Genomic DNA, 104967 nt, shown 5'->3' with positions numbered 1-104967 from the left:
GTCAGTTCTGCGGGGCATTCGAGGGTTGGGGGAATTTCATCGACTATCGTAACGTCGTAAGTACACTCGCCACGGTTACCGCTCATGTCGGTCGCAACGACCGTCCGCTGGACGGTGGTGCCAACGAAGGAACAATCAAAGGTGCGACCGTTAATGGGACCACCCACGGTGAAGGGACCGGAAGGGTCCATGTCACAGTTGTCGTCGATACTGACCACGGCATCGTCGTTTTCGATCATGGCGGTGCCGTCGGCACCGATGGCTACCGTGATGGCTTCGCAGACAATGACGGGGCGGATGGTATCGAGGACCGTAACGGAATATTCACACATACCTTCGTTACCCGCCAAATCGGTGAGGCTGAAGGACAACATTGTTTCTCCAAGCGGGAATTCTTCCCCACTCGCAGGGCCACTCATTTGAATGGCATCATCCATTACTTTACCGTATTCAAGAATACCCGCAAAAAAGGACGGCCCGTTCTGGGAAGTACTGGTAAAGTCCTCATCATCTTCGTCCATATCAAATTCGCGGCCGTTGAGGAGTTGGAAACCAACTCCTTGCAGTGTATCGGAATCAAAATCGAACGTCGTGAAGTCGTTAGCACTGATCGAGTTTGCGATGTAGATAGCCAGGGTATCACCAGGATTTACCACAAGGCTCGGTAATTCGATCACCAGGCTGTCGGTATCTGTGTCATTTACACTAGGAAATACTTCAGTGGATACCAAAGTCCAGGCGCTCTCATCACTATAAAATCCGACGCTAGTTCCAGCTTTGACGTACACATTAGCCCGAAAAGCTGTGGGGTCCAAACCTGTACCCTGAGGGCTAAGGTCATCAGGGTCGCTCTCATCTACATCAGTAAGAACGGTAAGGCGATTAAATTGAAGCGCCTCTCCGTCTGCAGGGACAACAATGTCGAAAGCGAAGGCTTCGTCATCGGTATCATCCGGACTGTCAGACATCAGGCTCATCGTTTCCAGCGCACAGTTGTCTGTTCCGACCGGAGCGTCGAATTCAAATACAGCAAAACATTCAGCTTCAGTTGCGTAAAGAATCGTATCCATTGGACAATCGACGACTGGCGGAGTAGTATCCATTACTGTAACGATGGAGATACAACTGTCTAAGTTACCAGCATCGTCGCGGGCGATACCAAATACTTCGGTCATTCCATCCTGATCATCGGCGCAGCCGAATACGGTACGGCTTAGGTAGACGGAATCCAGCCCCAAACTGGCGGTAGCCGTTACAAATTGGGAGATGTCGGTAACAGTGTAAATACCGTTTGCGTCAAGTTGTACACTAACGTCGGAGCAAACTGCTTGTGGGCCCTGTTTACAAAAGGTAAAGTCATCAATTAACTGAGCGGAGGAACCGATATCCAATATTTCGATGCGGCCAATGTCCTCCATGGTGGTAATGCCGACAAATTGGCCAGCGCCAGGTACAATAACCTGAGAAGTGAGCAACATGTTACCAGCATTATATACATTGACCTCGAGCCCAGACGGAGAGCCAAAAAAATCATAAAGCGTGAAACTAATTGCATCTATGCCTGGATCGAAAACGATCTGCATAGACGAAGCGAACAGGTCAGGTCCGAAAGCGTCGCTGGATCCGGGTCCTGTAAGACCATCACCAGTCTGGACAAATACACCTCCACCGATGGTTTCGAAAGAAACACCCGAAGGCAAAACGCCTGGAGCGAAACAAGGGTTAGGGGTGGCACTGTTCACCGGGTTATCGCAACCTCTGACAGTTCCGGCTGCAACACCTTCGAAGTCAATGAGATTATCGGCACATTCCGCTATTGCGGGGAACATGGATGGATCTGAGGTAATAACGGTCATCATTTTATTCAGCGTATTACCAGTCACCGGAGCCTGCAGGCTAAAGCCAGCAACCTGTTGGGTAAAATTCTGAATGTCAATGGAGGAGGAAGCCGGAGAGGTTCCAGAGTTGAAGTTACCCGTAGGGAACATTTCCTGGAAACTTATGGGCTGAGCCGCCAGGCTCGTAAGCCCGCAAGCAAATAGTAGGCACAGGCCGAACCGGCCCGCTAGGGGTAAAATTTTCATCATAACGTCGTCTTACTTCTGAGATTAAAAACGTAAACTGGTCACACCCATAAATAATTGGGCGTCTAAACAGACACAAAGTACAACACAATTAGTATTTTAACACAGCAAAAGCGTACATAAACCACAAAACAAAGAATATACCCGTCTCCCGATAAATTATTCCCCTGAAATATCCTTACTTCGATACCAATCCTGAATCTTCTTGGCCGTACTCAGATTGGTCACCTCCGCTATTTCGGAAGCCAAAGCCTGCCTGACTTTTTTGGGGCTGCCGAAGTGCGCCATCAACTGCTGAACGGTCTTATCCCCAATGCCGGGGATCTCGTGTAGCTCCGTACCAACCATGGCATTGCTGCGGCGGTTGCGGTGGTGGCGCAACGCGAAGCGGTGCGATTCGTCCCGGCATTGCTGGATAAGCCGCAGCGACTCGGATTTCTTGTTGATGTGCAGCGGGACAGAGTCTTCCGGAAAATAGATTTCCTCCAGGCGCTTGGCAATACCTACCACTACCATTTTACCCCGTAACCCAAGCTCGTCTATGGATTCCATCGCGTGGCTGAGTTGCCCTTTACCACCGTCAATAATGACCAACTGCGGGAGTGGCTCGTTTTCATCCCGTAAACGCCGGTAACGCCGGAAGACCACCTCTTTCATACTGGCAAAGTCATCCGGACCAACCACCGTTTTGATGTTGAAGTGACGGTAATCCTTTTTACTGGGTTTAGCATTTTTGAAGACCACGCAACTCGCCGTCGGGTTAGTGCCCTGGATATTCGAGTTGTCGAAGCATTCGATGTGCATCGGCAACCGGTCCATCTGCAGGTCCGATTGCAAGGTTTTAAGAATTCGTTCCGCCGGCGTCTCCTTATTGGCGTTGTTCATGCGCTGCTTCTTGCGTTGCAACAGCATATACTTTGCGTTCTTGATGCTGAGGTCCAGTAGTTTACGTTTATCCCCAATCTTCGGCACCACCACCTCCGCTTCTACGCCGGGCAGTTCGATGTACTCATCAAGGATAATTTCCGTAGAAATAGAATTAAACCGATCCCTGATTTCAGGAATGGTATAAGTCAGCAGGCTTTCCGCATCGTCGTCGAGGTTCATCGTGATCTCCTGGGTCGTGGTATGAATGATGGCACCGTTGACAATCTTGATGTAGTTGAGGTAGGCTTCTTTCTCATCAATCGCCAGGCCAAAAACGTCCACGTCCCGCACCGTTGTCGATACAATCTGTGACTTACTTTGGTAATTTTTGAAGGACTTAAGCTTGTCCTTTATTTGCTGCGCCAGCTCAAATTCCATTGACTCGGCCAGTCGGGCCATTTCTCCTTCGAAATGGCGGCGCACCTCGGCGAAATTCCCCTTCAGGATGTTCTTTATTTGTTCGATTTTCTCATTGTATTCCTCCTCCGTCTCTTCCCCTACGCAGGGGCCCTTGCAATTTTTTATGTGGTACTCCAGGCAGACCTTAAATTTCCCGGCCAGGATATCAGTTTCGTTAAGATTCAGCGTGCAGGTGCGTAGCTGAAAGAGCTGCCGGATGAGGGCAAGAATGTCTTTCATTTGCCCGTGTTTGGTATACGGGCCAAAATAGAGACTGCCATCACGTACTACGTTTCGTGTGGTAAATACCCGGGGGAAGCGTTCCTTTTTGATGCAGATGTAAGCGTAACTTTTATCATCCTTCAGCAAAATATTGTACCTCGGCTGCAGGGTCTTGATCAGGGCATTCTCCAGCAGGAGGGCGTCCGCTTCTGTTTCAACAATGGTAAATTCGATCCTGGCTGCTTTGCGAACCATGATTCGGGTACGGTGCAGCCGGTCTTTACGCTCTCCGAAGTAGCTGGCCACCCGGTTCCTTAATATTTTAGCTTTACCTACGTATAGTATGCTATCGTCGGGACCGATGAAACGGTATACCCCCGGCTCTTTGGGTACGGTGCTGGCAATGGCTTGGAAGTCTTCAGTAGTCATCGTTGCAAGTAACAACTTATCTAACAAATCGTTGGGTGCTTTCTGCTTTTTTCCGGGCGGGGACGCAGGTGCAGCGTAAGGGGTGAAAGAAGCAAAGAAGTCTGTTTTCGGGTTGTCAAGTTGTCCGTGTTGTCGGGTTGCCCGGAAAAGGGCACTCCGCGCCCGAGCGACAGCGGCGGTCTCCGGCTTTGCGGTGGAAGTACTTGTCGGCTGCCCCAATACTTCAGGTAACTGGTGTAAGCAACATTTTCGAATCACATCCTGCAACGTGTAACAAAAGCTGTAATCCCGCCATAAAAAGAAAAACCACCCATCATGAAGCTACGTTACCTATTTCTCCTGCCTGCCTTCTTACTGACCACCGTACTTACTGCCGGCTCCGTGGCCGTATGCGCTTCAAATGTCAATGTGGCGCTGCCTGCCGATGCATGTACAATCACGCTGACGCCTGCAATGATCGATGCGGGTTCGTACGACACTAACGGTTTTAGCTTCAGTCTTTCCCTAAATGGACACAGGAACCTAGGGCCGGGCTACCATAATGTAGTCCTCACTGCTTCCGGAAGATCCGGTTATAATAGTTGCTGGTCACGTGTCCTGGTGGAAGACAAGGTAGTTCCCTCGGTCCATTGTACCGACCAAACGCATTACCTGGTTGCTCCTGATCAGAACGTAACTTACAATATTGAGGACATGGTAAGCATTACGGACAATTGCGTGACCATTGATGACATCAACATCACGGTACCCGATAACAATTCTTTTGGTAGTTATCCCTTCTCCGCTTCGGCAACCGATGGCGGCGGCAACGTCGGCTTATGTTACGGCACCGTTACGACTATTGATGCAGAACCACAAAACTACTGTTCCTCCAGCCGTAACGCTCACTACGAACACATCAGTAATATTCAACTCGGCTCCATCAATCATTCTTCGGGTGCAGATGGTGGGTATAACTGGAATTATCCAACGGGAAGCAATACCTTGTACCATGGCTCCAATTACAACCTGAGCTATGCCCCGGGCTTTTCCTTCTCCTTCACCTACCAGGAGTACTGGAGCGTGTACATCGATAAAAACGGCGACGGCGACTTTACGGACAGCGGTGAATTACTCCACCAGTGGCATGGCTACGGCGGCAACAGCTTCAACTTTACTTCTCCGGGCACCTACTGGGGCTGGTCGCGCATACGGGTAGTGATGCGCTACGGCGGCTACGCTACTTCGCCCTGTGGTGGTGGAGGCTACGGCGAAACGGAAGACATCAGCGTCTACCTGCGTCCTTATTTCTGGTTCCCATGGCCAGGCTTTAAGCAAGGAGAACTGCTGACCGAAGGGAACAACATAATTGGTCAGGAATTGGAACTGGGTTCTGCGCGGCCGGTAGAAGAGATAATTCCCGGAGAGGCAGCACAACGCCGCCAGCTAATCGCGTCTGCGGCAACAACAAACTCAAGCACAGCGATTACCGGTGCGCCCATCAAAATATTTCCAAATCCTGCAAAAGCCGGACAAGCCATAAACATTACCGGGCAAGATGAGGATCATGAGCTGTTGCTTCGGAATATGTCGGGGCAACTAGTCAAAACCTTCCAACGCGGAACGACACGGGCTTACCTGCCTGGTAATTTGCCGACCGGAATCTACCTGCTTAGTGGCATTGGTGCTGGAAGTGGTGCGTCCTGGACCCGGCGGGTGGTTGTTAAGTAGTTGGGAGTGTCGGGTTATCTAGTTGTCCAGTTGTCGGGTTATCCAGTACACTACAACGTAAGTTTCCTTTCCAAAAACACAGCACTCCTTTACGTTCAGGGCGAGTAGGCTATGCCCCGAGAAATCTCGGGGCATAGCCCTAAGGTATCCAGTTGTCGGGATTGTCGGGATTAAAGGTGCTTTGCGCCTGAGCAGTAACGCGACGCCACCCGGCCCAAGGCCGGCGTTACGGGTGGTACTCAGAAAGCACTTCGTACAGAAGACACGAAATGCTACCTTTGCCGCGCCAACCGGACAACCCGACAACCAGACAACTGGATAACCCGATATGACCAACCCCGAAATTGCCCGCCACTTCAACACGCTCGCCAAACTGATGGAGTTGCATAAGGACAACCCCTTCAAAATCCGGTCCTACTCTTCAGCTTACAATAAGCTGCGCAAGATGGACGAGCCACTGGTGGGTAAAACCGAGGAGGAACTACAGCAGATTGAGGGCGTTGGAAAGGCCATTGCCGCTAAGATTCATGAATTGGCGACCACCGGTGTGATGGAAACCTTAGAAAAGTGGAAAGCACAGACGCCGGAAGGCATTCAGGAAATGCTGACGATCCGTGGCTTCGGGCCAAAAAAAGTAAAAGCCGTTTGGGATGGTTTGGGCGTAACCACCGTTGGTCAGCTCCTCTACGCCATTAATGAAAACAGGTTAATAGAACTGAAGGGCTTCGGGGCAAAAACCCAGGAGACCCTGCGGGAGAAGTTAGAATTCCACCAGCGAAGCCAGGGCCAATTCCATTTCCGGACGTTGGACCGGGTGGCGACACCACTGATCGAGCAATTGCAGCGACAGTTTCCGGAAGAACGCTTTGCCCGCACGGGCGCGCTACGGCGCGCCTGCCCTACCCTGGCCCACCTTGCCTTAATCACCACCCTTGCACCTGCGACCGCGCCTGAAATAGCCGGCCTTGAAAACATTGCTACGCAGGAAGACCTGACCAGAGCAACCATTGATGGCTTTCCCGTTGTCCTGCATCATTGCCAAAAGGCCAATTTCGGCAGTAAGCAATTCCGTCATACCGGAGCTCCTGAGTTTCTGAATGCCTTTGTTGCCGAATTTCCTGGCCAGGACTTTCAGGACCTCGCTACGGAAGCAGACCTATTTGAAAAAGCCGGCATCCCTCCTATCCCACCGGAGCTGCGGGAAGACGACCGCTGGATCACTCCCGCCCGGAACGGCAAACTGCCCCTGCTGCTGGAGACAACCGATATAAAAGGTGTTGTGCACAGCCATTCTACCTACTCTGATGGCATCCATACGTTACGGCAAATGGCGGAAGCTGCCCGGGATAAGGGCTTCGGCTATCTGGTGATCTCCGATCATTCCAAAACCGCCGTTTATGCTGATGGGCTTTCTATCGACCGCGTTAGGGAACAGTGGGCCGAAATTGATCTGCTCAATGAGGAACTCGCCCCATTCCGGATTTTTAAAAGTATCGAATCAGATATCCTGACCGATGGATCGCTTGATTACCCGGAAGAAATACTGGAAGGTTTTGATTTTGTCATTGCCAGTATTCACTCCGGACTTAATATGGACGAAGAAACCGCTACTGCGCGTTTACTCAAGGCAATTGCCAATCCGCACACCACCATTCTCGGACATCCTACCGGCCGACTGTTGTTGAGTCGGTCCGGCTATCCGATTGACCATCAGCGCATCATCGATGCCTGCGCCGAACACCAGGTCGTAATCGAGCTTAACGCCAACCCTTACCGGCTGGATATGGATTGGCGCTGGATACCCTACGCGGTAAAACGTGGGGTCCTCATCAGCATAAATCCGGACGCTCACTCAATGGGTGGTATAGATGATATCAGGTATGGCGTACTTTCGGCCCGCAAAGGAGGTCTGACGGCAGCCGGATGCTGGAATGCGAGGGACATTACTCCTTAATGGTTGGTTCGACGACCAAAAAAAGCCAGAACATTATTATTTTTGCAAAAAATCATTCATGAAAACCCGCTTCCCCATTACGCAGCAAGAGCAAATGTCGGCCAGCCGACATTTACCTACAACTGTAATCTTGTTAAGGCAGCGGACTGCGTCAGCTTCCCGTTTGGCTCTTAGCGCGAGTGCGTCGAACATATTTGTTTAGCCAACCGTTAGCATGCAAACTATTCTAAAAATCCATTTTTAAACTGAACCTCCAGAAATGTGTTAGCGACTTCGTCCAACACTAATTTTTATTTTTTTTATAACCTAAACTATGCATAGAATGAGACTATTATTATGGGTCCTTATCCTGGGTGGCTTTGCCACTCTGCAGGCCCAAACCATTACCGGTACGGTGACGGATCAAAGCGGTGAAACGCTGATTGGTGCGTCAATCCTTGCTAAGGGGACCTCCTCGGGAACTGTCACCGACATTGACGGTAAATTCACCCTCAGCCTTCCGGCTAATGCGGAATTCCTGGTGGTTACCTACACGGGTTTCACCACGCTTGACGTTCCAGTAGTAGCTGGCAAGACGGTTTACAGCATCACCATGTCAGAGGCCTCTACCATACTCGAACAAGTGGTAGTGACCGGATACGGTACGCAGACTCGTCGGCGGTTAACGACTTCTATTGCTTCGGTTGGTACCGAAGCTTTCAAAGACGTTCCGGTTACAAACTTTGAAAACGCGCTTCAGGGCCGTCTTCCAGGTGTAACCATTAACTCTAACTCCGGTACGCTTGGTGCTCAGACCTCTATCCGTGTGCGTGGTGTTGGTTCCATCAACAGTGATAACCAGCCGCTTTTCGTAGTGGACGGTGTGATCATGGAGGCAAACATTGAAGGCGCAGCGCTGGGTGGTCCTGGTACTAACCCGCTGGTGAACATTAACCCTGCTGACATCCAAAGCATTGACGTACTTAAGGATGCTGCTTCGGCAGCTATCTACGGTTCACGTGGTTCCAACGGTGTGGTAATCATTACCACTAAAACAGGTAGTTTTAACCAAAAGGCCAAAGTATCCGTCAACACTTACTTTGGTTTAACTAACCCCACTAACCAGTACGACTTGCTTTCTGGCCCTCAGTATGCTGAGTACTGGAACCGTGCCTTCCTGGCTCGTGGTGGCGATCCCGCCTCTGCTCAGATTTACGCTGACCCAGCTGCGGAGCCGGACGCGAAATGGCTTGATCTCGTTACTCGCGAAGGCCAATTGCATGAAACCAGTGCCAACGTATCTGGTGGTACTAACACCATCTCTTACTTTATCGGCGGTACTTACCGCGATGAAGATGGGTGGGTAGAAAGCACCAACCAGAAGCGTTACAGCCTGCGGATGAACGTAGAGGCCAAATTGGGCGACAAGTGGCGCGCTGGTTTGAACCTTAACCCTACCCGTACGGTAAACAACCGCCAGAATGAGGACAACAACGTAGCGTCTCCCCAGACTTACGCAGCCTTGGCCTTCCCTAACCTGGACCCATTTGATGAAAACGGTAACACCCGCGGTGGCATCATCCGGACGAGCACTGGCCGCGCCCAGTTTGCCGGTACGCCATTGATCAACATCGAGGGACAGAACATCAGCCTGACAACCAACCAGGTTTTGGCAAAGACCTTCGTTGAGTTCCAGCCAATTACCGGCCTGAAACTCCGCAGTGAATTCGGTAGCCAGTTCCTGAGTCTGACGGACCAGCAAAAGTCCAGCTCCCTGACAACTGATGGTTTCGGCTCCGGCGGTACCGGTAGCGCCAACAGCCAGGAAGTACTCAACTACACCTGGGACAATACGGCTTCTTACCTGTTTGACTTCGGTCGTTCTTCCCTTGACGTACTCGGTGGCTTTTCCGTTCAGAACAACTTCCAGCAAACCCTCAACGTCAATGGTAACACCTTTGCCGATGATCGTCTGCTTACGTTAAACTCTGCTGCTGAAATCACCGGTGGTGGTGGTTTCAACACCGGCTACCGCTTCGTAGGTTACCTGGCACGTGCCATTTACTCCTTCGACGACAAGTTCTTCTTCAACGCCAGTGCGCGTTACGATGGTAGCTCACGCTTCGGTAGGGAAAACATCTACGGATTGTTCCCGGCCGTTTCTGCTGCTTACGATATTGCTCGTGATCTGGACACCCCCTTCAGCCAGCTGAAGATTCGTGCCAGCTACGGCCTTACTGGCAACGCCGGTATTGGCAACTTCGCTCCTGCAGGTCTGGTAGGCTTCGGCAACGATTACGACGGTACGCCCGGTTTCCTGCTCACGCAGCTGGAAAACACGGAACTGACCTGGGAAAATGCCCGCACTTTTGACGTAGCACTTGACTTTACGCTTGCCAGTGGTTTCCTCGACGGTACCGTAGGTTTCTATAACAAGACAAGCTCTGACCTGTTGCTTGCAGTCCCTCAGCCGCAAACTAACGGTATCAGCTCTTTGACCCTGAATGCTGGAGAGATCCAGAACACCGGTGTTGAATTCTCCCTGAATTTCAACCTGATCAACAAGCCTGATTTCCAGTGGACTTTCAACGTTAACGGTGCAACGCTGTCTAACGAAGTGAAGGAACTTGTGGATAACAACGGTGACGGTGACCCTGATGACATTACTTCTGGCCGCTCAATCGTCCGGGTAGGAGAGCCCATCGCATCTTTCTACATCATCCCTTACGCTGGCGTAGACCCCGCAAATGGAGATGCTTTGTTCACAGATGAAAATGGAGAAAATACTCCAACATACCCAGGCGGAGACGCTCGGATCATTGCTGGCAACCCGCTGCCTGACTTCTCTGGTGGTTTTGGTAGCAGCCTGAAGTACAAGAAAATCGATTTCAGCTTCTTCTTCCAAGTCGCCCTTGGTCATCAACTCTACCTCAACGAAGGTCGTTTTGTGGAGAACAATCTCGGTGCTACCTGGAACCAGCGGACGACTCAGCTCGCTGCCTGGACTCCGGACAATACCATCACCAACGTACCGGAAGCCCGTCAGGGTGTTCAGAACGGTGGCCAGCACTCTACCCGTTACCTTTCTGATGCCGACTACATGCGCCTGCGTAGTGTTCAGCTCGGATACACGTTTGACGGACTGGGCAAAGACGGAGGCTCTGCCCGCGTTTACCTCAGTGGTGCGAACCTCCTGACGTTTACTGACTTTGCCGGCCTCGACCCCGAAGCCAGTGGCCAGGACGTCAACGGCTATGTACAGGGTGATATTTTCTTCAGCCGTCCGCAGACCAAAGCGGTGACTTTCGGCCTTAACCTTAACTTCTAATTCAAAACTACCTTGCAATTATGCAAAGCTTGAAAATAACCGTACTGGCTGCGTTCGTCCTTTTTCTGGGCGCTTCCTGTACAGACTTTCTTACTGAGCTGGTACCAGCTCAGTCACTTCCCTCCAGCGCCGCCTTTTCGGACGCCGCCGGACTACAAACAGCAATGATTGGCGCCTATGATGCCCTGCAAAGTTCCGACCTCGGAGCTACAGGCTTCGCCATCAACGCCAATGTTCTTTCTGATAACGCCGAGTGGCGGGGGTCCTTCCCCAGCTACATCGACATGTTCAACCGTCAGCTCGATGCTGCCAATGGTGAAGTTGGCGGTATGTGGGCACAGGGTTACCTGGCCCTCAACCACGCCAACCTGGTCATTCAGGGTGTTGACATCGTTGAAGACGCTGCGCTGACGCAAGCGCTCAAAGACCAACTTCGTGGTGAAGCACTTTTCCTTCGTGGAATGATTCATTTCGAAATGGTTCGCTACTTTGGTAAGCCATGGGGCCCTAACAGCTCCAGTGACCTGGGTATTCCGGTTGTTACTTCTGCCGTTGACGAATCTACTGACATTACCTTCCCAGTACGTAATACCGTTGCGGATGCTTACACACAAGCGATTGCTGACCTTACTGCTGCCGCTTCTTTGCTTGATGCCACTGGCCAACGTGGCCGTGCAAACGCTACTGCAGCTACTGCCTACCTGGCAGAGATTGCCTTCCAGCAACGTAACTACCCACTGGCAGCAACACTTGCTGGTCAGGTGATTGATGCTGGCTACGCGCTGACGCCAAACCCCGAAGATCCCTTCGTCTCTGAAGGTAGCTCTGAGGAAATTTTTGCCGTCATTAGTACGACGCAGGATAATCCCGGCGTGAACGGTTCCCTGGCTACTTTCCACCACATCAACGGACGTGGCGGTGACGTAGTCATTAACACGGACCTGAAGGATAATGGCTACGGCGCCATCATCCCTGCTTCCCAGCAGGCTGAAGCTCCCGCAGGCAGCACCTTGGTTGATCTGCGTGTTAAGAACCTGACGTCTGCAGACCTCTTCAACATTGAGAAGTACGAAGACTTCACCAACAATGCGGATGACCTTATCCTGAACCGGTTGGCTACTTTCTACCTGATGCGGGCGGAAGCGCTTGCACGTCAGAATGGAGTGACTCAGGCAAGCCTGGATTTGCTCAACGCAATCCGTACCCGGGCAATTCGCCTGGTGGATGCTGATGGTGTTGAAAGTGATGCAAGCGCTATCGTAAGCTACGAAATCGGTGATTTCGCTAACGCTGATGCACTTATCGAAGCCATTATTCTTGAGCGTCGTGTAGAGCTTGCCTTTGAAGGTAACCGTCTTCACGATCTTCGTCGCCTGATGCGTGACGTACGTGGTGTTGCTTTCGATGCTGACGTACTGATCTTCCCAATTCCACAGCGGGAAATTGATGCTAACTCTATGCTTGTGCAGAATCCTGGATACTAATCCAGCCTTCTTCCTGAGCTAGTAATTTAGCGATTGAGCCCCCTTTCACGTTTGTGGAAGGGGGCTTTCTGTTTCTGGGGTCGCTGCGCTCCCGTTGCAGGAGTCGCTGCGCTCTCTGTTGCAGGGGGTGCAGGAGTTGCTGCGCTTCCTGTTGCAGGGGTTGCAGTAGTTGCAGGGGTTGCAGGGGTTGGAGACCATAATTCTTAAGGATATCTGCAACGTGAGCATAAGGGAATCTTAGCAAAAATAATCGGGGCGCGGACGCAGGATGCAAGGCAAGGGACTTAAGGAGCAGTGTTAAAATCTGGCTGGCACGCATCCATTTTGTGGGTTCGAATCATTATATTACCAAACCAGTCCCTTCTTACCACATGTTCCGTTCTTTGTTTTTGCTTGTCTTACTGTTACCCGGGCTAAGCGCTGCGGCTCAGGTAGTGGGGTACGTAGACAGCGTAGAGGTGCACCGGACGGATACGATTTACTTCGACTTTGGCAGTTCGGAACTCACCAAAGAAGCACGCCGAGCCGTGAAAAATCTGGTCGCTGACCGGCCCGGCGAGTTGGAGCTGTATCTGGAAGGCCATACGGATGCGGTAGGTTCTGACGCTGCCAACGACAGGCTGGCCCGCCGACGTTCTGAAACGGTCCTCAATGCTGCCCTGTCTTCCGGCTGGCCCGAGGCAGCCATTGAGATACGCCATTTTGGAGAACAACGACTGGAGGTTAATACAAACCAGCGCGAGTGGCGCAACCGACGCGTCTTACTCCGGTCTGGCCTGCCCAAGCGGTACGCCCGCTTCCGCGGGCGCATTACGGACCCGGAGGGCCGCCCGCTGGGTGGCGTGGCCATCGCCCGGAGCCGCTACCTTAAAGACTCCGTGAAAACCAACGAAAACGGCTTCTATGAGCTCATGCTACCGCTAGACATTGGGGTTAGGCTCGACATTTATGCCAAAGACCATTTTTTCGATAGTGAGATTATCGTTCTTTCAGAAAGCAAACCATCCTCTTCGCCATTGGTCAGCAAACTGAGGCCAGCGACCGTAGGAAGTAAGATGGCAGTAGATGATCTCTATTTTGTCGGTAATGAAACCAACCTGCTCAAAGAATCTTTCCCTGCCCTACCCCGCCTGCTCCTCTTTATGCGCAGCAGCCCTGATCTGCAAATCGAAATTGCCGGACACGTTAACCGGCCCGGTGGCCCGGAAGGCCCCGGCAGCTGGTCCTTTAACCTTGCCCACAACCGAGCCAAGACCATCTATGAATTTCTCGTAGAATTTGGCATAGACCCTGGCAGGATGACCTATAAGGGCTATTCCAATTGGGAAATGATTAACCCTAATGCCAGAACAGAAATGGAAATGCGGGAAAATCGACGAGTAGAGATTCGGGTTACTGGTGTGGAGATTGAGCATTAGGTCGCTGTGCGCCTTTTTGCAGGGTCGCTGCGCTCCGGTTGCAGAACGCCTGCGGTGCGTTGCAGTTAACGCTTACTAATGCTCCTTCAAAAGCATCCGTTCTCGCAACAAGCGCGCCCGGTAGGCTACACCCGCCATCCAGAAGCCGAACAAAGTCCAGCCGATGATGATGGGGTAAAAGACCATGCGCATGGTATTGTCGAGGTCTTCGCCGCCGAAGGCGGGGTTACCGGCTGCGCCGGGGTGCAGCGAGTTACCGGAAAGCCTTGGCAGGATGTAGATGAGTGGAATCAGGCAGACGAAGGCAAAGATGTTGTAGGCTGCGCCCAGGCGGGCGCGCTGTTCCGGATCGGGAAAACTTGCGCGAAGGACGAAGTAGCCGGCGTAGATCAACAGGGCGATCAGGGTGGTGAATTGCTTGATGTCCCAACTCCAAAAGCTGCCCCAGGTATATTTGGCCCAAACGGCACCGGTGGCCAGGCCAAGTACGCCGAAGAGCATACCGACGCTGGTGAAAGAAACGGACCAATAATCGGCCTTGTCCCGCAGAGAAACGACATCGGGAAGCTCATCGCTCACTTTGCCCGAACGGCGCAAGTATTTGATGGCGTAGACGGCGGCAGCAATGAAGACAAACATCATGGCGAACCACAGGCTGACGTGGAAATAGATGTTGCGGATGGTTTCGGCAAGGTGCCCCCGGTACGGAAAGGTGGTTCGTGGGGTCGCCGACAGGTCACCTTTTTTCAAGGCCGTTACCCGCCAGGGGGCTTCGGCGGCTTCCACGGTGGCGGCGGGTAATTCCTGGCGGACAGTGAGGCCGATGGGGTCAACGAAGGCGCCATCGGCGGGGCTGTTGATGATGATGGGAAAAGTTTGCTTGTCCAGCGTTGGGTCGGCCAGGTGAGGCGGAAGATCGAAAGTCAGGGTTGCCCGGCGATCATCCCACACCTCTACTTTGCTGGCAACGATGCTAAGTTCGTCCCCTGCTCTTAACCATCCCTTGACGGCACCTGCGTCCGCGCCAAAAGAAGTGTTATAACCCACTACCTCCAGCGTTACCGTTTGCCCCAGCTCGGCAATGCGGGGAGAAACGCTGACCAGGTTCGGCTTGAGCGGTACCAGCAGACCGGCGACCAGTCCGTACATGACGAGCAGGGCGCCCAAAATCTTCCACCAGTTTTTCCGCATCATTTTTTCCATGGGGTAAAGGTAATCCGTGGCGGGATGGATGGGCAAAAGTTGCTGTAAGTCATTGGTGTAAAATGATTTGGGGATGACGAAGGGGGCTCGTTGCAGTATTCGCTGGCGCTCCTGTTGCAGTAATTCGCTGGCGCTCCTGTTGCAGTAGTTCGCTGGCGCTCCTGTTGCAGTAATTCGCTGGCGCTCCTGTTGCNCTGGCGCTCCTGTTGCAGTAATTCGCTGGCGCTCCTGTTGCAGTAATTCGCTGGCGCTCCTGTTGCAGTAATTCGCTGGCGCTCCTGTTGCAGTAGTTGCAGGTGTTACAGCGTTGCAATACTTACGACTACTGCAGCACCGGCGTAATCTCCGCCCTAAGCTGTTGCAGGTGAGCGCGTTGTACCGCTGACCGGTAGAATAAATTCATCGTTTCAAAGGGAATGATGTGGCCGTTGGGTTGCACCATATGGACACAGCTTTTCTTCACCGACCGTACGTCGAAATCGTAGGCATCCATGAAGTTCATGATGATGATCCGAAAGAGGTTGCCGTAACCAAGACTTGCTGATTTTACCGGTGGCAAACAGCACATCAGTTCATGGAACCCTTCCTGGGCAACGTCAACACTACATCCGGTACTGAACAAGCCTAATAGTTGTTGGTGTACGGCATCCTGCTGCTCGTACACGATCGTGTTGGCCGTAGTGTTGTCCAGCAATGCGGATGGGTCGATGTAGCGGGTGAGGGGGAATACTTCGCCTTCGAGTTTCAGTAAATAGCCCATAGTCAGGGCATCCGGGTTACAGGGCACGGGAATCAGGTCATTACCGTTCAGGATGGGAGTTTGGTCCAGGATTCGCTGGCGTACTTCGGTGGGCGTTAGCCGGTCGGTGGCGGGGTCGAAATTTTCTAATCGACCGGCCACCTGTGTAGGTTGAAAAGTTACGCCACGGATGCAGTCCTGTTTGAGCGCGTACTCAATAATTTCTCCCATTTCATCCTCATTCTGGCCACGTTGCAGCGTACAGACCAGGGTGGTTGAGAGTCCCACCCGGTTTAGGTTAGCAAGGGCTTTTTCCCGCACCTTAGTCAGGTCTTTTCCCCGCATGCAACTCAGGACGGAAGGGCGAAAACTATCGAACTGCAAATAAACCTCAAAATCAGGCTGGTAAGCGGCCAGCCGTTCGGCGAAGCCGGGGTCATTGGCAATTCGCAAGCCATTCGTATTCAACATCAGGTGTTTAATTGGCCGGGCTTTGGCCATGTCCATAATTTCCCAGAAGTGCGGGTGAATGGTGGGCTCTCCTCCGGAGAGCTGAACGACATCCGGCTCCCCTTCACTTCTCACGATAGCATCCAGCATTCGTTCTACTTCTTCCAGCGTCCGGTGGTCTCCGTGGTCGGGTGCGCTTTCAGCGTAGCAAGTTGGGCAGCTCAGGTTACACCGGTCCGTTATTTCCAGGACCGTAAGGCAACTGTGCTGTTCGTGATCGGCACAAAGTCCACAGTCGAAGGGGCAGCCCCAGGTAACCGGGGTATGGAAACTGTTGGGATACTCTGAGGCCTTATTGTAGTTTCGGATGCGTTTGTAATACTCGATATCCGTAGCAATCAGAACACGCTGTAAACCGTGCGTTGGGCAGCGTTTTCGCATCCAGACTTTACCGTCCTCAAAAACAATCTTGGCTTCCACCCTTGCCAGGCATTGCGGGCATAAGCTTAGGGTAAAATCGTAGTAAGTGTAGCGTCCTTGGGGCATAATAAAGGGGTAAGGGGATAAGTAAATAAGGGGGTAAAAAGGTAAGGGAACAAGAGAGGGAAGAAACCCCGGCTTAAAGTTTTCAGCAGCTGAAACTTGAAGCTACAGATGGGAAGAAAGGTAGGAAAAAACGGGGAGGTTATTAGCTGACGCTTTAACTAATCAGGCGAGGCCGCAGGTGCAGGGTAGAGGGTAAGGGAGCAGTGGCCTCAGCCGGAAGCTCGAAGGTTCCTTCAGGACACTTCGAGGTCCGGGGTGGATGCCCATTCATCAATAAGGTACCAAACCAGCCCTGACAGGCAAGCCCATTGTATCATGCCCAGTCCCCCTACGAGGGTACGGGGTTGCAGGAAGCCAATCAGGAAACGGTAACTCAGGTAACCGCTCAGGAAGAGCATGAAAAGGCGGCCGGAGCGTAGTTGTCGGTGTACGGCCAACCAACGAAGCACTAACCAGAATATGCCGAGAAAGATAATTTCGTAAAGTGCGGTAGCGTGTCTGTGGAGACCATCTCCGAGATCAATACCCAGCCAGGATGCTGTGGGCAACCCGAAAGTTGGTTCGTCCACCCCCATCGCCAGGCACCCCACCCTGCCGATGATCATGGCCAGTAATAGCGGATAAACGTACACGTCACCGGATCGTGATTTTATGCCCAGGATATATTTGGTCGATTCCACCGCCCATAAACCGCCCAGCAGTCCGCCAACAATGGTCTTCGCCTGGAGGTAATACAGCCAGCCGGCGGCTCCGCCGCCGCCCCAAAACAAGGATGGTGACTCCAACCCACCCAACAGCCTGGAGCCAGCAAAAGCGCCAAAAGTAGCGGCGATGAGGAGGCTCATCCGGTGGGCATCTGAAATGGGGTCTTCGATATTAGCCCGCAACCTTTGGTAATACCCCAGCGCGATGACGATTCCAAGGGTTTCCAGGACGGTATGAATCAGCGGTGCGGCGGGTAAAGGAAACATAATGCGAGGTATCTGGTCCGAAGCTACGGTTTGGGGGAGAAAAACACCCCTACGAACATTTGTCCCTCCGCTTTTAGCCCTAAATTCAGCTAAGAAGTGTTAAATTTTGTCCTATCCCCAACGAAACAGTCTTCTTTACGGTCTTTTAAGTGACCCTTAACTGACGGGCAAGTGGCATTGCCATGACAATACCTTACTTTTATACTAAAATTAGCCCTGATGAAAAGACTTATCCCCCTATTTGCATTGGCATTGGTTTCTCTGACTTTTTCTGGTTGTCTTGAAGACAATATTACTACTGGCAGCCAGGAGATTGACGGCCTTAGTAACCCTGAAGAGCTCACGTTTAACAGTGAAGAAGCAGCCACCCTGAGCCAAACGCTTGACATCCCCACCAATATTACCATCGCCTCGATCAACGTACCTCAGCACCTGAGTCAGCAATCCGGTCTGGGTCAGGTAACCCAAACTTCGTCCGAAGCGCGTAAAGCTCTCCTCGGCCGGGTACTTTTCTACGACACCCAACTTTCCGTTACGGGTGAAACCAGCTGTGCTTCCTGCCACTTACAGTCCGCCGCTTTCTCTGACAACCTTGCCTTTAGTAAGGGTATTAACGGTGCCGTCACCAAACGAAATTCTATCGCTCTGGGTTCCGTCCCCACTTTCGCACCTGCGATCAGTGGCTACGGTAGTTCCGGAGACGAGGAAGCCCGAGCCGTTGAAGGCGATGTGCGGTTCTTCTGGGATGAACGTGCGGGGACCATTAAAGAACAAAGTGAGGCGACCATCCAGGACGAAATTGAAATGGGTACTGACCTTCACCTGCTTTCTTCACAATTGAAGGAACAGGAGCTTTACAAAATCCTGACCTTTAAAGCCTTTGGTACTACTGACCTGACGCCGGACCGGATCACCCTTGCCCTGGAGAAGTTCACCAGTTCCATCACCTCCATGAGCACACGCTTTGACGAAATGACGGATCTTCGGATGAGAGGAAATCGGCTCGACGACCGCTTCACCGCCAGCGAAATTGAGGGAATGCAACTCTTCAATTCCAACTGTGCGACCTGCCACGGAGTATCTATGGCACAGCCTTCAGTAAACATCGCCAGCAATGGCCTTGACGCATTATACTCGGACAAAGGCGTCGGTCAGCAATCCGGCAACGCATCCCACGATGGGGTATTTAAAGTCCCCTTCCTGCGTAATGTAGCACTTACCGGTCCCTATATGCACGACGGTCGTTTCGAAACACTGCGAGAAGTTATCGATCACTACAGTGAAGGGATTGCCGACCATCCCAATTTGCACCCCTTCCTCAGAGCGTCTAATAATACGCCCCGGCGTTTAAATTTCTCTGAAAGCCAGAAGCAGGCCCTCATTGATTTCCTTCATACCACAACCGATGAAACGGTACTGGTGGAAGAGCGCTTCTCTGATCCATTCCGTCGCTAGCAGAGCGGTATCCAGATAAACAGGAGTCATCCCGAGCACGAAGTACAGCGCAGCTAATTTTAACCCTTCCCCGATTACTTCTGTCACTAAAATGAAGCATTATCCATCGATAATTGCAAATTTGGTATTCGTTGACCGCTTAACCTCCCTGCCGGGGGCCTACTTTTCATGGGAAAAAGTAGCAAAAACCTTTAGCTGTGTCCCCGGCTGATCACAAATACCGGGCCTTATGGCTGAAAATGCAAAAACTCGCCCGCCGACTTTGCACTTGGCGATTCAGCCTCTCGGAAAAGCAGAAACTTGGGGAAGGCTCATACAGTTTGCATTTTTTAATCGCCATCAGGTCCACTATTTGTGACCGGGGCCAAGGCCGGATTACCGGCAATGTTCAAAACCTTGGCTTTCACGCAAAGCCACCAAAACTAATTGGTTAAGTTAAATCCGCAGGACAAGAATAAAACTTCGTTTTCCAAGCATGAAAAACAAAGCCTCGTCCTTTCCACAGTCTTGATCATCAGGCGACTGGTCAGTAAGCTTTGTTTGCAATTCCAAATTTGAGCTTCTGGGATAGTGCCTTGCTGGTGGTAGGGACGACTCCTATTTTTACCAATCACGTAAAAAGGATAATAAACGTACCAACCTTCTTCCGAAGGTTGGTACTTTAAATATGAGAGACACTTTAAACAACACTAAAGTATATAGGCACTATGTACGCATAAATATGATTTTCAGTTCTTAATATTGTACTTTATTCATGATTAATCTCCGACGCATGACAACCAACAGGATTAACCTTTGGTCCTCTCCACGCAACATCAGCACAGCAATAATGTACAGTTTTGCCCAGCGTGAGGATACTGCGGTAGTAGATGAGCCCTTGTATGCGCATTACCTGACTCACCAGACCACCGCTGCGGAGCACCCTGGTAAAGCGGATGTTCTGACCAGCCAGGAAAATGATGGCAATCTCGTCACTGAAGAAATGCTGCACCGTGATTATGCGGCCGAGACAGTTGTCTTCAAGCAAATGACCCATCACCTGATTGAAATAGATCAGGCCTTCCTGAAAGGGATGAAAAATGTATTGCTCATCAGGAGCCCCAGGGCCATCCTCAATTCATTTAGCAAAGTAGTAGAAGAGGTCACCGCCGAAGACATTGGCCTACCCCAGCAGCACCAGTTGTTCCGCCGGCTAAAACAGGGGCAAAAGTTAACTGCTGTGGTTGATGCCCGCTTATTATTAATGAACCCTGAGCGAGTACTGCAACAGTTGTGCGACCGACTGGGGCTGACTTTCACCAAAGCAATGCTGAGCTGGCCGGCCGGTCCCCGGCCCGAAGACGGGACGTGGGCAGCACACTGGTATACCAACGTACACAAAAGTACCGGTTTCCAACCCTGGCAGGAAAGTACCATCAACCTGCCGCCACATCTCGAGACGATAGCGGAAACCTGTCAACCGCTTTACGAAGAGATGTTAGCTGAAGCATTACGGTAATTGCACCGGCATTGCTGATTAAAAAACCTTTCTTTGCACCTGCGGCCGTGCCTGATTAGTCATACCGCCAGGTAGTCAAATAGTCGCAGCACATAATTGTCCAAAAGACCAAAAAAAACCAACCTTGCTACAGGAATTCAACCCCGCCAATAAAGACCTTAAAGTTTACATCGATGGTGAAATGCTTCATCGGGATGCGGCAAAAATCAGTGTTTTTGACAGTGCCGTGCAGGGAGGAGATGCGGTATGGGAAGGCATACGGGTGTATAACGGCCGGGTATTTTCGCTCGACCAACACCTCGACCGACTTTTCGACTCTGCACACGCCATGTTATTCAAAGGAATTCCCTCCCGTGAAGAAGTGCGAACGGCAATTTTCAAAACGCTGCGCGCGAATAATATGCGTGATGGCGTCCATATTCGGTTGACCCTTACCCGCGGCATAAAGATCACTTCAGGCATGGACCCGAGGTTAAACCAAGCGGGCTGTAGCCTGATCGTGCTCGCCGAATATAAGCCTCCTGTGTACCCCCCCTCCATAAAACTGGCCACCAGTTCCGTGCGCAGAAATAGCCCGATGAGTATCGATAGTAAGATCCATCATAACAACCTGATCAACAACATCCTGGCCAAAATAGAGGCCAATAATGCAGGGGCCCATGCCGGGCTAATGCTCGACAAGGACGGGTTCGTTTCCGAAGCAAACGGCGTAAATGTTTTCACTATCCGGCGAGGAACCGTCTACACACCCCATGCTGATTATTGTCTGCCAGGAATCACCCGGGCGACCGTCCTTCAGATTTGCGCAGACAACAACATCCCCGCCAGGGAGAAACGACTCTCCCTTACCGAGTTTTATACCGCTGATGAAGTATTTACTACGGGAACAATGGGAGAATTGACCCGCGTGGACAGTATTGATGACCGGAAGATCATCAATAAGCATGGAACCTCAGTACTCGATCGACTTAATGGGTTGTTTGCGGAGCTTACCAGAACTCAGGGGGTGGAGTTTTAGGATTCAGTTTTTAAGGGGCAGGATTCAGGGGGCAGGGACCAGAGTTCGCCGCTGGTCCGCTTGTTTTTTTTGGATTGGCAAGGTCCAGCCGTTCTGACGGCGTCAGAACGAAAAGATATTAAGACGGAGGTTCGCCTACGGAGCTGAGGGAGCCACCAACAGCTTAAATCAGGACAAGAACTTACTTTATTCACTGGCCACTGTGCTGCCTGGAACTGATACCTGAATCCTGACTTTTGAAAGCTGAGCCCTGACTCTGGTTATTGAATCCTACCTATTGCCCCAGTAATAACTGTAGCCCACGTAAGGGATGGGCAGTGGGCCAAAGTCGTTAAAGCCATTGTAAACTGTGATCAGCCCAAATTGCCAACGGTGGCTCCTCGCGCCCAACGCGGCGTTGATCGAGGGTAGGATAGTCACGTCACGCGGGGTGCCATTCCGACTCCGCCCAAGCACCATAAGTGATTCTGCGTACAGGTGCCATTTTCTACTTACCTGACCGCCGAGGGCCACCCGATGCCCCCAGGCAGTACCTTCGAAGTCGTCCGTGTTGTACAAGATACCAGTCCCGTAGTTAAAGAATCGTTTGTCAGAACCAACCGTAACCATAGCGTGAGCATCACCCAGTACCAGTGGACCGTCATTGAACCCCTGAGAGAGTGGTGGAAACAGGGTTTGGTTACTAAGCCCAACGTGAACATCAGGTAATATGGTATAGCGTAGTCTGGCGGTGGTAAGAATACCAAGAGGGCCAGCCATACCTACCCCCAATTGCAAGTGCTTATTAATGTTCCATTCCGGAACGATGTAGATCAGGTTAATCACCCTCAGTTGGGACTTCGTCTGATAGGGTAAGGCCGTTCGCTCGTAAGTTAGATCAGTCAGTGGGATAGCGGCCTGAAACCGGCCGTTTATTGTCTTTGCCGTATTACCCGTAAAAATGCCCAAAAACCTAAGTTGATCCAGGGGAATAACGGAGACCTCCGTGGAGCTGCGTAACTGAAAATAGATGCTATCGCCTTCAATATCCAAGGCAATGCCCAGTAACTTGGTATAGTCAAGCAATATCAGCTGGTGTAACTGCCGGGTGTCTCCCAACTTTACTTTATAATGAATTCTTGACTGGTAGGATTGGGCTGCAAGGCTTAAACTTAGAGCGAGGGCAAGAAGAACACATCCGAGGCGCATAGGCTGAGATAAGGTAAAAAGGGGGGAAGGGTAAAAGGGAAATTTAGCGTAAGATAGCCAGACGATGGAAAGTGGAACAAAGGAATTGGCCCAAAACGACATCGTTATAATTGTTTAGGACGGTAAACAGCCGTCTTTCGTTGGTCATACAGCTGTTCTTTTTAAAATATTACTTGTCTGCTACGATCAGTCTGCTCAGCAACCTGGCAGGCGGTATATTCGCCATTACATTTATAGCTAAGCAAGATGTCCAAACCTACCGTACAGGACCCCTCCCCACAGATCAATGTGATCACTCATCGCCCCAGCCGACTCTTCATCCTCCTCGCAGGTTTTTTTGTCGCCAATGCCCTGGTAGCAGAGCTCATTGGGGTGAAAATCTTCGCGCTGGAAGATACGCTGGGCATGGCCTCCTGGAACTTCAACCTCTTTGGAGAGATCGGTGCCTTGCAGTTTTCTGCCGGCGTACTGCTCTGGCCGATCGTCTTCATCATGACCGACCTGCTCAATGAATACTACGGCCGTCGGGGTGTAAAGGTGCTGAGCTTTCTTACCGCAGGGCTGATCATCTATGCTTTTGCAATGATTTACGCGGCGATCCAACTCGCCCCTGCCGATTGGTGGGTCACACAATCGGAGCGACTAGGTGTACCTGATAGCCAGGCAGCCTTTCTGGTCACCTTCGGGCAAGGCTTGTTCATCATCGTCGGCTCCCTGACGGCATTCCTGGTGGCTCAGCTGACGGACGTATTTGTTTTTCAGCGCATCAAACGGTCTACCGGAGAGAAGAAATTATGGTTACGAGCTACCGGCTCGACGCTGGTAAGCCAACTGGTGGACAGTTTCGTGGTTTTATTCGTAGCCTTTAAGCTCGGACCTGAACTTTTTGGCGGGCTGAACGAGCCCTGGCCCTGGTCCCGTATTCTGGCCGTTGCGACGGTACAATACATCTTCAAATTTACGGTGGCAATAGTCATGACGCCGGTCATTTACTGGGCACACGATTTGATTGATCGGTATTTGGGTGAGGAAACTGCGGATGCGATGAAGGCGGCTGCGGCTGACAACGAGAAGAAGTAACCATTAAGGGCATGAAGAACACTAAGTTTTACATTAAGAAGTGCTTAAATAATGGATAAGGTGATCTATTCCCGTTCTCTATGACTGCTTGACTAATAAGGCGGGGCCGCAGGTGCAATAAACGGGACTAAACAGCAAGGTAATGAACCTTGTTCTTCTCCCTTCCAAATGCTCCCAAACCTTAATGTCTTACTTAATGGTAAAAAATCACAGGTACACATCCAGAATAGTCAGCGTACCAAATACCAGGCTGGCGATGCCGTTGGTGGTGAAGAAGGCAAGGTTGATCTTGCTCAGGTCTCCTGGTTTAACGAGGGAATGCTGGTAGATCAGGCAGGCGAGAAATACGCCACCCGCCAGCCAGCTCAACCAGGCGAACTCGGGATAAGTATTCATCTGGTACCACAAGGCGAAAGCCAGGGTACTGGCACACAAAATATGTAAGGTCCGCCCCAGCCGCAGCGCATTTTTGGTTCCAAGTCTTACGGGGATGGAATAAAGTTGTTCCTGGCGGTCGAAGCTTTCATCCTGCAGGGCATAAATGATGTCAAAACCAGCTACCCAAAGTAGTACCACAATGCCATAGAGCACCGGCAACAATGCCCACTCGGCGGTAACTGCCAGATAGGCCCCGATCGGAGCAAGCGCTAATCCGAGTCCTAAAATGAAGTGGCAGAGGTAAGTAAACCGTTTGGTATAGCTGTACCCCAGAATAACCAGCAACGCGATCGGAGAAAGCACCAGGCACAGGGTATTCAACATGCCCGCGCACAAAATAAACAAGGTCGAGTTGAGCAGGATAAAGCCTAAGGCTGACTTGCTGGAAATTACCCCTGCGGGGATCTCCCGTACTGCTGTTCGGGGGTTCTTACCATCAATATCCCGGTCTTGCCAACGATTGAAGGCCATAGCAGCAGAGCGGGCAAAGATCATGCACAGCACCACGAGTGCCAGTTTTTGCCAGGGCAGCACACCATGATCAAGCACCGCCAGGAAAAAGCCCAGCAAGGCAAAAGGCAAGGCGAAGATCGTGTGAGAGAACTTGACCAGGGAAAGAAAATCGTTGACGCGGTGCAGAACGGCCATGTAGTTGTGAAAGGTGGTTTAAGAGGTAGACAGTCGGGAGGGGGAAAGGTTGCAGGGGCGCTGCGGGCTGGTTGCAGGGCGCTGCGCGCTGGTTGCAAGGGTTGCAGGGGCGCTGCGCGCTGGTTGCAGGGGTTGCAGGGCGCTGCGCGCTGGTTGCAGGGTCGCTTCGCTCCGGTTACAGGGGTTGCAGGTCGCTGCGCTCCTGTTACAGGGCTGCAACAACTGCAACATGAGCGAAGCGAACAACTGTAACGTGAGCGAAGCGAACAACTGCAACATGAGCGAAGCGAATCTTTTGCAACGTGAGCGAAGCGAACAACCGCAACATGAGCGAAGCGAATCTTTTGCAACGTGAGCGAAGCGAACAACCGCAACATGAGCGAAGCGAACACAAAAAACGCCCCACTCAAACCAATGAGCGGGGCGTCCGTGTGCAACTTGCAACTTGCAACTTGCCAATTACTGAGTTACAGCGTTAGGGTCGGGGTTCACCGTACCGGTAAGGTAGATGAAGCTCTGTGCAGGGTTGGTGTTAGCCGTGATCGTTACCTTCTGGTTACGGGCACCTTTCTTGTTCTTAGAGTTGAACTGAACGGTGATTTCGCCATCTTCGCCTGGAGCGATTGGAGCAGTTGGCTTAGAAGGAACGGTACAACCGCAAGAACCCTTAGCGTCAGAAATGATGAGGGGCTCAGAACCAGTGTTAGTGAAAGAGAAAGTGTGGCTTACGATCTCGCCTTCGGTAACAGTACCGAAGTCAAAAGTGCCGTTGTCGTTGAAGGCAACGGTGGTGATCGGTCCGGAAGGAACGGCAACACTTGGTTGGTTTGGAGTTGCAGGAGCAGCAGGAGGAGTTACCGTTTCAACGGTCTGACGCGCAGCGTCACGAACAGCGTCGTTACCACCAGACTGGCAGCTAGAAACAGTAAAGGCCAGTGCGAGCACGGCAGCGAAAGAGAGGAGTTGCTTAAACATAATGGATAAATTTGATCCGGTTATTAAAATTTGACCGCGAAAATACGGGTTTTTTCGTTGTCCGTACAAAGATCATACAAGCAACGCGGGATTCCGGCCAATGGATATTGAATTGTTGTTAACGGATTGTCAATGGTCGCAGGTTACAGGTTGCAGGTTACAGGTTACAGGTTGCAGGTTACAGGTTGCAAGGGGCTTGCCTGTATTTCTGAACCCTGATCACTGAATCCTAAAGCCTAAACACTGATCCCTGAATTCTGAATACTGCTTTCTCATCCTTCCTCTGCACCTGCGACCGCGCCCAAACCTGAATAATTAACTACTCCTAAAGATGAACCATCCTGGTCCTTTCACGCTTAAGCAAGCACGAAAGTTGATGTTCTCGACACCAGCTAATTAACCAATTCGGGATCTCGACAACCCGACAACTCGACAACCCGACAACTTGACTACATCCAACTACGACGTTATCATCATCGGCTCCGGCGCAGGCGGCGGTACTATGGCCTACACGCTGGCCGACACCGGTAAGAAAATACTGATCCTTGAACAAGGCAGCTTCCTCCCCCGCGAAAAACGAAACTGGGATCCGCACTTCATCTTCGGAAAAGACGGCTACAAAGCACCGGTGGAATGGGAGGGCCCCGACGGACAAACGGTGAAGCCCATTGTTTATCACCGTGTAGGGGGCAACACCAAAATGTACGGAGCACTTCTGCACCGTCAACGGCCGGAGGATTTTACTGAGCAGCAACATAAGGGCGGTATTTCTCCCGGCTGGTGCATCGGGTACGACGAGTTCGAGCCTTATTATATGATGGCAGAGCACGTGATGAAAATTCATGGCAACCGGGGAGAAGATCCGACAGAAGGCCCCGCAAGTGGCCCATTCCCTTTCCCCGCCTTCCCACATGAAGGGCGGATTGCGGAGGTCGCCGCAGACCTCGGTAAGCTGGGCCTTAATATTCATCACTCTAATCTGGCCCTCAACCGCGACATTAACGAACCCTGGAAGCGGCCCTGCATCGCCTGTAATACCTGCGACCCCTTCCCGTGCATGCTCCACGCGAAATCAGACGCAGAAACCGCCCTGATCCGCCCCGCCCTGAAGCACAAAAACGTGACGCTGTGGACCAACTCCCGCGTTGATCGGCTGGTGGAAGAAAATGGAAAAATCACCAGAATTGAATTGGAGCGTGACGGAGAAAAGATGGAGTTGAGCGCCGACATCATCGTCGTTTCCTGCGGGGCCATTAACTCAGCAGCGCTGCTGCTAAAATCCAAAGTAGCGAACTCCTCCGACCAGGTCGGCCGTAATTTCACCAAGCATAACCAGAGCGGTATTTCTGCCATTAACCCGGATAAGGACAACGACGTCGTCTTCCAGAAGACCCTCGGTTGCCACGATTTCTACCACGGCAGCCCCGAACACCCCTACCCACTCGGTACTATTCAGCTGACCGGCAAGGCGCACTACACCCGCATCCTGGGCGACTATGGCCACCTCGGCCTGACGGAAGAAGAAGCCAGACGAATGCAGCGCCTGGCCGTCGACTTTTGGTTCACCTCAGAAGACCTCCCCGACCGCCACAACCGAATCGAATGGACAGGTAAAGGCATCAAGTTCAACTACCGGCCAAACAACCGGGAGAGCCACTTCGAGTTCCTGGATTACTTCCAGCAGAACTATTTGGAGAAAGCAGGATTCAGTGAGTTTTACCGATCCACCAAGGAACTCGAGTTCACCTGGCACCAGGCCGGGACGGCGCAGTTCGGAACGAACCCGAAAACCAGCGTCCTCGACCCCAATTGTAAGGCCTGGGACCTGGACAATCTTTACGTTGTCGACGCCAGCTTCCAACCTTCGCAGGGTGCGACGAACCCTACACTGACGATCATCGCTAACGCCATCCGGGTAGCGGAACACATTCGGAAGGAATGGTTCAATGCTGGTGGGGTGACAACCGATGATTATCCTTTGTCCGATGGATATATGGCGGATAATGCGGGGGCTTCGGCGCGGGTTCCTGACTATGATCGGGGAGATGAGGATAGTTGGGGGGCGTAATGTGCCTACTGTGCTTCATAAGAATAACCTGGCTATTAGGTAAACTTGAAGGAAAGGACAGGTATTTCAGTTGGTTCTTATCGCTTTTGGCCTGGCCAGTTGGCATCTGGTGGATACAACCGGTCCTGCGAGAAGCCTGGAACAGGGAGGTCAAGAAGGAGGAGTTGGATCACTTCTTAGAGTGATGCTACCACATCTTCCCCTCCTGTATCGGCAGCAGCCTAGAATCCGCCAACGCAGCCGTCCGATGACCAATACCCTTAAGGTATCCTTCATTTTGAGCGAAGGCCATGAAGCTGTCCTTACTCTGCTGTTTTACTAACATTACGGCGTCCCATTTTTCGTCCGTCGGACCAATGAGAAAACTACCTCCCTTGCCCATGAAAAGCACCTCCCCTCCGGAAGCCTGCAGGAAGGGCTGCGTGTGTTTCATGTAATGCTCGTAAGCCTTTGCTCCGGAGATGGGTTCAGCCGGGGCCAGTTCCGGACTGGCACTGTAATCGGCTACCTCCCTGAATCGGAGCAGGTTGAGCATCACGATGGGGCCGGACATATCGTTCAGGTAGAAATCGCGGCCGGATTCCTGGGTGGGGTCGAGGTAAGTTTTTGACACGGGCATTGGTTTTGGTGGCTAAAGGTAGCATTTTGGCCTACCTAAATCCTAGTCCTGATACGATCTGGCACCTACCTGATATTACTCGATTAAGGTCGGGGCAGTGAGAGGCCTTCCATTAAATTACTGGCTGCTCTTTTATCTCACACCGCCTCTCTGTGCTCCCTCTGCGCCTCCCTCTGCGCCATCCTCTGTGAGAAAATCGGTTGCGTAGCAGCGCCCATTCCCAGCATAAGTGGGGGTAACCGGTAATTCCTTTACTGTCTGAATACTCCTAACGATTACGCCTACAATCCAGATTTTCTCAGTGCACAATTTAGTGCGCTTAATGCCTAAGTGGTTATTCTTCTCCAACGAGACTCTACCAGACGTTCACTATCTTCGCGCCGCAACCCAAAAAATTGAAAACAACTATGTCAAAGAAATCCTTCCGCGCCGGCGTCCTTCACGGAGATGAGGTTAGTGAACTGTTCCGCTACGCCAACGAAAACAAATTCGCTATCCCGGCGGTCAACGTAACTAGCAGCAGCACGGTAAATGCCGTACTGGAAACAGCCAAGGCCCTCAACAGCCCCGTCATCGTTCAGTTCTCTAATGGCGGCGCTCAGTTTTTCGCCGGCAAAGGCTTAGGTAACGAAGACCAGAAAGGAGCCATCATGGGTGGCCTTTCCGGTGCTATGCACGTACACACTATGGCCGAGGCTTACGGTGTTCCCGTAATCCTGCACACCGACCACTGTGCTAAAAGTCTACTTCCCTGGATCGACGGTCTGCTCGACGCAGGTGAGAAATTCTACGAAAAGCGTGGTTTCCCGCTGTACTCCAGCCACATGCTTGACCTCAGCGAAGAGCCTTTGGAAGAAAACCTGGAAATCTGTGCCAAGTACTTCAAGCGAATGGCCAAGATCGGAATGACGATCGAGATCGAACTTGGTGTGACTGGCGGCGAAGAAGATGGTGTGGACAATACCGGCGTAGACTCCAGTAAGCTGTACACCCAGCCCGAGGAAGTTTTTGAAAGCTACCAGGCCCTGAACAAAATCAGCCCCCGCTTCACCATCGCTGCTGCCTTCGGTAACGTGCACGGTGTGTACAAGCCAGGTAACGTTGAACTGACGCCCAAGATCCTGAAGAACAGCCAGGAGTACCTCAAGGAGAAACTCTCCATTGAGACCGATAATCCCATCAACTTCGTCTTCCACGGCGGTTCTGGTTCCAGCCAGGCAGAAATCCGGGAAGCCATCGACTACGGTGCGATCAAGATGAACATTGATACCGATCTTCAGTGGGCTTACTGGGATGGTGTCCGTGCCTTCGAAGCTGAGAAGAAGGAGTACCTGCAAGGTCAAATTGGTAACCCCGATGGTCCGGATTCTCCAAACAAAAAGCACTACGACCCCCGCAATTGGGTCCGCAAAGCTGAAGTATCCTTCAGCACTCGCCTGAAGCAGGCGTTTGAGGACTTGAACTGTGTGGACGTACTTGCTTAGTAAGCGTTGCAGGAGTCGCTACGCTCAGGTTGCAGGGGTCGCTTCGCTCAGGTTGCAGGGGGCGCTTCGCTCAGGTTGCAGGGTCGCTTCGCTCAGGTTGCAGAAGTTGCAAGACATCGTGCCTCCTGCAACCTGAGCGTAGCGACCTGCAACCCTTGCAACCTGAGCGTAGCGAACCCTGCAACCCCTGCAACCTGTACGCAGCGACCTGCAACCCCTGCATCCTGAGCGCAGCGACCTGCACCCCCTGCAACCTGAGCGCAGCGACCTGCAACCCCTGCAACCTGAGCGCAGCGAACCCTGCAACCCCTGCAACCTGAGCGTAGCGAACCCTGCAACCTGAGCATAGCGAACCCAGTAACCCCTGAACAATGCGTCTACCCGCCGAATGGGAACCCCAACGCCTGGTCATCTTTACCTTTCCCCGCACCGCTGGAGACTGGGGAGAGAACCTTCATGCTGCTTCGGCTGCAATGATTGCTGCGGCCAATGCTGTCAACGAAGTAACCCCAGTACTGCTGATCGTAAGTGATCGGGAACATTTCGACAACTATGCTGAAGTTTACCAGGGAAAAAAAATCAGCCTGCCAACTGATGATTGCTGGATACGGGACTACGGCCCGATCACGGTAATCGATAAAGACGGTAAGCACATCATGCTGGATTTTACCTTCAATGGCTGGGGTGGAAAATTTGAAGCGACGGCGGACAATGAGATCCCCAAGCAGTTACAAAAGACCCTCTTCCCCAACCATGGCTACCAGCGGGTAGATTTAGTACTGGAGGGAGGCTCCATTGAATCAGACGGCTTCGGCACCATGCTCACAACGACGACCTGTTTGCTGAGTGAAGGGCGCAACGACTGGCGGAACCCGGAGGCTGCCTCACAGATTTTGCGTAAATATTTTGGCAAAAAAACTGATGTCTTCTGGCTCACAGACGGAGAACTTGTCGGGGACGATACTGACGCACACGTAGACACGCTGGCGCGTTTGCTCGACGAGCGGACCATCGCTTATGTTTCCTGTGATGATCCGACAGACGAACACTTTGAATCCTTGCAGGAAATGCGCAAAGATCTGCGTTTCATCTACACGCGCCACCATAAGCCATTCAAACTAATTGCATTGCCACTGCCGCCGGCCATATTTGCCGCCGACGGTCACCGCCTACCTGCAACCTACGCCAATTTCCTGATCAGCAACGGCACCCTGTTTCTTCCCACCTATTTTTCATCGGCCCCCGCTGGCTCTCCGGGCAGACTTGCCGACGCCAATGCGATCAGCATCATGGAATCCTACGGTAAGTATAAGGTCGTTCCGGTTGATTGCCGGCCGTTCATTGAGCAGCATGGATCGCTGCATTGCCTTACAATGCAAATACCCGCTTAGGGCTGGGTCACCAGCACTTGAGTTGATGAGTTAATCCGTAAGCTTGTCAATTCAGCATGAGAACTGAGCAACCAATCTATCTCATTTGGAAGCATTAGTATCGGGTAACACAGATCAAGAAATTTATTATACTTTTAGGTGGTTCGATTTTCGAATCATTTGCCTCATTTTGCAGTAAGTCAAATCACTAACACGATAAAATAACGCTCCCATTTCAACCTTAACTAACCGCAGATCTTTCCTTCGGACCCTACCTGCCGCTGTTGCAGCCGCGCCGTTGTTAACCGCCTGCACAGAAACAACCACACCAACCGTCGTTCCTATCCGCCCCGTAGTCATTTCTACCTGGCAGCACGGCATGATGGCCAACGCAAAAGCGTGGGAGATTTTGTCAGCAGGAGGTACAGCGCTAGACGCCGCGGAGCAAGGCGTGATGGTTACAGAGGCTGATCCGGAAGTCCATACCGTAGGCATTGGCTCCTACCCGGACCGGGACGGGATAATCACCCTCGACGCCTGCATCATGAACTCCGCAGGAGACTGCGGCAGTGTCGCGGCAGTACAGGACATTCTCCACCCCATCAGCCTGGCACGCATGGTGATGGAAAAAACACCGCACGTTATGATCGTCGGGCAGGGAGCTAAGGATTTCGCCCTCAGCCAGGGTATGAAAGAAACTGACCTGATGACCGACTTCAGCCGCAAAGCGCTGGAAAACTGGAAGACAAGAAACCCGGATTACCGCCCGCCCATCAATGTAGAAAACCATGACACCATCGGATTGCTGACGCTTGATAAAAACGGAGACCTGGCCGGTGCATGTACCACCAGCGGTGCGTCATTTAAGTACCACGGCCGGGTGGGAGACTCTCCGCTGATTGGCGCAGGTCTGTACGTCGACAATGAAATTGGCGGCGCCACTGCGACCGGATGGGGCGAGGCAGTGATTCGTGCCTGTGGTTGCTTTTTAGTCGTTGAATTTATGCGTCAAGGGTATTCACCTACAGACGCCTGCCGGTTAGCGGTAGAGCGGGTGATCAGTAAAAACCCCGACTGGAAGGAGATCCAGGTCGGTTTCATTGCCCTGAACAAGGCCGGTCAAACCGGCAGCTACTGTATTCAGTCGGGATTCGATTACGCCTTACAAACCGAAGCTGTCGCTAACGAAATGTTGGTACCGGAGTTTAAGATTGAAGCACCAAAGCAGTAAGATCGAGTTGTCCGGGTGTCGGGTTGTCACCTCATCGCCCGACCACTTGATAACGAGACAACCCGACACCCGGACAACTCAACAACTCGACAACTTGACAACTTGACAAAATGACTTCTGCTAATCCAAAATTTGAAGTTTGCCTCCAATCCGTTGACGGGGCAGTTGCCGCCGAACGGGGTGGTGCCGACCGGGTGGAACTGTGTGCGGCGCTGGTAGAAGGGGGCATTACCCCAAGCCTGGGCACCGTGAAGGCTTGCCGGGATGCCGTTGATATCGACATAATGGTCATGATAAGGCCCAGGGGCGGAGACTTTGATTATACTGATCGGGAGCTGGACGTGATGGTGCAAGATATTCGAAATTTGCACGGCATCGGCGTTACTGGCGTGGTGTTCGGAATGTTGAAACAGGATGGTACGGTGGCGCGGACGCAGGTGCAAAGACTGGTGGAAGAAGCAGGGAAAGAACTCTCCGTTTGCTTCCACCGGGCGTTTGATGTTTGTCTTGATCCCTTTACCGCACTGGAAACCCTCATTGAACTGGGTGTGGACCGGATACTGACCTCTGGACAAGCCGCGACGGTGCCACAAGGAACCAAACAACTCAGGCGACTGGTGGAACAGGCGGCAGGCCGAATCGGCATCCTTCCCGGTTGTGGTATTTTTCCGGAAAATGTGGCGGAGGTCATTGCTCAAACTGGCGTGACGGAGTTTCACGCTACTGCCTTCGGGACCCTAACCAGCCGAATGCAGCACCAAAACCCGGCAGTTTATATGGGGATTCCCGGCTTGCCAGAATATGAACGTCAGGTAACCAGTGAAGCCGAAGTGCGCCGTTTCGTAATGGCCGCAAGACAGGCTTAACCAGTAATTTTACGTGTAGGTACATTTTTTTTGCTGATCGTAAAACCAGCGAAGACGTTTCACCGTAGGTGAGTCGGAGACACAACACCACGAGGCTGCCCTTTAGTCTTACAGCACTATGTCCCCGATAAAAATTACAAGTTTACAAACCTGAAAACCTGCCCAGTAGTCTGTCAGGTAAGAATTATATACACTTTGAACAATACTTTTTTGCCTTCTGCTTTTGCTAGCAGAAGGCTTTTTTGGGGCCTGACTACTCGAATACCGGGCGCATAAACAGGCGTTCATAGCTTACAATACAGCGGGTTCTTACGGCGTAATCGTAAGCAGCGAGGCATGCTTCATCCTGCATACTGTCCGTCCGATAGCGCTCATAAGCCGCTAAAGACGCAAAGCTAAAAAGGCAGGATGCCACGTTATTGGCCCCTTCGTATGGAAGGAAATAGCCATGATGAGTGCCACCAAATTTATTAACCAAGGGAATCCACAACTTAGCGTAGTGTTCGAACTCGGTCAGTTGATAAGGATCGATAATGTAGCGTACGTAGCAGGTGACCATACTTAGTTTATTTTTAAGGTTAGGAGATCCGACAAATTACGCTGAACATATTTCGTAGCGATAAAATACCTCCCTTAGCTAAGGACAATTGCATACTCAACCCTTCATATTAATTTTCAAGAGCCCTCCCCATTGGGGCTGGAAAGAGGGGGAGCCAAACTTCAGATTCCCCTGGTCGCCAGTCTCCCATTCTGCTCTCCTAGTACTTGCACTGCACCTGCGGCCGCGCCTAATTTTCTGACTTTACGGAAGCCACGGTAGCGGAATTATAAATTCCTTGCATTTTCCTTTAACCATGTCAATTGCACACGGTAACTTTAGAGCCTAAATTCTACGTCCCACAGCCACTAATTGCACAAAGTCTTATGACCAATTCCTCCATCAGATTTACATATCTGCTCCTACTGCTTTTACTTCCAGTCCAGACCATCCTTCAGGCACAGGTCAATTCCACCATTCTTTATGAGGATGCTGACGGTTGCCTGCGGTATGTTTCGGACGACAACAGCAATCATATTGCTAATTTCAGTTATGCTGGTTACCGCAATGGAGGCGTTGCTATTCCGGAAATTGCTGCTGCGCTTACCATCGATCCGGTAGCCGGTGATAATACCGCACATATACAAGCTGCCATCAACCAGGTAGAAGCCCTTACGCCTTCGGCAGACGGTATCCGGGGGGCAGTCGTCCTTGGTGCCGGCACCTACCCGGTAAGTGGTGTCCTGCGCATTGAAGCCTCCGGGGTGGTGCTTCGTGGCGTAGGAAATGGGGAAGACCCCGCTACCAACACCATCATTCGGGGAACGGGCAACACCCCCGAACAACGGGACCTCATCAGGGTGGGCAAAAGCAGTTCGCCCGATTGGAACGGGGAAGTTCCTGGCACCCGTGAACAAGTAACCAGTGAATTCCTTCCCGCAGGTTCCCGCTCCCTGGAGGTTGCCGCAGCAGAGCTGTACAATGTAGGAGACAATGTTATTGTTTACCACCCTAGCACCAATGATTGGCTGAGAACCGTAGAGTTCGGTTCCACCGGTGGTGATTCACGCTGGGCACCGGGTGAAATCGATATTTACTACAACAGGTACATCACGGATGTCAACATCCCGGAGCAAAAAATCACTTTGGATGCCCCGATCTACGATCACTTCCGGCGCTCGCTGGCGCAGGCCGAAATTTATGTCCTCAACGAGCCCAATACGCTCCGTGAAGTTGGGGTAGAAAGCTTACGAATTGTCATTGAAACCAGCGGAGTAGAAGATGAAAATCATGCCTGGACGGGGATTCTCCTGGCAGGCGTCGAAGACGCATGGGTACGGGGCGTAACAGCACTCCACTTTGGCTATGCCCTGGTAGATATGACGGCCGCCAGCCGGGTTACGGTTACGGGCTGTAATGCCCTCGAGCCTCACTCTATGGTTACTGGTTCACGCCGGTATAATTTTAATGTAAGCCGGTTCACCAGCAATATTCTGTTTACCGGCTGTACGGCCAGTAACGGCCGACACTCCTTTGTATCCAATGGGACAAGCAGTGCCGCTGGCATCGTTTTTCATAACAGTATTACAACTGGGGACCTGAACAGCTCGGAGGGCCACCGGCGCTGGAGTCAGGGCCTTCTGTTTGACCAGCTCACCTTCCAGGATCCTCAAACAAGTCGTTTAATGGGCCTGTATAATCGGGGAGACTTTGGGACGGGCCACGGTTGGTCTTTGACCAATAGTGTCGCCTGGAATGTACGGATGCCTAACGACAGGACGCTCTCCGTACAACGACCTCCCGGACGGCAGAATTTCGCCATTGGTTGCTTCGGCAATGTGACGGGAACAGGTCCTTTCCCAAAACCAGCCGGATACATTGAGTTGACCGGTCAGGACCTCGCGATTCCATCGCTCTACGACGCCCAACTGGCCGAGCGACTGACCAAGGGGATTGGCCCGGATGCGCCCGTATTGACCGCTGCAAGCCGGCGCGCCGGTGGAGTAGATTTGGCCTGGACGGACATTGCCAGCAGGGAAACCGGCTATGCCGTAGCTGCCTACCAGGAAGGAGAAAACGAGTTTACAATTGTAGCCAACCTACCCGCCAATACGTCGGAATACTACCATGAAAATGTGGAAGCCATTGGGAATACCCTGAGGTACAGGGTCTTTGCCCTTGGGGCTTCTTGTCCCTCTCCTTTCTCTAATCAGCTGACAGTGGACTTTGTCGATAACGTCCGAGAAGCCAGACAAGAGGACCTCATCGTGCTGCCTAACCCCGTTGGGGATCTACTCACCATCCAATCCGAACAGCGGATCAGCAGAGTCCAGGTCTATAATGTAGAAGGCAGATTAGTGACTGATACCATTAACAGCCTCCGGATAAATAGCGCTGATTGGTCTCCAGGCCTATACCTATTGCGAATAGAAACCAATAATGGAGAAATCCTTTCTTCTCGAGTGATCAAGCAATAGCACGACCATTATTTTTCCTGTCTGGCTAGACATTACAAGCCCTTCAAGCTCCTGTAAACACTAAAAAAACAAGTTGATATGTCAACAAAAAAACACCTATCTGCCCTTTTCATACTTTTACTACCAGCGATTATTGTCCCACCGCTTTCAGGGCAAGTAGCTCCTTCCTACTTTGAGTATTTCGTGGGTGACACCGTTCCTGGCAACATTAGCCAGACCAATGCAGCAGGAAGTCGGCTCACCTTTCTACAGGACACCGAATGTGAGTCTTTGAACATCTCCGTAACCGATCCGACGGGGGATCCCTTGCCTCCCTTCAATGCCATCCAGTTCAATCCTTTCGACGTAAATGGCGTAGAGATCACTGACCTGACCGGTAACCTCAACCTTACCATGCGGGTCCGATCCGTAGAGGGTATCAACATAAGCGTGCTTTTCCGCTCCGGAGGCGGGACAATTGCAGAACGTACCTTGCGCAAGGATATTGACGTTCCTGGAGGACTGACGGAATGGACCGAATTTATGCTGACCTGGGAAGCCGGAGACCTGGATGGTTTCGTGCCCGCGGATTTCGTGGACATGTGGGTCTATCTGGACCGAGGGGTAGAAAATTTTGCGGGTAACTTCCTCGACATCGACCACATCGTAGTCGGGGCAACACCAGACGCTGCACTGAATTCAGACTGCAGCCAGGAGGAGGTACCAGCTAATTTCATCGAACAGTTTACGGCTACTTCCTCAACAAACATACTTGGAGGAGCAGAAATTAGGAAGCTGACCCTGGGCGTCACTGATTGTGAGGAATTGAGCGTCTCGGTAACGGATACAATGGGTGCTCCTTACCAGGCTTTCCGGCCGATCGTGATTGATCCGGTCAATGCTAACGGGGTTTCCATTACGAATATTGAAGGTATTGTGACGGTCTTCCTTCGGGCGCGTGCAGCGGAAGTTGTGCCGATTTCCGTTTTGCTCCGGTCTGGAGATGGATCCGTCAACTTCAGAACTGCGACCCAGACGCAGTACGTTCAGGGTGACCTTAATGGATGGAGTAACCTGATTTACGTTTTCACCGGAGACGCCCTGGCGGGCTTTGACCCAACGAACCTGATAGACCTCTGGATTTACCTAGACCGGGACAATAACAACTTCCCTGGGAATGAGCTTTACATTGATTACATCGCTCTAGGTGAACTACCCGATACGATGGCGAACTCTCCTTGTGGGTTGCCAGACATTTTCACAACCGGAATCCGGGCGGCAGTCTGGGGGAAGGAATTGCTCCTCTACCCCAACCCCACCACGAACGAGGTGTGGTTAGAGCTTCCTATCAATAGCATTCCGGGTGGTTTGGTCCGTACTCGGATGTTCAATTCGCTCGGGCAGGAAGTCCAGTTGCAAAGTGCGGAAATCCGTAGTAAACGAACACGTATTTCGCTGCATGATCAGCCTTCTGGTACTTACTATCTGCTGCTGACTGATCGGGATGGCACCCAGCTAAGCCGAAGCATCATCAAACACTAATGGTCTATTTTGTACATTTTGGGTGCTCTCACTTCCTTTTGGTCGTGGGGCCTTTTTTGCGGGGTCGCAGGTGCAGGGGAAGGTTCTGTGCGAGAGGTTCGTTTGATCCTGCGGGTCGGCGAGTCAGTCATCGGAACCCCAGGCTTAGCTTTGGGGCTATCTGAAACAGTCTACGTAACTTCCCCCCATGAGATACCTGCTGTTTGCCCTCCCCCTGCTCCTTACCACTTGCACGGAACCTGCGTCCGCGCCTGAGAATGAAACAAGCGCTACCAATCCTTCCGCCATGACCTACCCTACTCCTGAACTGACGTTGGCGCAAGCTGATCGGCTGGCAGATTTACCACTGGCCTGTATTCAGCATGAGTACCCAAATAAGTTAGGTCAGACGATCGGCAGTAAGGAAGATTTGGGAGAACCCAGTACGTTACATCCGGCATTTTATGGGTGTTTCGACTGGCACAGCGCCGTCCATGGTCATTGGTCTTTAGTTGCCCTACTGCGTAAATTCCCCAACCTAAAGCGCGCAGAGCAGGCCCGAAAAATGCTGCAAACCAACCTCTCAGCAGACAATATCAACGCAGAGGTTGCCTACTTCAACGGCACCCACAATAAGAGCTACGAACGTACCTACGGCTGGGCATGGATATTGAAACTCGACGAGGAATTACTGCGTTGGGAAGACCCGATCGCAAAGGAATTACGCGCAAACCTCCGCCCACTTTCTGAGCTGATCGTTGCCCGCTACCTCGACTTTTTACCCCGGCTAAATTATGCGATTCGCACCGGGGAACATCCCAATACCGCCTTTGGACTCACCTTCGCCTACGACTACGCCGAGGCCACTGATGATGCTACATTCCTAGCGGAGATCGACCGTACTGCGCGTCGGTTTTACCTTAACGATCAGGACTGCCCAATTTCCTGGGAGCCCGGTGGCTACGATTTCCTCAGTCCCTGCCTGGAGGAAATCGACATCATGCGCCGAATTCTTCCAGCTAATGACTTTCATCCCTGGCTAACCGATTTCCTACCCGCGATTACCAAGTCGGATTACACGCTGCCCGTTGGTGAAGTATCTGACCGATCCGACGGCAAACTCGTTCACCTCGACGGACTCAACTTTAGTCGCGCCTGGGTCCTGTACGGATTAGCCCAACAGTACCCTTCCCAATACGGCCACCTAAAGAACCTCGCCAACCAACATACCAACTACTCCTTACCAAACCTGGTTGGTGACAGCTATGAAGGCGGGCATTGGCTGGGGTCCTTTGCCATTTACGCTTTGAGTGAATTGGAGAATTAGGAAATCGTGAAATTAGGAAAACCCCCACACTACTGGACATTTTTGGCTCCCTCTCCGTTGAGCCTTAGGCGATACGCACCGTAGAGGGCGGAGTGGTGAGGTTGCAAACCAAAAATGTCCAGTAGTGTGCTGAAACCTGTCGGCTAGCTTAAAGTTCTAACCGACAAACCCTAATCCCTTAATGCTTGCTACAACAACCTCTTGCTTAGTGTAGTACCAAGTACCTCATTGCCTTAGTGGTTCCTTACAGCCTCTTCCTCAAAAAACATAGCCAAGTCTGCCAATTTGTCACCCCGAGCATCGTACCTTTGCCGTTTCAACGGGCTACCCTATGTACAATGACAATCCTACCCTAAAGGACCTTAATGCCAAGACTATTGATGAGTCGGCCCAAGGCCAGGTTTTTGGTACTGAATTCACGCCGAAACAACCGGGTGAAAAACGGTATTACATCGAGAGCTACGGTTGCCAGATGAACTTCAGTGACTCTGAAATCGTGGCATCCATTCTCGGAGAAGCTGGTTATGGTCCTACCCGTGAAATGGAGACTGCTGATCTGATTCTGATCAATACCTGCTCCATCCGTGAAAAAGCGGAGGATACCGTACGTAAGCGACTCAGGGTTTTCGACAAGGTTAAACAACGCCATCCCGGTACCATGGTCGGTGTGCTTGGCTGTATGGCCGAGCGATTGAAGGCTAAATTCCTCGATGAGGAAAAACTGGTAGACATTGTAGTTGGCCCGGATGCTTACCGGGACCTGCCCGGGCTCGTTGCCGGTGCAGAAGAAGGAGAGAAAGGCGTCAATGTCTTTCTCAGCCGGGAAGAAACTTACGCTGACATCAGCCCTGTCCGCCTGCAATCCAACGGCGTTACCGCCTTTATCAGCATTATGCGGGGTTGTGATAACATGTGCTCGTTCTGTGTGGTACCCTACACCCGTGGGCGGGAGCGTAGCCGCTCTGCCTTCAGCATCATCGCGGAAGCTACTGATCTGTTCGACAAAGGTTTCCGGGAAGTAACCCTGCTTGGTCAAAACGTGGACAGCTACAAATGGGAAAACCCCGAAAGCGGTGCAGTTGTCAACTTCGCAGAATTACTGACCATGACCGCTGGTGTCGATCCTAAGTTGCGCATCCGTTTCAGCACCAGCCACCCCAAAGACATCACCGACGACGTCCTCTACGCTATGCGTGACAACGAGAACGTCTGTAAATACATCCACCTTCCCGTACAGTCGGGCAACACCCGCATTCTGGATCTGATGAACCGTACCTATACCAGGGAATGGTACAAAGAGAAAGTAGACCGCATCTATGAGATCATGCCGGACTGTGCCATTAGCTCCGACATCATAACCGGCTTCTGCACGGAGACGGAAGAGGATCATGCGGAAACCTTAAGCATGGTTAACTATGCCCGGTACAGTATGAGCTATATGTTCTTCTACAGCGAGCGACCAGGTACACCCGCAGCACGTAAACTGGAAGATGACGTTCCACTGGAAGTAAAAAAACGCCGCCTCACGGAAATCATCGAACTGCAGACCGATATCAGCCGGGAGTTGAATGCAGGCGAAGTCGGTAAGACCTTTAAAGTCTTGATTGAAGGTGATTCCAAGAAGTCTGACCAGGACTGGAAAGGGCGAACTACTCAAAACCGGATGGTCGTTTTCCCTAAGCGGGAAGGTGAAAAGCCAGGGGATTATGTTACGGTGAAAATCATAGACTCTACGAGTGCCACCTTATTTGGAGAAAGATAAGAAGAGGCGAGAGGAGAAGAGTCTTTGATTGATCGCTTTACCTCACGATTTTCGTTCTACCAGTTATCCACCCCAAAAGTAATGGCAAGAAGACATAATTTTAAAAACTTGAAAGTCTGGTCCAAGGGCATGGACGATGCAGTTGCCACCATTAACGAAGTGCAAAAAATGCTAATGGCTTTTCAGGATCAATTACGTAGAAGAAAAAGTAACCCACCAACATAATAATCGGGTCTTGACTCTTGTCTCTTCTCTAACCTCTTGTCTCAAACTCTATGGCTAATATTGACTCCATAAAACGCCGATACGGTATCGTAGGTCGCTCTCCAGCCCTGGAGAATGCACTTAACACAGCTTTACGGGTTGCCCCCTCGGATCTATCCGTACTCATTACCGGAGAATCCGGCGTGGGCAAAGAGGTCATCAGTCGGATTATCCACGACAACAGTGCCCGGAAGCACCAGGGCTTTATTGCCATTAACTGCGGTGCGTTGCCAGAGGGCACCATTAATTCTGAACTGTTTGGCCACGTCAAAGGTGCCTACACCAGCTCTGACGGTGCCAGAAAGGGGTATTTTGAAACCCTGGACGGTGGGACCATCTTCCTGGATGAAATCGGAGAAATGCCCCTTCAGACCCAAACTTTTCTCTTACGGGTACTGGAGAACGGAGATTTCATTCGGATGGGCTCAAATAAGGTCCAGAAAACAGATGTACGCGTCGTTGCAGCGACCAATCGCAAGCTGATGGAGCGGGTACGCGACGGGAAATTTCGGGAGGACCTGTATTTCCGGTTAAGTACGGTGCCGATAGAGATGCCGAGTTTAAGGGAACGGTCTGAGGACATTTACCTCCTATTCCGCTATTTTGCCAACAACTTTGCGGAGAAGCAAAGTATCGAGCCAATCCAGCTTGATGAAGAAGCCCGATGGCTCTTGGAGAATTACGCCTGGCCAGGTAATATCCGTGAACTGAAAAATGCTGCTGAGCGCCTGAGCATACTCTCTGAAAAGCGGGACCTGACAGCCGTTGACCTGGCAGAGTTGATGCCACAGTTGATGAAACGAAACCTTCCGGCCATTCGTCAGCAAGACCTCGGGGAAGGATCCGGCAACAGCTTTCAAGAGCGGGAAATTTTATACAAAGTCCTCTTCGACATGAAGGAGGACATGACACAACTCAAGAACCTGATTGCGGACCTGATCAGAAGTAACGATCTCAGGGTCCGGGATGTAGCGAGGGTACAGTCGTTGTCCTTGCCAGGCAATTACCCTGCAGCGGCAGAAGAGATCAACCGGTTTGCAGCAGATGCCGGCAATATTGCGACCGAAGCTTATGACTTGCGCGACCTGGACATTACTTCCACCTCAGCTTCTTCAGGGGGCGGGTACGCAGGTGCAGGAGGCAGACCAGTGAGCAATGGAGGTCAGCAGGTCTATCACCCGTCAACTGGTAACGTGGACCCCATCATCGTGGATTCCCGTATGCAACGTTCCTACGATGAAAGTGAAGTAGTGGACGAAGACCTCAGCCTCGCCAACGCTGAAAAAGAGCTCATCCGTAAAGCCCTGCGTAAGCACAAAGGGCGCCGGAAAGAAGCCGCTGCCGAGCTTGGCATCAGTGAGCGGACTTTGTACCGGAAGATTAAAGAATATGACGTGATGGAGTAGTTGCCTTTTGAAATCCTACCTTGCGACCTAACCATTACCATTTTCACCTTGCGCCTCCTCACTTACCTCGTTCCATTACTACTGCTGACCAGCTGCCAAAAATATACCATAGATAAGCTCCCGGAAGAGCGTCTCCACTTCGGAAATGCCGGCGGCATCACCGGAGAAATTAGGGAATACATCCTGTTAATGAAAAACGGCCGCATCCTTTTCGACAACCAGGCGACGGGAGAATTAGAAACAATTGGCAAAATGAAAAAGGAAGGGTTGGCGGCTCTGAAAGCGGAGTTGGCCAGCGTTGATTTTGCTGGCCCAAAAAATAAGCCTGGCAACATGAATACCCTGTTGACCCTCCATTCTGGTGGCAACATTCAGCGGTTACAGTGGTCTGGTCCGAAAAATGCCCCAAGCGAAGCTGCAGGACATTGCTTTCAGGAGCTGATGGGTACCGTAAGGGCCATGCGCGAAGCGGGAACGAGTAAGGCAAAAACACCCAAATAGGAAAGGGACAACTCCGGTCTGCCAGAATTGTCCCCAACACTTAGTTCAAAACCTTAATAGAAATCTGACCAATGTAATTGGTAGTTGCAATTAATAGACTCTGTTTCAGGCATTCGTCACCTACCGTGCTATTTTTTATTTTTTTGAACGGGAGGTTCAGCAGAAGACTCATTCATGAAGTCAATAAAACCGGAAGGAAGCGTTACATCTTCTCCATGGTTGAGCGTTAAATCGTCATTGTCTTCCACTTCTTCGAGTGCTTCTAAAATGCCTTCACCAAGTTCGTCCGGCAGATCAAGCGCAGCCTTTCGCTGGCTGGCAAGACGTTGAAATTTATATTCTAATAGAGAAATCAACTCTTTCCGATCATTCATAACTGATGGTTTTGTACAGCTCAGCAAGGCGCTGTCGTCCACGTTTGAGTCGCATTTTAACCGCGCTTTCCCCGATCCCAAGAATGGTAGCGATTTGGCGAACCTGCATCCCATCTTGATAACGCATCATCAGGATAACTTCCTCTTCCGGCTTCAACTTTTTTAATAATCGGTCCAATTGAGAGATCTGTAACTCCCGAACCAGTTTTTCATGTAGTAAGATATCACCATCATCTTCCTGGTTATTCGTTTCATCGATTGCTTCAAAACGTAATCGCTTAGCACTCCTCAAGTAGGAGATGCAGTGGTTATAGGTAATGGCGTTGATCCAAAAGGAAAAGTCCGATGTTGCCCTATACTTGCTCAGGTTCGAGAAAACCTTGACGAAAACATCGTGTGCAAGGTCCTGTGCTAAATTCTTGTCTTTGACGACACCCAGGCATCTGTAAAAAACCTTGGTGGCATAACGCTCGTATAATTCGCTGAATAAGTGCCCCTTACCTCCCTGTATACTAGCCACTAATTCTTCATCCGACAGGCCACTATTGATCTCCTTTGATGATCTTCCATTTTCTGAAAACATGCCTTACGTTGCTAAGAGATTAATAAAGAATAAACCTGTTTGATTGGACAAAGATATGGTCATTTCTTTGAGGCGGTAGGGCAACATGCCGTACCTTTCGTGCTTTAGGGCTTATTTAGGATTCCATTCCCGACCTGTAACCCTCAGTTGCCTATCTGCTCTGCATCCGGTAAAAGTGAACTAATAACCCGTTGTAGGTCCTTTAACTGACTATAGATCAGACTTTAAAATTGTCCACTCCAGGTCAGGGGTCATTTTTCCAAATAAGTTCGTACAAGCGTTAAGTCATCTACATGTTACGATTCTCCTTTTTAATTGCCACCTTATTTGCTTCTTTCAGTTTATCTGCACAGCAGCCCTTCAAACAAGTCCTGCAGAAGCCGGCAATACCTGCTGAGGTCGACCCGGATGCGCTGGACTTCAGCCTTCGACGTACGCCGGCCATTGCTCCTGCCACCCATCTTTCGCACCTGCGGCCGCGCCTGAATCCCGCAAACATCCGCCCGATTAACAGAACAGGTACACCGGGAGTTAAGATTAGTACGGACCCGGATAATGGCCAGGTTTATGCACTCCGCGGTCGCCCAACGAACCTCCCAGATGCCCGACCCGACAAGGAAGACGCCCAGGCCTATCTGGCCGCTGTCAGTGCAGATCTGGGTATTGAAGATCCGTACCTGGAGCTAAAAATTACCGACGAAATCGTTGATGCACAAGGTTATAAGCACCTCAGGATAGCGCAAGTTTATGCCGGCATTCCAGTGCTGCCAGCTGATGCCCGTCTACATAGTCATGGCGGGGGTTTTGACCTTTATACCGGACGCCTCCAGCCAACGCCCCAACTTACCAATACAGTACCGGACCTTAGCGAAGTAGCGGCGCGGGCGCAGGTGCAAAACAGGTTTTTGGAGCAGTGGACCGACCTGAGCCCTAAGCAACTGGACTGGATTTCTGGTCCCCAACTATCCCTGGAACTGGTCATCTTCTACCCTACCGGATCGGAAGCCAAACTTGCGTGGCAAGCTCATGTACGCCCCAATTTACTGGAACATACCAGTCTTTACCTCGACGCGCACACCGGCGAAGTACTTGCCGAATACACCCATACCTGCGGATTTGCAGATGGCCACCATCGTGCTGCAACAACTGCCACACTTGCCCCCCCTGCAACAACTGCAACCCCTGCAACGCTAATAATGGATGGTCCCGCTACCGTGGTAGTACAAGACCTTTACGACCGGAACATCACCCTCAACACCTTTTCGCTTCAGGACACTTTTTATCTTCTTGATGGAACAAAGCCAATGTTCAGTACTGCCGGCGGCCGACTCAATGGTTTCATCCTTACCTACGATGGTGGTGGCTCTACTCCACTGCGCGAAGACTTTGAGCCAGGTCTGCGGTTTTCCCTCAATAATACTGGCTGGAGTAAGACCGAAGCCAGCGTTCACGCCAACGCAGGTAGTGCCTATCAGTACTTTCTGGACAAGCACCAACGCAATTCTATCGACGGATCAGGAGGCAACGTCCTTTCATTCATGAACATCAATGAAACGGATGGTACCCAAATGGATAATGCCTTCTGGAATGGTCGTGCACTCTTTTATGGTAATGGCGTCGATGCCTTCCAACGGCTCCCTCGTGGTCTGGACGTTGCCGGCCATGAAATGTCTCACGGGGTGATACAAAACTCTGCTGACCTGATTTACGAAGAGCAGCCCGGAGCCATGAACGAATCATTTGCCGACATCTTCGGCTACCTCATCGAAGGAGAAACGGGCGATTACCGTGTCGGTGAAGACGTCGTAACCTCCGCTTTCCCGAGCGGTGCGTTGCGTGATATGCGCAACCCGAACAATGGCGCTAACCGTTTCGGTCAAAGAGGCTGGCAGCCCGCGCACATGGATGAATACGTCACCTTGCCCAACACCGAAGAAGGTGACCGGGGAGGTGTACACGTAAACAGTGGCATTCCTAACCGGGCGTTCTATCTTTTCAGTAGTGACCCCGCCGTTGGCGATGATATCGCCGGAAGGGTGTACTACAAAGCACTTACCGAGGGCCTCACCCGTTCCAGCCGGTTTGCAGATCTACGCCTTGCGGTGGTGGAGGCAGCCGGGATGTTCGGAGCTAACGTAGTAGCTGCGGCAGAGAACGCCTTTGCTGGCGTAGGCATTGGCGGAGAGGCCGGAGATTATACCGTAGACCTGGATGATAATGAAGGAGATCGTTTTTTACTCCTGGCGAATACCGGAGCGAGTGCCTTATTTCTCGCTCAGGAAGACGGAACCCTGATTGAGAACCCGTTGGTTACAGTAGGCTTGGGCAGTAAGCCGAGCATAACCGACGATGGCAGCACCGCTGTGTTTGTCGATGACCAGGGGCGGTTGCGCGCCTTCTATTTCGGCACCAATGAGTTAGACTTCATCGAAGGAGACCCACAAACCATTTGGCGTAACATCGCCATTAGTAAAGACGGAGACCGGATTGCCGTAACTACTACGGACAATGATAATCGTATCCTCATCTTCGACTTCGTTACGCAGCAAGGTGAGTTCCTTAATCTTTCCAACCCAACCTCCGCCAGCGGCATCTCTACCGGAGATGTGCAGTACGCCGATGCATTGGAATGGGAACCCGGTGGTCAGTTCCTGATGTACGATGCCCTCAGCCGGCTCGACGATGGCCTTGAGTTCTGGGACATCGGGTTTCTACGCGCCTGGGATGCAAGTCAGGCCCGTTTCGGCGACGGAGCAATTTTCAAACTATCCACCGACCTGCCCGAAGGCAGCAGCACGGGCAACCCTACTTTCTCCAAAAACTCCCCTTACATCATTGCTTACGAGGAAGTAGACTTTGACGCCGGCACCTTCAGCATCATCGGTGCCAATATTGAAACTGGCGCCAGTAGCACCATTTTCCGGAACAGAAAAGTCAACTACCCAAATTATGGCCTTTCCGATGATCGCCTGGTCTTTGACGCCCAAACCGATGCAGATGTCGATATCCTGGCAATCATTCCGTTGGCTGCAGACAAAATATCCGCCAGCGGAAATGCCGCCGGCCTCATTGAAGGTGGACACTGGGGGTATTTCTTCGCCAACGGCGAACGCGATCTGAACACCGGCCTTGAAAGTCCGGTAGCGGAAGATGACCAACTGCTGGTCTACCCTACCCTCACCGCTGACATGGTTACTGTAGAGACTGGCACCACCCGGATCAACGGCCCCATTCAGGTACTCGACATGGCGGGACGTCAGGTAGCCGCCTCCAGCAACCTTGCCGGAACGCAAACCATATCCCTAGGCCATTTGGCGCAGGGGAGTTACTTCATTGCGGTGCCTTTGGCTAAGGGGACGGTGATTCGGAGGGTGGTGGTTCGGTAGGTGCTCGGTACGCCTTAGCTCGGCCCCTCTCCCCTCACAGAGGAAAAGTCCCAGCTCACTGTGCTCCTACACATTTTACTACTTGAGCATGTACAATATTCGTTCCAACGCTACTTTCTTAGTGTAGAACTTAGTGTCTCTTAATGCCTTAGTGGTTATTCTTTCTCCCCTAAGCCTCCAAAGAAATCTTCCCCCCCTCAATCTTAAGCTTCAGCTTATCGAAATTCTTCAGCCAGGAGACGAAATCCGGGCCGAGGAGGTCCTTACGCCAGCCGCTGCCCAGAATAGATTCGCGGGTCGAAGGGTCCTGCTTCATTCGCTTAATGGCGTTGCGGGGCATCACCAGGGCGTGGCTGATCTCCGACTCATTAGCGCGGTACTTCATGATCAGGTACAGCAGCTCAATGAGCATATCGTCCTCCTCTTCTTCCTGGGAACCGCGCTGAATGCTGTTGGCAATAGTCGTCTCTTCTTCGGTCGGTTGTTCGTTGTACATCTCAACGAACATTTTTCCGTAGCGCTTGATGGTGCTTTGGGGCAAACGACGGTTCTCGAGCATCGAATCGAGCCCTCCTTTTACGCCTCGTACCAGCTGGGAGATCAGTTTGCTCTGCAGGATCATCTCCTTGCTGTAGTTCTTCTGTTCGGCAGTATCGCGCCGCCATTCGTACAAACGAATGAGGAAAATCCGCTCGCGTAAACGGCTGGAGCGGGCGATGTTGCTGTTGAGGAATTCGTGGTTGGGATCCCGGTAATAGTAATCGGGTGAGGCCATTTGGTTGCACTCTTCGGTGGCCCAGGTCAGGCGGCCGTTGGCTTCCAGTTTAGCGGTGATCTTTTCGTAGAGCTCTTTGAGGTAGATCACGTCATTCAAGGCGTATTTGATCTGCTTGGGGCTCATCGGGCGCTGAGACCAGTCGGTCACTGCGGAGCCTTTCCCAAGCATGTCTCCGGTTTCGGCATCAACCAGTTTAGCGAAGCTCATTGGGTAGCGATGCCCGACAAAGCCGGCGGCAACCTGGGTATCGAATACATTTTTGGGGACAAAGTCTGCAAATTGCTTGTTAAGCAACCGGTAGTCATTGTCTCCGGCATGGGTAATTTTAACGATGTTGGGATCCTCCAGAATATCGAGAAAAGGATCCAGGTTTTCAACGGCGATGGGGTCCAGGAGGTAGTAACCGTGCTCACAACTGATCTGGATCAGACAAAGTAGCGTATGGTAGCGCTTTTCGCCGATGAATTCCGTGTCGAAACCCATCCATTTGATGTCTTTACATTCTTCAGCAAATTGTTCCAGTCCCTCAAAAGTGGTAATAAAAGTGTAATCCGGAATACCTTGGCTCATAGGTTCGCTTATTTGAGGGCGAAGGTACCTAAATTGTCGGGTACTACAAGTGTATTAGTTTAGATGTTCCGGAGCCATCGTTAACCCGCCATGATGTACAGGTCAAAGATGGAGCTGTACTGTTGCTTACGATGATGCAATCCAAGTGTTTGCGGGGTATTGAAGGTCAGAATACAATTCCTCCAACCTGATTTGGCCATTGCTTTTCTTTATCAGGTTAAAGAAAACAGGAAATAATCGGGCGGGGCCGCAGGTGCAGAGAACCGTAACTGCCCCCCTTGCTCAAAGTCCTTTCCCTGCACCTGCGGCCCCGCCAAATCAAACTTACCCCTAACCGGAGAACACACCGCCAAAACAGTTGTTAAACATTGGGGCCATCGTTAAGGCTTTATTAAAATTAATGGCATACAGGCTTCGTTTATATCCAGTCGTGTGCATTGTTATACTATTCTACATCTCCGGAGCATATTGCATAAGTCTCCAAACCAACCAACTATGAAATTTATCAAACGCTTCCTTACTGTCATCGTCGTATTACTGATACTTTGTGTTGGATTTTTATTGGCAGCGCCGATATTGTTCAAGGACCAAATTGTGGCCAACGTCAAATCGAGCGCGAACGGTGTAGTAGAAGCTAAAATTGATTTTCGCGACATCAATCTAAGCTTTCTTAAAAGCTTTCCGGATGTTTCCCTAACCATCGACGACCTGGAAGTTATCGGTATCGACACTTTTGCCGGCATGCCTCTCCTGACGGCAAAAAAAGCAAGAGTCGACGTAGGTTTCTGGTCCGTGGTAGGCGGAGACGGTAACTACAATATTGATGAAGTCGTACTCGACGAACCATTTATCAACCTTAAGGTGCTAACGCCTGAATTGGCCAACTACCTCATTGTTCCCGAATCTGAATCAGATGCACCAGCACCAGAATCCACCTCGGGCACCGCACAGATAAACCTGTCCCGCTACGAAGTCAACAACGGTCATTTTATTTATGATGACAAAACAACCGAAACTTACCTGGAAATAACCGGTCTGAACACTACCGGAGATGGAGATTTCACCAGTACCGTCTTTGACCTCGACACGCACTCTGATGCTGAAACGCTTACCCTGAAACAGTCCGGTGTCACTTACCTCAATAAAGTAAAGACCAAGGCTGACGCACTGGTCAACATTGACCTGAACCAGAACATTTATACCTTTAAGGACAACGAGATAACACTCAATGCCCTAAGTCTCGTTTTTGGTGGCAACATTGACCTTGAAGATAATGACGACATCATTTTCGACCTGGAATACAGCGCCCCGGTCAACGATTTCCGCCAGCTTTGGAGCCTGATTCCTTCCGCCTACACGCAGGGCTACGAGCAGGTGCAGACAAAAGGCAATTTTACGCTGAACGGCACAGTGGATGGCCCGTACAACGGAGAAAAAGAAGTTTACCCTGCTTTTACTGTCAATACCAACATCACCAGCGGCAGCGTCCAGTATCCCGGACGCCCGGTTGGCATTACCGGTATAGACGCGAAACTCTCCATTAACAGCCCAAGCGCCGACCTCAATAAAATGGTCATCGATATTCCACGCTTCGATTTCGACCTGGGGGGAGACCCTTTCCGGGGCAGGTTTAAACTATCCACTCCGCTCAGTGACCCACAGGTTGATGCCCGGATAGACGGTAAACTCGATCTGGCCAAGTGGAGCCAGGCGATCCCATTAGAAGGTGTTCGTGAGCTGGCTGGCGTCATTGTTGCCGACATCACGATGGAACGCGTCCGTCAGAGTCTCCTTGATGCCGGGCGATATGGCGACCTCAACCTCAGCGGTATTGCCTCCATCACCGATTTTGTTTACGCTGCAGATGGTTTACCTCCCGTACGCATTAACAATGCTGCTGCGGACTTCAACCCACAGGCCGTTTCCATCAATACTTTTAATGGTACCCTTGGGCGTAGTGACCTGACGGCCACCGGCAAGATCAATAATCCACTGGCTTACTTCACTTCGGATCAGACAATGCAGGGAGACTTCCTCATCCGCTCAAATTACTTCGACGCCGATGAGTGGATGCCTGCCGAAGACGCAACAGCTACGGGATTAAGTCCTGCAGAACTCCAAAACAGTACTTCAGAAACAGCCACCACCTCAGAAATTTTCGACCGCTTCGATTTCAACGTAGACGCAGAGATCAAAAGCCTGAACTACGCTGGCTACCGACCAACCAACCTGAAGGCTGTTGGTAACGTAAAACCGAATCGGATGGAAATTGCCACGGCCAATGGCACCCTTGGCCAAAGCACCTTTTCCGGGTCAGGAACGGTAACAGATTTATTCGATTATACCTTCGGCGAAGGCGTGCTGGGTGGCAACCTGTCGGTCCGTTCCGCCTTTATCGACCTGGCGGATTTCATGAGCGACGAAGCAGCGGAGGCAACCGCTGCCGCCACTTCCCCGGAAGAGGCCATGGCGGCTGTCCCCATTCCCGACAATATTAACCTCAATGTGAACCTGAACGCCGACCGAATCAAATACGACAACATCGACCTCAATCAGGTGTTGGGTAAACTCGTTATGCAAGGCGGGCAGGCGGTCATCGAAGACGGCAGCGCCGCCCTGCTGGGCGGCCGGATGAACTTTGCCGGTGCCTACGATACCTCGGAGCCCGGCGACCCTGGGTTCCGCTTCCACTACGACCTGGAATCCCTGGATTTCAAATCCGCCTTCAGTGTCCTTAACAGCTTTGCGGCACTGGCTCCCGTAGGTAAATTTCTACAGGGGCAATTCAGTACCGACCTCGTGGTAGAAGGAAAACTGGGACCAGATCTTTTCCCAAAACTGAACACCCTGGACGCCAAGGGACTCTTCAAAACTGCCGAAGCAAGACTTGCGGGCTTCAAGCCGGTAATGAAGATTGGCCAGGCGCTCAATATCGAGGAGCTCAAGGAAAACACCACGTTCAAGAATCTTACCACCATCTTCCAGATTCAGGATGGTAAGGTCAACATCGAACCGTTTAATTTTAACCTGGTCGGCATTCCGATGCGGCTTCAGGGCCAGCATGGCCTTGACCTGGACATGGATTACACCATCCGGGCCGCCATCCCCCGGGAAAAGATCAAGGGCAACATCGTCACCGGCACCGCCCTGAGTGCATTGGATCAGTTGGCCGGCCAGGCCAGTAAACTCGGCCTGAACATCTCTCCCGGAGATACCCTGAACGTAAACATCAACCTACTGGGCAGCATCAGCGACCCGCAGGTTAAATTTAACCTGTTGGGTAGTAAGGATGGAGGACCCACCTCCATTCAGGATGCCGTAGTTGGTGCAGTTACCGATCGGGTTAAGGAAGAAGCTGATATCCGCCGCCAACAGGCGGAGCAGGAAGTTCAGACCCGGGTAGACGCTGTTCGGAACGACGCGCAGCGTCGTATTGACAGCTTAAAGAATGTAACCACCGACCGGGCCCGATTGGCGCAAGACAGCATCCGTCGGGCACTCGACGCAGAAACCGCCCGGTTGAAAGCCGAAGCGGCGAAAGAACTGCGTAACCGACTTAAACTGGATTCTCTACGGGCCGACTCTCTGCTGAGAAATATCCCTGGCGCGAACAAGGTCAAGGAAGAGCTGGAGAAATTTAATCCGTTTAAGAAGAAAAAGCCTGGCGGAGGGAAGTAGGGCTTAGGGGTTAATGGCAGACTTTCGAGGTCTAAAATAACCACTAAGACACTAAGGGCAATAAGAAGCTACACTAAGGGAAGAAATGTTAGAATAACCATTAAGGGCATTCAGGCAATTAAATTTCATCCTAAGGTTAAGGAGGCCAAAGAGTCCCATATTCCCTTTGCCTTCGCCCAGCTCCTCTACTCTTTCTCTCCGCGAGAAAACACCGAACAATTCTCGCGCGAAGGAAAGGAGAAGAGGAAAAACGCGGAGTAATTTTCATAGCCGTCAGACAAACTTTTCTCCGGCTTCGCCAGGCCAAAAGGATTTGTCGGACGGCGGAATACGTTTACTGAAAGTGCTCATTTTGTGCTACTGCAGCCACCATAGCTGTGCAGACTTTCTTTATCTCCGCATCCGTCATCACGTACGGAGGCATCACGTAAACGCGGGTTCCGAATGGTCGGACCCAAACGCCTTGAGCAACGAAAAAAGCCTGTATTTTAGCCACATTTACCGGTTGGCGGGTCTCGATTACGCCGATTCCTCCCAAAACCCGCACGTCCTTTACGGTCGGAATTTGGGCGGCGGCGCGCAGGTGCAGGGAAAGGTTTTCGGAGAGCCGTCCGATGGTGGCTTTCCATGCAGATTGCAGCAATAAATCAATACTGGCCACTGCCACCGCGCAGGCTAATGGATTGCCCATAAACGTAGGCCCGTGCATCAGCACGGAGACCTCGCTGCGGCCAATGGTATCGGCCACCTCGTCGGTACAAAGCGTAGCTGCGAGGGTCAGGTATCCTCCGGTTAGTGCTTTACCAATACAGAGGATATCGGGCGTAAAGCCCGCATGTTCGGCGGCAAACATGGTCCCCGTTCGGCCGAAGCCGGTGGCGATCTCGTCATAGATCAGCAAGAGGCTGTGCCGTTGGCATAGTTCAGCGACCACGTTGAGGTAGCCCGGGTTATAGAAGTACATGCCCCCCGCTCCCTGAACTACGGGCTCACAGATAAATGCTGCAGCTTCATGTGCGTGTGCGGCAAAGAAGGCAGCCAGTTCCGCCACGTAGCCGGAGTCCACTTCCGCCACAAAACCCGGAGGAGGTTTACGGATAAAGTGATGCCGGGGCAAGAACCCGCCAAATAGCGAATGCATGCCCGTCTCCGGATCACATACCGACATTGGCGCCGTAGTATCGCCGTGGTAGCCTCCCCGAAAAGTAAGGAATTTACCTCTCCCCCGCTCTCCCCTGGCGTACTGATACTGTACGGCCATCTTCATGGCTACTTCCACGCTTACGGAACCGCTGTCGGCCAGAAAGACCCGGTTAAGTCCTGCTGGCGTGAGATCCACCAATCGTTTCCCAAGTTCAACAGCTGGCTCGTGGGTAAACCCTCCGAACATGACGTGGCTCATTTGTTTGAGCTGTGCCTGGGCGGCTGCGTTCAGCTCAGGAACATTGTAACCATGAATAGCTGCCCACCAGGAGGCCATTCCATCGATCAGCGTTCGTCCGTCGGCCAGGGTAATGGTACAGCCTGAAGCAGATGCAACGGGGTATACCGGCAACGGATTGACCAGGGAAGTATAGGGGTGCCACAGGTGTTGGCGGTCAAAGGCTAGTTGAGCTGAGGTAATGGCTTAAGGGATTGGTTGGGGCAAAGATGGTGAATAACCACTAAGACACTAAGGGCATTAAGCATCTACATTAAGTAGAATGGGGTGAATAACCATTAAGGCATTAAAAAGTTAGATTAAGAGATTATTCAGATAGGGACAAAACCGGTAATTTGCCGCTATGAAGTATCCCTTATTTCTATTCCTCTTAATAACGCTCCTACAAACACCGGTGCAAGCCCAGACCGGAGACAACTGGACCTACCATGAATGCGAAGCCGGCGATAAAGATTACAACGATGGCCATCCATTAGCGCAGCAACGCAAGGCATCGGGTTACCAATTTGGCTTCACCATTAAGCCTGAAGATTGGTATGATCCCAAAGTTCTGGGACGCGAAGCGAATGACTGGTTGAAGGCAGCCGGTGTCAGCTACTTTGCCTGGTTCCGCGCCTCTACCTGGCCTAAAAATCACCTTTCTGCGCTGGTCGGTTTTCGGATGAAATCCGATCAACGGTTCGAAGTTTGTGCTTACGTAAACGACCTTTCAGGAGGACATCGTTTTGATGGGGTCGTAAATGCAGCCGTTGGTGACACAGTGCTGGTCAACTACCACCTGGAAGCAACCACCGCCCACTACACCTTACTTCACAATGGTAAAACCACCGAGGTCTCTTTCACCGATTTTGAAAGTGCCAACCGTCAATTATCCGTCGGACCGTGGCACGGAGGAAGTTCGCCGGCGCCGGTGCGGACGGGGGTTTGGGGAGTTTTTAGGATTCAGTAATCAGGTTGCAAGCAGGGCAACCGCAAGAAGCCCTGGAAGTGGTTTCGACAGGCTCAACCAACAATCCAATCTTTGGTAATAACCGTCAATAATTCGCCTGAGGCGAATTATTGACGGTCGAACGACCTGTTCTATCGGTCGCTGAGCTTGTCGAAGCGAGCTTATGGTTGCCCTACAGGTTACAGGGTTCCCGCCTATTATTTGAACTTGCAACCTGCAACTTGCAACCTGTAACCTGCAACCTGTAACCTGTAACCTGCAACCTGCAACCTAAATCACCCTTGAACTATAAGCCAGCCGTTCCTGCAGCTGCGGCTTCAACACATCGGCGGCATCAAGAATAAGCGCTTCATCGGAAGGAAAGCCAACGGGGCGCGTACCGAGGTTCCTGCGGGTGTTGGAGCTGAGGGCCCGGCGATCACCAAGGAAGGTACTGGCGTAGTTTTCGAAGCGGGCTTCGGCGGTCAGTCGCTCTTCGTCCACTACCCGGCGTTCCCGGTTATCGTAAAGCACGAGGCTACCGGAGACGACGGCCGTTTTGGTTTGCAGGATTTCGATCACGTTGGCCCGGACCAGGATCTGGCGTGGACGGGTTATATCGTTACCCAGCGTGTCCTTAGCTACGTTGCCGTTGATATCGAGGACATACTCCGTACCGTCCGTGATTTCTTTTTCGTCGATGTAATTACGCTGGCTGATGCGTTCGGGGCTGACGTCGATGGCATCGATGAGGATCCGGGCGTTGTAATCGTAGGTCTTACCGGGAACGGGCGTGAAGTCATAGAAGCGCCAGTTGTCGTCGAGGTTACGCACACCCGGGCGAAGGAGCTCTCTTTCAAAACCAGCGGGGAGGAAACCGCCGCTACGGTTGACCATCTCCACGGCCACATACACCTTGCCAAGTTCACGGGCTTCGGCCATCAGGCTGTTTGCATCACGGTAATTCGCGCGGTAATTACCCACCCGATCAAAGGCGGCGAAGGCACTTCGGCCAGCGGATCTTTCTCCCTGGCGCGCTAGCGCCAGCAGATTAACACCCTCCTGATAGATTTGGGCGGCGGCGTTCTCGCCAGCGTCGGCGATCAGTCCATCTACGCGGGCAAAACGAAACTCGGCCTGGTAACCGCGTTTATCGACCAAAGGAAGCAAAGGACTAAGTGCATCCTGACGACGCTGAATCTTTTTGTAAATGGACTGAATACTGGCCCAGTCAGGATTACCGCTATTGGCTTTACGGCGGGCACGGTCCATATCGGCCTCCGTTATTCTATTGAAGGCCGTCTCCAGCGCAAGGACAAATTTGGGGTTTTTCTTTTGCTTGCCCGTAAGGCGCTTTTGGGCCAGGCGGATCGTTTCTTCGTAGTTCCCACTTTCTACCAGCGTTTCTACGGAGGTACAGGAAGTGAGTACCATAAAGAACATGGCAATAACGAAAAAAGCGGGGGTGTGGGTCAGACGTTTCATAATACAATGCTTTACGTTCCGGAGGCAAAATGACCTCCTTTTGTATACTGTAAAACACGGCATTTACCCCTTGTGGGTTGCTTATGGCGGGGTTAAGGGGAATTAAGGTTTGTTAAGGAAATATGTACACTAAGCGGTTATTAAAAACGCTTTAAATTCAAAAAAATCAGGGCGCGGCCGCAGGTGCAAAAGGAGGTTTTGGAGGCAGCGCCCCGACTTTAGCCGAGCGCTCACCTTGCTTCCGTTGTTCCTTTCTTTGCACCTGCGGCCGCGCCCTGAAGATCAAGAAGGCTTCAGATGACCTTCCATCCCGAAAAAAGTCTCTTAACGAATTACTAAATTCTGCTGAAACGCTTCACCGTCGAAGCGGACAACCACCCGGTAAACACCCGCCGGAAGCTCCGGTAAAATGTAATCGTACTGGTGCCGACCGGCTTCATCCAGGCGCACGTGTTCAAAGACCCTGCGGCCATCGGTAGCAAAAATCTGCACATTGACCGGGCCATTCTCCTGCAATTCAGGAATGGTGATACTAAGATCACGCTGTGTAGGATTCGGGGTGATGGTTGGCGCAGCAGCCGATCCGGAGCGGAAAATCACGCTACGTACAGGAAACAGTTCCTCCGCACCGTCGAGGTCGCGCTGCCGCAAGCGGTAGTAGGAACGACCACCCAACGGTTCGACGTCGGTATACGTGTAATCAGTAGCCTCAGAAGTCGTACCGGCAGCTATAACAGTCGCTAAAGTGGAAAAATCAACACCGTTGCTACTGCGTTCGATGACGTAATCTGCGGCACCTACTTCGGCACCCGTTTGCCAGGAAAGCACGACCACTTTATCTTGCACTTCGGCCGTCCACGCAGTAAGTTCTACTGGCATGGAGCGCAAGGTGGTTACCCGATAGAAAGTTCCGCCGTAGCTAAAGACATACAATTCTCCGTTATCATCTTCTCCGAAGGTTGATGGACTAAAAGCAGGGGAAGATCCATCGACAAGTAGGGTGCCACCACCCGGAGGATATAGAAAAAAGTTAGAGGAGGCAAAGTCGGCACAGATGTAATAACCGACCAAATCGTCGGCACTACCGCGGTACAGGAAGCCGCCGGTGATCGAGAAACCGCCTATGGAACTGCTACGCGGATAATCAAAAACCGGTTCATCGTAGGTAGTGCCTTCAACACAGTTTGGAGAGCTGGTGCCAGGGCTGCCAGAAGTTCCGGCGGGATAGTCCAGTAGCCCTTCGCGGCAATCCCAGCCAAAATTCATGCCTCCGGCACTGCCAGCGGCTTCGAAGTTCACCTCTTCGCGCTGTCCCTGACCAACGTCAGCAATCCAAAGGTCTCCCGTTTGCCGGTCAAATGAAATACGCCAGGGGTTACGGAGACCAAGTGCCCAGATTTCGTCCCGGACACCAGCGTTTCCCACAAAGGGATTATCGGCAGGAATGCCGTAGTTAGTGCCGCCGATTACGGGGTTGTCTACATCAATTCGCAGCATTTTACCAAGAAGTGCCATGGGGTCCTGCCCCGTCTGATCCGGGTCTCCGCCGCCGCCGCCGTCTCCGGTTGGAATATAGAGATAACCATCTGGCCCGAAGGCGAGGTCACCGGCATTGTGGTTTGAGGCAACCTGGTTGATGGAGAGTACCACCTCTTCTGTATTGGGGTCTACGGTATTTGCCCCGATTGCTGCGGTGAAACGGGCAATCACCGTCGTACCGTTCACCAGGCCGTTACGGGCGATCGTAGTGTAGTTGACGTAGAAATGGCCGTTGGTGGCAAATTCTGGGTGAAAAGCCAATCCTAGTAAACCTCGCTCTCCTCCAAACCGTACTCGATCGGTGATGTCGAGAAAGTCGGTGGCCAACGTAGTATTGGTACTCTGGTCGTAGATTTTAATGGTGCCATCCTGTTCAACAATGAAGAGGCGTTCGCTGCCGTCTCCGGCACCAGTGATGTCTACGGGGCTGGAGAACCCGGAGACTGGCTCCACGAAGCGGAGATCTGGTTGAGCGTCGATGCCGTGCAAGGCAAAGAACAGGACAAGAAGAGTAGTTAGTGTGCGCATAGTCAGTAGGTTGGTTATTGGTTTAAATAGTACGTAGGGCTTAAATGTTCAGGTTTTAAAAATAACAAAGTTTTGGGCTTCCCGATCCCATTGATGTTTATGGTCCGAGATCTCTCGGGGCATAGTTCTAAGTGATAGAAGGTGGTTCCAACAATTTTCATTTCCCAATACCCCAATCACCATAAAACTGGGCCAGCTCCCGTGCAGCAGGCTTCCCGCCAATACAGAATTCTTTTCCCTGGTGCCGGCCGCCTTCGCGGCCAAGGTAACTCGGCCATTTCCACAAGAACATCCCCTTCAGTTCAGGCGTTTCGCCGCCAGCGGTGAGCATGGCGCGGTAGCAACGGGCCTGGGTTTCTGCATCTTCAGCGCGGTCACCGCCATCAGCGTGTGGGTTTTTCCAGGCATTGGTGACGGAGCGATAACCTACTTCGGTTAACCAGAGTGGACGGTCGGTCTTCCTGCTTACTTCGGCGGCAAGTTTCATCCAGCGACGGGCGCCGGTGAGGAGTTCTTCGTCAGTTGGCGTATCACTTTCGCTGATTGGGTAATAAGAGTTGAGGCCGATGGCATCCAGGTCTTCCCAGAAGGTAAAGCCTTCGAATTCTTCGCCCCAGTTAGCGGCGTAGGTCAATTGCCCACCGTATACTTTGCGGACTTTGCGAATGATCTCCCGCCAGCGGTCCGGGTGTTTCAGGGTAGTTTTTACCAGTTCTGTACCGAGGCAAAGACCGCCAATTTTCTCCTGCTCGGCGAGTAGGGCGTAGTGCATAATCCAGTAGGTGTAGCTGTCGAAGAAGGTATCCCATTCTTCATCGGTGGCGAAGTCGACGTCGCCTGGCCAGTGTCCACCGCCGATCCAGATTTGTGGTTTCAGCAAGACGAACCAACCGCGCTTTTGGGCCTCGCGCGCAGAACAGATGGTCGCCCAATCATTTTCGCCGCCAGCATCCGAAGGGATGAAAAGGGAGGTCGGCTTTTTCGGATCCCGCATGAAAGTGTAGGGTACAATGGCCAGCGCATTGACGTTGAGCTCGCCCAAACTATCGAGCGAAGGCTTAATTTTCTCCCCGCCATAACCGTTGTGGACGCGGTAGCCTTCATGAGCGAAAGTCATCCCACCGAGGTTAACGGCCGGTATTTCCCGATGGCTGATTTTTGGTGGATCGTAATCGGCAACATTGTAAACTCCGAATTCCCGGTCAGGAACTTCTGCTTTCCGTAAATTGGTAATAATTGAATTTACCTTGGCGGGGTTATTTGCGTCCACCCCTCTGGCCCATACCCTGGCCACGCTTTCATTTATGAAATCGGATGGACGTTCCCGATCTAAATCGGAAGTACCCTTCAGCAAGCCAGACTCCCATACGCGGAGTGCATTATCCATGGCCCGGTCGAATGGGTCCTTTGATTCAGAGATGGAATGTGCCTGCAGAATTGCCGTAAGGTATTTCAGGTTGTGCCCGGGAAACTCCCCTCCAATATAGTGTTCTAAAAACGGCTGCCAGGTGGTGAAGGACGCCAGAATCTCCGCTTCGTCGAGAAAGCATGGTACGATATGCAGCACTTCATCGGCGGCATCGTACTGTACGGGGTTCATGTTGCCCTTCCGAAGACCGATGCGCTCCAGGGTTGGGTACAGCCTAACTTCGGGGTACCAATCTGTAGTGACACCGGTCAGAGAATCGAACAGTTGCCTGACGCCGGCAACGCCGGCGACAGAATAGGCCAATTCCTCGTTTCTTACGGCGCCGTCGTAGGCGAAAATCTTCAGGCCTCCCTGGTCGTATATGGGTACGTCGGGCGACTCCAGCGTGACCTCCTCGGTAGCGTCGAACGCCCAACTGGTATCGGCAAAATTTCCGTAGACCCTATCACCGTTGGCACGGTGGAGTTCATAGGCCCAATTAGGCCGGAACATCCGGTTCCATTCACCATCAAACTCCCGGCGAAAGGTTTCCACCAGCTTATCAGGGTTATCGGACAGAAAAAAGCCCGTGACGGTGGTTTCCTTACTCCAGGGGTTTCGGTAATATGGGAGGAACATCACGTCGTCGTAACCCAAATTGAGCCGCTGGTCGAATTGCCAACCGTCTCCGGTCCGGGTAAACGGTAAGCCGGAAGTTGCGGCTGGCAGGCGATCTCCGAAAATGGTGATCGGTCCGGTACCAAGCGTATCTGCATTCAGGTCATGACAACTCAGAACTTCAATGCGCTTTTCGAAGGGCTGAGTATTGGCCACCTCGTGCAGTAATTTAATCAGGGCTTCCCCTTTTGTTTCATCATCAAGACAATAGACGAACCGCCAAACGGAAGCCCGCATGGCCTGGCGTTGTACCTGCCTTCGACTTGGCTCCGGTGTTTCCGCAGCATGACCGTTCATTGCCATTGAACAGGACCATGCACCTGCGGCCGCGCCTGCTAATACCAGCAGTAGCAATAGGCATCTGAATAGCTTCATTAAGGGGTATTTACTGCAAAATAGGGTAGTTTAGTTCATAGTTCAGTAGCTTACTATGAACTACTGAACTATAAACTAATAAACTACCGACTTAATAAGGTCCGGATAGTCCGTGATGATGCCATCCACCCCCAAATCGAGCATGGCTTGCATGCGCTCCACGGTATTAACCGTCCAGGGAACAACCTGCATGTCCAACGCCCGTGCCTCAGCCATTATTTTGGCGTCGGTATGGATTTCGTAGGGGCTGTAGATGGGTGGAACAAAGCCGATGGCGTCCATTTTGGCCTTTAGGTCACCAGGGAACTCATCGAGGTAAGCCAGCTGAATATCCGGTGCTTTATCCCGGATAACCACCAGGGTTGGTGGGTCGAAACACTGCAGCGTAACGAGTTCCGGTTTACCCCAGGCGGAGAGATCCCTCAGGACCAATTCGACAAAGGTTTCCCGGTCCGGCACAAATGCAGGCTCCAGCTTTTCCTCGTATTTGAGTTCGATGTTGTAGCGGGGCGACGGGCGATTATTCTGTACGCAATAGCGATCTACCGCAGCAAAAACGGCCAGTAAAGTTGGCTTTTCTGCCGGGCGTTTGGCCTGTTGCGGGAAGCGGGGGTGCGGCCGCTGGCCGCAGTCGTAGGTCGCAATCTCAGCAGCCGTGAGGGAGCGCAGGCTGATGCGATTTTCTTCGCCTTCGGCCAGTTCCTCCCCTTCCTTTGTCTGGCAAATTTCCGGAGACATCCAGGGCTCGTGGCTAACGATCACCCGGTCGTCAGCAGAGATAACTACGTCGAGCTCCAGGGTTCGAACCCCGGGGTAGGACAAGGCCCTTAAGAAAGCAGGAATGGTGTTCTCGGGCATCAGGCCGCGGCAGCCGCGGTGGCCCTGCCAGTCTATTTGTTTGGTGGGTTCCGTCATAGTCGTGGCAGGCGCAGTTTGGGCTGGTTCAGCAGCGTTACATGCGAGGACGCAAGTACAAACTACGAACAACAGCGGGAAACGATGGAATGGCATGGGGTAAAGGTAGTCAGGATTCAGGATTCAGGGCTCGGCATGCAGGACTCAGTATTCAGAACTCAGGGTTCAGGAGCATGTCTTGAGATTCAAATCTCAGTTGGTGTCCTGCGTACTGTACCCTGAAAACTGATAGATGGATCCTGTACCCTTAGACCTGAATCCTGTCCCCTACTTTCCACTCCGCAACCACCGGATCGCCGCCGCCAAAGCAGCGTCCTCTCCCTCCTTAGGTTCCACCACTTCATCCGGTGTAATTCTGCCGCCGTAAGGATTTTTGTCCCGGTCACCGTAAACCGAAACGGTAAGGAGGACCATCGCGCCATCCGGGAGGTAAAAATTGGCATTGGTGGTTGAATAGCCACCAGTTGGTTGACCGAAACTGCGGGTATTGGGCCGGCCGCGGAAAGCCAGGGTAGTAACTTCTCCGGAGCTCATAGTTTGGGCGTCGGTCAATACGGCTATCCTGGCTGTTTTTTGTTTAATTTGATAGGGTTTACCGGTTACTTTTACTCTTGGCGCATCACCATGAAAACTACTACCCTTTTCATAGGCCCACTGTACGGCGTTTGATCCGTCAGGTTCCATAAAGTAACCACAAATTCCGTTGCCCAATATCGGCCCGACACCTGCAAGCATTGGCCAGCAATTTCCGCCGGTATTACCGCGCAAGTCAACGATCCAACCCGTGGTTTTCCGGCTGTCCAGGCTGGCAATAAGTGCTTGCAGCGTGTCGGCATAATAGACCAGAGTGGGTTGGTGACCACTGCCTAAATGAGGTACGGTTACATAGCTGATTCGTTCGTCGATCTTACGACCAACCGGGTAATCAACCAGCTGCGGCTCCTCGGTTTCAGTACCAGCCCCCGACCAGGCAGCGGCTGCCTGCGGCTTTTGGAGGAAGGAGTGTTTATTGACGCGCTGCAGCAGGTAGAAAAGCGCATCATGCACTTCACCGGTTTCTTGCGCACCAGCGGTAAGCCGGTCAGCGTCCATCCGGAGCGCCTCCCAATGTATCCGTTCACGGTATAAGGCGTTGCTGCTGACGATCTGGAAAAAAGTATCGAGATACTGGACGACTTCCTCCTTAGTTTCCACATTATTCAGGGGCAACTCCTCCCACTTCAGCTCTTTGAACCAGGCCTCCCCCTGCCCATCCATGTAATATCCTAAACGGACGGAATCCATCTGGCTGTCGACAATAAAAGTCAGGGAAACTTCTGTCCAATCCTCTGTACCGGATACACTGACGGAGGAAGAACTACCGATTTTAAGATCCTGTGCTTTACCGTAAGCATATAAACTCGCCCCATTGCCTGAAGCGTCTTTTGTTTTCACCAGGGCCGTAGCGCGGTAGCGCCGCAGGACATTTGAAGAAAAGGCTACTGTTTGATAGATCGCCCCACTATTATAGGCAGAATAAGGTCCGGTAAAGTACATGGCATTGGCTCCGGAGGGGAGCTTAACCGGTCCGGAAGAGGTAGGAATACGCATCATTTTCCAGCTCTTCATGGCAACCCCGTCTGGTTCAGGGTTAAGTTCCGCCCAGGACTGAGCGAATAAATAATTATTGAGAAAAAGCTGGATGAGTAAATAAATAAATATCGTGTTATTTGCTTTCATGGGCCTAAGATGCCGGGAGATTTTGCGTAAAACCTGGATTTTTCGTGAGTGCGGGTTTTGGGGGCGCGAACGCGGGTGCAAGGGGAGGATCCAGGAAGCAGGGTAAAGGTTTCAGTGGTCAGGTTTCAGTTTTTAGCCGTCAGTGTTCAGGATTCAGGGATTAGTTGGGTGGAGTTTGTGATTTGGCCTTTAGCTTTGGGGTAAGAGCAGAGCATTCTGGGCTGCTCCGCAGCTAACTGTTCTCACTGAGGTTAGCACGAAGGGAGGCACTGAGGAAGCACAGAGTTGCCGCTGTTGGAATGATTACTAATTAATGATCGCTGAATCCTGACAGCTGTATCCTAAACCCTAATCACTGCGTACTAAATGCTGAACACTAAATCCTCCCTCTATTGGTGGTGTCAATTCCTCGGCTGGGGGTCATTGATTCCGTATTGGCTGCACTTTGAGCAGCCGGTTAATGGTTCTTACCTGATACCGGTATTGTTCCTTATCGGGCAAGTGATTTCACAAATCATCGTTACTGATGGTTATCGCCGACTTGCCCATCGGTTCGGTTGGGTTCGGTTGTCTGCCAAGCAGCTGGTCCCCGTAGTTCTGGTAGCCTGGTTCCTGCTGGTCGGTCAATATCAACTTATGGGATACTTCGTTTTTCACCTACGGTATGATGGGGTTTACAACTGGGACATCTTCTTCGGTGCGATGGCCGGCGGATTACGGTACCATGCCATCTGGTTACTTGGCTTTCATGGGTATCATTTTGCCCGCCAGTCGGCCCGGGCCGAGGCCGCCGCTGCGCGCGGCGCTAAGTTGGCCGTCGAGGCCCAGTTGGCCAAGTTGAACGCAGAGCTGAATCCGCATTTCCTATTCAATGCCCTCAACGGTATTAAGGCATTGACCCGGGAGGATACCGCCCGTTCCCGTCAGGCCATTGATCGGCTGGCGGAGTTACTTCGATATTCCCTCCGGCAAAGTGAGCGGGAGGTGGTCCCCCTTTGCGAGGAAATACATATCACCCAGGAATACGTTGCGTTGGAACAGATGCGGCTGGAAGAACGGTTACAGGTCAACTGGTACATTGAGCCGGGAACTGAAGCTTGCCGGCTCCCACCATTGAGCCTACATACTTTAGTAGAGAATGGCATTAAGCACGGCATCAACCAGTTAGAAGCCGGCGGAGCTATATCCGTCCGCATCAATTCGAACAACGACTATTGGGTCCTCACCGTAACTAACGATGGAGACTATCGCCCCACCACTGCCTCTGGGTCCGGACTTAAGCACCTGCGTCAGCGCCTCCTCTTACAATATGAAGCGAACGATCTGCTTCATCTTACAGCCTCTACCAACGGCCGTCATCAAACTACTGCCACCCTAAAAATCCCGATCGCCCAATGACAGACCTAAGTTGCGTTATCGTCGATGATGAACGGCTGGCGCGGGTAGAGCTAACCTCCCTGCTTACGGAGATCGGCGGTTGCCGCATTATAGGTGAGAGCGGCACCGCAAGGGCCGCCATCCCGCTAATCGATTCCCTGCGCCCCGACCTCCTGTTTCTCGATATCAATATGCCCGGCACTAACGGATTTGAGTTGCTTTCCCAGCTCAATTACTGCCCGCTGGTCGTTTTCGTCACCGCCTACGACCAATACGCCATCAAGGCCTTTGAAGTGCATGCCCTGGATTATCTGATGAAACCCGTTCGCTCACAGCGGCTGGCGGCTACGCTAACTTTGGTCCGCGAACGATTATCCGTGCGTGCTACCCCACTCCACCAGCTCTTTTTACCAGACAAGGACGGTGGCGGCAAATTCCTATCACTAGAAAACGTGCACCTAATCCGTACTTATGATCATTACCTGAGGTTGTATCACTCCGCCGGAAGTGATATGATTCACCAAAGCCTGTCCGCCTTTGCAAAGAAGCTGGACACCACCTTCTTCCAGATCAATCGATCGGAGATTGTTCGCCTGGAGGCCGTTCAAAACATCGGTAAATTGAGCCGGGGCCGGTATGCGCTGACGCTACCAGGTGGGGAGGTGGTTACTGTTTCGGAAAGCAGGGGAAGGGTCTGGCGGAAGATGTTTGATTAAGTCGTAGCAAGCACTTGCGCTCCCCCACCCATTACCTTTTTTCTCCGCGCTTCTCCGCCTCTCCCTCTACTCCGCGCGAAAACTTACCCTTCATTCTCGCGCGGAGAAGCGGAGAGGCGGAGGAGCGCGGAGTTACCGTCGGTGACAAGGTTGGTAAGTCAGTTTCTACTTCTTACAGACCAATACATACACTCCATGTAGGGTGGTTAAAATTTGAATTTCAGCCCGCCCTAAGTCGCCTCTCCCCTAACCCCTCTCCCCCGGAGAGGGGAACTAAGCTACGCTGCGGCTACCGCCTTACTGGATCTGATCAATTGGCTTAAACTGTAGTTATTACTTGAGTTTGAGGCCCTGTAATATCTTCCATTTTACCTAAAAAACCTATGCTTGGGTCATCCCTCTCCGGGGGAGAGGCGACTTTAAGAGTACAGAGACAAGATTTTAATTACCCTACACCCAATAATTTACCGCTGGTTTGTAAAACAATGTAAATGTCTGTCTACCCCACCTACTTTTAGTCCGCGCTCGGGATTACAGTACCTAGTTTAGCGCTTCATCTTCCCAATTCAGTAACATGCTCCTACATATCAAGCACTTCTTCATTCTGTTATTAATCTTCGGAATTACCGGCTGTACCGCGCAGGTTGAAAAGGAGGCCCCAAATAAGAAAACAGAAGATCCAAAAGCCACCGTCCCCTGGCGGGCCTTAAAAAACCAGCACGATCACGATCCGTATTTCACGGAGAATACTGACTTAATAACAAAGACTGCGCCTGCAACAATTACCCGAAATGTTTTGCAAACGAAGGACGGAAAAGTATGGCTGGCGACCTGGAATGGAATTGTCTGCTATGACGGGACAGCCTTTACCAACTACACGAATAAAGCGGGGTTGCGGCGTCACCGTGTATTCACCCTGTTGGAAGATAAGCGTGATGATCTTTGGTTCGGCACCATTGGTGCCGGCGTTTATCGCTACAACGGATCAGACTTCACCAACTTCACGACCGACAATGGCCTGGCGAGTAATATGGTGGAATGCATAATGGAGGACAAGGCTGGTAATCTTTGGTTTGGCACGCACGGTGGAGTGAGCCGCTACGATGGGACCATGTTCCAAAACTTCACCAGTGCTGACGGACTGCCGGACAACGAAATACATTCCATTGCACAGGACCAATCCGGAAAAATATGGGTCGCCTCCACTGGTGGGCTAAGTTACCTTGATGGTCAGTCATTCCTCCCCCTCAGGAAGGCCGATGGACAACCATTCAGTAACGTCCGGAACATCCTGCCGCTTAAGTCCGGTGAACTCTGGTTCGGCGGTAGCGACGGCCTGATCCGCTACGACGGCAGCACCTTCACTACCCTACTGGAAGACTTCGTCGGCTACCTTTACGAAGACCGCGCCGGAGACATCTGGGTCAGCGTAATTATGGCTCCAGGGAGTGAAAAAACCGGGCTTTATCGATTTGCGGCCAATTCTGCCCCCCTACCGTTTACCAAGGATAATTTCACCCAGATTCTTCAGGTAAACTCCATGGTTTTTGGAATTACGGAAGACACAGCGGGGAATATCTGGTTTGGAACCGTAGAAGGCGTGTGTCAGTATGACGGGGAGGGGTTTGAGTGGTTTCGGGAGGGCTGATATGGGATAAGCGATATGGGATATTTGACAGGTTATTTACCCGTAGTCCCTAAGGGCGAGGTCTTCCAGCGAGTGAAGGTGGCTTTCGGGCCTTCATTGTGGCCGGTTATCTTTACATCTTCGCCCGCCAAAACCTGGATAAATTCAGGGCGTCCAGGGAGTAGCCAGACTAATAGCCTATTTCATTTGAATCCTCTGCCCAGATGGCGTGACTGGACCATGAGGGAACACTGAAGTTTACTACATTGTGAATAATCTCAGCAGAAACTAAAAAACCGATGACGATTTACGATAAATACATTCTTCCAAAAGTAGTTGACTATGCTTGTAAGCAAAGTCCTAATATGCAACAACGAATGAAAGTAATTACATTAGCTACCGGGAATGTTTTAGAAATTGGAATTGGTTCAGGACTAAACCTGCCTCTCTATAACAATGAAAATGTAAAGCACCTAACCGCCATCGATCCATCAATAGAAATGTGGGACAAAAACGTAATCGACACGAATAACCTATCATTTGATTTTGACTTCGTAAAGGCATATGCCGAAAACATTCCCGAGGAAGACAACAGCTTTGATTCAGTTGTTATTACCTATGCACTTTGTACCATCCCTGATACGAGTAAGGCCCTTGAAGAAGTACGAAGAGTTTTAAAAACTAAAGGGAAATTGATATTTTGTGAACACGGAAAGGCACCTGACAAGGCCGTTCAAAAATGGCAGAATGTGATTAATCCACTTTGGAAACGCCTTGGGGGCGGTTGTAACCTGAATAAAGATATTCAGTTGATCATTGAAGAGAATGGGTTCAAAATGGATAACCTTGAAAAAAGGTACATACCAGGTTGGAAACCTGCAAGTTTCAATTACTGGGGTGTAGCTAAACCCAATTAAAGCATATTAGGGTGTCTTAGACATAATCCTCTCCAACTTCCCACTTATCCTGAAGCCGCTCCAGTTCTTTAAGTTCCAACCTATCTAATTCCGACAAATCCTGTAGTGGTGGGAGCTGGACCTTCTGCCGTCGGCGAAGATTATTCATTTCCTTTTCGATTTCTTCTTCCTCCCAATTATCGGAAGGCCCGTCCGCCGTTGGCAGTCCATAAGCTGAAACATAGAGCACCCCCAGGACCATGAAGAGCACGGGGATCGGTAACCTTAACCAAAAGCTTACACTGGTAAGGTAAAGACTCAGCATAAGCAGTACCACTGCGGCGACAGAAAAGATAATTACGCACTGAAAAAAGGCCAATTTGGCGTATACTTTTTTCTTGGCTTGTTGGCGTAGTTCCGCTTCCATGGTTGGTGCTTAATTGGTGGTTGGGGTTAAACTCAATGTATCGCACCGTCGCCGAATTGGCAAGATCAATCGACGGATTGGTAGAGATTTTGGATTGAGGAGGCCAAAACAGTTCTGGTCGAAAGCAGCGAGTTAAGCCGGGACCATCAGCGACTATCCGGCTGGAAGATGGGTAGAGTACTTGACTGCTTGTCCAGGCGGCATAGACTACTTTATATTAGCAACCTTTTCTTTTTGCCCCGCCGGTCTTGGGGAGGGCGGCTTGTTGGGAAGTGGGAGTATATTGTGGGGGTATACACATTGCGCTGATAGGATTGTTTACGTAATACGTATATAAGCTTGGTTAGTAGGCAACAAAAACAGGCCGGCTTATATTTTCGCTCATGATTCATAATTAATTTAAAATCAGCACTCTAGTTTTTTAGAGTTACACTAACTTTTTGAGAACTTTGAACTAGCTTTTAAATATTAAAAATGGTCTTGTCTAAAATATTATGTTTGCTTACAGTTTCTATGTCGATGACAAATACCACTCAATGTACAAATATTGATGTTGGACGAGTATATTACTTGGAACTTGAGTATGAAGGTGATAAATATTACTCTCTATACGGAAATTATGCGATGATAGATGAATCTTTGTGTATTCACTTTAGTGAAAATAGGGAGTCTCTAAGTTTGAATAGTTCTGAAATTATGGATCTCATAGCTAAAGAAAAATTGCCAATCTACAGTAAAATAACTTCGATTCATTTTGAAAATGAAGCAAAAAGACTACCAACTCTTCTATTTCGCTTGGACAACCGAAACATAGTCTCACCTAGCTATTTTGATTTAAACAAGCTAGAATTTACTAAGTTAATCGGTGAAGGTTCTCCTGGTGAAGTTTTCTCTGAGGAATTGTTAAGTGAAAATTACGACTGGTATAATAAAATTAAGATAGAGTTACTATTTTCAGTATACGATGGTGGGATTTGCGACTATAATTTTTACGGCAACGATCAATTTTACGATAAAGAGGAATTACAATTATGGGCAGGACAACTTGAAAAAATACTGAATAAAAATGACGATAACAGCTATGATGAATTTAAGGCTTTGACGAGAGAATTGTACGAATCTAGATTATTTTATGTAGGTTGGTGTCAATCATAGTTGAAACGACTGTAAATTTTCAGATTACTAATTTTGAAGTTTCGTATTAATCGTATTACCGTTATTATTCTCAAAGTATCTACTCTTTTTATTTTGGTTATAAATGTATCTGGCATCTACGGACAATATCTCTGTATCAGGAATTCAACTTTTGTTGCACCTAGTTCTGGACTATTAATCACCGCTAATCCAACCATAAACTCTGAGGTAAAAGGTAGATTTTTTTTAGCCGGTACGCGGGTGCCGGCGGAGGCTTTGAGTTGAAAGTCGGTGTTTTCTTGGTGACCGAGCTCCAGTGTCAGGCGCATGAACTACTTTAGAATTCGGATGTGCTTGCTGATGCTGGCCGGCGCCCAACCGGACCCCATCATATACTGCTTAAAGTCAGTGTTATAGTTCAGTTGCAAGTCGTCGAAGGAAATATCTTCCTTCTGGGTAATGGCGGCGTAGCCGCGCAGACGCTTTAAGTGGGACTTATACTGTTTAACGGTGTTCTTCGCGATACAGGGTGGAAGTGGTCTCGGATGGAATCGAACCATCATCGCAGGCTTCGGAAACCTGTATACTATCCGTTGTACTACGAGACCGGATTTATGTCGCTAACGCTGAACCAGATGGATAGGTTGCATCAGAAGCGGGGCAAAAGTAGCCTAAGGTTCTGACGTGTGCAAGTGGTTCAGGTTGCAAGTTTCAAGTTGTAGGTTACAAGTTGTTGCAGGTGACAGGTTCCACCACCAAAAACGGGGCCTATCCTGCAACCTGCAACTTGATACTTGCAACTTGATACCTGCAACTTGATACCTGCAACTTGATACCTGCCTAATTCTCATACGGCCTAGACCCCGAACTCCGAATATTCACCAGTTTCTTCAACAGGTCAAACCAGAACGGTGCGCCCATACTTATGGCCAGGGCGGTAAGGATAAAGCCCAGCAACTTGGACATCAGGTCATAGGCTTCCATGTCCCGCATAGACACCCCTTCCCAGCCAAGGCCAAGAGGACGCTTAATTTCAGCGATCTCATTGTTGAGCAGCCCCTTTAAGTCCTCCAGCGAAGTGCGGAAGTCCTGATCCGATGCGTCTTCTCCCGAATAGAGGTAAGTGGCCGGTACGGGCTCCGCAGGCTGATAACCGCCGCCCGGTGCCGGGGCGGCATCGGTGGTTGGCGCAGCCGACATATTCGCCGTATCCACCGGTGCCGGTCCGCCGCCCGAAGGGACGGCCACGGGCGGTGTTTGCACCTGCGGCCCCGCCTGATTCTTAATCGGACCTGCCTGGTCCCGCGCTTGCACGTACCGTTCAGCAGCGTCCGCCAGTTGCTCAAGTGTCTCAGGATCATTGCTCAGCCGGTCGTAGAGCGCCACCACGTCGGCGTTAAACAATACGGCAATGCCAAGCCCCATGAGCAATAATATTTTCTGGGTGTAACGTTTGTACCAGCCAGCCGCACGGTCCATCACGTTGTTGTACCAGTTCTGGACTTCCAACCGGAATAAATCCCGCTGCCCCCCACTTTCACGCAGTAACTGAGACAACACATTTTTCAAATCCTCGTCCGGAAGTGTTTTGATCTTCTCCTCCAGGTTGTCGATCGGTTCCCCCTTCAGAATCACATCGAGAAGGATGCTCTGAAAGGTCTCCGCACTCATGTAACTCGGAGCCGAGAAGCCTTTCTGCTCCCGTCCGTACTGTTGCGTCAGGTGACGGTACATGCTATTTTGCTGAAAAGCATCGACCAGCACCTCGTTCTTATCCGAACTGGCCAACATGTTCCGCAATGCCTTCACCAGGTTACGGCCACGCAGGCTAAACACCGAAGACAACAACTCCATCATCGTGGTCGCCAACAAACTAAGCAGCAACAACACGAAAATGATACCGATTACGATCGTCAAAATTTGCATGTGGGCAAGATAGTTTATTTCGGGGAGTTCGCTGCGCTCACGTTGCAGGGTCGCTTCGCTCACGTTGCAGGGTCGCTTCGCTCCGGTTGCAAGGGTTGCAGGTGTTACAGGTTGTAAATTACAAAGCGAGCTGCCTGGTGCGGTAGCTGCAACGCGCCGCAGGCGCACTGCAACAAGGAGCGCAAGCGACTGCCTGCAACAAGATGCGAAGCGTCCTTATTTAATCTTAAACGCCTTCTTAACCTTATCCACGTAGTCAAGTTTCTCCCAGGTAAACGTTTCCACGTTCATCGTTTTGGTTTTACCCGAACCGTCGGTAAAGGTCAGCTTCTTCTTTTCAGAAGGACGTCCCATGTGGCCATAAGCTGCCGTTTCCGAGTAGATCGGCTTACGGAGTTTCAGGCGGGTTTCAATGGCGTAAGGGCGCATATCGAAGATCTGCATCACCTTCTTGGCAATCTGTGCATCGGTCATTTTCACCTTGGCGGAGCCGTTGGTATTGACGTAAATATTGGTTGGCTTCGCTACGCCAATGGCGTAACTTACCTGAACCAGGATCTCGCCGGCTACACCAGCTGCAACTAGGTTCTTAGCAATATGGCGGGTGGCGTAGGCAGCACTCCGATCCACTTTACTGGGGTCTTTACCCGAAAAAGCACCACCACCGTGGGCGCCTTTACCACCGTAGGTGTCTACGATGATCTTACGACCGGTCAGCCCAGTATCGCCGTGCGGTCCGCCAATCACGAACTTGCCGGTTGGGTTTACGTGGTAGGTGATGTCTTTGGTAAAAAGCTTCTGGAGATTCTTCTTCAGGCTTTTCTTCACTTTGGGGATCACCAGTCCGATCACTTCTTCTTTGATCTTGGCCAGCATTTTCTTGTCGCTGTCAAAGTCATCGTGCTGCGTGGAAACCACGATCGAGTCAATCCGAATGGGTTGGTGGTTATCATCGTATTCTATGGTTACCTGGCTCTTTGAGTCCGGGCGCAGGTACTTCATCTGCTTACCGGCCTTGCGGACTGCAGCGAGTTCCTGCAGGATACGGTGGCTCAAATCGAGGGCTAAGGGCATGTAATTGTCCGTCTCATCGGTGGCATAGCCGAACATCATGCCCTGGTCTCCGGCACCCTGATCTTCTTTCTTTACCCGCTCAACGCCCTGGTTAATATCGGGGCTTTGCTCGTGAATGGCAGATAACACACCGCAGCTGTTGGCTTCGAACATGTACTCCGACTTGGTGTACCCAATCCGCTCGATCACGTCTCGTGCCAATTGCTGGACATCGAGGTAGGTTTTCGATTTAACTTCTCCGGCGAGGATGACCTGTCCGGTCGTCACCATGGTTTCGCAAGCTACTTTGGAAGAAGGGTCAAAAGCCAGGAAATGATCAACAAGATTATCGCTGATTTGATCGGCAACTTTATCTGGGTGGCCTTCGGAAACTGACTCCGAAGTAAAGAGATATGGCATATAGTTTTCTTTTGGAGACGCGAAGGTAGGGAAAACCGCAAGTAGTCTTTCAGTCAAATGATCAAATAGTCTCTTTAGCACTTATTTTGAGTAGGCGCGGTCGCAGGTGCAAAGGGAAGGAGGTAAAGAGCAGCGTCCGAAACTGCCGTTCAAATGCCCTATCTTTGCGGGTCCCAAAAACGTTTTCACGGCACTTATGGCTTCTCCTCCGCAGCCCTTTCTGATTTCTGGCGTTCTTCAGCATTACGACTGGGGAGGGTACGATTATATCGCCAGTTTGTTGGGCAGGCAAAATCCTGACCGCAAGCCCACTGCGGAATTGTGGCTGGGCGCTCATCCCAAGGGAGCCGCTCAAATCATAGACTCCCCACTAAACCTGGCAGAAGCCATCGCCGCCGACCCCGAAGGGATGCTCGGTGAAGACGTAGCCAAACGGTTCAACAACCAGCTTCCGTTTCTTTTTAAGGTGCTTGATGTACGGGAAATGTTATCCATTCAGGTTCATCCCACCAAAGCCGCCGCAGAAACGGGGTTTGCCCGGGAGGAAGCTGCTGGAATTGACCGCATGGCCCCTAACCGCAATTACCGGGACGACAATCACAAGCCCGAACTGGGCGTTGCCCTGACCGATTTCTACCTTCTCCATGGGTTTAAATCTAAAAAAGACATACAACGTCTGCTGCGCGTCATTCCCGGCTGGGATGTCCTGATTCCTATCCTCAGAAAGCAAGGCGTTGCCGGTCTTTACGAACACGTTATGTCCGCCGATCAGCAAACTGTTAACGAGTTGGCGCAGGGGGCGGTCGACAGCCTGGGCCCTAAATCCGAAGACGGTAAAGAAGGCTTGGCATACTGGACGCATCGTGCGATTGAGAAGTACAGCAAAGGCAAATACCACGACCGGGGAATTTTCAGCATTTGGTGGATGAACATCGTACACCTCCATCCCGGAGAAGCCATTTTCCAGGATGCCGGCATCCCTCATGCTTACCTGGAAGGTGTTTGCCTCGAAGTGATGGCCAACAGCGACAATGTCCTTAGAGGCGGCCTGACACCCAAGTATATTGATGTGGAAGAGCTGCTGGCCCACACCGTTACCCGTCCGGTGAAACCCGCTCTTTTACTCCCGAACATTAGCACCGACAACTGGGAGCGATACCCCACCCCATCTCCGGATTTCGCCCTTTACCGGGCAGCCTTACGCATCGGTGAAGACCTTGAAATTGACACCACTGAAGGAGGGCCGCTGATCCTGTTCTTGCTTGAGGGGAAATTGGTCAGCCCTTCCATCACCTTGACGAAACGCAGGCGGGCGGCATTTATACCGGCCGGACAAATAATAAATTTCCTTGCTTACGAAAAAGGGACCGTTGTTTACCGTGCAGGTATCGGCGTTCGCGATGCCTCCACATTAACCGGATCCGTAGGCGGACACCATATTTCTGACCGATGATATAATATTTTTTTTGTAGCCTCCATTATGAACCTAGCGCCTTCGGGCGTAGTTCCCATATTCTCACCAGCATAATCTCAGGGTGTTTACCTTTGTCTTAACCTCAACACCATGGCCAAAACAACTCCCAACATCTGGACCCCTCTGCTTTTTGCTGCGACCCTGGCCATCGGCCTGTTCATCGGCTTCCGCCTGCAAAGCAATGCCCCGCTCATCATGAGCGGCACCGAATCGACGTCCGGCGGCCGGGTGGAAGAGTTATTGCGCTTCATTGAGGCCCGCTACGTCGACGATGCCGACAGCGAAAACTTGCACGAAGTAGCCATCCGTGCCGTCCTCAACGAACTTGACCCCCACAGCAGTTATATCCCTGCGGATGAACTGCTGGCTCTGACCGAGTCAATGGAAGGTAACTTCGAAGGCATCGGTATCGAATTTTTGGTTGTTGACGACACCATTACCGTCGTCTCCGCCTTATCAGGAGGCCCAAGTGCGAATGCTGGTGTGCAGCCCGGCGACCAGGTCATCATGGTCGAGGACAGTGTCGTTACCGGCGTTGAAAAATTCGGAATTGACCCCGCCAGCCTGATGCGCGGTGCCAGCGATTCGGATGTAAACATCACTGTGCGTCGGCCCGGTGAAAAAGAAACCATTGGCTTCACCATCACGCGGGCACCGATCCCGGTTTTCAGCGTAGACGCCGCTTATAACCTGAATGAAAACACCTCCTACGTAAAGATCAATCGCTTCAGTGCCACCACTTATGATGAGTTCGTAAAGGCACTGGAGGTCAATATGGAGAAAGGTGGTACCAGAAACCTGGTGATTGACCTGCGGGACAACCCCGGAGGCTACCTCCAGCAAGCCACCAAAATTCTCAGTCAGCTTTTCCCGCAAAAAGGACAGTTGCTGGTCTATACCGAAGGTCGGAATTCCCGCCGCGTCGAGTATAAAACCAACGGCCGGGCCTTTTACAACATCCAAAACGTTGCCGTATTGATCGACGAAGGTTCCGCCAGTGCCAGTGAAATCGTAGCGGGAGCGGTACAGGATCGTGACCGGGGCATTGTTGTTGGTCGTCGCAGCTTTGGTAAGGGGCTCGTTCAGGAACAATATCCACTCAGCGATGGCTCCGCCCTTCGCCTGACGGTGGCCAGGTACTACACCCCTTCAGGTCGGAGTATCCAGCGCTCTTACGAGGATGGCGAAGATGCCTACCGTAATGACCTTGGCCGGCGGTACAACAGTGGAGAACTGACCGGCGGCACCGAGGCGGTTCAGGACAGCGCCAACGTTTATTACACCAACAGCGGTCACGCCGTTTTTGGCGGAGGCGGCATTACCCCCGATTATTTCGTTCCGATTGATACGTCCCTGAACAACCAGACTTTCCTCCGGCTGCGGCAACAAATCCCGGCCTACCTGTTCACTTACATCCGGCAACATCCCGAAGTGAAGAATTACCAGACGATCAAGGATTACCTTACAAACTTCGAGGTTAACCTCGACGATATCTTACCAGAGTTGACTCGTCGGACGTTGGAAGTCTACGAAGATGGTCTCGGCCAACTTCCTGCCCGGCTACGCCCGGAGTTGGCCCTGTTCTTCCGCGCGCGCTTAGCGCGCCAGTTGTTCGACAACTCTGCCTTTTTTCAGGTGATTAATGAAGAGGATCCCATCGTACTCGAAGTACTTCGTCTGATGCAGGCGGCGGATCCGATGGCGGCTGCAAGAAAATAGACTGGCGCTTCGCGCCTTCGGTAGATGAAACCTCACTGCGCTCCTTTTCTCGGTAGTCGGGCTTCGCCCTTAGTGGGTAGGTTACAGCATACGCCAACTCTCTCCGCTCGTTTCTGATTGACCAAAGGGGTTTACGAGCACAGCGAGCACCCAAATGCGGTACCACTATTCACTCCATGTACTACCCACTACTCCTAATCTTTACAAGCGTAGCGAGCGCCTCCCTGCGGTGGTAATACCCACTAAATACTGCATACTATTTACTATCAACTATTATTCCGCAGCAAGAATAGTCTTAGTAATCCATTCATTAGGCTCCATATCAATGGTCAGGTTGATGCGTTCCTGATCACTGCCATTCACGATACGATGCGGATCAGTCAGCCGGAGGTACCAGCATTCTCCGGGCTGCATGGGCACCAATTCATTATTCAGGTAGAACGCCACCTTGTCGTTGGTCACGATGGGAACCGTAAGCCGGATCACTGATTTGTGCACCTCGAGGCCCAGCGTAGGATCCGTATGTTCTTTAACGACCGCCCCCGGAGCTAAGCGAAGCAGCCGCACCAGGGTAACACGGGTTTTGGCCTTAAAGACATCGACTACACTGCTGAGGTAAGGAGATTTTTTCAGCGAGGAAGTATCCAGCCATTCGGTCCAGGTGCCGTCGGCATAATCTTCCGCCGGCGGCGGAAAAGGAATGGAGGGATCAATCTCATGCGCGGGGGAGCGCAGCGGCATTACGTCGTAATAAAGAAAATTGTGGGGCCGAAGCACTTCGATCTCGGCCTGCATTTTGGCAACGTCAAAGTTGAAAGGCAATTGAATTCTATCGTTGCGGGTAGCGGTGGTTGGCGACATGGGTAAATAATCGGTGGAAGAATTAGGTCCGAAAGTTAGGGAATCATCGGCGAATTTTTATCCGCTGCGCTCGAGGAACAGGGGATACAGGGTCGCTACGCTCCGGTTGCAGGGGGTGCGTGGCTGGCTGATAAAATCGCCTTGTTTCACGAACGAAGTGAGCGCTGCCCCATGCGGTAGCTGCAAGGCGCCGCAGGCGCTCTGCAACGGGAGCAAAGCGACCTCTGCAACGGCGCGAAGCGACAATCAGTCCAGTCCCTTCACGGCCTGAATCTTAATCCGGGGCACCGCCAGGCGAGTGCTCAATGGCCGTCGGCAAAGGCTGTAACCGTCTTTGACGGGCAGGCAAACCTCCACCCTTACTGGTAAAGTTTGCATGTTACGATCATCGACCAGGTTCAGTGGCCAGGTTCTTTCGGTTTCCAGCACCACCGTCATGGATGCGCGGAATGCGTCAAAAGTAGCATTAACCAACGTCAGGTCCATGGGAGATTCAGGATATCCGGCCGTAATTTCCGTTACCTCGAATTTCCCGTTCGGATCCAGCGGATTCTCCCGATCATTTACATTAAGCGTCAGGTACCAGCGGAAAGCGTACTGCCCGTTGTTCTTACGCTGTAATTCGAACCGGGCCCCGGCAATATCTACCAGCGGATGGGTAGAAGTTGGTATCCTGTTACTTACCGGGATGCGCAGATCGGGTAAGTTAGCCCTCGCAGGAAGCACCAATTCGTAGTATAAAGGCACTTCTGCGATCGCGCCGGGATGTTCTGGAAGAAAGAGTTCGGGGGAAGTATTCCCATCTATGGAAAAGGAAAGGCCGGCGGGTCCGGAAGCCGTTACCTGTAAGGAAGGTGTTCCCCGATAAGCGCCGCCTCTGACGTTATCGATTCGCCAACCGGCGCCAGCCATGCCGGCTGGCAACCCTGCAACGTTTACCGAATGCCGGTGAGCTCCGCCTTCACGCAGCGGTGCTCGTTTCCCCTCCGCAGCTATCACGGGCGTATAGCGAAAATAAGCCTCGATGTCTGCCGGAGTAGGCAGCGATGCGAATAAGCCGTTACGCTGGTAAGGGCCGGCAAAATCGGTGTAAACGATCGTCTCCCAGTCTGTACCTGAAAAATTATTGTCGTTTGTCCTTTGACGATTTAAGCCAGCATTAAGTTTGCCGGCCAGGGGAACGGCCACGTTCACGCCCAGGGTCTGTTCCGCCCGGGTAACCTCCGTAGCGTCGGTGAGGTGCTTAACCATTACACCTTCAAATTGGGTCAGGTAGTATGCCCGCCCGATATAATCCGGGTGGTCCTGGTAAAACCGCCAAAGGGTGGCCATCAACTCTGTAGTACGGGCGTCGTTGGCGGCAAGGATTTCTCCCAACGGACTGACGAAGCTTCCGGCAAGGGCCATCACCGTACTGTTGCGACGGGCATCCGTGTCCAGGGCCGCCGAAAAGGCAACGTAGGGCGGTTTCAAACCGGCATCGAGGGACGCCTTAAGGTAACCGCTACAGTTTTTAGTCAACAAAAAGGCATCGAATCCCGGTCTGGGAGCCGGCATCAATTCAATCCCGTCTGCTTTATTGAATAACAGCTGATCGGCACGGTAGTGAATGACATCAAGTGGAAAAGTAGTTTCTTCGTCGGTAAATATGTAACTAAGCAGGTTCCCTCCGTTGATGTCGGCACGCTCCACGCGGGTACGCAGGTCCCGCTTACCCAGAAAACGATCAATGGTGGGTGGTGTATAATCTCTTTTACCGCTTGGCTTGGTAAAGCCACAAAAGTCATAGTGCCGCTGAAAAACGTTTTGCAGGGCATTGCCCAGCGTTGTCCTGCCATAAGCACGTTCTGGTGGCCACACGGGCTCATCAGAACGCTTGTTGCGACGTTGCGCATCAAGCGAGGAGGTAAGCATCAATAAAATAAGCAGAAAAAAGAAGGTGGGTTGAAACGGTTTCATATGGGGCTGAGATAACATAACTAAAGAAATCTAATGTTTAGCCAGCCCGGTCTATTGTTTCACCAAGACAGTTTTTGAATACCTGCCCACGCTTTACCATTATCTTAACACCTTACGATGCGTACCGAGGGCTATTTGCAGCACAGTTGGTGCTTAGCGGCAACTCTGATAAAGACCCTATGATGGCGCAAAGTAGCCAAGTGAACCACCTACCCAGGTTTTTCCCTTGTTATAGCGCACACCAATCATTTCACCTTTGGAGAGCCTTACGAGGTTGTTCAACAAAATTGGTTTTTCAGCATCATCGGGCCAGACATACATCATCCTCACCTCGGTTCGGGCGGGACCATCGAGGGTCTCGATTAGATCTGCGTACCTGACTTTCTTTTGTAGAATAAAGTGCTCGGGCTGTTCGATGGCGGCGATTTTCTCCGCCGTCGGGTGAAGGTCTACCCCCTCACCGGCAAAGCTGTACAGGGGTTTCAGCACGTAGGATTCCAGGTCTTCGGGCAATTCCGTCACCTCGTGCAGGAACCGGGTATCTGGTACGTATGGGCTGTCGATAAACGGAAGGGTAAACTTACTCAGCAAAAAGAACCAGTTGGGATGGCCGGCCCACTCTACCTCCGCCTGCTCAATCATGTTGAAGGTACGTTTGAGGTCAGGGCGGGATTTCAACTCATCAAAAATGACCCGATTGTAGATCCGGTGCACCGGGGTGCGTTTGCCATTCAGGTCGTAGAAGAGTTTCCCGTCTTCCAGCTCAACGTCGCTGATACAGACTTCAGCAATACCAAGTTCGGCGCAGCAAACGATGAAGTCAACGCGGGTAGTCTGCCCCGTTGGGTCTACTTCCAGCAAAATGACGTTCTCCGGAGCATGGTCGCCCAGGATGCAACGCCCCAGCAGGTCGAGGTATTCTTCCTCTGACTTGCCGCCGAAGCGACAGGAATAATCTTCAGGAATGGGGTAAAACTTCCGGTAGCTTTTGTCGAGCAGGTACTGGAAGAAATACAGAGACGGGAAGCCCTGAGCTTCGATTAACTGAGGAACAACCTCTCCGTTCTCATCCTCACACATGCCAAAATCGAACTGCATAAAAAGCGGTCGGTCATTTTGTCCCGGCACGTTTTCTCCGGGAGGAATGGCTGCTTTAGACCGTTCTGCGAAATCAGGCTGCAGCACAACCTTCAGCACATCGTCGCAGGCAGCATGGAGCCGATCGCTCACCTTTTTGGGAATAAAAATGGGCGTTTCAGCTACGTGAAATTTAGGGTCATGCTGGTACTGGTCTTTCATCCAGGCACGCATGTCCTGATAATTGGCTTCGGTAAAGGTATCGTTGAAGCGGCGGCGAATTTCTTTTATCATAGTGGGTAATCTGTTCACAAAACCCACACAAGATTGGTTTGTTTGGCCAGAGTTAGTAAAATACGGTGACGGCAGGTTTTTTGAGTTTAAATCTTCAGATTCTGGGAATAAAAGCACCTAAATAGCTTTTGGGGGCGCGGCCGCAGGTGCAAAGAAAGGTTAAGGCTCATCCGGACTTTTACAGGTAATACAGGGTACTTCCCAATGAAAACGAGCACAAGAACGGAGCAACCTATCTCCTACGAGGTATCCCATCTCCATCCATATCCTGCTGAAAGACCTGCTCCAACAAGGCGAATAAGCGGGGGTGATTGTCAGCAAAGGCTTCCGGGCGGTTGAAGAAATATTCGGCGATAACGGCAAAAAACTCAGCCTTGTTGGTCGTGGCATAGTCATCGATGTCCGATTCCCCGCGTTCAATGGCTTCCATTTCCGATCGGACCATCTCGAGCCATGGGACGACGTAGGCGTTCTTCATGAAGTACGCCGGGATACCATTCGTATCCCCATCGGCCTTGTCCAGCAAATGGACGAATTCATGGATGCCCGTGTTTCCGCGGCCAGCTTGCAGAAATCCCTGCCGGAGGGAAGGTTTGGACAAAAGCAGCTTTCCGTTCATAAAGCCTCCACCGACCATACCAGCCACCCTGCGATCAGCGCCCTCCGTGGCAAAGTCTCCCTGCCTGAAGTGTGTTTTGTAGAGCAATACCTCATTCAGTTTCGGGTATTGGTTCCACTGCGGGAACCCGAAAGTGGGAATGACGCCGCTGGCGGCCACAAAGACCCTATCTACCTCATTAACTTCAGTTTCTATACCGGTGATCTTTACCCGCTGCAATAACAATTGCATTCGCCCTTCGAACCTTTGACGTTCGGCGGGCTCAAGTGCCTGGTAGAAGGCAACGTTCTCCAGGAGAATATTTCTCCACTCCTGCTTAAATTCTGGCAGCGGCGGCAGAGCGCGTGGCTTAAAAATGAAGTACAGGAGGATGCCCAGAACAGCAATGACTACTAGCGCGGAGATCAGGAAGGTTGAGGACATGAAAAAAATTGAGCTTGGTGGAGGACAAGGTAGGTGTAAAGGAAGGAATGATGTTTTTTGGGGTTTCCGGAACCTGACGAAGCAGCGTTTTTGTCTCCGATACCTGTCGGGCTGACGATTAGCAAGAGTTATAACCAAACCATAAAAATTTGGGGTGCCGTTAACTTACGACTGGTAGCGTTTGCGGGTGCTCAGCACCATGTGATCCCCCCAAACCACTTCGTAATGAATGGATAGAATGTAAGCCGGCACACCGTGCGCTGCTTTTCAACCTTCCCTGCACCTGCGACCGCGCCTGACCTTGATGCTCCGGGTTCACAACCACCACTTACCACAATAACCCCATCAAAAAAATGGTTACTTTTGCGCTCCCAATCGGGAAGTACTGGCGGGTTATCCAGCCGTTGCTTCAACTGACTGAACCGATGAACTGAATGAATAATATGAATAGTTTTAAGCACCTCTTGTTCCTCGTCCTTATAATGGCTGCCGCTGGGCTTTCAGCGCAAAAGGACAGTGATGTTCTCTTTACTGTGGCGGACAAACCAGTGACGGTGGGAGAGTTTAAATATATTTTCGGCAAAACTAACGGTGACGAATCCGGCTACAACGAAGAAAGCGTTCGCGAATACCTGGAGCTTTACGAAAGATTTAAGCTCAAGGTAGCCCGGGCAAAAGCCATGGGCCTCGACACCATTACTGCCTTGCAAAACGAGCTGGAAGGCTACCGCCGGCAGTTGGCCGACAACTACCTGATTGATCGGCAGGTAACTGATCGCTTAGTGGAAGAACTTTACCAGCGCACACAAAAGGATATCGAGTTTTCGCACATCCTTCTTAAGTTTAGGGGCAACCCCTCCCCGGCCGACACCGCGGCACTGTTCAACGAGGCTAAAGCCATCAAAGCTCGTCTCACTGCCAGCAACTTCGCCGACGAGGCAAAAAAGAACAGCCAGGACAACTTCAGCGCACCCAAAGGTGGTAAGATCGGTTACATCACCGCCCCTTTCCCCAAAGGAATGCATCGGCTGGAAACTGCCCTGTACCGGGCAAAAGTGAATGAAGTAGTTGGTCCGGTACAAACAGAACTCGGTTACCACCTGGCCATTAAATCGGCCGAGCGCCCAGCGCGCGGCGAAGTAGAGATCGCCCACATTTTGATCCGTAAACCAGAGGGAACAAAGACCGGTTCGATGCCAATCCCGGCCCAACTCCAAAGCGCACAAAAAATGCTGAACAATGGCGATGACTTCGCCAAGGTAGCCGCCAGAATCAGCGAGGACGGAAAAACCAAAGACAATGCTGGTTACCTCGGCTTTATTGGAATCAACCGGTACGAACCAGCCTTTGAGAACGCTGCCTTTGGCCTTACTAAAGACGGGCAGGTAAGCGAGATCATCGAATCCAGTGTGGGTTTTCACCTTATCCGGCGTATTTCCGCCAAAGGAATACAACCGCTGGACGATATACGCCCTCTTTTGGAAACGAAAGTTAAGGCCGATGGCCGCTTCGAAGACGCAAAAAAGCAGATGCTCAAAGACATCAGAGTCAAGGCGAACGTACAAGAAAACAAAGCGGTCTTTGGCCGTTATGCCGCTGAGTTGGTAGATTCCACCTTTCTTTCCTTCCGTTGGAAGCCGGCCAAAACCGGCGTCACTACGCCTTTATTGGCCGTTGGTGACGACTATAAGGTAGGCCTGGACCAGTTCCAGGAATACTTACGCAAAAACAGTCGCCAACGGGTAAGTATGGGGCGAAACAGTAATGCATCTACCGTTGCCAGTAATTTATACGACACCTGGATCGACGAACAGTTGATGGCTTATGCGGAAAGCCGCCTGGAAGTCGACTTCCCGGAGTTTGCTGCCTTGATGCGGGAGTACCGGGAAGGAATCCTGTTGTTCGAAGCTACTAAAATTGAAGTTTGGGACAAGGCCAGTGAAGACACCACCGGCTTGAAGCAATTCTTCGCTATGCACCGCGATGACTACAAGTGGGAGGAACGGGCCACCGTTACCCGCTACGTGGTAAGGGCCAATTCCGGCGCCGACATCAACGAAGTTTACGCCTACGCGGCGGACCATGATATGGACGCTACGCTGGACAAATTCGGTCGGGCCAACATAGACGCCTCCTCCGATGAGTTCGAACTCAACCGGTTGAGTGAAATCGGCAACCTGACGCCTAAAGCGGGCAGCCGCACTCCGGTGTCCAATGATATGCGTAAGGGAGTAGCCACTTTCTCTAAAGTGGAAGCACTCCTTCCCGCCCGTCAAAAGGAATTGCGGGAAGCCCGGGGTTACGTAATTGCAGACTACCAGGACCAACTCGAACGCGAGTGGGTCGAAGAACTGCGCAAGCAGTTTCCAGTAAAAATCAACAAGAAAGTACTCGCTAAATTGATTAAATCTTGATGAATTTGTTCCGGGTAGCAACGGCTGCCCTGCTACTGCTGACTTTTGCTCGTTGCAGCGAGCCGGATACCAACGCCGATGATCCGATCCTCGCCAGGGTACACCAAAAGGTACTCCGCCTTTCGGAGCTTGACGGCATGTTTCCGCCTGACGCAACGGCTGAAGACAGCTCGCTGATCAAAGGAGCCTTCGTGCGCCGCTGGAGCCGGGAAACCGTCTTGGAGTGGGAAGCGGAACGTAATCTTCCGTCGGACATGAACATCGACCGACTGGTAAGAGACTACCGGGCCAGCCTGGTCAGTAGTCATTACGAGGAAGTATTGGTGAGCCTGCGACTCGACAGCACGATCACCCAGGCGGAACTGGAAGCTTACTACGAAGAGAGTAAGGGACAGTACCTGTTGGAAAGGCCGATTGTCCGTTGTTTATTCATCCGGGTACCCTACCCTACGCAGGACGAAGAACAGCTGCAGCAACTATGGAATAATGGTAAGATCACCGATTCCATGGCATTGGAAAACTACTGCGAGCGCTTTGCGGAGGTCTCGCTACTGGATCCAACACCATGGTACAGTCTCGATGATATTGCCAAGCAGCTACCGGAAGGAACCCTGACGGCGGCTAACGTGAATTCCAAGCGGGAGTTCAGCCAGCAAGATGGTAGTTTTCGCTACTATTTCCGCTTGTTGGAGCTAAAGCCGAGACTGGAGATTGCTCCACTCAGCTACGTGGAAGACCAGGCCCGAAAAGTCATCCTCCACAGCCGCAAACGGCAGGTTATCGAAGAAGCTCGTGAAGAGATTTTCGAACGGGAACTGCGCCGAAATAATATTGAAACGTTTTAGACTGATACTACATCCGACCCACGGATACCATAACTTTACCGTATGAAAACGATTATAACCCACCTCTCTTTACTACTGCTACTGACCATTTCTGTCGGCCTCAGTGCTCAATCTACCGTGATTGATCAGGTTATTGCCCGTGTGGGTGGTGAGTATATTCTACTGTCTGACCTGGAAGAACAGTTTGCCCTGGCTGCCAGCCAGAGTAACGAAGAGCTGCCTGCGGATGCCCGCTGCCAGATGCTGGACCAATTACTGGTGGGTAAGCTCCTCCTCAACCAGTCGAAGCTCGACAGTATCGAAGTTACCGACGCTGAGGTTGAATCTCAGCTGACTGCCCGGATTGACCGCATTCTTAGCTACATGCAGGGAAGTATCGAACAGTTTGAAGACTACTACGGACAAAGCATTACGGCCACTAAAGAGCAGTTCCGGGAAGACCTGCGGGAGCAGATCGCTACGGACAGGATCCGTGGTACGGTGGTGCGTGGTGTTAAAGTTACCCCGGCGGAAGTCAAAGAATTCTTTGCGAATATTCCGGCAGACAGCCTTCCTTACTTCAATGCGGAGGTGGAAGTTGGTGAGATTGTAGCCCAGCCGGTTGCCAATGAGGCAACGCGCCTGGCTACGGTGGCTAAACTAACGGAGATACGTGAGGACATCGAGGCGGGCAAAATCACTTTTGAGGAAGCGGCGATGAAATACAGTGTCGATGGCTCCGGCCAGGGCGGTGGAGACCTTGGCTGGACCAAGCGTGGAAAGTTCGTGCCAGAATTTGAAGCTGCAGCCTATAACCTGGAGCCGGACCAAATGAGCAAAATTGTGCGTTCTGAGTTCGGTTACCACCTCATCAAACTGAAAGAACGCCGTGGTAACACCATCCGGGTATCTCACATTCTGTTGACGCCAAAGATCACGGAAGAAGACATTGAGAAATCCCGTATGTTTCTGGACAGTATCGGCAACCTGGTACAGGTTGACAGCTTCAGCTTCAGCTATGCGGTGAAGCGTTTTGGATTTGACAAAGCCCAGAGCTACAACAATGACGGCCGGATGACCAACCCTGTTTCGGGCAACACTTTCTTCGAAATCGGCGACCTGGACCCGGACGTTTACTTCACCATTGATGAAATGGAAATTGGCGCCGTCAGTGAAGTGATGGATTACAAAGGCCCGCGGGGAGAAGACATGCTCCGCATCGTTCAGTTGCAATCGCGCAGCAGCCCACACAAGGCTTCCCTGACGCAGGACTATGCCAAAATTCAGGACGCTACCAAGAATGCCAAGCAGCAACAATTCCTCAGCGATTGGATAGAGAAGACCATTGGTTCTACTTTTGTGATGGTAGACGACCGATACCAGCCCTGCCCCTCAGTGCAGAACTGGCTCAAGGACAGCCGTAAGATCGTTACGGGCAAGAAAATGGTTAAGAAGTAAGGAGCGAAAGGGGAAGTAGCCAATAAAAAGCTTTTCCCGCCACTACGCAATCTCGCTATAGTACCTGGTTCCTGAGCGTCCAGTATAAGGCGCGAACGCAGGATGCAATGAGCGTTGAACAAGCAGGGGAAGACAATCGTTTTCCACTTAAACCTACCTTGTAATGCCCGATCTTCCGCCACCACTACAAACGCTCCTGAATAACCCTCAAGCTCATCTTGAGGGTACTGACGTAAGGATCGACCTATCGTTGGGCCGGACATTGCTCAATGAGGTACTAGCCGCCCGGCCGGCCGATACGCCGGTGGAAGAATTATTCCTTGATCCGGAAAACGATAATACGGTTAACCTCCACCTTGAGGTTAAGGCGCCGGTTATTGGTCTGGTAAAACGGAGGATTACCTTCCGGCCCGGAGGGCCGGTGGTCTTCCCCAGCCAACCGTGGTTACATCTCGAAATTACCGATGGCTTTCGGTTTATGGACAAGCCCATCATAAAACTGATGCAGGGCCAGATTGCGGAAAAATTGCCCCGTGGTATCGAGCTCACTTCAGATCATCTGCGGCTCCACGTCCCTGCCCTGCTTACTGCTGCCGGCTACCAGAAGCTGGTTCCGATGATTAAACATTTACAGTTGCACAGTGAAGCGAACTGCCTGGTGATCGAGCTACACCTGGTAGCTTAGTGTTTTAGCTCCGTCTGATTCTCCCTCCTCTCCACGTCAACCAAACTAAAAATAAATTATCATGCACCCAGTACAAAAACACCTCTTCGACACTAATTTCCAAGACCTGGAGGGTACCAGGATAGAGGGTACCATTGCCTTAAGCGATGAACTGATTAACCTGGGCATCATGGATTTCCTCAGCGGTCTGAAAAGCACGCCAACTCCCCCTGCTTCCAAAAAGAATTCCACTGCACCTGCGGCTGCGCCTGACCCCAAGGCCTTGTTGGCCAAACTAGATATAGAGGTATTGCAGGTTAGTGCCAAGGAGGGAAAGATTCTTTTGAATATTAAGGCGGGGATTTGAGGTATGAGTGTACTTATACGCAAATAAAACACCTTTACCTTTAACTACTCTGATCCACCTCCCAGGCGCTCTTCAAAAGTTCCACAACCCTTTTCACGTCGATTTCTTCTGCCGTAAGAAAAACGTGCGATCCAATATTCTTCCGGGATCCAAAGTCCAGGAACCCTGAATGATTGAGTTTCTTGGCCTGGTTGAACCCTAATGTCACCCCTTTCCCCTGTCGCTTACCGCCCCAGGTGATACTTGCTGGCCACACGTAGCAAATTGCCTTAGTACCAAAGTAGAAGGGAGCACCGTAAGATTTTTTCTCCCTGATGTCCGGCAGTGTTTCGAAAATGAGTGCCCGTAATACCGAAGCAACCAGTCTTTCTTCTTCCGGAAGTCGCTCATACAATTCATCAAGATTGTCCGGCGTGTTTGCTTTCATAAATGGAGGAAATAAACTGCGAAAGCGGCTATCCAGAATACAATTCCGAATAGCCGCTTCCGACTGGCGTGCACGCCTCCTGACGCACACTTATATTATTAATCGATTAAAGTACTAGCGTTCGCCGTACTTATCCAGGCGGTAAGCAGCCTTCAGTTTCTCCTTGCGGCGCAGAACGCTTGGCTTGGTGAATTCCCGACGGTTCCGCAGTTCACGAATGACGCGGGTGTTGATGCTTTTACGCTTGTACCGCTTTAGTGCGCGGTCGATGTTTTCTCCTTCACGGACGTTGATGATCAGCATTTAGATGGATCTATTTTTGAAATGGAGTGCAAAGATAAGATTTTCGACTGATAATACAAACAGCTACGGAGAAAAATAACTACTTCTGGAAATTTGCTATGCGCGCCCGAAATTCTCTCATTAGTTCCTCTTCCACCTTTACCTGAATGTAGCCTTCAGTGCCTTATCTTGCTTGTCTCCCCTTAGTGTAGCCCTCAGTGTTCTTAATGTCTTAGTGGTTAAGTGGTTAACACCCCTACGGCTCTTACTGACTGAATGCCTTCAATGGCTACTCTTTCCTTTNCTANCTTCCCCTTAGTGTAGCCCTCAGTGTTCTTAATGTCTTAGTGGTTANNTGNTNAACACCCCTACGGCTCTTACTGACTGAATGCCTTCAATGGCTACTCTTTCCTTTACTACCTTCCCCTTAGTGTAGCCCTCAGTGTTCTTAATGTCTTAGTGGTTACCCCCCCCCTAAGCTTTAGCCAAAGTAATACCGAAAGTACTCCCCAATCCCGGTGAGGATCGGACATTAATGGTCTGCTGATGCGCTTCAAGAATATGTTTGACAATCGCAAGCCCCAGACCGGAGCCTCCTTTCTGCCTGCTGCGGCTTTTGTCTACCCGATAAAATCGGTCAAAGACGTGCGGCAAGTGTTTTTCCGGGATACCGATTCCGTTATCCGCAACCTCACAAAGGATGTAGGCATCCATGTCATAGAATCCAATTTTGGTGGAACCGTTGGGGTTCCCATATTTCAGGGAATTGGTTACAAGGTTAACTAATACCTGACGGATACTTTCCCGGTCAGCCTCCACCAGGAACCCGGTATCGGCACCGGGTTTAAAGCCGAGTTCGATTTTCATTTCTTTGCTCTTAAGGTCAACCTCATCGAGCACTTCCAAGGCAAGATCTTTGATGTCGAACACCTCTGTATCCAGAATCAGTTCTCCGCTTTCCAGCCGGCTGATCGCCCCCAGGTCCTCAACGATCGTTTGTAGGCGGTCAACGTTCTTAGCGGCTTTCTTGAGGAAGCTCATCGCTATTTTCTCGTCGTAGTAACCGCCTTCCAAAAGGGTATGTAAGTAGCCTTGTATGTTGAATATCGGGGTCTTTAGTTCGTGGCTGATGTCACCAACATAACGACGTCGGTATTCCGCGAATCGTTCGTACTGCTGTATTTTAATCTGTTGATTCTCCGCCCATTCTTCCACTTCCTGCTCCACATCATCAATGATCGGCTGATCCAGATCAACCCCTTCTTTTTTAATATCGGTGCTGATTTTTTGGCTGTGGATCGTTTTGTAGATCAGTTTGATCTTTCGGTAAATGTAGCGGTCCAGGTAAGTAAGGACCACCAGGTAGGAGAACCCCGTGGCGCCAACTGTCATAACGCCAATTGCGAACCAGGAGACGGCTGAAAAAAGGACAACCTTAAGTAAGAGACTAAGGCCGAGAATGGCTCCACCAATAGTAAGGGAGGCAAGCAGCGCAATCTCTCTGGGGGTACTGTTTTTAAGCACTAAAAAACGTATTTATAACCAATGCCCTTGATGGTCTTAATGTAATGATCACCTAGTTTTTCCCTTAATTTCCGGATGTGGACATCGATCGTTCTGTTGCCGACAATAACGTCCGCCCCCCAAACACGGTTGAATATTTCGTCACGGCTGAAGACTTTCCCGGGCTTCGAGGCCAGGAGGGTCAGCAAATCGAATTCTTTTTTAGCAAGCTCTATGCGTTCCTCTCCCCGGCGAACGATTACCTGCTCCAGATCAATTTCGATGTCTCCAAGCTTGATCACTTTAGGGGCAACCTCCTCTTCCCGAATATTCCGTCGGAGCAAAGCCTTGACCCGACTAAGAAAGACCCGGGGGCGGATAGGTTTGGTAATATAATCGTCACCACCAGTGTCTAAAGCGGCGATCTGGCTGTAGTCTTCCTCCCTTGCGGTGAGAAAAGTGATGATGGTTTTGTCGAATTCTTTGCGCGCGCGCAATTGACGGCAGACTTCCACCCCATCCATTATGGGCATCATAATATCAAGGATGATCAGGTCGGGTTCGAACTCGGCAGCTCTTTTGAGGCCAGCTTCACCGTTCCCGGCAGTTGCGACTTCATAACCTTCTTTGCGAAGGTTATACTCGAGAATTTCGAGGATATCGGGTTCGTCGTCAACCAGCAGTATCTTGGCCGGGTTCATATGCAGAGCTCTTAAATGATTCAGCTGCAAAATTAGGCCTTTTAATCTGGGTTACGATTAACTTACGGTTAAGCCAATGTAAATCTATCCTATGAAAACCATTTATTTTGTCAGACACGCAAAATCCAGCTGGGACGATATCTCGTTGGATGACCACGACCGACCGCTCAATGCACGGGGCAAACGAGATGCTCCGGTTATGGCTGATCGCCTGGCTGAGCTGCAGGTGATCGCCGACGGACTTATTTCATCAACAGCCAAAAGAGCTAAGGACACTTCCGAGGCCTTTCGCCTTGCCCTGAACATCTCCGCGGCCAATTGCCAGTATGACCGAAGCCTTTACCATGCCTGGCCAGCGAGTATTGAAAAGCGGGTGCGAGACGTTTCTGACGATTGGTCAACAGTGCTGTTCTTCGGGCACAACCCAGGCTACACAGACCTGGCCAATCGGCTCCAACACAACGCTTACATCGGTAATGTGCCTACCTGTGGCATTATTATGGTCGAAGCCGATATCGATAATTGGGAGGATTTCTCCTTCGCCGAAGCCCGCAGGGCGGGCTACTTTTACCCCAAACAGCAAGTATGACGCGTTTTATTGTCCTATGCCTGGTATTCCTAATGACTGGATGCACCAGCCCGAATGTAGGCCCGCCACCAGTTGATTTGGATAAACTAGCTCCCGTGATGGCGGAACTTCAGATCGCCGAAGCACTGGCCACAGAGGTGCCGGTACTCATCCGTGACTCCATTAAGCAGGTGTATTTTAACCGCGTTTTGGAAGATTATGACATGAATGAGGCCTCCTTCGACAGCCTGACCTGGTTGGTCCGGCAAGAGCCAATCTGGATAGACTCCCTGTACACCAAGATTGGCGTACTGTTGGCAAAATTAGAAGTTGATCGGGCCCAATAGCCGTTGTCCTGATCACCAACCAAATGGCCTTCTACCAGTATTTAAATCTGCCAGTTACCATTAAACGCTGAGTACCAGACCCTGAACCTCCCAGTCCTCAAAATTAATTCCCTCATGCCCCTCTCCCACCTAAATGCAGCCGGCCTCCCCGAAATGGTCGACGTAGGCGACAAAGCCATTACCACTAGAATTGCGGTGGCGGAAGCTACCGTAGTCTTGGGCAAAACCATCATGGCGGAGCTGGAAGGTAACGGTTTCAACACCAGGAAAGGGTCGGTTATCCAAACGGCGGTCATCGCCGGTACGATGGCGGTGAAGCAAACCTGGTCGGTCATCCCACTGTGCCATGCGTTGGATATTTCATCGGTAAAATTCACCGTCGATCCGGTGGATGTACAGTCAATGAAGATCAGGTGCACGGTAAAAACTGCTGGCCGGACCGGCGTAGAAATGGAAGCGCTCCATGGTGCCTCCATCGCCGCGCTCACTATTTACGACATGTGCAAGGCTATGAGCCATGACATCCGAATCGAGGGCTTGCAGCTGGTTAGTAAGACAGGCGGGAAAACTGATTATGAGAAAGCCAAATAGCCGGTGTTGGGGGCACCTCACTATGGTATACCTGCAGAACAAAGCGCAGCCAAATTAACTTCTGGTCGCAAAGCTCGTGGAGGTTACTTCCTTTACCCCATAATTCGGCACTTTGATTCCCTGACTATTTGACTAACTGCCTCCCTCCCCATGAATCGTTACCTACGCCAAACCATTCTTCCCGAAATCGGTCAAACCGGTCAGCAAAAGCTGATGGATGCCCATGTACTTATCCTTGGTTGTGGAGGCTTGGGCGGTCCGGTGGCCGCGTATTTAGCTGGCGCCGGGATCGGCAACCTGACGCTGGTCGACGGAGATCAGCCCGAAGAGACCAACCTCCACCGTCAGGTATTCTTTCAAACCGGTGCTACGGGAAATAAGGCGGCGTTATTGGCCAAACATTGCCTTAAACTCAACCCCGGCACCCGCGTCCGCGCCCACGAAACCTACCTGGAAGCAAATAACGCCCGGCAACTGATCGAAAATGCGGACCTCGTAGTAGAATGCACCGATCATGCCCCGACAAAGCACCTCGTATCTGACGCCTGTCACCTGCTCAGCAAGCCGCTGGTCTATGCCGCTGTCCATAAATACGAAGGCTACGTCGCCTTGTTCCCCAACGAAAGCAAGGACGACCTTCACCTGAGAGACCTCTTTCCCCTACCCGACCCCAACATTCCCGATTGTGCGACCGTCGGAGTTCTCCCCACAGCCGTTGGCATTATTGCCTTACTCCAGGCCAATGCCGCCCTATGCTATTTATTAGGCATTGGGGCCCCGCCCATTCGCAAACTCCTGACCTACAACGCTCTTGATAATAGTCAGCATCGTTTGGCACTAAGAAAAAGCTATACTATGCCCATCATTCCACCCTGGCAGTCCTCCCGTCCAAGCCGTGAAGAACTGGAAACAGATGCCACACTGGAAGATTTCCCAAACTACGATTTGGTCTTCAGCATGCTCGATGAGCAGCGGGAACCCGAACTCCCCCACGGCGTAATCCGCCTGACTAAGCGCAACCCCTTCGGCCAGTGCCTGGAACGAATGACACCTGGCGGTAACTACCTGATTTACTGTAATTCTGGTAAACTCAGCCTGATGCTGGCCTCCCAGATCAGGAAGCATGACCCGGAGATTCGGGCGGTTAGTTTGCGGACGGGGAAGCCTTGAGGATATAGTGTTCAGGATTCAGTTATCAGTGTTCAGAGTTTAGGGTTCAGTGTGCTGATACCTGATAACGGTCCCCTAAGGCCGTGCCCCCACCCAGTAGCTTCCGTCTTCCAGAAATTCTTTTTTCCAGATCGGCACGTGCTTTTTCAATTCGTCGATCACTTGCTCACAACCAGCGAAGGCTGCTGCCCGATGGTGACTACTTACGGCAATAATTACGGCAATGTCACCGATAGCAAGTTCCCCGGTCCGGTGATGTAAAGACACAGCATGTAGACCGTGTTGGGACTTCGCTTCGTCCGCAATCCGCTTCATTTCCTTTTCCGCCATCGGCGCATAGCTCTCGAAGTTCAGGTGCGTTACCGACTTCCCCTTATTGTGGTTCCTGATCGTCCCGACGAAGAGGCAAATACCCCCGCACGTAGGATCCTGTACGCTGGCGTAGCAAGCATCAATTGAGAGGGGATGGGGAGAAAGTTGGATCTCGGACATTAGTGTTTAGTTTTCAGGATTCAGGATTCAATACTCAGGGTTCAGTTTTCGGGGTTAATTACTTAGGATTCACAGCCACAATGCTGATCGTTGAATCCTGAGCTCAAACTACTGAACGCTGACTACTAAGTCCTACCCTCCGCTCACCGGCGGAATAATTGCGAGCGTATCACCAGGCTCAAGCGTCTCTTCATCATCGGCGTAAGCTTCGTTTCGGGCGATCGCAAAGCTGACCAGTTCGCCGAAGGCCGGGTATTGGGCCAGCAGTTCGGTCCTTAAGTCAAGCACTTTGGGGCGGGGCCGCAGGTGCAGGGTGATGGTAGCGGAGCCGGTGATGTCCCGGGCAATGCCGAAGCAGAGAATGGAATGGGATTGCTTCATATGAGCAGTAAACTTAATTTGGATGGGTGTGGTTGCGTCGTCAATAGTGAATGCGAGAATAATAGGGGGAGAGAGTGGCTCCCGCTGTTACCTCTCCTTACGCTGCGCTTAATCGCCAGGGTGACCAAGCGCAGCCTCATGAACGATCTTTGCGGCAGCTATTCTCTTATTCCACATTCCTTCATCCCCCCCTTCTCTAATTCTCTAACCACGGCCCCGCCAATTGCCAATGAAGCAGTGGCTGCAGGGCTGGGAGCGTTACCGACATTTACCAGCCCGTCTTCGGTATAAAACAGAAAGTCGTCGATCATTTCCCCTTTGGGGCCAACGGCCATGGCACGGACCCCGGCTCCGCCGGGCCTCAGATCATCCAGGGTCAGTGTAGGCATAAGCGGTAGTAAGCTTTTGAGGAAAGCTTGTTTACTGAAGCTTCGCCGCAGTTCCGTTGCCCCCTTACGCCAATACTGGCGCGCCATGGCCCGGAATCCGGAATAGCGAACCGTTGCCGCCAACTCCCGAAGGTTTACGGTCCGGTTGTCGTAGCCTTCACGGGCAAAGGCCAGTACTGCATTCGGACCAGCCTCTACCCTTCCATCGATCGTCGGCGTGAGATGTACCCCCAGGAATGGAAATGCAGGATCAGGAACGGGATAAATAAGGTGTTGCACCTTAGCCGCCGCCTCGGAGGTAAGCTCGTAGTATTCTCCCCGAAAGGGAAGAATTTGTACTGGTGGCTTCCTGCCGTTCATCGTGGTCAGCAGGTCCGATTGAAGCCCTCCACAGTTTATGAGGTAACGAGTCCGGATCTCTCCTTTAGAGGTTTGCACCTCAAAAGATTCCCCCTCTCTTTGGTAGCCCAGGACCTCCGTATTAAGTTGCAAAACACCGCCCGACCTGGTAAATACCTCAGCGTAAGCACGGGTTACTGCTTTATAGTCTACGATTCCAGCCTGAGGTACCCACAGGGCGGCAATACCACCGGTGTGCGGGCTTTGCGCCCTCATTTCAGTACCGGTCATCCATTGAAGGCCGGCCAGGCCATTGGCGATGCCACGCTCATGGATTTTCTTTAATCCGGGCAGTTCCTGCTCGTTGGTGGCCACAATGAATTTACCGGTAAGGCGAAAGGGGACATTTTCTGCTTCGCAGAAATCAAGGAGCAAATCGTAGCCTTCCCGGCACAGCCGGGCCCTGGTTCCCCCGGGCGGGTAGTAGACCCCCGAGTGAATTACCCCGCTGTTGTGTCCGGTTTGGTGAGCAGCTACCCGGTCGGCTTTGTCGACCACCAAAATGGACCAATCTGGCTGCCGCTCCTGCAAGCGAATAGCGGTGGCCAGGCCTACGGCACCTGCGCCGGTGATTAGGGCGTCGTACATAATTCTAGTCTTGTAGTCTGGTGGTCTTGTAAAGCTACCGTATGAGGAAGTTCGCTCCGTTCGTCAGTATTGACTCGTAAGAAACAACAGGTGTCTGAATAGAAAACATTTGGCATGGAATTATCCGTTATTAAACGCATATAAACGTAAGTATACGTTTAAAATACGAATGATCACCTAGCGATTGCCAATATTGGGGGCATGTTACCCTGAAATACCAAACTCCCATCAGGCTCCAAATTTAGGACCTGGACTGCTTACCAAAAAGCGTGTCGCCTTGCCTCCTCGATTTTTATTCTGACTAAGGGGTTTCCACAAGAAGAAAAATATAGCCTCACAGATCAAATACGACGATCATCAAGAGCAGTGGGTGCCAACCTGGCGGAAAGCTTTGCCAAAAGAAGGTACCCAAAACATTTCATCTCTAAACTTACGGATGCCAGTGGAGAAAATTACGAGACCCAAACCTGGTTAGACGCCGCTTACGACGCCGAATATTTAACAAAGGAACATTACCATCAGTACTTGCAAGCTTCCGAAGAAGTAGGTAAGTTATTATCCTATATGCAAAAGCATCCCGAAAAATATTGAAAAAATCCTCCTGCTGCTCCCCCCTTTGCGGTAGCCCTATAAGACCACAAGACTACCAGACTACAAGACTATTCCCTAACTTCGGCCCAATGTCAACCACCACCGAAGAAAATTACCTAAAAACGCTTTTGGCCCTTTCAGCTGACACCGAAGGAAAAGTATCGGTATCTGACCTGGCTAAAGCATTAGCGATCAGTACACCCTCAGCAAATAGCATGGTGAAAAAGTTGGCGGAACGTGGACTCGTATCCTATCAAAAGTACAAGCCACTGCAGCTGACCAAATCAGGTCGAAAGGCCGCCGCCCTCGTTGTCCGGAAACACCGCCTGACGGAGATGTTCCTCGTTGAGCAGATGGGTTTCGGCTGGGAAGAAGTCCACGCCATCGCCGAACAAATCGAGCACGTTGACAGCCCCGCTTTTTTTACCCGGATGGACGAACTTATGGGACACCCCAATGTAGACCCCCACGGCTCTCCCATTCCAGATGCCGAAGGCAACATAACGTCAAAAAACCGTCGACGCCTGAGTGAATGTGGTGCAGGAGAGACGGTAGCTATTATTGGTCTAGACCACAACTCTAATGAGTTTTTACATTTTCTGAACGACCGTGACCTGAGCCTGGGAACTACCCTCAGGATCCATCACAGAGAAGCCTTCGATGGCTCTCTAACCCTATCCTACCCCGGCCATGATCGGGTGACCTTTAGTAAGGTAGTGGCGGAGAGATTATTAGTAGGTTAGCTGGACTATTGGTGCTGTTGGTCAATTATTATTAATCTTTTGGTTTGGCAATAGTCCAATAACGCCAATTGCACCAACCCTAAGCTTCCTCCATTTTATTCCTATTTCTCCACCAAAGAAACGCAATCGTACCAATAAGCAGGTAAGGCATTCCAAGCATGTACATAATGCCGTTGTTGAGGCCCCGGCCCTCGGTTCCTCCATTGGCAAGATTAGACTCCGCAGTTGCCCGGCACATCGGACATTGCGCCAGTAATTCCTCTCCGCCACCCAAAAGGACGACCAGTGCAAAGGCACATACAATAAGGATCAGCTTTTTCATAAGGAAGGAATTTAAGAAGGGGAATAATTATTCAAAGTACCAATGGGCCAACAATGCCAATAGCATAATAGACCAATTACGGATAGTAACTCCGCAACATCAAATATACGACCGGCCCTGTGATAGCTACGTACAACCACAACGGCCAAACAATCCGGGCCATCTTACGGTGCAGCTCATATTTACCAACTAATGCCCGTACTGTCGTTAACAAGATAAAGGGTAAAAGGATGCCGGCTAACGCGATGTGTGACAGTAATATTGCCAGATAAACCGATCTGACACCTGAAACAATGGATGCTTCAGATGCCGACAAGATACCGTCATGGTCCAGGTCTCCATATTGGACCTCCGGAGTTGTAAAATGATAAACCACGTAGCATAAAAGAAAGAGAACCGATAAGCCAAGCGCTACACCATTCGCCTTTCGGTGAGCAACTACGTTCTTCGTTTTGATGTAGAACAAAGAAAATATCAAGGCTACCGCCGTCAGTGAATTCAGCACCGCATTTACGGCGGGTAAAAAGCCAACATCCCAACCCTCAGGCACGGGTAGTTTATATTGCCGCATTACACCGACTAAAAGCAAAACAACAAGGGTAACGCCCCAGACCAGTATCTTAAGTGTACGTTCCTTTTCGGGGTAGGTTTCCAGTTGTGGGTAAATATTCTTTTCCATATCAGTGCTTACAATTCGTTATCACGCTTTAGTACCAGCCCCGGTCGCTCAGGAAGCGGGATGATCAGGGATATGAGATTAACCAGACCAATGGTTTGGTTTCTCTCCGCCAGGTTATAATGCTTAACGATGGTTAAAGAGCTGTCTACCAACGCCACGATGGGGTCTTCTCCGGGGAGACTGGTCGGCAGCTTAAAGTCGCGCGCGGATTGTTTGAATTGTCCCGCGTCGGCCGCCAGAAAGGTGAGCATCTCCGCCTTTGGCAAGTGGTATTTCTCGGTAAAATCGGTCGCTGCTGCTACCGGGTTCTCCGCATTTACAATGGTCGTAAAGTACAGATTTGGGCTGTTCTCAAACTGCTGGTACAGACTGTCCATCATTTCTCCGTACTGCCGCGCAGCGGCAGGCTTGGTCGGGTCAAACCAGCCAACAACCGTCATGGCACCACGAGAAGACTTGGGGAGTTTCCCCTGCACCACCGTCAGGCTACTCAAGTCAGGCATTTCACCAAAATCCCCCTGCGTATTAATCGCTTCCTTACGGTAAGTATAACCGGTAGAAAGATAGTAATAAGAGACCGCCGGCAACCCGATTAACAGGAAAATTACCACCAGGGTGTTGAAAATACTTTTAGCGTTGGCCATAGTCAGTTACGTGATTACGCAAAGGTAACCACGTAATCGACGCTTTGATCACAGAAAGGACGCATTATGACTTTTAGGTGGGATTTCTCCCTCCTGAGGTCCGGAGGACCGTCTCTCGTAGCAAAGCAGTCCACGGCTCCGTATTCGTTAGATCGCTCACTAGTATCAAACCAACTTCAGCACCAGCTTACCCTTCTTTTCTCCGGTGAATAAGCGCGTAAAGGTCTCATAGAAATTCTCGATTCCTTCGTAAATATCCTCTCGGCTCTTAAGTTTTCCCGCTGCCATCCACTGTCCCATTTGGAGCGCAGCTTCACCGTATTTCGGCGCGTAATCAAACACCACCATTCCTTGCATCGTGGCTCGGTTCACCAGCAAGGAAAGGTAGTTCTTAGGCCCCTGAACATTCTCTCTATTGTTATACTGACTGATGGCGCCACAGATGACAATGCGCGCATTCATCTTCAGGCGGGCCAGGCAGTGGTCCAGTATTTCGCCACCTACGTTGTCGAAATAAACGTCCATCCCTTTGGGACAGTGCGTCTTCAGCCCTGCGGCAACACTTTCGTTTTTGTAGTCGATGCAGGCATCAAAGCCCAATTCTTCCACCACATACTTACACTTATCCGGTCCGCCGGCAATACCAACAACGTGGCAGCCTTTGATTTTCGCTATCTGACCAACGATACTGCCAACGGCACCAGCCGCACCAGACACGACTACGACGTCGCCTTCCTTAATCTTACCTACTTCCAGGATGCCGAAATAAGCGGTCATGCCCGGCATCCCAAGCGTACCGATATAAGTAGGCATCGGTGCTAATCGGGTATCGACCTGGTAGTAGTTCGTCCCGTCAGTAATGGAGTATTCCTGAACGCCGCCCCAACCGGACAGCACATCACCTACCTTAAAGGTTGGGTGGTTATTTGCTTTGATTACCTCGCCAACCGTACCGGCACGCATCACCTCTCCCAGTTGAACGGGCGGGATGTAGGAACGGGCGTCGTTCATCCAGCCACGCATCGCCGGATCCAGCGAAACGTATTGGTTGCGGATTAATACTTCTCCATCCTTCAATTCGGGTACTTCCGTTTCCGTTAGGGTCCAGGTGTCCTTTGTCGGCATTCCGACGGGGCGATGGGCAAGAATTTGTTGGCGATTGGTCATGGCTAAATTTATTTTGGCCCAAGATAATCTTTTGGGCGCGGACGCGGGTGCAGTGGGAGGATCTTAAAGCAGCTTACGTTCGGGAGGCGCCAACCAACTGATCGGTCGGGGCGATGTAGCCCGGTTACAGAGTGCCCATGTGGATACCCCGGAATTGGAAGAAGTCCTCAACTTTATCGTTAACCATCATCGTTACGTAGAGCCCTACCTGCTGCCGGAATACAATACGGATGAGGAAATGGCCAAGTCCGACTCCACCTCCTACCCATTAGCTTAGAAATTTAAGGGGTTGACGAACTCTTTATTATCTTTATACTGAATTTTTTACGCCGTCCGACCACGGCCCTTTTCTGATAATCTCTTGAGTAAGCAAAATATGAGACGACCTTTACCCCCCATGGGCTCACAGCCTATGCTAGTTTCCGTTTTCCCAAAGTTGACGAAACGTAGCGCCAATTCAAAGCGTTTTTTCTATTTGTTATTAACTGCGGTAGTTCTTTCCTCAACAGCTATCCATGCTCAGGTTTCAGACTTGGGCAACCCCAGGAGTTGGGCGGTAGCCGATAAGGACTTGGCCGCATCTTCCGTTATGGAGATGCCTGCCTTTAATTTAACCGCCGTTCAGGCAGAAGATCAGATCAATGATGGCCTTAAAGACCGCCCATGGCGATTTGGCTATGAACACAAGGTCAATATTGATGTACTGGAAGCGGCGGATGTCCACACCATTCCTGGCGTGGGTACTATTTACCGCCTTGGCATTTCCTCGGCCGGTGCAGCAACCATCAACGTGGTTTTTTCCGATTTCCGACTTCCGGTAGGGGCTAGCCTCCATTTGTATGCTGCGGATCGCAATCATGTTGTGGGTGCCTATACCTTTGCCAATAACCATGTCTCGGGGCAACTAGGAACGGATTTAGTCACTGGTGACGACATTATTGTGGAGTATTTTGCTCCAGCAGGAGCCGGCGATTATACTGACTTGACCATTAGCCATGTCGTGCATGGTTACCGAAGTCCCTTCGTCCATGCGCAGAATACAATGAAAGCCCTCAATGATTCCGGTGACTGTAACGAGGATGTCAATTGCCCGTCAGGAAATGGCTGGGACGATCAAATTCGATCTGTCGGCTTGTTGTTTACCGGTGGAGGCACCTGTTCCGGGGCCATGATCAACAATACAAGTAACGACCGGACGCCTTATTTTCTAACCGCTCGTCACTGTGGCTCGAGCTATGGTAGCTGGGTTGTTCGCTTCAATTGGGAAAGTACGGTACCCGTTTGTTCTTCAACGGCGAATAGCGTAGACCCTGGCCCCCCCTATGATCAAACCGTTAACGGGGCCACATTGAACGCGACGAATTCCGGTTCCGATGTAACCCTGGTTACCCTGGACAACCTTTCTTCGACCCTAATGGCTCAATGGAATATATATCTGGCCGGCTGGGATCGTTCAGATGTAGCGCCGACCAGTTCTACGGGGATTCACCACCCCAGGGGTGATGTGAAAAAGATTTGTCATGATGATGACGCGGCTACCCAAAACACCATCAATTTTAACGGCAATGGTGCGGCCATGATGTGGCGCATAGCTGACTGGGATGAAGGGGTGACCGAGCCCGGCTCCTCCGGTTCTCCCTTATTTGACCAGAACAAGCGGATCATTGGTCAGTTGTGTTGCGGTGCGGCGGCCTGTTCCGGAACAGACGATAATGATACCTATGATCACTACGGACGCTTCGGCATCTCTTGGAATGGCCCCGCTGCATCCGCTCGTTTAAGCGATTGGCTGGACCCGGGCGCTACCGGAGTAAGTGTTCTCGATGGTATCCAGGGAGCATCGAACGACCTGCTCGCGGGTGCAATCCCGATTGACTGTGGCCAAACGATTGACGGCTCCACTGTTGGCGCAACGGTTGATAGTGATGTTAGCACAAATTGTGGAACAAGTATCACGGCACCAGGAGTATGGTACTCCTTCGTCGGCGGTGGTGGCAATGTGACCCTGTCTACTTGTAATCAGGCAGCCTATGATTCCAAGATTTCGGTATTCGTCGACGATTGTGTCGATGGCATCACTTGTGTGGGCGGTAATGATGATGGCCCAGGCTGCGTTGGGTTTACTTCTGAAATAACTGTCGGAACCGAAACCGGGCGGACCTATTATGTATTGGTCCATGGTTTTGGCGGTGCGAGTGGGGCCTTCTCGTTAACCATCAGTGGAAGCTGTGGTACGTTGGGAGAATGTAATCAACCCCCCGTAGCCGTCTGCCAACCCGTTACCGTAAACGCCGACGCTAACTGCATGGCCACAGTCGCCGCCGAAGCATTCGATGGCGGTTCCACAGATCCCGATATGGATATGCTAAGCTTCAGCGTTGATCCGACGGGGCCATTCCCACTTGGCACAACGGACGTAACGCTTACCGTTAGTGACGGCGCTGAGATGAGCCAGTGTACTACTACCGTTACAGTGACCCAAGTCCCGTTTTCATGCCCAGAAGATTTCGAAGTATTCCTGGATGAAAACGGGAACGCAGCAATTATCCCGTCCGAGTTACTTGTATCCGAAGTTGCTGTACGTGATAGCATCGGTTTTACCGGTGAACTGGCACGATACACTATCCCGGAAGGTGTTGATCAGGTGATTATTACCGCTGCTGGAGGAAATGGAGGCATGGCAGCTGATACCAATTTTGGCACCATTTTCGTTGGCGGACTGGGGGCTATAATACGTGACACTTTTTCGATCACTACCGAACGGAATTTACAGTTGGTAGTAGGCGGAGCGGGTAGCACCAATACCAGTAGAGCTGAGGCTGCAGGTGGCGGTGGAGGTACTTTTGTCGTTTTTGGGACCAGTGGATTTGGAGAATTTGTACCCGCGAACGCTATTATTATTGCCGGTGGTGGCGGCGGCGGTGAAGCCAATTCCGTAGCTCAGGGTAACGGAGAAAACAGTTCCATAGTAGAAGCAACCGCCGATGGTGGCGGAGGATCTGGCAGTGCTAACGGTGGTAGTGGTGGCGCTAGCTTAATGAACAATGGCAGCGGAACCTTGGGCGGCTCTTCTATTCTTTCCGGCGGCCAGGGTGGCGGCGGTTTAGCAAGGGGCGGCTTCGGCGGCGGCGGCGGTGCCCGTGGTGCCAGTGGCGGCGGTGGCGGTGCTAGTGGCGGCAATGCTCCGACCGGTGCCGGCACATCTTTTTCTGGTGGGCTAGACTTTGAGATACTCGGGCTTAATGCTGGCAATGGTTACGTCATCATCGAATATGTAGTCCTGCGTACTTTTGAAGACAACGTTGTTCTCAACCCTACCTCCTTCACTTGTGCCGACCTTGATCAAAATACGGTCACGGCCACCCGAGGCATCGGAGACTGTTTGGTAACGTGTGACTTTACCGTAACGGTCCGCGATACCTTCGTCCCCACCATCGTCTGTACTATCGATACCACAGTCTACCTGGATGGCACCGGCACCGTTGAACTCGACGCCGCCGGCCTGCTAATCTCAGCTACGGACAACTGCGCGGTCATCGATACGACTGATGCCGGTGTGCTAACCTTCGGTTGTGATGCAGTAGCAACTTCTCCTAACCTGCTGGAGAATGCGGTAACCATTACCGATCCAAGTAATAATTCCGTCAGTTGCAACGTGAACGTCACGGTGCTCGATACGATCCCGCCGGTGATCCTATGTGAAGACGTTACGACATACCTAGACAGCATGGGAAGAGTCGATATACCAAGTGGAATAGTTATCCTGACGGATAACTGTGGTCTAGGTGGCACCGGCAGCGGTGGCGGTTGTGGCCGCAATTGTACTGCAGGTGTCCGAACGATAGAAGTAGCTACTAATGATTTGAGCGGTAACACTAACAGTTGCAGTTATCAACTAATCGTCATCGACACAATTGCACCAATCATCGTTTGCGAAGCCATTACGGTGGCGCTGGATAGTATGGGCATGGCAATAATTGCTGACGACGATGCGCTGATCAGCATTTCCGATAATATTGATACTGATCTCTCAGGTCCTTTCACCGTTGGAGGGGTCAACTCCCGGAGATTTGATTGTTCCTCCCTGGGATCGACCTTCCAGCGGACTATGTTCGCTACGGACCTGAGTGATAATCGGGGCGAGTGTACCTACGACGTTTCCGTCATTGATACCATCGCGCCGGTGGTCGTGGCCAACGACACCACGCTCTACCTCGATGCAAACGGTATGGCCTTTCTGGAAATCGAAGACTACGCATATGCGGTAAGCGATAATTGCAGCGCTACGGTTACGGACATCTTCCGTTTCGGCGCTTCAGGACCCACTATGAATACACTGGGCGGGGACGCAGGTGCAGGGAATGGACAAGAGGCAAAGTCCCGCGATCAGGTCTTGTCTTTCACCTGTGACGACGTTGGCAACGTCAACCTCCGCGTACGCATCGTGTCTACCGATCCTTCCGGGAACGAAACCAGCGACACCATTATCGTTACGGTGCTGGACACCATAGCCCCTGATGTTGTCTGCCTGGACATTGAAGTATTCCTCGACGAAAACGGCTTCGGCGGCTACGCAGAATTAGAACTTTTTACCGCCACGGACAACTGTTCCGTTGACTTAGCACCCTTCGACCAGGCCTTCCCGGTTGACTGTGACGACATCGGTGTCATCAACGTTCCGATTACGGTCTTTGACGTCAACGGCAACAATGACACCACTTGTATGGCCACGGTTACCGTTGCCGATACTACCCGCCCTGTCTTGGCCTGCCCCGCTGAGGTAATCGTTTACCTCGACGACAATGGCGTAGCCAATGTCACCGATACCGTCGGCCTCTTGATTACCCTGTCCGATAACTGTACGGACTCCGCCGCCATAGTCCTCACCCTCGACGCCCCAATGCTGGGTTGTGACGGCGTAACAGGAGCCGCTACTTTGACGGCAACTGACGCGAATGGCAATGACGCTACCTGCATGGTCACCTTGATACCGCGAGACACTACCCCGCCAAACGCAGTTTGTCTGGACATCACCGTTCAGCTCGATGCTGCCGGTAATGGTTCGATCGCTTCTGCTGATAACACCACCTCGCAGATTGATGGTGGCTCCACCGACAACTGTGATCCCCTGACTTTTGCAGAAAGCATGACCGAGTTCACCTGCGCCAACGTTGGCCCGAACACGGTTACCCTCACCGTAACNGATCCCTCCGGTAACATGTCCACCTGTGACGCTGTGGTTACCGTTGAGGACAATGTTCCTCCCGTGATCACGGTTACCCCCCAAACGGTGGTACTGAGCGACGACGCCGG

79 protein-coding genes, 1 tRNA gene and 1 pseudogene are annotated in these 104967 nt (G+C 51.4%); 42 read left to right on the top strand and 39 right to left on the bottom strand.

The features are described 5' to 3' along the window. Window positions 1-2087, bottom strand: a 2087-nt coding sequence (locus B036_RS0113845) for a hypothetical protein (RefSeq protein WP_026231974.1), incomplete at its 3' end; no start/stop codon positions are given. Between the two features lie 156 nt (window positions 2088-2243). After that, on the bottom strand, window positions 2244-4061 hold the full coding sequence (gene uvrC, locus B036_RS0113840) for an excinuclease ABC subunit UvrC (RefSeq protein WP_026231973.1): 1818 nt from the start codon (window positions 4059-4061) through the stop codon (window positions 2244-2246). A gap of 315 nt (window positions 4062-4376) precedes the next feature. On the opposite strand from uvrC, the gene B036_RS0113835 reads away from it, so the two are divergent. The 5 genes from B036_RS0113835 to B036_RS0113810 all read left to right on the top strand — a co-directional run bounded on the left by B036_RS0113835 (window position 4377) and on the right by B036_RS0113810 (window position 13934). Next, entirely contained in the window at window positions 4377-5771 is a 1395-nt protein-coding gene (locus B036_RS0113835; protein ID WP_020569320.1) for a GEVED domain-containing protein, read from the top strand. Window positions 5772-6099: 328 nt separating this feature from the next. Beyond that, window positions 6100-7725 (top strand): DNA polymerase/3'-5' exonuclease PolX, encoded by a 1626-nt coding sequence (locus B036_RS0113830; protein ID WP_020569319.1) that lies wholly within the window; start codon window positions 6100-6102, stop codon window positions 7723-7725. A 322-nt stretch (window positions 7726-8047) separates the two neighbouring features. Continuing rightward, window positions 8048-11032: a SusC/RagA family TonB-linked outer membrane protein gene (locus B036_RS0113825; protein WP_020569318.1), complete on the top strand. Its 2985-nt coding sequence runs from the start codon at window positions 8048-8050 to the stop codon at window positions 11030-11032. A gap of 20 nt (window positions 11033-11052) precedes the next feature. Then, on the top strand, window positions 11053-12516 hold the full coding sequence (locus tag B036_RS0113820) for a RagB/SusD family nutrient uptake outer membrane protein (protein ID WP_020569317.1): 1464 nt from the start codon (window positions 11053-11055) through the stop codon (window positions 12514-12516). A 371-nt stretch (window positions 12517-12887) separates the two neighbouring features. Beyond that, entirely contained in the window at window positions 12888-13934 is a 1047-nt protein-coding gene (locus tag B036_RS0113810; RefSeq protein ID WP_020569315.1) for an OmpA family protein, read from the top strand. Window positions 13935-14009: 75 nt separating this feature from the next. Here B036_RS0113810 and B036_RS0113805 read toward each other — a convergent pair whose 3' ends face one another. The 3 genes from B036_RS0113805 to B036_RS29365 all read right to left on the bottom strand — a co-directional run bounded on the left by B036_RS0113805 (window position 14010) and on the right by B036_RS29365 (window position 17843). Next, window positions 14010-15173, bottom strand: a complete 1164-nt coding sequence (locus tag B036_RS0113805; protein WP_020569314.1) for a cytochrome c biogenesis protein — start codon at window positions 15171-15173, stop codon at window positions 14010-14012. Between the two features lie 286 nt (window positions 15174-15459). Next, entirely contained in the window at window positions 15460-16872 is a 1413-nt protein-coding gene (locus B036_RS0113800; protein ID WP_020569313.1) for a radical SAM protein, read from the bottom strand. A 233-nt stretch (window positions 16873-17105) separates the two neighbouring features. Continuing rightward, entirely contained in the window at window positions 17106-17843 is a 738-nt protein-coding gene (locus B036_RS29365) for a prolipoprotein diacylglyceryl transferase family protein (RefSeq protein ID WP_020569312.1), read from the bottom strand. 219 nt (window positions 17844-18062) lie between these two features. Between B036_RS29365 and B036_RS29360 the strand changes: the two genes are divergently transcribed. The 3 genes from B036_RS29360 (at window position 18063) to B036_RS0113775 (ending at window position 21814) form a co-directional block, all read left to right on the top strand. Further along, a complete protein-coding gene (locus B036_RS29360) occupies window positions 18063-19298 on the top strand; it encodes a cytochrome-c peroxidase (protein WP_020569311.1) in 1236 nt (411 codons plus the stop codon). Between the two features lie 754 nt (window positions 19299-20052). Next, complete coding sequence (locus B036_RS0113780) at window positions 20053-20796, top strand: sulfotransferase-like domain-containing protein (protein WP_245557469.1); 744 nt, start codon at window positions 20053-20055, stop codon at window positions 20794-20796. A 124-nt stretch (window positions 20797-20920) separates the two neighbouring features. Further along, entirely contained in the window at window positions 20921-21814 is an 894-nt protein-coding gene (locus tag B036_RS0113775) for an aminotransferase class IV (RefSeq protein WP_020569308.1), read from the top strand. 270 nt (window positions 21815-22084) lie between these two features. On the opposite strand, the gene B036_RS0113770 is transcribed toward B036_RS0113775, so the two are convergent. Beyond that, window positions 22085-22879 (bottom strand): hypothetical protein, encoded by a 795-nt coding sequence (locus B036_RS0113770; protein ID WP_157472158.1) that lies wholly within the window; start codon window positions 22877-22879, stop codon window positions 22085-22087. 369 nt (window positions 22880-23248) lie between these two features. Between B036_RS0113770 and B036_RS0113765 the strand changes: the two genes are divergently transcribed. After that, window positions 23249-24082, top strand: a complete 834-nt coding sequence (locus B036_RS0113765) for a queuosine precursor transporter (RefSeq protein WP_020569306.1) — start codon at window positions 23249-23251, stop codon at window positions 24080-24082. A gap of 207 nt (window positions 24083-24289) precedes the next feature. Here the strand turns inward: B036_RS0113765 and B036_RS0113760 are convergent, their stop codons facing one another. Both B036_RS0113760 and B036_RS0113755 read right to left on the bottom strand, forming a co-directional pair. Continuing rightward, window positions 24290-25168, bottom strand: coding sequence for a UbiA-like polyprenyltransferase (locus B036_RS0113760; RefSeq protein WP_020569305.1), 879 nt, complete (start codon window positions 25166-25168; stop codon window positions 24290-24292). 459 nt (window positions 25169-25627) lie between these two features. Continuing rightward, the gene (locus B036_RS0113755; protein ID WP_020569304.1) at window positions 25628-26143 is read right to left on the bottom strand and encodes a DUF1573 domain-containing protein; all 516 of its coding nucleotides are present in this window, start codon (window positions 26141-26143) and stop codon (window positions 25628-25630) included. A 445-nt stretch (window positions 26144-26588) separates the two neighbouring features. Between B036_RS0113755 and B036_RS29355 the strand changes: the two genes are divergently transcribed. Then, window positions 26589-28211 carry a GMC family oxidoreductase gene (locus tag B036_RS29355; RefSeq protein WP_020569303.1) on the top strand — a complete coding sequence of 541 codons (1623 nt, stop codon included), beginning with the start codon at window positions 26589-26591 and terminating at the stop codon, window positions 28209-28211. 187 nt (window positions 28212-28398) lie between these two features. Here B036_RS29355 and B036_RS0113740 read toward each other — a convergent pair whose 3' ends face one another. Further along, entirely contained in the window at window positions 28399-28830 is a 432-nt protein-coding gene (locus B036_RS0113740) for a DUF1330 domain-containing protein (protein ID WP_020569301.1), read from the bottom strand. Window positions 28831-29237: 407 nt separating this feature from the next. On the opposite strand from B036_RS0113740, the gene fbaA reads away from it, so the two are divergent. The 4 genes from fbaA (at window position 29238) to B036_RS0113720 (ending at window position 33781) form a co-directional block, all read left to right on the top strand. Further along, a complete protein-coding gene (gene fbaA, locus B036_RS0113735; protein ID WP_020569299.1) occupies window positions 29238-30314 on the top strand; it encodes a class II fructose-bisphosphate aldolase in 1077 nt (358 codons plus the stop codon). Between the two features lie 371 nt (window positions 30315-30685). Next, complete coding sequence (locus tag B036_RS0113730) at window positions 30686-31705, top strand: agmatine deiminase family protein (RefSeq protein ID WP_020569298.1); 1020 nt, start codon at window positions 30686-30688, stop codon at window positions 31703-31705. A 277-nt stretch (window positions 31706-31982) separates the two neighbouring features. Next, a complete protein-coding gene (locus B036_RS29350; RefSeq protein WP_044102701.1) occupies window positions 31983-32915 on the top strand; it encodes an isoaspartyl peptidase/L-asparaginase family protein in 933 nt (310 codons plus the stop codon). Between the two features lie 110 nt (window positions 32916-33025). Next, complete coding sequence (locus B036_RS0113720) at window positions 33026-33781, top strand: copper homeostasis protein CutC (RefSeq protein ID WP_020569295.1); 756 nt, start codon at window positions 33026-33028, stop codon at window positions 33779-33781. Window positions 33782-34034: 253 nt separating this feature from the next. Here the strand turns inward: B036_RS0113720 and B036_RS0113715 are convergent, their stop codons facing one another. Further along, window positions 34035-34340, bottom strand: coding sequence for an NIPSNAP family protein (locus tag B036_RS0113715; RefSeq protein ID WP_020569294.1), 306 nt, complete (start codon window positions 34338-34340; stop codon window positions 34035-34037). Window positions 34341-34705: 365 nt separating this feature from the next. On the opposite strand from B036_RS0113715, the gene B036_RS29345 reads away from it, so the two are divergent. The 6 genes from B036_RS29345 to B036_RS0113685 all read left to right on the top strand — a co-directional run bounded on the left by B036_RS29345 (window position 34706) and on the right by B036_RS0113685 (window position 43556). Beyond that, window positions 34706-36796, top strand: a complete 2091-nt coding sequence (locus tag B036_RS29345) for a T9SS type A sorting domain-containing protein (RefSeq protein WP_020569293.1) — start codon at window positions 34706-34708, stop codon at window positions 36794-36796. 78 nt (window positions 36797-36874) lie between these two features. After that, window positions 36875-38317: a T9SS type A sorting domain-containing protein gene (locus tag B036_RS0113705; protein WP_026231972.1), complete on the top strand. Its 1443-nt coding sequence runs from the start codon at window positions 36875-36877 to the stop codon at window positions 38315-38317. A gap of 187 nt (window positions 38318-38504) precedes the next feature. Next, the gene (locus B036_RS0113700) at window positions 38505-39623 is read left to right on the top strand and encodes a DUF2891 domain-containing protein (RefSeq protein ID WP_020569291.1); all 1119 of its coding nucleotides are present in this window, start codon (window positions 38505-38507) and stop codon (window positions 39621-39623) included. A gap of 331 nt (window positions 39624-39954) precedes the next feature. Next, window positions 39955-41385, top strand: coding sequence for a tRNA (N6-isopentenyl adenosine(37)-C2)-methylthiotransferase MiaB (miaB, locus tag B036_RS0113695; protein ID WP_020569290.1), 1431 nt, complete (start codon window positions 39955-39957; stop codon window positions 41383-41385). Window positions 41386-41660: 275 nt separating this feature from the next. Continuing rightward, window positions 41661-43055, top strand: coding sequence for a sigma-54-dependent Fis family transcriptional regulator (locus B036_RS0113690; RefSeq protein ID WP_020569289.1), 1395 nt, complete (start codon window positions 41661-41663; stop codon window positions 43053-43055). A gap of 48 nt (window positions 43056-43103) precedes the next feature. Continuing rightward, window positions 43104-43556 carry a hypothetical protein gene (locus tag B036_RS0113685; RefSeq protein WP_157472157.1) on the top strand — a complete coding sequence of 151 codons (453 nt, stop codon included), beginning with the start codon at window positions 43104-43106 and terminating at the stop codon, window positions 43554-43556. Between the two features lie 128 nt (window positions 43557-43684). Here B036_RS0113685 and B036_RS0113680 read toward each other — a convergent pair whose 3' ends face one another. Next, window positions 43685-43930: a hypothetical protein gene (locus B036_RS0113680; RefSeq protein WP_020569287.1), complete on the bottom strand. Its 246-nt coding sequence runs from the start codon at window positions 43928-43930 to the stop codon at window positions 43685-43687. Further along, complete coding sequence (locus B036_RS0113675) at window positions 43923-44513, bottom strand: RNA polymerase sigma factor (RefSeq protein WP_020569286.1); 591 nt, start codon at window positions 44511-44513, stop codon at window positions 43923-43925. The genes B036_RS0113680 and B036_RS0113675 overlap by 8 nt, the downstream gene beginning before the upstream one ends. A gap of 293 nt (window positions 44514-44806) precedes the next feature. Here B036_RS0113675 and B036_RS32110 point away from each other — a divergent pair, with 293 nt between their 5' ends. After that, the gene (locus B036_RS32110) at window positions 44807-47899 is read left to right on the top strand and encodes a M4 family metallopeptidase (RefSeq protein WP_020569285.1); all 3093 of its coding nucleotides are present in this window, start codon (window positions 44807-44809) and stop codon (window positions 47897-47899) included. Between the two features lie 169 nt (window positions 47900-48068). On the opposite strand, the gene B036_RS0113665 is transcribed toward B036_RS32110, so the two are convergent. After that, window positions 48069-49247: a ribonuclease D gene (locus tag B036_RS0113665; RefSeq protein ID WP_020569284.1), complete on the bottom strand. Its 1179-nt coding sequence runs from the start codon at window positions 49245-49247 to the stop codon at window positions 48069-48071. 495 nt (window positions 49248-49742) lie between these two features. On the opposite strand from B036_RS0113665, the gene B036_RS0113660 reads away from it, so the two are divergent. Then, on the top strand, window positions 49743-52925 hold the full coding sequence (locus tag B036_RS0113660; protein WP_020569283.1) for an AsmA-like C-terminal region-containing protein: 3183 nt from the start codon (window positions 49743-49745) through the stop codon (window positions 52923-52925). 334 nt (window positions 52926-53259) lie between these two features. On the opposite strand, the gene bioA is transcribed toward B036_RS0113660, so the two are convergent. Next, window positions 53260-54549 (bottom strand): adenosylmethionine--8-amino-7-oxononanoate transaminase, encoded by a 1290-nt coding sequence (gene bioA, locus B036_RS0113655; protein WP_026231970.1) that lies wholly within the window; start codon window positions 54547-54549, stop codon window positions 53260-53262. A 160-nt stretch (window positions 54550-54709) separates the two neighbouring features. On the opposite strand from bioA, the gene B036_RS0113650 reads away from it, so the two are divergent. Continuing rightward, complete coding sequence (locus B036_RS0113650; RefSeq protein ID WP_020569281.1) at window positions 54710-55315, top strand: hypothetical protein; 606 nt, start codon at window positions 54710-54712, stop codon at window positions 55313-55315. A gap of 270 nt (window positions 55316-55585) precedes the next feature. Here B036_RS0113650 and B036_RS0113645 read toward each other — a convergent pair whose 3' ends face one another. From B036_RS0113645 to B036_RS32100, 5 genes are all read right to left on the bottom strand, one after another. Beyond that, complete coding sequence (locus B036_RS0113645) at window positions 55586-56779, bottom strand: hypothetical protein (protein WP_020569280.1); 1194 nt, start codon at window positions 56777-56779, stop codon at window positions 55586-55588. Between the two features lie 324 nt (window positions 56780-57103). Then, a complete protein-coding gene (locus B036_RS32940; protein WP_071596778.1) occupies window positions 57104-58846 on the bottom strand; it encodes a PQQ-dependent sugar dehydrogenase in 1743 nt (580 codons plus the stop codon). A gap of 157 nt (window positions 58847-59003) precedes the next feature. Continuing rightward, a complete protein-coding gene (locus B036_RS32105) occupies window positions 59004-61307 on the bottom strand; it encodes a glycoside hydrolase family 113 (protein WP_157472156.1) in 2304 nt (767 codons plus the stop codon). A gap of 75 nt (window positions 61308-61382) precedes the next feature. Continuing rightward, the gene (locus tag B036_RS29325) at window positions 61383-62318 is read right to left on the bottom strand and encodes a glycerophosphodiester phosphodiesterase family protein (RefSeq protein WP_083926205.1); all 936 of its coding nucleotides are present in this window, start codon (window positions 62316-62318) and stop codon (window positions 61383-61385) included. A gap of 171 nt (window positions 62319-62489) precedes the next feature. Beyond that, window positions 62490-63941, bottom strand: coding sequence for a S41 family peptidase (locus B036_RS32100; protein ID WP_020569276.1), 1452 nt, complete (start codon window positions 63939-63941; stop codon window positions 62490-62492). A 366-nt stretch (window positions 63942-64307) separates the two neighbouring features. On the opposite strand from B036_RS32100, the gene B036_RS32095 reads away from it, so the two are divergent. From B036_RS32095 to B036_RS0113605, 4 genes are all read left to right on the top strand, one after another. Further along, window positions 64308-65339 (top strand): sensor histidine kinase, encoded by a 1032-nt coding sequence (locus tag B036_RS32095; RefSeq protein ID WP_026231969.1) that lies wholly within the window; start codon window positions 64308-64310, stop codon window positions 65337-65339. Further along, on the top strand, window positions 65336-66034 hold the full coding sequence (locus tag B036_RS0113615; RefSeq protein WP_020569274.1) for a LytR/AlgR family response regulator transcription factor: 699 nt from the start codon (window positions 65336-65338) through the stop codon (window positions 66032-66034). Before B036_RS32095 ends, B036_RS0113615 begins: the two co-directional genes overlap by 4 nt. A 574-nt stretch (window positions 66035-66608) precedes the next feature. After that, a complete protein-coding gene (locus B036_RS29310) occupies window positions 66609-67682 on the top strand; it encodes a ligand-binding sensor domain-containing protein (RefSeq protein WP_020569273.1) in 1074 nt (357 codons plus the stop codon). 278 nt (window positions 67683-67960) lie between these two features. After that, on the top strand, window positions 67961-68578 hold the full coding sequence (locus tag B036_RS0113605) for a class I SAM-dependent methyltransferase (protein WP_020569272.1): 618 nt from the start codon (window positions 67961-67963) through the stop codon (window positions 68576-68578). 16 nt (window positions 68579-68594) lie between these two features. Here the strand turns inward: B036_RS0113605 and B036_RS0113600 are convergent, their stop codons facing one another. Continuing rightward, window positions 68595-68984 carry a 2TM domain-containing protein gene (locus B036_RS0113600; protein ID WP_020569271.1) on the bottom strand — a complete coding sequence of 130 codons (390 nt, stop codon included), beginning with the start codon at window positions 68982-68984 and terminating at the stop codon, window positions 68595-68597. Between the two features lie 480 nt (window positions 68985-69464). On the opposite strand from B036_RS0113600, the gene B036_RS0113595 reads away from it, so the two are divergent. Further along, on the top strand, window positions 69465-70139 hold the full coding sequence (locus B036_RS0113595; protein ID WP_157472155.1) for a hypothetical protein: 675 nt from the start codon (window positions 69465-69467) through the stop codon (window positions 70137-70139). Between the two features lie 311 nt (window positions 70140-70450). On the opposite strand, the gene B036_RS34560 is transcribed toward B036_RS0113595, so the two are convergent. The 4 genes from B036_RS34560 to metK form a co-directional block, all read right to left on the bottom strand. Continuing rightward, the gene (locus B036_RS34560) at window positions 70451-70678 is read right to left on the bottom strand and encodes a phage integrase SAM-like domain-containing protein (protein WP_169435063.1); all 228 of its coding nucleotides are present in this window, start codon (window positions 70676-70678) and stop codon (window positions 70451-70453) included. Then, a tRNA-Arg gene (locus tag B036_RS0113580) sits at window positions 70655-70726 on the bottom strand. The genes B036_RS34560 and B036_RS0113580 overlap by 24 nt, the downstream gene beginning before the upstream one ends. 232 nt (window positions 70727-70958) lie before the next feature. After that, window positions 70959-72044 (bottom strand): hypothetical protein, encoded by a 1086-nt coding sequence (locus B036_RS32090; protein ID WP_020569269.1) that lies wholly within the window; start codon window positions 72042-72044, stop codon window positions 70959-70961. A 216-nt stretch (window positions 72045-72260) separates the two neighbouring features. Next, a complete protein-coding gene (gene metK, locus B036_RS0113570) occupies window positions 72261-73517 on the bottom strand; it encodes a methionine adenosyltransferase (protein WP_020569268.1) in 1257 nt (418 codons plus the stop codon). A gap of 196 nt (window positions 73518-73713) precedes the next feature. Between metK and manA the strand changes: the two genes are divergently transcribed. Both manA and B036_RS0113560 read left to right on the top strand, forming a co-directional pair. Then, the gene (manA, locus tag B036_RS29300) at window positions 73714-74970 is read left to right on the top strand and encodes a mannose-6-phosphate isomerase, class I (protein ID WP_052333958.1); all 1257 of its coding nucleotides are present in this window, start codon (window positions 73714-73716) and stop codon (window positions 74968-74970) included. A gap of 111 nt (window positions 74971-75081) precedes the next feature. Then, on the top strand, window positions 75082-76710 hold the full coding sequence (locus tag B036_RS0113560; protein ID WP_020569266.1) for a S41 family peptidase: 1629 nt from the start codon (window positions 75082-75084) through the stop codon (window positions 76708-76710). 273 nt (window positions 76711-76983) lie between these two features. Here B036_RS0113560 and B036_RS0113555 read toward each other — a convergent pair whose 3' ends face one another. The 4 genes from B036_RS0113555 to B036_RS0113540 all read right to left on the bottom strand — a co-directional run bounded on the left by B036_RS0113555 (window position 76984) and on the right by B036_RS0113540 (window position 81943). Continuing rightward, complete coding sequence (locus tag B036_RS0113555) at window positions 76984-77571, bottom strand: aspartyl/asparaginyl beta-hydroxylase domain-containing protein (protein ID WP_020569265.1); 588 nt, start codon at window positions 77569-77571, stop codon at window positions 76984-76986. 246 nt (window positions 77572-77817) lie between these two features. After that, window positions 77818-79530 carry a hypothetical protein gene (locus B036_RS0113550; protein ID WP_020569264.1) on the bottom strand — a complete coding sequence of 571 codons (1713 nt, stop codon included), beginning with the start codon at window positions 79528-79530 and terminating at the stop codon, window positions 77818-77820. Window positions 79531-79707: 177 nt separating this feature from the next. Further along, the gene (locus B036_RS0113545) at window positions 79708-80901 is read right to left on the bottom strand and encodes a hypothetical protein (protein WP_020569263.1); all 1194 of its coding nucleotides are present in this window, start codon (window positions 80899-80901) and stop codon (window positions 79708-79710) included. 232 nt (window positions 80902-81133) lie between these two features. Continuing rightward, window positions 81134-81943, bottom strand: a complete 810-nt coding sequence (locus tag B036_RS0113540) for a M90 family metallopeptidase (RefSeq protein ID WP_020569262.1) — start codon at window positions 81941-81943, stop codon at window positions 81134-81136. Between the two features lie 434 nt (window positions 81944-82377). Here B036_RS0113540 and B036_RS0113535 point away from each other — a divergent pair, with 434 nt between their 5' ends. The 5 genes from B036_RS0113535 (at window position 82378) to B036_RS0113515 (ending at window position 87670) form a co-directional block, all read left to right on the top strand. Next, window positions 82378-84357, top strand: a complete 1980-nt coding sequence (locus tag B036_RS0113535) for a peptidylprolyl isomerase (RefSeq protein WP_026231966.1) — start codon at window positions 82378-82380, stop codon at window positions 84355-84357. Continuing rightward, the gene (locus tag B036_RS0113530; RefSeq protein ID WP_020569260.1) at window positions 84357-85202 is read left to right on the top strand and encodes a peptidylprolyl isomerase; all 846 of its coding nucleotides are present in this window, start codon (window positions 84357-84359) and stop codon (window positions 85200-85202) included. The genes B036_RS0113535 and B036_RS0113530 overlap by 1 nt, the downstream gene beginning before the upstream one ends. 42 nt (window positions 85203-85244) lie before the next feature. Beyond that, window positions 85245-86639, top strand: coding sequence for a peptidylprolyl isomerase (locus tag B036_RS0113525; protein ID WP_020569259.1), 1395 nt, complete (start codon window positions 85245-85247; stop codon window positions 86637-86639). Window positions 86640-86802: 163 nt separating this feature from the next. After that, the gene (locus B036_RS0113520; RefSeq protein WP_020569258.1) at window positions 86803-87324 is read left to right on the top strand and encodes a hypothetical protein; all 522 of its coding nucleotides are present in this window, start codon (window positions 86803-86805) and stop codon (window positions 87322-87324) included. A gap of 61 nt (window positions 87325-87385) precedes the next feature. Then, entirely contained in the window at window positions 87386-87670 is a 285-nt protein-coding gene (locus tag B036_RS0113515; RefSeq protein ID WP_020569257.1) for a hypothetical protein, read from the top strand. Between the two features lie 40 nt (window positions 87671-87710). On the opposite strand, the gene B036_RS0113510 is transcribed toward B036_RS0113515, so the two are convergent. The 4 genes from B036_RS0113510 to B036_RS0113495 form a co-directional block, all read right to left on the bottom strand. Beyond that, on the bottom strand, window positions 87711-88097 hold the full coding sequence (locus tag B036_RS0113510) for a DUF1801 domain-containing protein (protein WP_020569256.1): 387 nt from the start codon (window positions 88095-88097) through the stop codon (window positions 87711-87713). Between the two features lie 114 nt (window positions 88098-88211). Then, on the bottom strand, window positions 88212-88400 hold the full coding sequence (gene rpsU / locus B036_RS0113505; RefSeq protein ID WP_020569255.1) for a 30S ribosomal protein S21: 189 nt from the start codon (window positions 88398-88400) through the stop codon (window positions 88212-88214). 453 nt (window positions 88401-88853) lie between these two features. Next, window positions 88854-89903: a sensor histidine kinase gene (locus B036_RS0113500; RefSeq protein WP_020569254.1), complete on the bottom strand. Its 1050-nt coding sequence runs from the start codon at window positions 89901-89903 to the stop codon at window positions 88854-88856. After that, on the bottom strand, window positions 89903-90583 hold the full coding sequence (locus B036_RS0113495; RefSeq protein ID WP_020569253.1) for a response regulator transcription factor: 681 nt from the start codon (window positions 90581-90583) through the stop codon (window positions 89903-89905). Before B036_RS0113495 ends, B036_RS0113500 begins: the two co-directional genes overlap by 1 nt. A 91-nt stretch (window positions 90584-90674) precedes the next feature. On the opposite strand from B036_RS0113495, the gene B036_RS0113490 reads away from it, so the two are divergent. From B036_RS0113490 to B036_RS29290, 4 genes are all read left to right on the top strand, one after another. Further along, window positions 90675-91172, top strand: a complete 498-nt coding sequence (locus B036_RS0113490; RefSeq protein ID WP_020569252.1) for a SixA phosphatase family protein — start codon at window positions 90675-90677, stop codon at window positions 91170-91172. Beyond that, window positions 91169-91498 (top strand): hypothetical protein, encoded by a 330-nt coding sequence (locus tag B036_RS29295; RefSeq protein ID WP_020569251.1) that lies wholly within the window; start codon window positions 91169-91171, stop codon window positions 91496-91498. Before B036_RS0113490 ends, B036_RS29295 begins: the two co-directional genes overlap by 4 nt. A 114-nt stretch (window positions 91499-91612) precedes the next feature. Next, window positions 91613-92089, top strand: a complete 477-nt coding sequence (moaC, locus tag B036_RS0113480; RefSeq protein ID WP_020569250.1) for a cyclic pyranopterin monophosphate synthase MoaC — start codon at window positions 91613-91615, stop codon at window positions 92087-92089. A 150-nt stretch (window positions 92090-92239) separates the two neighbouring features. Further along, a complete protein-coding gene (locus B036_RS29290) occupies window positions 92240-93259 on the top strand; it encodes a HesA/MoeB/ThiF family protein (RefSeq protein ID WP_020569249.1) in 1020 nt (339 codons plus the stop codon). Between the two features lie 75 nt (window positions 93260-93334). Here B036_RS29290 and B036_RS0113470 read toward each other — a convergent pair whose 3' ends face one another. From B036_RS0113470 to lhgO, 3 genes are all read right to left on the bottom strand, one after another. Continuing rightward, window positions 93335-93751: a molybdenum cofactor biosynthesis protein MoaE gene (locus B036_RS0113470; RefSeq protein ID WP_020569248.1), complete on the bottom strand. Its 417-nt coding sequence runs from the start codon at window positions 93749-93751 to the stop codon at window positions 93335-93337. Window positions 93752-93883: 132 nt separating this feature from the next. After that, the gene (locus B036_RS0113465) at window positions 93884-94132 is read right to left on the bottom strand and encodes a MoaD/ThiS family protein (RefSeq protein ID WP_020569247.1); all 249 of its coding nucleotides are present in this window, start codon (window positions 94130-94132) and stop codon (window positions 93884-93886) included. Between the two features lie 158 nt (window positions 94133-94290). Continuing rightward, window positions 94291-95508: an L-2-hydroxyglutarate oxidase gene (gene lhgO / locus B036_RS0113460; protein WP_020569246.1), complete on the bottom strand. Its 1218-nt coding sequence runs from the start codon at window positions 95506-95508 to the stop codon at window positions 94291-94293. Between the two features lie 264 nt (window positions 95509-95772). Here lhgO and B036_RS29285 point away from each other — a divergent pair. Both B036_RS29285 and B036_RS0113450 read left to right on the top strand, forming a co-directional pair. Beyond that, a pseudogene (locus tag B036_RS29285) lies at window positions 95773-96099 on the top strand (four helix bundle protein); the annotation flags it as partial. A gap of 89 nt (window positions 96100-96188) precedes the next feature. After that, window positions 96189-96842 carry a metal-dependent transcriptional regulator gene (locus B036_RS0113450; RefSeq protein WP_020569244.1) on the top strand — a complete coding sequence of 218 codons (654 nt, stop codon included), beginning with the start codon at window positions 96189-96191 and terminating at the stop codon, window positions 96840-96842. A 79-nt stretch (window positions 96843-96921) separates the two neighbouring features. On the opposite strand, the gene B036_RS0113445 is transcribed toward B036_RS0113450, so the two are convergent. From B036_RS0113445 to B036_RS0113430, 4 genes are all read right to left on the bottom strand, one after another. Further along, window positions 96922-97164 carry a hypothetical protein gene (locus B036_RS0113445; protein ID WP_020569243.1) on the bottom strand — a complete coding sequence of 81 codons (243 nt, stop codon included), beginning with the start codon at window positions 97162-97164 and terminating at the stop codon, window positions 96922-96924. A 76-nt stretch (window positions 97165-97240) separates the two neighbouring features. Next, entirely contained in the window at window positions 97241-97843 is a 603-nt protein-coding gene (locus B036_RS0113440; protein ID WP_020569242.1) for a DUF420 domain-containing protein, read from the bottom strand. Window positions 97844-97851: 8 nt separating this feature from the next. Then, window positions 97852-98487, bottom strand: a complete 636-nt coding sequence (locus B036_RS0113435; protein ID WP_020569241.1) for a hypothetical protein — start codon at window positions 98485-98487, stop codon at window positions 97852-97854. A gap of 165 nt (window positions 98488-98652) precedes the next feature. Then, window positions 98653-99654 carry an NADP-dependent oxidoreductase gene (locus tag B036_RS0113430; protein WP_020569240.1) on the bottom strand — a complete coding sequence of 334 codons (1002 nt, stop codon included), beginning with the start codon at window positions 99652-99654 and terminating at the stop codon, window positions 98653-98655. 139 nt (window positions 99655-99793) lie between these two features. Here B036_RS0113430 and B036_RS33270 point away from each other — a divergent pair, with 139 nt between their 5' ends. Next, complete coding sequence (locus tag B036_RS33270; RefSeq protein WP_020569239.1) at window positions 99794-99931, top strand: hypothetical protein; 138 nt, start codon at window positions 99794-99796, stop codon at window positions 99929-99931. The last annotated feature ends 5036 nt before the right edge of the window (window positions 99932-104967 follow it).

The sequence above is a fragment of the Neolewinella persica DSM 23188 genome, assembly GCF_000373105.1.
GTDB classification, from domain to species: Bacteria; Bacteroidota; Bacteroidia; order Chitinophagales; family Saprospiraceae; genus Neolewinella; species Neolewinella persica.
Note: the sequence above shows the minus strand (reverse complement) of the source record. Positions and strands in the feature narration are given on the sequence as shown.

Bases quoted from the DNA above. Each gene is read 5' to 3' on its own strand.
- uvrC (WP_026231973.1), bottom strand. From the start codon at position 4,061: ATGACTACTGAAGACTTCCAAGCCATTGCCAGCACCGTACCCAAAGAG.
- B036_RS0113835 (WP_020569320.1), top strand. From the start codon at position 4,377: ATGAAGCTACGTTACCTATTTCTCCTGCCTGCCTTCTTACTGACCACC.
- B036_RS0113830 (WP_020569319.1), top strand. From the start codon at position 6,100: ATGACCAACCCCGAAATTGCCCGCCACTTCAACACGCTCGCCAAACTG.
- B036_RS0113825 (WP_020569318.1), top strand. From the start codon at position 8,048: ATGAGACTATTATTATGGGTCCTTATCCTGGGTGGCTTTGCCACTCTG.
- B036_RS0113820 (WP_020569317.1), top strand. From the start codon at position 11,053: ATGCAAAGCTTGAAAATAACCGTACTGGCTGCGTTCGTCCTTTTTCTG.
- B036_RS0113810 (WP_020569315.1), top strand. From the start codon at position 12,888: ATGTTCCGTTCTTTGTTTTTGCTTGTCTTACTGTTACCCGGGCTAAGC.
- B036_RS0113800 (WP_020569313.1), bottom strand. From the start codon at position 16,872: ATGCCCCAAGGACGCTACACTTACTACGATTTTACCCTAAGCTTATGC.
- B036_RS29365 (WP_020569312.1), bottom strand. From the start codon at position 17,843: ATGTTTCCTTTACCCGCCGCACCGCTGATTCATACCGTCCTGGAAACC.
- B036_RS29360 (WP_020569311.1), top strand. From the start codon at position 18,063: ATGAAAAGACTTATCCCCCTATTTGCATTGGCATTGGTTTCTCTGACT.
- B036_RS0113780 (WP_245557469.1), top strand. From the start codon at position 20,053: ATGATTAATCTCCGACGCATGACAACCAACAGGATTAACCTTTGGTCC.
- B036_RS0113765 (WP_020569306.1), top strand. From the start codon at position 23,249: ATGTCCAAACCTACCGTACAGGACCCCTCCCCACAGATCAATGTGATC.
- B036_RS0113760 (WP_020569305.1), bottom strand. From the start codon at position 25,168: ATGGCCGTTCTGCACCGCGTCAACGATTTTCTTTCCCTGGTCAAGTTC.
- B036_RS0113755 (WP_020569304.1), bottom strand. From the start codon at position 26,143: ATGTTTAAGCAACTCCTCTCTTTCGCTGCCGTGCTCGCACTGGCCTTT.
- B036_RS0113740 (WP_020569301.1), bottom strand. From the start codon at position 28,830: ATGCCCGTGTCAAAAACTTACCTCGACCCCACCCAGGAATCCGGCCGC.
- fbaA (WP_020569299.1), top strand. From the start codon at position 29,238: ATGTCAAAGAAATCCTTCCGCGCCGGCGTCCTTCACGGAGATGAGGTT.
- B036_RS0113730 (WP_020569298.1), top strand. From the start codon at position 30,686: ATGCGTCTACCCGCCGAATGGGAACCCCAACGCCTGGTCATCTTTACC.
- B036_RS0113720 (WP_020569295.1), top strand. From the start codon at position 33,026: ATGACTTCTGCTAATCCAAAATTTGAAGTTTGCCTCCAATCCGTTGAC.
- B036_RS0113715 (WP_020569294.1), bottom strand. From the start codon at position 34,340: ATGGTCACCTGCTACGTACGCTACATTATCGATCCTTATCAACTGACC.
- B036_RS29345 (WP_020569293.1), top strand. From the start codon at position 34,706: ATGACCAATTCCTCCATCAGATTTACATATCTGCTCCTACTGCTTTTA.
- B036_RS0113705 (WP_026231972.1), top strand. From the start codon at position 36,875: ATGTCAACAAAAAAACACCTATCTGCCCTTTTCATACTTTTACTACCA.
- B036_RS0113700 (WP_020569291.1), top strand. From the start codon at position 38,505: ATGAGATACCTGCTGTTTGCCCTCCCCCTGCTCCTTACCACTTGCACG.
- miaB (WP_020569290.1), top strand. From the start codon at position 39,955: ATGTACAATGACAATCCTACCCTAAAGGACCTTAATGCCAAGACTATT.
- B036_RS0113690 (WP_020569289.1), top strand. From the start codon at position 41,661: ATGGCTAATATTGACTCCATAAAACGCCGATACGGTATCGTAGGTCGC.
- B036_RS0113680 (WP_020569287.1), bottom strand. From the start codon at position 43,930: ATGAATGATCGGAAAGAGTTGATTTCTCTATTAGAATATAAATTTCAA.
- B036_RS0113675 (WP_020569286.1), bottom strand. From the start codon at position 44,513: ATGTTTTCAGAAAATGGAAGATCATCAAAGGAGATCAATAGTGGCCTG.
- B036_RS32110 (WP_020569285.1), top strand. From the start codon at position 44,807: ATGTTACGATTCTCCTTTTTAATTGCCACCTTATTTGCTTCTTTCAGT.
- B036_RS0113665 (WP_020569284.1), bottom strand. From the start codon at position 49,247: ATGAGCCAAGGTATTCCGGATTACACTTTTATTACCACTTTTGAGGGA.
- B036_RS0113660 (WP_020569283.1), top strand. From the start codon at position 49,743: ATGAAATTTATCAAACGCTTCCTTACTGTCATCGTCGTATTACTGATA.
- B036_RS0113650 (WP_020569281.1), top strand. From the start codon at position 54,710: ATGAAGTATCCCTTATTTCTATTCCTCTTAATAACGCTCCTACAAACA.
- B036_RS0113645 (WP_020569280.1), bottom strand. From the start codon at position 56,779: ATGAAACGTCTGACCCACACCCCCGCTTTTTTCGTTATTGCCATGTTC.
- B036_RS32940 (WP_071596778.1), bottom strand. From the start codon at position 58,846: ATGCGCACACTAACTACTCTTCTTGTCCTGTTCTTTGCCTTGCACGGC.
- B036_RS32105 (WP_157472156.1), bottom strand. From the start codon at position 61,307: ATGAAGCTATTCAGATGCCTATTGCTACTGCTGGTATTAGCAGGCGCG.
- B036_RS29325 (WP_083926205.1), bottom strand. From the start codon at position 62,318: ATGCCATTCCATCGTTTCCCGCTGTTGTTCGTAGTTTGTACTTGCGTC.
- B036_RS32100 (WP_020569276.1), bottom strand. From the start codon at position 63,941: ATGAAAGCAAATAACACGATATTTATTTATTTACTCATCCAGCTTTTT.
- B036_RS32095 (WP_026231969.1), top strand. From the start codon at position 64,308: ATGCTGAACACTAAATCCTCCCTCTATTGGTGGTGTCAATTCCTCGGC.
- B036_RS0113615 (WP_020569274.1), top strand. From the start codon at position 65,336: ATGACAGACCTAAGTTGCGTTATCGTCGATGATGAACGGCTGGCGCGG.
- B036_RS29310 (WP_020569273.1), top strand. From the start codon at position 66,609: ATGCTCCTACATATCAAGCACTTCTTCATTCTGTTATTAATCTTCGGA.
- B036_RS0113605 (WP_020569272.1), top strand. From the start codon at position 67,961: ATGACGATTTACGATAAATACATTCTTCCAAAAGTAGTTGACTATGCT.
- B036_RS0113600 (WP_020569271.1), bottom strand. From the start codon at position 68,984: ATGGAAGCGGAACTACGCCAACAAGCCAAGAAAAAAGTATACGCCAAA.
- B036_RS34560 (WP_169435063.1), bottom strand. From the start codon at position 70,678: ATGGTTCGATTCCATCCGAGACCACTTCCACCCTGTATCGCGAAGAAC.
- B036_RS32090 (WP_020569269.1), bottom strand. From the start codon at position 72,044: ATGCAAATTTTGACGATCGTAATCGGTATCATTTTCGTGTTGTTGCTG.
- metK (WP_020569268.1), bottom strand. From the start codon at position 73,517: ATGCCATATCTCTTTACTTCGGAGTCAGTTTCCGAAGGCCACCCAGAT.
- manA (WP_052333958.1), top strand. From the start codon at position 73,714: ATGGCTTCTCCTCCGCAGCCCTTTCTGATTTCTGGCGTTCTTCAGCAT.
- B036_RS0113560 (WP_020569266.1), top strand. From the start codon at position 75,082: ATGGCCAAAACAACTCCCAACATCTGGACCCCTCTGCTTTTTGCTGCG.
- B036_RS0113555 (WP_020569265.1), bottom strand. From the start codon at position 77,571: ATGTCGCCAACCACCGCTACCCGCAACGATAGAATTCAATTGCCTTTC.
- B036_RS0113550 (WP_020569264.1), bottom strand. From the start codon at position 79,530: ATGAAACCGTTTCAACCCACCTTCTTTTTTCTGCTTATTTTATTGATG.
- B036_RS0113545 (WP_020569263.1), bottom strand. From the start codon at position 80,901: ATGATAAAAGAAATTCGCCGCCGCTTCAACGATACCTTTACCGAAGCC.
- B036_RS0113540 (WP_020569262.1), bottom strand. From the start codon at position 81,943: ATGTCCTCAACCTTCCTGATCTCCGCGCTAGTAGTCATTGCTGTTCTG.
- B036_RS0113535 (WP_026231966.1), top strand. From the start codon at position 82,378: ATGAATAATATGAATAGTTTTAAGCACCTCTTGTTCCTCGTCCTTATA.
- B036_RS0113530 (WP_020569260.1), top strand. From the start codon at position 84,357: ATGAATTTGTTCCGGGTAGCAACGGCTGCCCTGCTACTGCTGACTTTT.
- B036_RS0113525 (WP_020569259.1), top strand. From the start codon at position 85,245: ATGAAAACGATTATAACCCACCTCTCTTTACTACTGCTACTGACCATT.
- B036_RS0113520 (WP_020569258.1), top strand. From the start codon at position 86,803: ATGCCCGATCTTCCGCCACCACTACAAACGCTCCTGAATAACCCTCAA.
- B036_RS0113515 (WP_020569257.1), top strand. From the start codon at position 87,386: ATGCACCCAGTACAAAAACACCTCTTCGACACTAATTTCCAAGACCTG.
- B036_RS0113510 (WP_020569256.1), bottom strand. From the start codon at position 88,097: ATGAAAGCAAACACGCCGGACAATCTTGATGAATTGTATGAGCGACTT.
- rpsU (WP_020569255.1), bottom strand. From the start codon at position 88,400: ATGCTGATCATCAACGTCCGTGAAGGAGAAAACATCGACCGCGCACTA.
- B036_RS0113495 (WP_020569253.1), bottom strand. From the start codon at position 90,583: ATGAACCCGGCCAAGATACTGCTGGTTGACGACGAACCCGATATCCTC.
- B036_RS0113490 (WP_020569252.1), top strand. From the start codon at position 90,675: ATGAAAACCATTTATTTTGTCAGACACGCAAAATCCAGCTGGGACGAT.
- B036_RS29295 (WP_020569251.1), top strand. From the start codon at position 91,169: ATGACGCGTTTTATTGTCCTATGCCTGGTATTCCTAATGACTGGATGC.
- moaC (WP_020569250.1), top strand. From the start codon at position 91,613: ATGCCCCTCTCCCACCTAAATGCAGCCGGCCTCCCCGAAATGGTCGAC.
- B036_RS29290 (WP_020569249.1), top strand. From the start codon at position 92,240: ATGAATCGTTACCTACGCCAAACCATTCTTCCCGAAATCGGTCAAACC.
- B036_RS0113470 (WP_020569248.1), bottom strand. From the start codon at position 93,751: ATGTCCGAGATCCAACTTTCTCCCCATCCCCTCTCAATTGATGCTTGC.
- B036_RS0113465 (WP_020569247.1), bottom strand. From the start codon at position 94,132: ATGAAGCAATCCCATTCCATTCTCTGCTTCGGCATTGCCCGGGACATC.
- lhgO (WP_020569246.1), bottom strand. From the start codon at position 95,508: ATGTACGACGCCCTAATCACCGGCGCAGGTGCCGTAGGCCTGGCCACC.
- B036_RS0113450 (WP_020569244.1), top strand. From the start codon at position 96,189: ATGTCAACCACCACCGAAGAAAATTACCTAAAAACGCTTTTGGCCCTT.
- B036_RS0113445 (WP_020569243.1), bottom strand. From the start codon at position 97,164: ATGAAAAAGCTGATCCTTATTGTATGTGCCTTTGCACTGGTCGTCCTT.
- B036_RS0113440 (WP_020569242.1), bottom strand. From the start codon at position 97,843: ATGGAAAAGAATATTTACCCACAACTGGAAACCTACCCCGAAAAGGAA.
- B036_RS0113435 (WP_020569241.1), bottom strand. From the start codon at position 98,487: ATGGCCAACGCTAAAAGTATTTTCAACACCCTGGTGGTAATTTTCCTG.
- B036_RS0113430 (WP_020569240.1), bottom strand. From the start codon at position 99,654: ATGACCAATCGCCAACAAATTCTTGCCCATCGCCCCGTCGGAATGCCG.